Origin of the sequence: Salmonirosea aquatica (assembly GCF_009296315.1) — a bacterium.
Taxonomy (GTDB): Bacteria; Bacteroidota; Bacteroidia; order Cytophagales; family Spirosomataceae; genus Salmonirosea; species Salmonirosea aquatica.
The window spans coordinates 5,787,986-5,897,170 of record NZ_WHLY01000002.1 but is presented as its reverse complement, the minus strand read 5'-3'; the positions used below and the strand labels follow the sequence as shown (position 1 = coordinate 5,897,170).

At 52.8% G+C, this 109,185-nt stretch carries 138 protein-coding genes and 1 pseudogene (2 of these 139 only partly in view); 73 read left to right on the top strand and 66 right to left on the bottom strand.

The window, feature by feature from the left end; all coding sequences use genetic code 11:
* From GBK04_RS25580 to GBK04_RS25500, 17 genes are all read left to right on the top strand, one after another.
* Positions 1-146: the end of a hypothetical protein gene (locus tag GBK04_RS25580; RefSeq protein ID WP_152764691.1), read on the top strand. Its footprint begins 826 nt before the window's first position; the window shows 146 of its 972 coding nt (coding positions 827-972); its start codon lies beyond the left edge, outside the window; the stop codon is at positions 144-146.
* 30 nt (positions 147-176) lie between these two features.
* Positions 177-434, top strand: coding sequence for a hypothetical protein (locus tag GBK04_RS25575; protein ID WP_152764689.1), 258 nt, complete (start codon positions 177-179; stop codon positions 432-434).
* 4 nt (positions 435-438) lie between these two features.
* Complete coding sequence (locus GBK04_RS25570; protein WP_152764687.1) at positions 439-1,086, top strand: DNA topoisomerase subunit B; 648 nt, start codon at positions 439-441, stop codon at positions 1,084-1,086.
* Complete coding sequence (locus GBK04_RS25565) at positions 1,026-1,382, top strand: hypothetical protein (protein ID WP_152764685.1); 357 nt, start codon at positions 1,026-1,028, stop codon at positions 1,380-1,382. Before GBK04_RS25570 ends, GBK04_RS25565 begins: the two co-directional genes overlap by 61 nt.
* 46 nt (positions 1,383-1,428) lie before the next feature.
* Positions 1,429-3,315: a hypothetical protein gene (locus GBK04_RS25560; protein ID WP_152764683.1), complete on the top strand. Its 1,887-nt coding sequence runs from the start codon at positions 1,429-1,431 to the stop codon at positions 3,313-3,315.
* Positions 3,315-4,145 carry a hypothetical protein gene (locus GBK04_RS25555; RefSeq protein ID WP_152764681.1) on the top strand — a complete coding sequence of 277 codons (831 nt, stop codon included), beginning with the start codon at positions 3,315-3,317 and terminating at the stop codon, positions 4,143-4,145. Before GBK04_RS25560 ends, GBK04_RS25555 begins: the two co-directional genes overlap by 1 nt.
* The gene (locus GBK04_RS25550) at positions 4,142-4,426 is read left to right on the top strand and encodes a hypothetical protein (protein WP_152764679.1); all 285 of its coding nucleotides are present in this window, start codon (positions 4,142-4,144) and stop codon (positions 4,424-4,426) included. The genes GBK04_RS25555 and GBK04_RS25550 overlap by 4 nt, the downstream gene beginning before the upstream one ends.
* A gap of 63 nt (positions 4,427-4,489) precedes the next feature.
* Positions 4,490-5,134 carry a hypothetical protein gene (locus tag GBK04_RS25545; protein WP_152764677.1) on the top strand — a complete coding sequence of 215 codons (645 nt, stop codon included), beginning with the start codon at positions 4,490-4,492 and terminating at the stop codon, positions 5,132-5,134.
* 92 nt (positions 5,135-5,226) lie between these two features.
* On the top strand, positions 5,227-6,075 hold the full coding sequence (locus tag GBK04_RS25540) for a hypothetical protein (RefSeq protein ID WP_152764675.1): 849 nt from the start codon (positions 5,227-5,229) through the stop codon (positions 6,073-6,075).
* Positions 6,076-6,137: 62 nt separating this feature from the next.
* Positions 6,138-7,385 carry a hypothetical protein gene (locus GBK04_RS25535; RefSeq protein WP_152764673.1) on the top strand — a complete coding sequence of 416 codons (1,248 nt, stop codon included), beginning with the start codon at positions 6,138-6,140 and terminating at the stop codon, positions 7,383-7,385.
* Between the two features lie 68 nt (positions 7,386-7,453).
* Complete coding sequence (locus GBK04_RS25530) at positions 7,454-9,625, top strand: hypothetical protein (protein ID WP_152764671.1); 2,172 nt, start codon at positions 7,454-7,456, stop codon at positions 9,623-9,625.
* 165 nt (positions 9,626-9,790) lie between these two features.
* Positions 9,791-10,186, top strand: a complete 396-nt coding sequence (locus GBK04_RS25525) for a hypothetical protein (protein ID WP_152764669.1) — start codon at positions 9,791-9,793, stop codon at positions 10,184-10,186.
* Positions 10,187-10,202: 16 nt separating this feature from the next.
* Positions 10,203-10,757, top strand: a complete 555-nt coding sequence (locus GBK04_RS25520; protein WP_152764668.1) for a hypothetical protein — start codon at positions 10,203-10,205, stop codon at positions 10,755-10,757.
* Positions 10,754-11,437 carry a hypothetical protein gene (locus GBK04_RS25515; RefSeq protein ID WP_152764667.1) on the top strand — a complete coding sequence of 228 codons (684 nt, stop codon included), beginning with the start codon at positions 10,754-10,756 and terminating at the stop codon, positions 11,435-11,437. The genes GBK04_RS25520 and GBK04_RS25515 overlap by 4 nt, the downstream gene beginning before the upstream one ends.
* 2 nt (positions 11,438-11,439) lie before the next feature.
* The gene (locus GBK04_RS25510; protein ID WP_152764666.1) at positions 11,440-11,919 is read left to right on the top strand and encodes a D-Ala-D-Ala carboxypeptidase family metallohydrolase; all 480 of its coding nucleotides are present in this window, start codon (positions 11,440-11,442) and stop codon (positions 11,917-11,919) included.
* A gap of 189 nt (positions 11,920-12,108) precedes the next feature.
* Positions 12,109-13,284, top strand: coding sequence for a DUF4236 domain-containing protein (locus tag GBK04_RS25505; RefSeq protein ID WP_152764664.1), 1,176 nt, complete (start codon positions 12,109-12,111; stop codon positions 13,282-13,284).
* A gap of 125 nt (positions 13,285-13,409) precedes the next feature.
* Positions 13,410-14,018: a hypothetical protein gene (locus tag GBK04_RS25500; RefSeq protein ID WP_373331337.1), complete on the top strand. Its 609-nt coding sequence runs from the start codon at positions 13,410-13,412 to the stop codon at positions 14,016-14,018.
* Here the strand turns inward: GBK04_RS25500 and GBK04_RS25495 are convergent.
* From GBK04_RS25495 to GBK04_RS25320, 37 genes are all read right to left on the bottom strand, one after another.
* Positions 14,011-14,262 (bottom strand): hypothetical protein, encoded by a 252-nt coding sequence (locus GBK04_RS25495; RefSeq protein WP_152764660.1) that lies wholly within the window; start codon positions 14,260-14,262, stop codon positions 14,011-14,013. The genes GBK04_RS25500 and GBK04_RS25495 overlap by 8 nt on opposite strands.
* A gap of 827 nt (positions 14,263-15,089) precedes the next feature.
* Positions 15,090-15,695, bottom strand: coding sequence for a hypothetical protein (locus GBK04_RS25490; protein WP_152764658.1), 606 nt, complete (start codon positions 15,693-15,695; stop codon positions 15,090-15,092).
* 91 nt (positions 15,696-15,786) lie between these two features.
* The gene (locus GBK04_RS25485; protein WP_152764656.1) at positions 15,787-16,158 is read right to left on the bottom strand and encodes a hypothetical protein; all 372 of its coding nucleotides are present in this window, start codon (positions 16,156-16,158) and stop codon (positions 15,787-15,789) included.
* Positions 16,159-16,364: 206 nt separating this feature from the next.
* Positions 16,365-16,658 carry a hypothetical protein gene (locus tag GBK04_RS25480; RefSeq protein WP_152764654.1) on the bottom strand — a complete coding sequence of 98 codons (294 nt, stop codon included), beginning with the start codon at positions 16,656-16,658 and terminating at the stop codon, positions 16,365-16,367.
* Positions 16,655-17,116, bottom strand: a complete 462-nt coding sequence (locus GBK04_RS25475; RefSeq protein WP_152764652.1) for a dATP/dGTP pyrophosphohydrolase domain-containing protein — start codon at positions 17,114-17,116, stop codon at positions 16,655-16,657. Before GBK04_RS25475 ends, GBK04_RS25480 begins: the two co-directional genes overlap by 4 nt.
* 3 nt (positions 17,117-17,119) lie before the next feature.
* Entirely contained in the window at positions 17,120-17,302 is a 183-nt protein-coding gene (locus tag GBK04_RS25470) for a hypothetical protein (RefSeq protein WP_152764650.1), read from the bottom strand.
* A gap of 60 nt (positions 17,303-17,362) precedes the next feature.
* Positions 17,363-18,058: a GIY-YIG nuclease family protein gene (locus GBK04_RS25465; RefSeq protein WP_373331336.1), complete on the bottom strand. Its 696-nt coding sequence runs from the start codon at positions 18,056-18,058 to the stop codon at positions 17,363-17,365.
* Positions 18,059-18,277: 219 nt separating this feature from the next.
* The gene (locus tag GBK04_RS25460; protein WP_152764646.1) at positions 18,278-18,481 is read right to left on the bottom strand and encodes a hypothetical protein; all 204 of its coding nucleotides are present in this window, start codon (positions 18,479-18,481) and stop codon (positions 18,278-18,280) included.
* Positions 18,478-18,876 carry a hypothetical protein gene (locus tag GBK04_RS25455; protein ID WP_152764644.1) on the bottom strand — a complete coding sequence of 133 codons (399 nt, stop codon included), beginning with the start codon at positions 18,874-18,876 and terminating at the stop codon, positions 18,478-18,480. The genes GBK04_RS25460 and GBK04_RS25455 overlap by 4 nt, the downstream gene beginning before the upstream one ends.
* Before the next feature lie 5 nt (positions 18,877-18,881).
* On the bottom strand, positions 18,882-19,241 hold the full coding sequence (locus GBK04_RS25450) for a hypothetical protein (RefSeq protein ID WP_152764642.1): 360 nt from the start codon (positions 19,239-19,241) through the stop codon (positions 18,882-18,884).
* Positions 19,242-19,263: 22 nt separating this feature from the next.
* A complete protein-coding gene (locus GBK04_RS31100) occupies positions 19,264-19,605 on the bottom strand; it encodes a YegP family protein (protein WP_373331335.1) in 342 nt (113 codons plus the stop codon).
* A gap of 16 nt (positions 19,606-19,621) precedes the next feature.
* Positions 19,622-19,816, bottom strand: coding sequence for a hypothetical protein (locus GBK04_RS25440; RefSeq protein ID WP_152764640.1), 195 nt, complete (start codon positions 19,814-19,816; stop codon positions 19,622-19,624).
* 452 nt (positions 19,817-20,268) lie between these two features.
* Positions 20,269-20,652, bottom strand: coding sequence for a hypothetical protein (locus GBK04_RS25435; RefSeq protein WP_152764638.1), 384 nt, complete (start codon positions 20,650-20,652; stop codon positions 20,269-20,271).
* The gene (locus tag GBK04_RS25430) at positions 20,649-20,918 is read right to left on the bottom strand and encodes a hypothetical protein (RefSeq protein WP_152764636.1); all 270 of its coding nucleotides are present in this window, start codon (positions 20,916-20,918) and stop codon (positions 20,649-20,651) included. The genes GBK04_RS25435 and GBK04_RS25430 overlap by 4 nt, the downstream gene beginning before the upstream one ends.
* A 7-nt stretch (positions 20,919-20,925) precedes the next feature.
* On the bottom strand, positions 20,926-21,363 hold the full coding sequence (locus GBK04_RS25425; RefSeq protein WP_373331334.1) for an ASCH domain-containing protein: 438 nt from the start codon (positions 21,361-21,363) through the stop codon (positions 20,926-20,928).
* Entirely contained in the window at positions 21,360-21,647 is a 288-nt protein-coding gene (locus GBK04_RS31095) for a hypothetical protein (protein WP_373331333.1), read from the bottom strand. Before GBK04_RS31095 ends, GBK04_RS25425 begins: the two co-directional genes overlap by 4 nt.
* Positions 21,631-22,170 carry a hypothetical protein gene (locus GBK04_RS25420; protein WP_152764632.1) on the bottom strand — a complete coding sequence of 180 codons (540 nt, stop codon included), beginning with the start codon at positions 22,168-22,170 and terminating at the stop codon, positions 21,631-21,633. Before GBK04_RS25420 ends, GBK04_RS31095 begins: the two co-directional genes overlap by 17 nt.
* Positions 22,171-22,228: 58 nt before the next feature.
* Complete coding sequence (locus GBK04_RS25415) at positions 22,229-22,525, bottom strand: hypothetical protein (RefSeq protein ID WP_152764630.1); 297 nt, start codon at positions 22,523-22,525, stop codon at positions 22,229-22,231.
* Between the two features lie 14 nt (positions 22,526-22,539).
* Positions 22,540-22,773 (bottom strand): hypothetical protein, encoded by a 234-nt coding sequence (locus GBK04_RS25410; protein WP_152764628.1) that lies wholly within the window; start codon positions 22,771-22,773, stop codon positions 22,540-22,542.
* Positions 22,770-23,216 carry a hypothetical protein gene (locus GBK04_RS25405; protein WP_152764626.1) on the bottom strand — a complete coding sequence of 149 codons (447 nt, stop codon included), beginning with the start codon at positions 23,214-23,216 and terminating at the stop codon, positions 22,770-22,772. The genes GBK04_RS25410 and GBK04_RS25405 overlap by 4 nt, the downstream gene beginning before the upstream one ends.
* A 34-nt stretch (positions 23,217-23,250) precedes the next feature.
* Positions 23,251-23,733 carry a hypothetical protein gene (locus GBK04_RS25400; RefSeq protein ID WP_152764624.1) on the bottom strand — a complete coding sequence of 161 codons (483 nt, stop codon included), beginning with the start codon at positions 23,731-23,733 and terminating at the stop codon, positions 23,251-23,253.
* A gap of 18 nt (positions 23,734-23,751) precedes the next feature.
* Positions 23,752-24,885: a DNA-methyltransferase gene (locus GBK04_RS25395; RefSeq protein ID WP_152764622.1), complete on the bottom strand. Its 1,134-nt coding sequence runs from the start codon at positions 24,883-24,885 to the stop codon at positions 23,752-23,754.
* Between the two features lies 1 nt (position 24,886).
* Positions 24,887-25,171 carry a hypothetical protein gene (locus GBK04_RS25390; protein WP_152764620.1) on the bottom strand — a complete coding sequence of 95 codons (285 nt, stop codon included), beginning with the start codon at positions 25,169-25,171 and terminating at the stop codon, positions 24,887-24,889.
* Complete coding sequence (locus GBK04_RS25385) at positions 25,168-25,875, bottom strand: P-loop NTPase family protein (RefSeq protein ID WP_152764618.1); 708 nt, start codon at positions 25,873-25,875, stop codon at positions 25,168-25,170. The genes GBK04_RS25390 and GBK04_RS25385 overlap by 4 nt, the downstream gene beginning before the upstream one ends.
* Before the next feature lie 34 nt (positions 25,876-25,909).
* Positions 25,910-26,212, bottom strand: coding sequence for a hypothetical protein (locus GBK04_RS25380; protein WP_152764616.1), 303 nt, complete (start codon positions 26,210-26,212; stop codon positions 25,910-25,912).
* A 14-nt stretch (positions 26,213-26,226) separates the two neighbouring features.
* A complete protein-coding gene (locus tag GBK04_RS25375) occupies positions 26,227-26,778 on the bottom strand; it encodes a DUF6291 domain-containing protein (RefSeq protein WP_152764614.1) in 552 nt (183 codons plus the stop codon).
* A 61-nt stretch (positions 26,779-26,839) separates the two neighbouring features.
* A complete protein-coding gene (locus GBK04_RS25370) occupies positions 26,840-27,418 on the bottom strand; it encodes a PDDEXK family nuclease (RefSeq protein WP_152764612.1) in 579 nt (192 codons plus the stop codon).
* A gap of 149 nt (positions 27,419-27,567) precedes the next feature.
* Entirely contained in the window at positions 27,568-27,867 is a 300-nt protein-coding gene (locus GBK04_RS25365; RefSeq protein ID WP_152764610.1) for a hypothetical protein, read from the bottom strand.
* An 18-nt stretch (positions 27,868-27,885) separates the two neighbouring features.
* Positions 27,886-28,116 (bottom strand): hypothetical protein, encoded by a 231-nt coding sequence (locus GBK04_RS25360; protein WP_152764609.1) that lies wholly within the window; start codon positions 28,114-28,116, stop codon positions 27,886-27,888.
* Positions 28,117-28,138: 22 nt separating this feature from the next.
* Complete coding sequence (locus tag GBK04_RS25355) at positions 28,139-28,366, bottom strand: hypothetical protein (RefSeq protein WP_152764606.1); 228 nt, start codon at positions 28,364-28,366, stop codon at positions 28,139-28,141.
* Between the two features lie 8 nt (positions 28,367-28,374).
* The gene (locus GBK04_RS25350) at positions 28,375-28,566 is read right to left on the bottom strand and encodes a hypothetical protein (RefSeq protein ID WP_152764605.1); all 192 of its coding nucleotides are present in this window, start codon (positions 28,564-28,566) and stop codon (positions 28,375-28,377) included.
* Positions 28,567-28,611: 45 nt separating this feature from the next.
* On the bottom strand, positions 28,612-29,274 hold the full coding sequence (locus GBK04_RS25345; RefSeq protein ID WP_152764603.1) for a hypothetical protein: 663 nt from the start codon (positions 29,272-29,274) through the stop codon (positions 28,612-28,614).
* A gap of 43 nt (positions 29,275-29,317) precedes the next feature.
* Positions 29,318-30,319: a hypothetical protein gene (locus GBK04_RS25340; protein WP_152764601.1), complete on the bottom strand. Its 1,002-nt coding sequence runs from the start codon at positions 30,317-30,319 to the stop codon at positions 29,318-29,320.
* Positions 30,320-30,335: 16 nt separating this feature from the next.
* Positions 30,336-30,518 (bottom strand): hypothetical protein, encoded by a 183-nt coding sequence (locus tag GBK04_RS25335; protein ID WP_152764599.1) that lies wholly within the window; start codon positions 30,516-30,518, stop codon positions 30,336-30,338.
* Positions 30,490-30,672: a hypothetical protein gene (locus tag GBK04_RS25330; protein ID WP_152764596.1), complete on the bottom strand. Its 183-nt coding sequence runs from the start codon at positions 30,670-30,672 to the stop codon at positions 30,490-30,492. Before GBK04_RS25330 ends, GBK04_RS25335 begins: the two co-directional genes overlap by 29 nt.
* Positions 30,672-30,911 carry a hypothetical protein gene (locus GBK04_RS25325; protein ID WP_152764594.1) on the bottom strand — a complete coding sequence of 80 codons (240 nt, stop codon included), beginning with the start codon at positions 30,909-30,911 and terminating at the stop codon, positions 30,672-30,674. The genes GBK04_RS25330 and GBK04_RS25325 overlap by 1 nt, the downstream gene beginning before the upstream one ends.
* A 126-nt stretch (positions 30,912-31,037) precedes the next feature.
* Positions 31,038-31,610: a hypothetical protein gene (locus tag GBK04_RS25320; RefSeq protein WP_152764592.1), complete on the bottom strand. Its 573-nt coding sequence runs from the start codon at positions 31,608-31,610 to the stop codon at positions 31,038-31,040.
* Positions 31,611-31,751: 141 nt separating this feature from the next.
* On the opposite strand from GBK04_RS25320, the gene GBK04_RS25315 reads away from it, so the two are divergent.
* From GBK04_RS25315 to GBK04_RS25240, 18 genes and pseudogenes are all read left to right on the top strand, one after another.
* A complete protein-coding gene (locus GBK04_RS25315; protein ID WP_152764590.1) occupies positions 31,752-32,594 on the top strand; it encodes an XRE family transcriptional regulator in 843 nt (280 codons plus the stop codon).
* Positions 32,595-32,596: 2 nt separating this feature from the next.
* A complete protein-coding gene (locus GBK04_RS25310; RefSeq protein ID WP_373331332.1) occupies positions 32,597-33,868 on the top strand; it encodes a tyrosine-type recombinase/integrase in 1,272 nt (423 codons plus the stop codon).
* A gap of 278 nt (positions 33,869-34,146) precedes the next feature.
* A complete protein-coding gene (locus GBK04_RS25305) occupies positions 34,147-35,364 on the top strand; it encodes a phage integrase SAM-like domain-containing protein (protein ID WP_152764586.1) in 1,218 nt (405 codons plus the stop codon).
* A gap of 96 nt (positions 35,365-35,460) precedes the next feature.
* Positions 35,461-35,622 carry a hypothetical protein gene (locus GBK04_RS31090; RefSeq protein WP_373331331.1) on the top strand — a complete coding sequence of 54 codons (162 nt, stop codon included), beginning with the start codon at positions 35,461-35,463 and terminating at the stop codon, positions 35,620-35,622.
* An 855-nt stretch (positions 35,623-36,477) separates the two neighbouring features.
* A complete protein-coding gene (locus GBK04_RS25300) occupies positions 36,478-36,858 on the top strand; it encodes a hypothetical protein (protein WP_152764584.1) in 381 nt (126 codons plus the stop codon).
* Between the two features lies 1 nt (position 36,859).
* Complete coding sequence (locus tag GBK04_RS25295; RefSeq protein WP_152764582.1) at positions 36,860-38,140, top strand: hypothetical protein; 1,281 nt, start codon at positions 36,860-36,862, stop codon at positions 38,138-38,140.
* A gap of 12 nt (positions 38,141-38,152) precedes the next feature.
* The gene (locus GBK04_RS25290) at positions 38,153-39,121 is read left to right on the top strand and encodes a DUF6712 family protein (protein WP_152764580.1); all 969 of its coding nucleotides are present in this window, start codon (positions 38,153-38,155) and stop codon (positions 39,119-39,121) included.
* Positions 39,122-39,126: 5 nt separating this feature from the next.
* Entirely contained in the window at positions 39,127-41,331 is a 2,205-nt protein-coding gene (locus GBK04_RS25285) for a hypothetical protein (RefSeq protein WP_152764578.1), read from the top strand.
* Positions 41,328-41,726: a hypothetical protein gene (locus GBK04_RS25280; RefSeq protein ID WP_152764576.1), complete on the top strand. Its 399-nt coding sequence runs from the start codon at positions 41,328-41,330 to the stop codon at positions 41,724-41,726. Before GBK04_RS25285 ends, GBK04_RS25280 begins: the two co-directional genes overlap by 4 nt.
* Positions 41,727-41,740: 14 nt before the next feature.
* On the top strand, positions 41,741-42,463 hold the full coding sequence (locus GBK04_RS25275) for a hypothetical protein (RefSeq protein ID WP_152764574.1): 723 nt from the start codon (positions 41,741-41,743) through the stop codon (positions 42,461-42,463).
* Positions 42,463-42,942, top strand: a complete 480-nt coding sequence (locus GBK04_RS25270; RefSeq protein ID WP_152764572.1) for a DUF5675 family protein — start codon at positions 42,463-42,465, stop codon at positions 42,940-42,942. The genes GBK04_RS25275 and GBK04_RS25270 overlap by 1 nt, the downstream gene beginning before the upstream one ends.
* Before the next feature lie 55 nt (positions 42,943-42,997).
* A complete protein-coding gene (locus GBK04_RS31085; protein WP_373331330.1) occupies positions 42,998-43,174 on the top strand; it encodes a hypothetical protein in 177 nt (58 codons plus the stop codon).
* Positions 43,171-44,034: a hypothetical protein gene (locus GBK04_RS25265; RefSeq protein WP_152764570.1), complete on the top strand. Its 864-nt coding sequence runs from the start codon at positions 43,171-43,173 to the stop codon at positions 44,032-44,034. The genes GBK04_RS31085 and GBK04_RS25265 overlap by 4 nt, the downstream gene beginning before the upstream one ends.
* A complete protein-coding gene (locus tag GBK04_RS25260; RefSeq protein WP_152764569.1) occupies positions 44,024-44,500 on the top strand; it encodes a hypothetical protein in 477 nt (158 codons plus the stop codon). The genes GBK04_RS25265 and GBK04_RS25260 overlap by 11 nt, the downstream gene beginning before the upstream one ends.
* 2 nt (positions 44,501-44,502) lie before the next feature.
* Entirely contained in the window at positions 44,503-45,387 is an 885-nt protein-coding gene (locus tag GBK04_RS25255) for a hypothetical protein (protein ID WP_152764566.1), read from the top strand.
* Positions 45,388-46,009: 622 nt separating this feature from the next.
* Positions 46,010-46,102, top strand: a pseudogene (locus GBK04_RS31080) (hypothetical protein); the annotation flags it as partial.
* A gap of 105 nt (positions 46,103-46,207) precedes the next feature.
* Positions 46,208-46,528: a hypothetical protein gene (locus GBK04_RS25245; RefSeq protein ID WP_152764561.1), complete on the top strand. Its 321-nt coding sequence runs from the start codon at positions 46,208-46,210 to the stop codon at positions 46,526-46,528.
* A complete protein-coding gene (locus GBK04_RS25240) occupies positions 46,525-47,919 on the top strand; it encodes a hypothetical protein (protein WP_152764559.1) in 1,395 nt (464 codons plus the stop codon). Before GBK04_RS25245 ends, GBK04_RS25240 begins: the two co-directional genes overlap by 4 nt.
* Here GBK04_RS25240 and GBK04_RS31075 read toward each other — a convergent pair.
* On the bottom strand, positions 47,916-48,071 hold the full coding sequence (locus GBK04_RS31075; RefSeq protein ID WP_373331329.1) for a hypothetical protein: 156 nt from the start codon (positions 48,069-48,071) through the stop codon (positions 47,916-47,918). The genes GBK04_RS25240 and GBK04_RS31075 overlap by 4 nt on opposite strands.
* A gap of 192 nt (positions 48,072-48,263) precedes the next feature.
* Positions 48,264-48,551, bottom strand: a complete 288-nt coding sequence (locus tag GBK04_RS25235; RefSeq protein ID WP_152764557.1) for a hypothetical protein — start codon at positions 48,549-48,551, stop codon at positions 48,264-48,266.
* Between the two features lie 118 nt (positions 48,552-48,669).
* On the opposite strand from GBK04_RS25235, the gene GBK04_RS25230 reads away from it, so the two are divergent.
* The 23 genes from GBK04_RS25230 (at position 48,670) to GBK04_RS25125 (ending at position 66,872) form a co-directional block, all read left to right on the top strand.
* Positions 48,670-49,506, top strand: a complete 837-nt coding sequence (locus GBK04_RS25230; RefSeq protein ID WP_152764555.1) for a DNA adenine methylase — start codon at positions 48,670-48,672, stop codon at positions 49,504-49,506.
* 68 nt (positions 49,507-49,574) lie between these two features.
* Positions 49,575-50,249 carry a hypothetical protein gene (locus GBK04_RS25225; protein ID WP_152764553.1) on the top strand — a complete coding sequence of 225 codons (675 nt, stop codon included), beginning with the start codon at positions 49,575-49,577 and terminating at the stop codon, positions 50,247-50,249.
* A 23-nt stretch (positions 50,250-50,272) separates the two neighbouring features.
* A complete protein-coding gene (locus GBK04_RS25220; protein ID WP_152764551.1) occupies positions 50,273-54,115 on the top strand; it encodes a hypothetical protein in 3,843 nt (1,280 codons plus the stop codon).
* 90 nt (positions 54,116-54,205) lie between these two features.
* A complete protein-coding gene (locus tag GBK04_RS25215) occupies positions 54,206-54,694 on the top strand; it encodes a hypothetical protein (RefSeq protein WP_152764549.1) in 489 nt (162 codons plus the stop codon).
* 191 nt (positions 54,695-54,885) lie between these two features.
* A complete protein-coding gene (locus GBK04_RS31070; RefSeq protein ID WP_373331328.1) occupies positions 54,886-55,056 on the top strand; it encodes a hypothetical protein in 171 nt (56 codons plus the stop codon).
* Positions 55,050-55,433 carry a hypothetical protein gene (locus GBK04_RS25210; protein WP_152764547.1) on the top strand — a complete coding sequence of 128 codons (384 nt, stop codon included), beginning with the start codon at positions 55,050-55,052 and terminating at the stop codon, positions 55,431-55,433. Before GBK04_RS31070 ends, GBK04_RS25210 begins: the two co-directional genes overlap by 7 nt.
* 9 nt (positions 55,434-55,442) lie before the next feature.
* A complete protein-coding gene (locus GBK04_RS25205) occupies positions 55,443-56,519 on the top strand; it encodes a hypothetical protein (protein ID WP_152764545.1) in 1,077 nt (358 codons plus the stop codon).
* A 7-nt stretch (positions 56,520-56,526) separates the two neighbouring features.
* Positions 56,527-56,880 carry a hypothetical protein gene (locus GBK04_RS25200; protein ID WP_152764543.1) on the top strand — a complete coding sequence of 118 codons (354 nt, stop codon included), beginning with the start codon at positions 56,527-56,529 and terminating at the stop codon, positions 56,878-56,880.
* On the top strand, positions 56,877-57,317 hold the full coding sequence (locus GBK04_RS25195; RefSeq protein ID WP_152764541.1) for a DUF1353 domain-containing protein: 441 nt from the start codon (positions 56,877-56,879) through the stop codon (positions 57,315-57,317). Before GBK04_RS25200 ends, GBK04_RS25195 begins: the two co-directional genes overlap by 4 nt.
* A 4-nt stretch (positions 57,318-57,321) precedes the next feature.
* Positions 57,322-57,642 (top strand): hypothetical protein, encoded by a 321-nt coding sequence (locus GBK04_RS25190; RefSeq protein WP_152764539.1) that lies wholly within the window; start codon positions 57,322-57,324, stop codon positions 57,640-57,642.
* Positions 57,639-57,839, top strand: coding sequence for a hypothetical protein (locus tag GBK04_RS25185; RefSeq protein ID WP_152764537.1), 201 nt, complete (start codon positions 57,639-57,641; stop codon positions 57,837-57,839). Before GBK04_RS25190 ends, GBK04_RS25185 begins: the two co-directional genes overlap by 4 nt.
* Positions 57,803-59,557 carry a phage head spike fiber domain-containing protein gene (locus GBK04_RS25180; protein WP_152764535.1) on the top strand — a complete coding sequence of 585 codons (1,755 nt, stop codon included), beginning with the start codon at positions 57,803-57,805 and terminating at the stop codon, positions 59,555-59,557. Before GBK04_RS25185 ends, GBK04_RS25180 begins: the two co-directional genes overlap by 37 nt.
* A 12-nt stretch (positions 59,558-59,569) precedes the next feature.
* Entirely contained in the window at positions 59,570-59,986 is a 417-nt protein-coding gene (locus tag GBK04_RS25175) for a hypothetical protein (RefSeq protein ID WP_152764533.1), read from the top strand.
* A 109-nt stretch (positions 59,987-60,095) separates the two neighbouring features.
* A complete protein-coding gene (locus tag GBK04_RS25170; protein WP_152764531.1) occupies positions 60,096-60,425 on the top strand; it encodes a hypothetical protein in 330 nt (109 codons plus the stop codon).
* Between the two features lie 152 nt (positions 60,426-60,577).
* Positions 60,578-61,441, top strand: coding sequence for a S49 family peptidase (locus GBK04_RS25165; protein WP_152764528.1), 864 nt, complete (start codon positions 60,578-60,580; stop codon positions 61,439-61,441).
* Positions 61,442-61,480: 39 nt separating this feature from the next.
* Positions 61,481-61,891, top strand: a complete 411-nt coding sequence (locus GBK04_RS25160) for a hypothetical protein (protein WP_152764526.1) — start codon at positions 61,481-61,483, stop codon at positions 61,889-61,891.
* A gap of 48 nt (positions 61,892-61,939) precedes the next feature.
* Positions 61,940-62,908 carry a hypothetical protein gene (locus tag GBK04_RS25155; RefSeq protein WP_152764524.1) on the top strand — a complete coding sequence of 323 codons (969 nt, stop codon included), beginning with the start codon at positions 61,940-61,942 and terminating at the stop codon, positions 62,906-62,908.
* 77 nt (positions 62,909-62,985) lie between these two features.
* Positions 62,986-63,690: a hypothetical protein gene (locus GBK04_RS25150; RefSeq protein ID WP_152764522.1), complete on the top strand. Its 705-nt coding sequence runs from the start codon at positions 62,986-62,988 to the stop codon at positions 63,688-63,690.
* 57 nt (positions 63,691-63,747) lie between these two features.
* Positions 63,748-63,942: a hypothetical protein gene (locus GBK04_RS25145; protein WP_152764520.1), complete on the top strand. Its 195-nt coding sequence runs from the start codon at positions 63,748-63,750 to the stop codon at positions 63,940-63,942.
* Positions 63,943-64,021: 79 nt separating this feature from the next.
* Positions 64,022-64,330 (top strand): hypothetical protein, encoded by a 309-nt coding sequence (locus tag GBK04_RS25140; protein ID WP_152764518.1) that lies wholly within the window; start codon positions 64,022-64,024, stop codon positions 64,328-64,330.
* 38 nt (positions 64,331-64,368) lie between these two features.
* Positions 64,369-64,773: a hypothetical protein gene (locus GBK04_RS25135; RefSeq protein ID WP_152764516.1), complete on the top strand. Its 405-nt coding sequence runs from the start codon at positions 64,369-64,371 to the stop codon at positions 64,771-64,773.
* Positions 64,760-65,389: a hypothetical protein gene (locus GBK04_RS25130; RefSeq protein ID WP_152764514.1), complete on the top strand. Its 630-nt coding sequence runs from the start codon at positions 64,760-64,762 to the stop codon at positions 65,387-65,389. Before GBK04_RS25135 ends, GBK04_RS25130 begins: the two co-directional genes overlap by 14 nt.
* Entirely contained in the window at positions 65,376-66,872 is a 1,497-nt protein-coding gene (locus GBK04_RS25125; RefSeq protein WP_152764512.1) for a terminase large subunit domain-containing protein, read from the top strand. The genes GBK04_RS25130 and GBK04_RS25125 overlap by 14 nt, the downstream gene beginning before the upstream one ends.
* 289 nt (positions 66,873-67,161) lie before the next feature.
* Here the strand turns inward: GBK04_RS25125 and GBK04_RS25120 are convergent, their stop codons facing one another.
* The 13 genes from GBK04_RS25120 to GBK04_RS25060 all read right to left on the bottom strand — a co-directional run bounded on the left by GBK04_RS25120 (position 67,162) and on the right by GBK04_RS25060 (position 73,622).
* Positions 67,162-68,307 (bottom strand): hypothetical protein, encoded by a 1,146-nt coding sequence (locus GBK04_RS25120; protein ID WP_152764510.1) that lies wholly within the window; start codon positions 68,305-68,307, stop codon positions 67,162-67,164.
* 448 nt (positions 68,308-68,755) lie between these two features.
* Positions 68,756-69,046 (bottom strand): hypothetical protein, encoded by a 291-nt coding sequence (locus tag GBK04_RS25115; RefSeq protein ID WP_152764508.1) that lies wholly within the window; start codon positions 69,044-69,046, stop codon positions 68,756-68,758.
* Entirely contained in the window at positions 69,043-69,384 is a 342-nt protein-coding gene (locus GBK04_RS25110; protein ID WP_152764506.1) for a hypothetical protein, read from the bottom strand. The genes GBK04_RS25115 and GBK04_RS25110 overlap by 4 nt, the downstream gene beginning before the upstream one ends.
* On the bottom strand, positions 69,365-69,661 hold the full coding sequence (locus GBK04_RS25105) for a hypothetical protein (RefSeq protein ID WP_152764504.1): 297 nt from the start codon (positions 69,659-69,661) through the stop codon (positions 69,365-69,367). Before GBK04_RS25105 ends, GBK04_RS25110 begins: the two co-directional genes overlap by 20 nt.
* A 7-nt stretch (positions 69,662-69,668) precedes the next feature.
* Positions 69,669-69,917 carry a hypothetical protein gene (locus tag GBK04_RS25100; protein ID WP_152764502.1) on the bottom strand — a complete coding sequence of 83 codons (249 nt, stop codon included), beginning with the start codon at positions 69,915-69,917 and terminating at the stop codon, positions 69,669-69,671.
* 4 nt (positions 69,918-69,921) lie between these two features.
* Complete coding sequence (locus tag GBK04_RS25095) at positions 69,922-70,269, bottom strand: hypothetical protein (RefSeq protein WP_373331327.1); 348 nt, start codon at positions 70,267-70,269, stop codon at positions 69,922-69,924.
* A gap of 33 nt (positions 70,270-70,302) precedes the next feature.
* Entirely contained in the window at positions 70,303-71,049 is a 747-nt protein-coding gene (locus tag GBK04_RS25090) for a hypothetical protein (RefSeq protein WP_152764499.1), read from the bottom strand.
* Positions 71,025-71,756 carry a hypothetical protein gene (locus GBK04_RS25085; protein ID WP_152764497.1) on the bottom strand — a complete coding sequence of 244 codons (732 nt, stop codon included), beginning with the start codon at positions 71,754-71,756 and terminating at the stop codon, positions 71,025-71,027. Before GBK04_RS25085 ends, GBK04_RS25090 begins: the two co-directional genes overlap by 25 nt.
* 247 nt (positions 71,757-72,003) lie before the next feature.
* Positions 72,004-72,255, bottom strand: coding sequence for a hypothetical protein (locus GBK04_RS25080; RefSeq protein ID WP_152764495.1), 252 nt, complete (start codon positions 72,253-72,255; stop codon positions 72,004-72,006).
* A 5-nt stretch (positions 72,256-72,260) separates the two neighbouring features.
* Positions 72,261-72,524, bottom strand: coding sequence for a hypothetical protein (locus GBK04_RS25075; protein ID WP_152764493.1), 264 nt, complete (start codon positions 72,522-72,524; stop codon positions 72,261-72,263).
* The gene (locus GBK04_RS25070) at positions 72,517-72,825 is read right to left on the bottom strand and encodes a hypothetical protein (RefSeq protein WP_152764491.1); all 309 of its coding nucleotides are present in this window, start codon (positions 72,823-72,825) and stop codon (positions 72,517-72,519) included. Before GBK04_RS25070 ends, GBK04_RS25075 begins: the two co-directional genes overlap by 8 nt.
* Positions 72,826-73,007: 182 nt before the next feature.
* Positions 73,008-73,343 (bottom strand): helix-turn-helix domain-containing protein, encoded by a 336-nt coding sequence (locus GBK04_RS25065; protein WP_152764489.1) that lies wholly within the window; start codon positions 73,341-73,343, stop codon positions 73,008-73,010.
* A gap of 3 nt (positions 73,344-73,346) precedes the next feature.
* Positions 73,347-73,622 (bottom strand): hypothetical protein, encoded by a 276-nt coding sequence (locus tag GBK04_RS25060; RefSeq protein WP_152764487.1) that lies wholly within the window; start codon positions 73,620-73,622, stop codon positions 73,347-73,349.
* Between the two features lie 95 nt (positions 73,623-73,717).
* Here GBK04_RS25060 and GBK04_RS25055 point away from each other — a divergent pair, with 95 nt between their 5' ends.
* The 5 genes from GBK04_RS25055 (at position 73,718) to GBK04_RS25035 (ending at position 77,958) form a co-directional block, all read left to right on the top strand.
* Positions 73,718-74,062 (top strand): helix-turn-helix domain-containing protein, encoded by a 345-nt coding sequence (locus GBK04_RS25055; protein ID WP_152764485.1) that lies wholly within the window; start codon positions 73,718-73,720, stop codon positions 74,060-74,062.
* A 214-nt stretch (positions 74,063-74,276) separates the two neighbouring features.
* Complete coding sequence (locus tag GBK04_RS25050) at positions 74,277-75,167, top strand: DNA adenine methylase (RefSeq protein ID WP_152764483.1); 891 nt, start codon at positions 74,277-74,279, stop codon at positions 75,165-75,167.
* Positions 75,168-75,184: 17 nt separating this feature from the next.
* The gene (locus GBK04_RS25045; RefSeq protein ID WP_152764481.1) at positions 75,185-75,979 is read left to right on the top strand and encodes an FRG domain-containing protein; all 795 of its coding nucleotides are present in this window, start codon (positions 75,185-75,187) and stop codon (positions 75,977-75,979) included.
* A 12-nt stretch (positions 75,980-75,991) separates the two neighbouring features.
* On the top strand, positions 75,992-77,116 hold the full coding sequence (locus GBK04_RS25040; RefSeq protein ID WP_152764479.1) for a DUF262 domain-containing protein: 1,125 nt from the start codon (positions 75,992-75,994) through the stop codon (positions 77,114-77,116).
* 326 nt (positions 77,117-77,442) lie between these two features.
* Positions 77,443-77,958, top strand: coding sequence for a glycosyl-4,4'-diaponeurosporenoate acyltransferase CrtO family protein (locus GBK04_RS25035; RefSeq protein ID WP_152764477.1), 516 nt, complete (start codon positions 77,443-77,445; stop codon positions 77,956-77,958).
* A 23-nt stretch (positions 77,959-77,981) separates the two neighbouring features.
* Here the strand turns inward: GBK04_RS25035 and GBK04_RS25030 are convergent, their stop codons facing one another.
* From GBK04_RS25030 to GBK04_RS25020, 3 genes are read right to left on the bottom strand one after another with little or no spacing between them, the layout of a single operon-like run.
* Positions 77,982-80,132 (bottom strand): hypothetical protein, encoded by a 2,151-nt coding sequence (locus tag GBK04_RS25030; RefSeq protein ID WP_373331326.1) that lies wholly within the window; start codon positions 80,130-80,132, stop codon positions 77,982-77,984.
* Between the two features lie 22 nt (positions 80,133-80,154).
* A complete protein-coding gene (locus tag GBK04_RS25025) occupies positions 80,155-80,811 on the bottom strand; it encodes an opacity family porin (protein WP_152764475.1) in 657 nt (218 codons plus the stop codon).
* Between the two features lie 59 nt (positions 80,812-80,870).
* The gene (locus GBK04_RS25020) at positions 80,871-81,503 is read right to left on the bottom strand and encodes a DUF4136 domain-containing protein (RefSeq protein ID WP_152764473.1); all 633 of its coding nucleotides are present in this window, start codon (positions 81,501-81,503) and stop codon (positions 80,871-80,873) included.
* A 244-nt stretch (positions 81,504-81,747) separates the two neighbouring features.
* Between GBK04_RS25020 and GBK04_RS25015 the strand changes: the two genes are divergently transcribed.
* From GBK04_RS25015 to GBK04_RS25005, 3 genes are read left to right on the top strand one after another with little or no spacing between them, the layout of a single operon-like run.
* Positions 81,748-82,650: a histone deacetylase family protein gene (locus GBK04_RS25015; RefSeq protein ID WP_152764471.1), complete on the top strand. Its 903-nt coding sequence runs from the start codon at positions 81,748-81,750 to the stop codon at positions 82,648-82,650.
* Between the two features lie 60 nt (positions 82,651-82,710).
* Positions 82,711-83,085, top strand: coding sequence for a hypothetical protein (locus GBK04_RS25010; RefSeq protein ID WP_152764469.1), 375 nt, complete (start codon positions 82,711-82,713; stop codon positions 83,083-83,085).
* Between the two features lie 31 nt (positions 83,086-83,116).
* Positions 83,117-83,548: a PPC domain-containing DNA-binding protein gene (locus tag GBK04_RS25005; RefSeq protein ID WP_152764467.1), complete on the top strand. Its 432-nt coding sequence runs from the start codon at positions 83,117-83,119 to the stop codon at positions 83,546-83,548.
* A 62-nt stretch (positions 83,549-83,610) separates the two neighbouring features.
* Here the strand turns inward: GBK04_RS25005 and GBK04_RS25000 are convergent, their stop codons facing one another.
* Together GBK04_RS25000 and GBK04_RS24995 are read right to left on the bottom strand one after the other, a co-directional pair.
* Complete coding sequence (locus tag GBK04_RS25000; RefSeq protein WP_152764465.1) at positions 83,611-84,162, bottom strand: DUF6580 family putative transport protein; 552 nt, start codon at positions 84,160-84,162, stop codon at positions 83,611-83,613.
* A 76-nt stretch (positions 84,163-84,238) separates the two neighbouring features.
* The gene (locus GBK04_RS24995) at positions 84,239-87,304 is read right to left on the bottom strand and encodes a WD40/YVTN/BNR-like repeat-containing protein (protein WP_373331325.1); all 3,066 of its coding nucleotides are present in this window, start codon (positions 87,302-87,304) and stop codon (positions 84,239-84,241) included.
* A gap of 387 nt (positions 87,305-87,691) precedes the next feature.
* On the opposite strand from GBK04_RS24995, the gene GBK04_RS24990 reads away from it, so the two are divergent.
* Positions 87,692-88,252, top strand: coding sequence for a DinB family protein (locus GBK04_RS24990; protein ID WP_152764463.1), 561 nt, complete (start codon positions 87,692-87,694; stop codon positions 88,250-88,252).
* A 540-nt stretch (positions 88,253-88,792) separates the two neighbouring features.
* Here GBK04_RS24990 and GBK04_RS24985 read toward each other — a convergent pair.
* The 5 genes from GBK04_RS24985 to GBK04_RS24965 form a co-directional block, all read right to left on the bottom strand.
* On the bottom strand, positions 88,793-89,842 hold the full coding sequence (locus GBK04_RS24985) for a mechanosensitive ion channel family protein (RefSeq protein ID WP_152764461.1): 1,050 nt from the start codon (positions 89,840-89,842) through the stop codon (positions 88,793-88,795).
* Between the two features lie 3 nt (positions 89,843-89,845).
* Entirely contained in the window at positions 89,846-90,673 is an 828-nt protein-coding gene (locus GBK04_RS24980; RefSeq protein WP_152764459.1) for an N-acetylmuramoyl-L-alanine amidase-like domain-containing protein, read from the bottom strand.
* Positions 90,674-90,679: 6 nt separating this feature from the next.
* Positions 90,680-92,905, bottom strand: a complete 2,226-nt coding sequence (locus tag GBK04_RS24975) for a bifunctional alpha,alpha-trehalose-phosphate synthase (UDP-forming)/trehalose-phosphatase (RefSeq protein ID WP_152764457.1) — start codon at positions 92,903-92,905, stop codon at positions 90,680-90,682.
* Between the two features lie 252 nt (positions 92,906-93,157).
* The gene (locus GBK04_RS24970) at positions 93,158-94,723 is read right to left on the bottom strand and encodes an MFS transporter (RefSeq protein WP_152764455.1); all 1,566 of its coding nucleotides are present in this window, start codon (positions 94,721-94,723) and stop codon (positions 93,158-93,160) included.
* 4 nt (positions 94,724-94,727) lie between these two features.
* Entirely contained in the window at positions 94,728-96,494 is a 1,767-nt protein-coding gene (locus GBK04_RS24965; protein ID WP_152764453.1) for an alpha-amylase family protein, read from the bottom strand.
* A 164-nt stretch (positions 96,495-96,658) separates the two neighbouring features.
* On the opposite strand from GBK04_RS24965, the gene GBK04_RS24960 reads away from it, so the two are divergent.
* The 4 genes from GBK04_RS24960 (at position 96,659) to GBK04_RS24945 (ending at position 104,215) form a co-directional block, all read left to right on the top strand.
* On the top strand, positions 96,659-98,584 hold the full coding sequence (locus GBK04_RS24960) for a glycoside hydrolase family 13 protein (protein ID WP_152764445.1): 1,926 nt from the start codon (positions 96,659-96,661) through the stop codon (positions 98,582-98,584).
* Between the two features lie 184 nt (positions 98,585-98,768).
* Positions 98,769-99,425: a beta-phosphoglucomutase gene (pgmB, locus tag GBK04_RS24955; RefSeq protein ID WP_152764443.1), complete on the top strand. Its 657-nt coding sequence runs from the start codon at positions 98,769-98,771 to the stop codon at positions 99,423-99,425.
* A gap of 63 nt (positions 99,426-99,488) precedes the next feature.
* Positions 99,489-101,807, top strand: coding sequence for a family 65 glycosyl hydrolase domain-containing protein (locus GBK04_RS24950; protein ID WP_373331487.1), 2,319 nt, complete (start codon positions 99,489-99,491; stop codon positions 101,805-101,807).
* Between the two features lie 317 nt (positions 101,808-102,124).
* Complete coding sequence (locus tag GBK04_RS24945) at positions 102,125-104,215, top strand: tetratricopeptide repeat protein (RefSeq protein WP_373331324.1); 2,091 nt, start codon at positions 102,125-102,127, stop codon at positions 104,213-104,215.
* A gap of 15 nt (positions 104,216-104,230) precedes the next feature.
* Here the strand turns inward: GBK04_RS24945 and GBK04_RS24940 are convergent, their stop codons facing one another.
* Entirely contained in the window at positions 104,231-105,079 is an 849-nt protein-coding gene (locus GBK04_RS24940; protein ID WP_152764439.1) for a TspO-related membrane protein, read from the bottom strand.
* Positions 105,080-105,364: 285 nt separating this feature from the next.
* Between GBK04_RS24940 and GBK04_RS24935 the strand changes: the two genes are divergently transcribed.
* Positions 105,365-106,033: a porin family protein gene (locus tag GBK04_RS24935; RefSeq protein ID WP_373331323.1), complete on the top strand. Its 669-nt coding sequence runs from the start codon at positions 105,365-105,367 to the stop codon at positions 106,031-106,033.
* Positions 106,034-106,071: 38 nt separating this feature from the next.
* Positions 106,072-106,758, top strand: a complete 687-nt coding sequence (locus GBK04_RS24930) for a YiaD family glycine zipper/OmpA-like lipoprotein (protein WP_152764435.1) — start codon at positions 106,072-106,074, stop codon at positions 106,756-106,758.
* An 86-nt stretch (positions 106,759-106,844) separates the two neighbouring features.
* Here the strand turns inward: GBK04_RS24930 and GBK04_RS24925 are convergent, their stop codons facing one another.
* The 3 genes in view from GBK04_RS24925 to dnaK are tightly spaced (at most 55 nt apart) and all read right to left on the bottom strand, a layout consistent with a single transcriptional unit that may run on beyond the window.
* Entirely contained in the window at positions 106,845-107,666 is an 822-nt protein-coding gene (locus GBK04_RS24925) for an SDR family oxidoreductase (protein WP_152764433.1), read from the bottom strand.
* Positions 107,663-107,986 (bottom strand): hypothetical protein, encoded by a 324-nt coding sequence (locus tag GBK04_RS24920; protein ID WP_373331322.1) that lies wholly within the window; start codon positions 107,984-107,986, stop codon positions 107,663-107,665. Before GBK04_RS24920 ends, GBK04_RS24925 begins: the two co-directional genes overlap by 4 nt.
* Positions 107,987-108,041: 55 nt before the next feature.
* Positions 108,042-109,185, bottom strand: partial view of a molecular chaperone DnaK gene (gene dnaK, locus GBK04_RS24915; RefSeq protein WP_152764429.1) — the 3' portion only. 767 nt of this gene lie beyond the right edge of the window; 1,144 of the gene's 1,911 nt are visible here — the last part of the coding sequence; its start codon lies beyond the right edge, outside the window; it ends in the stop codon at positions 108,042-108,044.

Here is a 109,185-nt window from a genome sequence, read left to right as displayed (position 1 = left end):
AGTCGGGGGGATGGGTGAAGGCGCAGACCTACCGGCCGGGCTTCTGGTCGCGGGGGCTGATCCTGCCCGGCACCGGTAACTACACCGCCCGGGTGCGGATCAAGACCGATACGGCCGATCAGAAGGTTTTCGATGTATATGTGTGAAAATTAAATATAGTACTAATCCTGATACCCATGTCCAGAAAAACAACCGATGGCGGGCAGGCCGAAGAAAAGCGGGCCGAAGCGCAAGTAAAATTCACCGGAGTCTTCAACGGCGACAGCCTTTCATTCGAAGTGCCCGAAGGGCTGGAAGGTACCCTGAGCGTAAAGATCAACGAGCAGCCCTGGGGTAAGTCGCCATTGCAGTCGCCGCTGACGGTGGTACGGGGGCAGCCCCTGCCCGCCACGCACCGCATCAGCTTCAAAGTTCAATCAACCAAACAACAGTAGAATCATGTCAAATCTTAAAGACTTACTGGGGTGCAGCGGCGGCATGAGGATGCTGCGTAGCAACTCCAACCACAAGAATGTCCGCAGCCGCTACGTCGGCCTGGCACTCACCGACCCCGATGCGGTCAAGTTCGGCGACAGCTATTCGCTTGGCGGCTCGTCTGTAACGGTGGACGCCACCAACGTGGCCAAGGTGTTGCGTGATATGGCCTTCAAGGGTGCGGTCCACTTCTTCGGCAATCCGACGATTTCGGGCCGTAAGGGCAAGCCCACCGAGGTGATGACCTCCAAGGCGCGGGGCACGCAGGTGTCGCCCAAGCCAACCGGCGAGGTAAGCGAGAAGGCGGAGTTCGACTTCGAGCACTTCTTCATCAACACGCGCTTCTTCAACGACCTGCGCCAGAATACCCGGGGCCGCGATGTGTTTTTGTTCACCGACCAATCGGTGCAGATCATCCGCGCGCGGGCCAACCAGCCGATCTTCAAGGAAATCGGCAGCAGTGTCGAGGATGACATCCAGAAGACCATCGAGGGCAGCTTCGCCATCGAGTGGAACAGTATCACCGGAGAGTTGGAGCCCTACATGGGGTGGTGCTCGACGATCTGGACGTCAGCGGCCTGCGCTACACCTTCGGCGCGGCTTCGGGCCTGACGAACCTGACGCCGCAGGCGGGCTGTGCGGGCGACTGCCTGACGTACAGCCGCACAGCGGCCGGAGCGGTGGGGTTGACCCGGGTGATCAACGAGGAGGCCGGGGGCTGTGGCAATTACAGCCTGTTCTACAACTGCAACGAGGCGGTTCCCGGCACGGTGACGGCGGCGGTCAACGCGTCGACCGGGGCGGTGAGCATCACCGTACTGCCGGCCGGAACGCACAAGTTCACCGTGGCCTACGAGAACGAGGTGGGCATCTGGGGCAGCTACTGCTTTACGATCATCGCCGCTTAATCATTCGCTTACCGGGCGGGCAGGGGCCCGCCTACTTCATTTTCCTATGCTCAGTTTCAGCCGCCAGATCCAGCCCTACCTCACCCGCACGAGCCTGTCCACCAATACGGACGGGGTGCTCTGTCCCTTCATGGCCGAGGCGGTGGGGGTTAAGGAGGAGTTCGAGAAGGTCTTTGGCGAGCAGTACCCGGAGTACCTGACCAAGAACCGGCCCAATGAGAAGAAGGCCCATAAGAAGTACCGCGCGGAGATCTACCAGAACCCGTTCATTACGCTGCTCGACGATATCGAGGATGCGCTGGACTACATCCGGGAGGCCGACGACTACGCGGTGGTGTGGCCTGACAACGACGAGTCGAGGATGTTGCGCGAGCTGATGGAGCCGCGCGGCGGCAGTACCTGGGAGGAGCATTTCTTCGAGAGCGTCAAGGCCTCCTACATCGCCGATCCAAACGCCGTGCTGGCGGTCCTGCCCCAGGTGCAGCCCACCAGCGAGGTCGAGCGCTACCGGCCGGTGGCTGAGATTATTCCCTCTGCCAACGTGCTGCGCTTCGAGCGCGACCGCTTCGCCGTGCTGGAAAGTGAGCGGAAAAACCTGATCGAGACCGGCAGTACCGCCGTCCGCGACGGACGCATCCTGTACTTCCTCGACGCGGAGAGCTTCACCGTCGCCGAGCAGGTCGCCATCCAGGGTCGGCGGGTGTGGAAGGTGTGGGGGCTGAGCCAGCAACTCGATGCCAGCGGAGGGGTGCGGCAGCTGTTCATGCCGCTACGCCACCAGTGCCGCACGCTGCCCGCCCGCAAGATCGGGCGCAAACTGGCCAAGCGCGATGCCTACGGCAGCGAGCTATACCAGACGCTGCACAAGCGGGTCTATCCGCACATCCGCGACGCCCAGGCCCGCTACAACGACATCCAGATTGAGATCGTCCACCACATCCACGCCCAGGAATGGCGCATCAGCCTGAACAGGTGCAGTGGCAAGGATTGCAAGGACGGGCTGGTGCCACGTCGGGATGAAGACGGGCGGCTGATGCCGGGTGTCAGTGACAACTGCCCTGTTTGCAACGGCACGGGGCAGGACGTGAGCGGGAGCGGGCTTGATGTCTTCATTTATTCCGTGGCCAAGAAAATGGGCTTCACCGACAAGGAGGGCGTGAGCCTGCCGCCCGTACCCGGTGGCTTCATCCCCCGGCCGATCGAGGGCCTTCAGGAGCTCGTGAAGGAATACGAGCGGCTGGAAAAGAAGGTGTATTCGGGCATGAAGATGCTCTTTGCCCTCCAAACGCCTCAGGTGCAGTCGGGGGTGGCCAAGGCCAAGGACCGCGAGGAGATGTACAGGATGTTGGTCAAGCACTCCTCGTATCTGTGCGGGTTGCTGCAATGGGAGCTGGAGATGGGGGGGCGCTGGCTGCTGGCTGGTGATGCCGACAACGGCATTCCTTCCGTCGTCATGCCGATCCGCTTCGACCTGAGCAACGCCGAGGAGACGCGGGAAATGCTCAACGACGCCAAGAAGAACGGCTATGCGACCGAGACGATCGCGCTGCTGGAAAAGAAGGTGTTGGAGGATAATACCAGCAAGGACAGCGACTACTCGAAAAGTTACCAGCTCCGCACGGTGCTCGACCCGTTCCTCTACCTGTCGTACGAAGCCAAGATGTACTCCTTCGCCTTTCTGCCCCGGGTGGCTGAGATAGGCAGCGAGAGCTACAAGAAGCTGGTGAAGGACTTCATGTTCTCGATGTATTTCGACCGCAACCTCAACCGGGCCCTGCTTTCTAACGAGAACTTCCTCGACCTGCCGCTCAAACAGCAGGAGGCCATTCTTCGGCAGCTGACCGATGAGGTTTCGGTGGATATACCGACGATGCTACTGCCGGATATCGTGCTCAATGCTCCGGTGGATATCAAAAATAACAAGCAGCTGTGATGGAGGAATTCGAAGAAATAGCGCAGATGGACGAGGAGCTCGAAGGGTTCCTGGAGGGATGGGGCGACCGGCTGACGGGTCTGAACGGGCTGCTGCTGGATCGGCTCTACGGCTATGTGGACCTGATCGATACGGCGGCGCCGGTGTCGCTGAGTTTGATGCTGCTGATGCGGATCCGCACGGAGGTACCTGGTTTCCTGGCCTCCACCGACTACGGCACCCTGGTGGGCGATCTGCTGGAAAAAATGGATACCTCACTGGAAACGGTGGGGCGGTACCTGGCCAGGGTGTACCCCGACTCGGGAGCCGACATCCTGCGCATGAAGTCGGAGATCCGGATGGCCGCCCAGAGCGTGCGGGCCTACCTGCTGGGAGCGGGCATCGAGGCGACCTACATCAGCCCGATCGAGGCCGTGCTGCAACAGCACATCCTCACCCGTAGCACGAAGGCCGAGTTCCGTAGGTCGCTGCGGGAACTGCTGGTGCGGGAGGGTTTGAGTACCAAGGCCGTGAGCACCTATGCCTCCGATGCGCTCTACCAGTTCAGCCGCAGCTATACGCTCAATGTCAGCGAGTCGGTGGGGGCTCGGTACTTCTACTACATGGGCGGCCGGATCAAAACCACACGGGGCTTCTGTAACAGTCGCCTGGGCCGGGCCTACCCCAAGAAGGAGGTGGAAGGCTGGGCGGCGCTGAAATGGGCCGGACGGATTCCCGGTACGACGGCTCAGAGTATCTTCTGGTACGTGGGCGGCTATAACTGCCGCCACCGGTTATTGCCCGTCAGTAAGGCCATGTACTTATACATCAATAACCAGATGGCTACATGAGTAGGCTTTTCGCGCATTTCACAGACAGTGTAGAGTGGCTGCTTTCGCAGTGGTGGGGCTTTGGGGCCTATCTGGCCCTCTCCTGGATTACCTACCACGCGTGGGGCTGGGACGGGATAGACCGCTTCACCTACATGGCCAACGGGGTGCTGGTGATTATGCTGCTTAACAATGCTCGCCGGGACTCGAAAGCCACCCACAAGAAGCTCGATGCCGCTGACCCACAGCATCACGAGGGCCTGGAAGCCCGCACCGAAGAAGAAATAGACCGCTGTGACTAGCCTAAAGTATGAATGATTTTACCTGTATTTCAATCAATAATTTTTCAACAAACCAATACGACTATGTCAAAAGAATCAGAGGCTAAGGCTGCCGCCGAAAAGGCCGCCGCCGAAAAGAAAGAAGTTACCATTGAAGAGGCCAATGCGTTGAAGGCCAAAGCGGAGGCCAAAGCCGCCGAGGTGGCTGAGACCGACAAGGAGGCCTATGAGGAAATGAAGGGAAAGGACGTGCCGGCCGAGTACATCGATCCCGCCAAGGATGCCGCCGCCAAGGCCGAAGCCGAGAAAAAGGAGGCTGAAGGACAGGCACAGCGTGATGCCGCCGACAAGTATGCCGCCGACAAGGCCGCCCTGGAAAGGAAGATGGCCGCCGAGATTGCCGCCGAGCAGGCGCTGGTGAAAGAACAGGCTGAAAAGGACGCCAAAAAGGCCGCTGCCGACGCATCGGAGAAAAAGCTGTCCGCGCAGAAACGCTACGACGAGGCACCCTACAATACCACCGTAGTGTATGAATGCGACGGGCCGGATACGCGTACGGTCGACGGAGAGTCCGAAGTCGTGGTCGCCAAGCTCCGCCCGAGTTGCACCAAGGGCCACTGGGAGGAAATGCCCCGCTGGGAGAAAGGCGCCCGTAAGGGTCAGCCGATGTACCTCGACAACGCCCGGCTGATCGGCTTCATCGAAGGCGGTGAGCTGGTGGAGTTATAAGTATGAATTATTGACGAATAAATATTAACAACTGGCCGAGAGGGAGACTTCCCGGCAATCGTAAAAAACTAACCGGCCTTCGGGCAAATGAAATGAAAAAGATAGTGTCATCATTATTACTGGCCGCTAAGGCAATTGGATTAAAATTCACCGAAGAGGAAACGCAGAAACTCGAAGCTATCGAAAATGAGGACGAGCTGCTTCCGTACTTCGACAAGCTGTCGAACCAGATCCCGGTCTTCGCCACCGAGCAGAAAAAGGCCGGGCAGGCGGAAATCTACAACAGCATGGACGCCAAGCTCGACGAGAAGCTCGAAAAGCTGAAGGACGCCATCGGTGAGGAAAAGTACAACAAGATCAAATCCACCCAAGGGGTGGCCAAGCTGGGTATGCTGGCCGACGACTTCACCGAAGTGCTTGAGGCCACCAAAAAGGCCAAGACCACCGGAAGTACGGAGGATGGCAAGGCCGCCAACGCGATGATCATCGAGCTGACGGGTAAGCTGAAGGCCGCCGAGGAATCCGGTAAGACTGCCCTGGAAGCCAAGGAGAAGGAGGTCGCGGGCCGCTACGAGACGCGGCTGATGAACGAGGCGCTGTTCACGAAGGTGTCCGGCGTGAAGGATCTGGCGGGCGAGTACGCCAAGGAGGAGATTATCCGCGGGGTGATGATTCCGAAGGTGCATTCACTGGCCAAGTCCAAGAAACTCACCATCAGCCGTACCGAGGATGGCAGCTTCGAGTTGCTCAACGAACAGGGTACACCCCACGTCGACGGCGCCAAGCACTACGGCATCGACGACCTGCTGCTGGACGCCACGCGCGACTACGCCCGAAAGTCGGACGGCGGCGGACAACAGGGCACGTTCGATCCTGGAAAGGGGGCGGCGAAGGCCGGATCGTCGGTAGCCGACCAATGGCAGACCGAATCAATGGGCTGAGGGCCGCAGGTGCGGCCGTAGGTACCTAATTAAGTAAACAATTAATTCTGATAATAGAAACTATGGCAAACAATGTGAACCTGGGCACGGCCCGGGTACTGACGGCGGCAATCCGCCACACGATCAACAACGATTACAAGTTCAACACCCTGGGCGCGGTGGCGGCGGTGCAGGATCCGGCCTTCAACGAGATCCGAGCGGCGATCAACCCCAAGATGATCACCGACAGCACCTCCTTGGCCTGGCGCAACATCGGTTCCCGACAGGTGCCGATCCTGCACGTGGACGTGACCTACAACCCGCAGGGTGCGGGTGGTGCGGTGCTGACCGAGCGGCTGCGGGTGGACCCCGCGCCGGTGGAGGCCGGTGCCGCCACGACGCTGACGGTCAAGTACGACTACCACGTCGAGAAGCACTTCAAGCAGGACGTGCGTAAGGAGCTGCTGGAACCTCGGGCCCAGCAGTACATTGCCGACTACCTGGCGGGTAAGATGCGCCTCGACGCGACGCTGTCTGGCTATCTGGGCAACATCGGCGCGAAGATGTACCGTGATATGGAGCCATGGCTGTTCCGGCCCTACAACAAGTACGTTCTACAGCAGCTGATCGCCCGCGTGGGCAAGAACAAGGCCTATCCCGGCACGGTGCTACCCACAGCCGCCGCTCCGCTGGTGCTGGTCAACGGCTACGAGGCCAAGGGGCCAGGCGATGTGGCATTGATCGGCCCGCGCGAGGTGCTGATGAATACCCGTACGATGAACAAGTTCGGCGGCAAAGGCGTGCTGATCGGCGGTGGCGCATGGATGCGCTGGCACCGCAGCATGGCCTACATGGTGGCCAATAACGACGGGGTGGACTTTGCCAAGGTCTACGCCCAGCTACCCTGGGTGTTCTACTACGACGAGGACATCGACACCGAGTACGGGCAGGATCAGGCGATCTACATCGATCCGGGCGCGGTGGCCTTCGAGCAGGTTTCGGCCCACGACCGTTCCTATACCTACCTCAAGGACGAGGATTTTGAGAACTACGACACTAGTTTGGGTATGGCGTACCTCAGCATCAACCAGTTCTCGGGCGAAATGGAGCCAGGGCAGGTGAACGTACCTTCGGCCCTGCCCTTCGCCCTCGACCTTCGGGTGCAGCGCGGCATGGATGTCAACGACCTGCCGACCAAGATCTGGAAGCCCAGTATCAGCGCCGGTAACTTCATCCGTCCCCTTGGCTTTTTTACATCTGATGCAAGCAACGTCTTCAAGGACGTCAGCGGGGTGTTCGGCTTCAAGATGGTCACCTACACCGCGCCCTAAGCAGGCGGCGCAACCTAAAAACCAGACAGCCCGGCCGTATGTCCGGGCTGTCTTCAAATTTAAAACTCATGAAAAAATTTGTGAACTGTCTAGTGCTGGGGCTCGTGTGGTCGGGGGCGTGCCTGGGGCAAAGCGTGATTCCCCCCGGCCGGATCGCCTCCGAAGCCTATGTGAGGCAATACGTCGATTCGGTACTGGCCAAGCAGCCCCCCGTAGTCGTTTTGCCTCCCGTTATTCCTTCGCAGCCCGTTCTGGAACCCTGCAAGGCCGGTCCCGAAATCCGGAGCATTTCCAGTGTCACGGAGCAGTCGCTGGTCGTGGTCTTCCACGGCGAGAAAGTACTCGGGATGGATTTTCAGATCCTGCAATCAGGTACCCCGAAGCGCACAGGCAAGATCGAGCCGAAGTCCAATACCCTGACGCTCGGCTACGAAACGCTGCCTGCGGGTATCTACACCCTGCAACTGATCGCAAACACCTGCCGGGGTACCTCGGAGCCACGGGAATTCACGGTCCCGAAATCCGTGGGGGAAATCCCGACACCCGTACCGGACCGCACCTTGGGTGCACGCTACACGTACGTGGGCCGCACCGACACGACTTACCTGGACATCGTCTTGACACCGACTGACAACGGCTATCTGATCACCGATCGGGCTCCCTTTCCGCTCCGCTCCGGATTCGAGTACTGGTACGCCATCAACAACACGGTGATCAAGAGTGCGACGCCGCTGACTAATTACGCCTACCATTCCCGGACGGGAGTGTTGTCGATCACGAAACATCATTACGTCCGGGGGCTGGACTACACCGCCCGCTGGAACGTCACCGAGCCAGCCAACACCTGGTACCAGCCCAGCGCCTCCTACACCTGGGGTACCCGCTCGGATGTGGGCGGGCAGTCCATCATCCTGCTGAACAGCGACGATGACGCTGCCGGTGACTTGGCCTGGCTGGACATCACCCCGGGCTGGTACCAGGGCGAGCACACCATGAGCTGGCCCTACCGCGCGCCGGCCAATACGATTTCATCCGGAAAAATGCTGGGCTTCAACGCTAGCGTGGCAGGCGTTTCCAGCCAACTGCGCCTGAGCCGGGGCGAAACGCACGTGACCGATGCCAGTCTGCCGCTGCAACAGCAGCTGGGCCGCGTGGTGGGCTGCCGGGTGCTGGGCATCACCACCACGACCGGCAGCCGCGACTACTACCGCGCGGCCGCCGATCGCTGGCCCCTGCACGGGGCGGCCGCCTTCGAGACCAACGAGGGCGAGATCTGGCTGCCGCATGGCTCCGCCCAGGTGCGCCAGATCATGGAGCGCCTCACGGAAAGATACAAGCAGGCCGGGTACCCGTATTTCCTGAGTCCGGACTACGGCGGCTACGGTTTCATGACCAAGCCGATCTGGGAGGCTGATATACGGTGGAAGTACAGTGCCAGTGCTCCGGAGCTGATCATCCGGGATGAGTACTTCCGATCCTTCGGCACCACCATCAACACCGTGAATGTGAAAAACTACGGCAACGATCCGGTCGAGTTTCCGCGCTCCGTTTTCAACCGAATTTCCCACTACGAGATTATTAAGCGCGCCGGCTACCAAGCCATCGGCTTCACCTGGAATTTTCTCGAAATCTTCCAGCAGGGCTACGCGCCCGGCTTTGCCTGGCAAAACAACATAGCGGGCCATACCGTCCTAACCTCTTCGCTGGCCGTACTGCCTTATGAAGAAGCCGTTTCGGACGGTTTCATAAGTATGTGGTATGGCGACGGGCTATGGGTGTGGGATGGCCAGGCCACCCGCAACCGCGATGCGACCACCCTGAATTTAAGCTACAATCCGGCGAAAACATCCCTGAATGGATTGAGAATCCGGGCCGACCGGAATAGTTTCGAGGGCGAATTCCAACCCGAGCCGGATGCCGCCCTGGATGGCTTCTACGTCGGAGCCGTGACACTGCCCAGCCAGTGCCAGGCCACGGAGGGCGGTGAGCGCAGGTACCTGCCTTTTTCCATCGATGGAAAAAACTACAGTACCGAAGCTGACGGCTCCGACGTGCTGACGGCCAACCGCGAAAAGCGGGGCATCTGCCAGGTGCGCATAAAGGGTAACCAGGCTACAGTATTTTTCCTGGACCCTTACGCTGGGCTGGAATGGCGGAATTTCTCAGTAATGATCAACGGGAAAACCTTTACCGGCCGGGTATTCGGCAAGCGGCCCCATGTGGCCAACCTGATGCTATGAAGCCCATGCTCAACAAAATACTGCTGGTGTGCCTGGTGCTGACCAGCATCGCCTACGCAGTGACGATGTGCCAGAACATCAACCTGCGCGAGCGGGAACGGATACTGGAAGCCGATACCAGCCGCAAGGGCGAGGCCCTGCGCCAACTAACCGACCTGTACAGAAATGAAAAGAAACGCGATTCTGTGGCTCACCCTGGCCTGTACGGCGAGTATCCTTCCCTGGATGTGCTTCGGGCAAACCGGACCCGCTTCGGGCTCCCGGCAGGAACCCCTGCCAACCGCTAGCCCGTTGCCGGGTGCGGTGTACATGCTGGAAGGCGAGCGCTTTCCGTTTCCGGCCGGAGTGGCCGTCAGCGAGCGGCAGTGGGAATACGAGCGGCGGCAGCGGACGATCACGCGTACGGTGCAGCTGGCCGTGGATGCGCAGCTGCCGCCGGTGACGGCCCCCTGCGTGTGTCCGCCACCGGCCCGTCCACCCCGGTGGGCGTGGGTGAGGCCCGCCCTGCGCGGATTCGGGGCCGGGGTGTTGGCTGGGGCGCTTCTGATCAACATGCGCTGATAAAACCCACTTAAAAATGCAGAGGATAACGACAATGACGGACATGGCAGCCAAGCTAATTGCCGGATACGCGGTGGCAATCGGCACCTATTTCTCCAACAGCGGGATATACGGTGCGATTCTGGCGCAGGCTGACAGCCTCATGCAGGCGGTCTCCAATCAGTTCATGTTTGGTATTTTCCCCTCGGAGTACTTCTCCATCCTGCCTGCCGTGATTTCGTTCATCGGGAATATCTGCTATGGGGCCATTATGATTTTTGCCGAATGGGAGCGGCAGGACAGGGGGGAGGCGAGCACCCGGAGAATGGGAAGGAAGGGATACCTCATTCTTGCCTTTCAGCCTTTCGTTGCCTGCATACTCACCTTCGTCGTCGTCGGGATAATGAAGTCCGTGACAGGGGATAGCTGGCTTTCAATCGGCAGGCCCAGCGAGATGGTGTTGGGCCTGATTTGCGGTTTCTACTTCACCTACTTGACCCGAAAGGAGTTCCTGGATTCCACCTTTAAAAAGTATGTCCGGAAAGCCGTCCTGGGCGATGATGAGGGCCAAGCAAAAACGACCGAACCATGAATAAGATTCAGACCATTTTCGATAGAATGAACCCGGTCGAGATCGGGGTTCTGGTGATGGCCATATCGCTGACGTTTGTTCTGTACGGCACGTTCATCTTCATTCTATACAACGCAGATAACAAGAGAAGGAAACTGTTCTGGCTGATCCTGATTCTGTTTTTTCTGACTACGATGGCCAGGATCGTGCTATGCAGTACAGGGTTCATCAAGCCGGGGTTCAATCTGTTCTGGGATACGCTCTGGCAGGCTGGAATTGTCCTCTACCTGGTGCTGTACGTCCACAGGACCTACGTCAGGAGCCAGTACATGAAATCCGAAGGCCCTGACATTACGCAGGCTGTTTTTTTCGATACCGACGCGCTTTTGCAGGATTTGCGCCATGAGGGTGCGATTGAATACTCCGGAATGAAGATAGAGTTACTATCTAACGAATACTTGGGCGTCGTTGCCTCGATGCGCGTGCAGGTACTGGAGAACATGGAGTTCCCCTATCACTACCACAAGTACACCGAGACGATCAGGATCGAGGCGGGCATGGCCTCGGTCAACGGCCACGCCCTAACCCCGGATAGCGAACCGCCCATCATCCCGCCCTACACCGTGCACAACATGAGCGCCCTGGCCGGGACGGTGTTCGTCTCCCGCCTGTACGACAATGTACCATCAACGCCTTTGTAAACATGAAACTGACCGACCGTTTATCCGACCACTTTACCCTGGGCGAGTTGCTTGACTCGGACACCGCCATCAGAATGGGATTCGAGGAGCAGTTTGAGCCGCCCGCCCGCATCATCGAGAACCTGACCGCGCTCTGCTTGAATGTACTCGAACCCCTGCGCATCAGCCTGAACGTGCCACTGCGCATCACGAGCGGGTACCGGTGTCCGCGCCTGAATGGTGTGCTGCCGGGAGCTTCCAGCACAAGCCAGCACCTGCTGGGCCAGGCGGCTGACATCAAGTCACTGTACGTGACCAACCGGGAGATCATGGAGCGGATCATCGCCTTGAAGCTGCCCTTCGACCAGTGTATTGCCGAGCATCCCGACAGGCATGGGGAACCGAGCTGGATACACGTGAGCTTCGGCCCCCGCAACCGGAGGCAGGTCATGCGGGCCATTGGGAAAAAGGATGCGCCTCGGTACGTTTCAGGGCTGGAATAGAGATCTTAGTGTGTATAATTCGATTTAGTAAGTACAAAGGGGGAGCCGGTGGCTCCCTTTTTTGTTTTAGGTACCGCTTGAAAGGTTTTATTATCAATTAAATGTTCATAATAAGTATTTAGGGTATAGGATAAACTTTATGTGACCAAAGTTTTTTATAAGTAACACCAACTAAAACCCTCTATCATTATGGCTTGGCGATTTAGAAAGAGTGTAAAAATCATCCCCGGGGTGAGGCTTAATTTCAGTAGCAGAGGTGTAAGCACTTCGATCGGAGTAAGGGGAGCTGGGCTAAATTTTTCGAACCGCGGCGTGTACGCGTACGCCAGTATTCCGGGCACAGGGCTTTCATACAGGGAAAGGATTGGAGGAGGGCGAACGCCTGCTCGCAAAAATCAGCTCACCAACACAAACGAACACTATCTTCCGGACACGCTTGTACCTCGAGAATTCGGGTACCAGGAACTGCCTGATAATATAATCAGCCTTGATGTACAAGAAATCACCAGCCAGGACATGCAGGGAATCAAGGATCTGATACTGGGAACGCACGAGCAGCGGACAAGCATCCAAGACAGCATACCTGGGGTAAAGAGAGCTATTATATGGTCAAAGGTAAAAATCGCCCTGAGTTATGTATTTTTAGTCAGCCTAATTAAAAAAGCAATAGCTCAGGAGATGAAAGAGGATTTGGAGTCTCAAAAAGAGGTACTTGCTGCGCTCGAGGAACAGCTTGAAGAATCGGTAGTCAGACTGGAAATTGAGTTTGATGATTCCATTAAGACCAAATATGACCGCATGGTGGAGGGTTTTAGGAAACTCACAACTTCGGAGAAAATTTGGGATGTTACGGGTGAGTACTGGGAGGATAGGGTAAAAACACGTTCGGCAGCCTCTACCCTAGTAAAACGACAACAGGTGCGCATTGGAATGAAGCATCTGTCAGACATCCGATCCGACTACGAGCCGCTTTATTTCCAAAATGCCAATGGTGCCGACCTATATATTTACCCTAATTTCATGGTGGCCTACAAGGGTAAAGTGGAGTTTGCGGTGATCGGGTATGATGAGCTCAATTTTGTTTTCTCCTCAGTGCGGTTCGTAGAGACGGAGAGGGTGCCATCGGATAGCAGAATCATCGATACGACTTGGGCGAAGGTGAACAAAAATGGAAGCCGTGACAGGAGGTTCAAAGACAATTACCAGATTCCGATAGTGTGTTACGCAGAACTACAGCTCGCGACGAGCACCGGTCTTAGAGAGGCGTATCAGTTTAGTAACTACGAGAACGCCCAGGCTTTTTCCTCTGCATTGAGTGACTACCAGCAGACGATTAAGAAACTGAAAGCTATAAAGGAAAAGTAGGTACAGATTTTCAAGTAAATAATATTAGGTTAACTCAATTAATCATGTTTCATAGTTTTGAAATACAGCATGGAGTATTAGTATTTCGGGATTGTCCGGACGAGTGCCCCGAGTGCCACCATTCCGTGTTTCCACTAATTAAAGGAAACAATTATTCATATATTCCTCTTGAACCGGACAATGGCATGGAGATTTATCTTTTCATGGAATGCCCTAGGCCCAGTTGTAAGGTATGCTTTTCGACTAGATACTCATTTGTAATCAAAGCTGGAAATAATTACGTTTTTGACTATGACTGGATACAAACCTTTGCACTCAAGACTGTTGAGTTCTCTGACACCATTAACAAAATATCCGAATCATTCGTCGAGATTTACGGTCAAGCGAACCAAGCCGAGCAGTATAATCTTGATAAGGTGTGTGGGGTCGGGTATCGTAAAGCCCTAGAATTTTTAATAAAGGATTACTTGATTTCAATTAAGGCCGATAAAGCAGAGGAAATTAAAAAGAAATTTCTGGGGATTTGTATCAATGATTACATTGATAACACCAATATTAAACTCGTGGCTGAGCGGGCAGTTTGGCTGGGTAATGATGAAACCCATTATATAAGAAAGTGGGTGGATCATGATGTTGAAGACCTGAAAGGTCTCATTGAGCTTACTGTTCGCTGGATCGAAATGGAGGTAATGACAAAAGAAATTGAGAAGCGAATGGTAAAGGGTATCAAGTAAACACAGGATCATCCACAAACCGTAACTCGATGCGCCGGAGCTGGCATTGGTTGAGGTTGGCCAGGGCGGTGTTGAGCAGGTCAGGGATGGGATGGTAGCTGACGTACATCAGGCGGATGTCGTCCATCGTGGTACCCTCCTCGTAGAGCGTGGGGGTATTGGTGGCGTACAGGCCCCGGTCGAGCAGGGCAGTATCGACGAAGGTGTCTTGGTTGAAGATAAGGACCTTATATACGTTGTTCATTATTGAATGAAATCTATGGATTTCTTAGAGTCAATTCCAGCGCACCAAATTTTGAATAAAAAATTGGTTATATGCATCTACCTGTAAAGGTATGTTGCTGAATATCTGGTTGTATCGTAAAGATAAGTTGACGGAGTTTACCCTTCTGCTAAGAATGGTATCCATCTCATTCTGATTTATAATCCTTTTGGTAACTACCTGTAGATTCTCATACAGAAGCCAAGTTGCTTGCTGTAAAGTTGGATCATGATATACAACCTCTATTTTTCCAGCAAATTTTAACCATGGCAATTCCATCTCTTGATTTCCATTTAGCGAATAGCAGGCAATCCACCCCGAAACTCCGTATTTCGTAAAGAACCTAATGCTTACGTTTCTCGCCGCAGCATTACTGCAATTGACTAATCGCCAATTGTCGTCGCCTCTGACTGCGAAATCAAGAATGGGACTCATCTGAAATCTGTTGAAAGTGTCCGTCGATCGGAAAACCAGAAAAGAAATATACCCGATCAGGAGTACATTCACCAGATTTATGAAATAGCCGTTGAAGGTTGCAAAATTTGAGAACTCATTCAACTGAGCCACATGAACACCTGTTTTCAAGCTGAGGAGCAGGATGGTTCCGTAGCAAATGAATCCGCCCAGTATCAAAACTATACAGGCAACGAGTATTTTTTTATATGAGTCCTGATCCATTGTTCTGCCTCTGCATTATCTAGAATTTATCCTACTCCCAAGATATACTTTTTTATTATTATTCTGACAGCGGAATTACTTAGCCCCTACTACTGAGGTGTCGTTAACTTTTGAGGTAGGGGGTGGGATACTTACTTGTGGTAGCGTTCGACATCATGCTCGGAAACCCAGAACCTGGAGAACTTTTCATTCAAAGCACGAAGCTCCCTGCCATACCGGTCGGTGCTGAAATTGTGTCCGAAGTTGAGCTTGCGGATGCGGGCCCGTAGACGCTCGTCGCGATCGGGACCGAAGTAGAATGTGCAGGCCCAGGGCGTGGCGTTGGGAGAGCAGTAGAGCATGATCGGGTGGATATCAGGCGAGCGGGTAAAGATCCGGAACGTGATGTAGCCGTAGCGTCGGGTGCTGATCTGGATGGCGTAGTGCATGGCGTTTCCGCCGTAGACCCTAATGTTCTTGAAAGGGCGGTAGGGAGAGCCGTACTTCTTAGTAGGCCGCTGGAAGATGCTCCACTTGTCGGTAGTCAGAAAGAGCGGTTGGAGCGGGCGGTGGAATGTCCACACGCTCAGCCACAGACGGCCGGAGAACAGCAGGCTCAGCCGCTCTCGGAAGGAAAGCTTCCAGCAGGTGATGATTTCACCCTGGGGATTTTGGGCGATGTGGGCGGGCAGGGGCTTGTACTCCGGCTGATCTTTGGCGATGATCTGGTTTTGTTCGGGGAATTCGACCGGTTTCATTGATTTGATTTTAAGATTTGTTCAGTTTTGAACCTACCCAAAGGCCGTTTCCAGCCAGTGGGTAGGGTTGTTTTCCGTTTTTGGGAAACTTTTATTGACCGTAGTCCCACGTACCATCGTCGCCCTCATCGTCTTCATCCTCATCATCCCCCATATTGATTAGCTTGCCGGATTGCTCAAGCTGCCGCTCGAACATCTTCCTGGCATCCCAGGCATTTATCGGCTGTGCTCGTATCTGTTGGGCCATGTGGCGGGCGACCTCTTCGGTGACGGGATTGATGGCGTAGATAGCCTTGTCGGTGAGCAGCCTGGTAAAGGCCGGGCTGTCGGGTAGCTCGGGTACGTCGATACGGATGAAGCTGGATCCGCCCAGGACCTGTTCGCTGAGTTTTCCGGCGATCTTCTGGTGGCCCATGAGTTCTACCAAGGCCCAGAATTCGGTGGTGGTTGTTTGATCTTGCATGGTATTGGGGCTAGTTGATTGATTAAGATTTTCGGTAGTTTGATCGATAGCTGGTATTGGAAGCCTAGGGGCTCGGAGCTGTTTCCACTGGATCGGGGGGAATGGGCAATATCCGTATTCAGCAGCGAATGCGTCATTCAATCCTTGGGCTTCATCGGGAGGGGTTGGCTCCCACTTGGGTTCCCAGTTGCTATTCATAAATTGACTCACGGGTGCTTGGTAATTCTTGTAATTTCCACATCGATCAGGTTCTTTGCCTGGGTAAGAAATTCCAGGTGGCCGGTCGCCCGCTCGATCGGTAACGGTGGCTGGGCTACCCAGGCCGGGTTCACGTCTTCGGGGAACATGCGGCCGTCGATGGTGTACCAGTCCTGGGTATTAAACGATTCGATGCAGAGCGGAAAATCAGCCTGTGGGTTGATCTCCCTGACGACACCCTCCCAGCCGTGCAGCAGGTGGTACACCGTAGTACCGACCTTTATTCCGTGCAGGTTCCTCATATTAGATCCTGTTTGACATGTGAATAGGTATTGTCGGGATTCTTAACCCACTTCCGGGATTTGTTGATCAGGATTTTTTCCTGGAAGGCTTCGAGAATTTGCAGAGGCGTTATGCCTGCCCGCCCCGCACTATCCAGCAGGCACATGAGCGCATCAGCGTACTCCATCGGATCAGGCTTGCCATCGAGCAGGTTTTGCTCGATGGCATCGGCTTCTTCACGCAGCTTGTAGATACTGCTTAGGGCGGTGGCTTCCGGGAAGGTTTCTGCGGCCCATTTCATGCGGGCCTTTTCAAGGTGGATGATCGAGAGCGGTTCGATGATCCCTTCAAGGGTCCATCCATTGCCGACAAACCCATCAAAACTTTCATCGCTCTCAACAATAGCTTTCATTTCATCCTCAGCGAGCAGTTGAAGCTCACCGCCAGGATGCTCAATCAGGTATCGGGTAGGTTGCATGGGTTAAACAGGTATATCGTTTGGGGTGACGGGGTTGGGGAATTCACGCACTTTCAGTTTGTTGAGGCTGTCCGGCCATTCGTCCATATCCCCGCCGTGCCGGTCTTTGAGGCCGTACTGCTTGGCCAGGTGGGTACCCAGCTGCTTGACGAAGACCGGAATCTCATTCCAGACCAGCTCGTCCACCAGATACCGGATCCATTCAATATCACAGGGGCGGTAGCGGTAGTTTCCGGTGTCATTTCCCTATGGTTGGATTCTTGGTTTTACGTCGATCAGTTTCCATCCTTTTGTGCTTTTTCGATTACCATCTCTCATTCCATAAATATGAGCAACCATCAACCCATTGTCCCTTGCAAACTGAGATGGGTTGATGGTTTGGTGTATTTCACCATCAGGAGATTGAAGGATGTACACGTTTTTGCATAAACCATCTACTCGATTCTTTTCCTGTTCAGCGGTAATTTTTCGACCTTTAAGAGAATTTGAAATTTGAGCCCGCTGCTCCAATGGTATGGGTCTGCCTTTGTATAGTTCGCGTGCATAGTCATAGTAAGAACTTGGCCTTTTTTTAGCTATTGCAGACATCTTGCGCTTTGTTTCGTCAGACAAGGCTCGATTTTCTGCGCTGATAGCGACGTTGTACCCAATGGCGCGATTACAACAATCGGTACTATCTATCCAATGCTGTTCTCTTGACTGTAAGTCATATTTATTGGCAACAAACTCTACCACTTCAAAAACAAAGGATTCAGCGCCATACCTTTTAAATGCAGAAGCCAAGTGAGCATTTGGGTGAGTGCCTTTTATTAGTTTATGCCTATGAATCCTTAACCTAGATTTCAAATTCACCGAACTGCCTACGTAGATTTTGCCTGAAACAAGGCAGGTGATTTTATATATTCCAGAATCCCCTTCTTTAATTTTTGTTAAAGATTTCATAGCCCTACTTTTACGGTAATTGATAATGTAAATATACCGCATTTATACCGTAAAATCGACATGGCAAATAAGAAAAAAACATCGTTTACATTATCAGAAACAGCGCTGGAACTGCTAAAAGAGATTGCTGACAAAAAGGGTCTAAGTCAGGCTTCGACACTTGAAGTACTAATCAGAGAGGCATCCAAAAAGAAGGATTCGTAGCTAACCAATTTGTGGTTAAATTTTGAAATCCTGCGACACTTCTTTGGCGACATATCTGAGAGAGGGCTTATCCTCTTCACAAACTCGATTGTAAAGTCCACTTTTAAGGATTTCACAAGCCTGTTCTTCATTGTCAGCATTGCAGACAATTTGGTGCATAGGTTCAATCCCCATTGGAAGGAAACAACCGACAAGGTACCTGATATTGGTCTTTTTCATATCCAGCCCCCGTTTCCAAAAATGGGATCACAGAACTCACACCAGCCTTTTGTTTCCTTATGCTCCAACAGCTCGGCTCTGGCGCGCTCCATCCAACCTTTGGCAGCCTTAGTCGAACCGCTCCATTGCATATGCGCATAGGTCTGATAGCACCTATCACAGACGAAATAATACTCCGCCTGATCGGTGAAGAGAACACCCATACTGTCGCCAACCTGGACAAAATCGTTCGGGTCTTTGTCAGCATAGGTTTGTACGGCTATAAACCCACCCGGCTCCCCTCCAATAGGGCGTGCAGTGTCCAACCACCACTTTGTAGGTTTTCCGAATTTTGAATCAGGTTCCTCGCCTATGGCTTCGGCAGTAGTAAGAACAAAACGTTTATTGTTTTCCATAACTTTTAGTTGGGTTGATTGTGAAAGGGTGAATGCTTCCTGAATTTGGCAATGGCATCCTCTATCGCAGGATGTGTAACGTAAGTCGGGTAACGGTCATCTTTGCCAGCCTCATGTTTCCTTTTCCAAATGCTGAGTGAAACATACATGTGGTTTCGGGGACTAACCCTACCACGATAAGCTCGGTCGTGGCACATCAGGACGAACCTTGTCAAGTCATCATAATCAAAGGTGCTCAGGTCGGCGTGGTGGCGAATCTGGTATCCACATCCAAACGGTTCAATCTTTTCGCTGATATGATGTTCGCCACGGTAGAATTCGGCAAAAAATTCTTTGGCTTCCTCGTAGGTCATTTGCTCCTCCATTCCGCTTCGGTCTTTTTCATAACTATTCTTCGATCATATAGGGTGGTACTCCATTTCTACGGGCGTTGTCCAAACAGTCGGTACGGTTATGGTACGGCTCGGTGGCACCGCCGACGGTACGGCTGTTGGGGGCTATACGCTTCCAGCGGAATTGACCGCTCCGGGTTTTCACCAACTTGAACATGTCATCCTCACCGATCAGGGGCTGGCCGTCATAGATATGCTCGGCCGTATCATGAAGATGATTCAGTATGGCCTCGGGAGTTTCGCTGGGATAAAGCTCCATCAGCTTACTAAGGGCTGCCGTAAGGTAGCGTCCCTCGTGGGTGCCGGTGTTGATTTGGTTGACGGTGAGTTTTCTCATGGTATTGGGATTTGGTTTAGTGAATTTGCTCTTTGTTGCAGCCTTTGACCGTATGCAGCGACACGAAGGCCGCGCTCTGCCGTGCAAACTCCTGGATGGGTATAGGCATTCGGATTTGGGTGGTTTCTTCACAGACATGACAGCGGATGGTGAGAAATCCGTTTTTGGTGGGGCCCGTGTGTTGATTGCAGATTTTGGGTTTGGTGGCCATGGGATTACGGGGTTTCGACATTCAACAATGATTGATATTCCAATTCCATTGTGGCCAATTCGCACTGCAATTCATCAATCCTTGCCAAGGCCGGTGACCACCATGGATCTTCCTCGATGGGAAATAAGGAATTCCATTTTTCGCGCGCTTTTCGCATACGGTTCCGTATCTCCGTAACCTTGCCTTTTTTATTTGTAATCCTATCCCGCAAGCGCTTAGCTTTGATTTCATTGGCTGTTCTGGGATCGGCTTCGTAGCTTCCTATCAGTAGTTCGGTGAAGGCTCGGGGGCACCTACCCTGTACTTGGCCGCACGGTATTCGAAATACCATCTCCAACGCATGACCAGTTCACTGGACAGTTCATTTCTATAATATACTGTCTCCGCAATCGACTGCCTGGAGCCATGCCTGATTTTCACGTACCATACCAGCACTTTTCCACTGTGAGTTATCATCTTTCGATTTTGTATGTACAATAATGGGAAACAGGACCGGCCAACCAGTGACGAAAATCGGATTCACTACGCAGCGTCCATTGCAGGGCACCGATGCGGGCATGAAAGTGGCCGGGCATCGCCACCAGCACCGGACATAGTCCACCGGACAGGAAATAGCGGTCGGTGACGTAGATGACAGGGTTGAGCGCCTTATCGGCGGGCAGTAGCCTGATAGTGGCTCTGCGGTCGGTGGGGCTGGATCTGACGAATCCCGCACGTTCAAGGATTGCCTCACTGACGACAGGCGGCGGGGAGGGGGCGGTGATTTGTTCTTGTGGCCTATCCGAACTATCGATCAAGTGCAAACCACCTTTCCAAACTTCAATTTGTATAATCATAGGGTGCTTCCGAATTCGTAGTTGCGTTTGAGGGCTTCAAGTTCGGCGTGCTTCCTATGGGCGTATCGGAAAGAGACTATATCTCCCGTATGCTTGTCGAGGATGTGGTAGCAAGGCTCGTCGGCACTCTCGACTTCGCTTGCTTCGTAACGACCCTGAGCCGAAACGACTGCACCCAAAATGTGATTGAGCAGGTCCTCCATCTCGCTGTCGAGCAGGGTTAGATCGTGGCTTTCGCTGAGGAAGGCGAATAGTTTTTCGTACATGGGCGTGTCAATGACGGGAAGCCTGATGATTTTCCCAGTTCCAAAAACCCAGTTGCCCCTTGGCGGGAATGGGATGCTCGTAGATGCGGGGGTTTTTGCAGATCCAGAAAAAACGGTCAGGAGAATAGTCGCCCAGATCCCGCTCACCCGGTGAGACAAGGCGCAGGGCGTGAGGGTCGTTGGTGCTGCATGTTTCCAGAACCTCCACTTCGCCCAAAACATGGCCTAGGGTGGTGCAGACCCGGTATTTGTAGGCACCTGGACGAAAATCGCGGTTGACCTTGCCCAGTTCTTCCAGTAGTTCTCGGCCCTCCCTGGGCATCCGGGCGGAGGCATGGATGCCCAGCCTGCCGCGGTAGCGGGTATTGAAGGAACGCGTCTCAAAGCGCTTGATCCCCAACACGAGCAGGCCCGCCCAGGGCTGTAAGAGCGATAGTGTCTTCATGAGTTGGATACGGGTTGGTGATGGGGGTGGTTGATGTGGCGGATGATGTCGTCGAGCTCCATCCATTTCTCGTATTCGCCCTTGCCCTGGCATTCGGGGCAGGTGTCGGTGGGCTTGTCGGGCCCCTCGTAGGACAGACCCAGCTCCTGGCGCTTGCGGGCCTCGTCGAGCATCGTGCGGACTCCGGCGCTGCGCTGCCATCGCTTGAAGGTAAGCCAGGCGGGGCTGTTGTTGCGGCCTGAGCCGCCGCAGGACAGGCAGACGGTCTTAGTGAGGAACTTCATCGTCGGTGGATGGATTGGTGGAGAAGTCAATGGCTAGCTGGGGAGACTCCCCGCGCTTGGTACCGTCGATGTATTCGAGGATTTCGGCTTCCAGATCACAGATGGCGATGTAGAGGCCTTCCGAATACATATATTCTTCGAACTCATCGTCGAACTTGGTGAAGGGTGCCACCAGGTTGAGGACCTTGTTGCCCCGCAGCTCCTTGCGGCCCACCAGCGTGACGCCGCAGCTGTCCTTTCCCCAGGTCACGCCGGTGACGCGGTAGCGGTCGGCACCCATCAGCGCCTGGGCCTCGTCGGGCGTCAGGCCGTCGACCATTTCGGTCAGGATCATCAGGTGGGGGCGCAGGTGGGTCAGGGCGGTAGCCAGGGACTCCTCGTAAGGGTAGGGCATCTCGCGGCTGACGGTCTCGACGTACTCCCCGTGCCGCTCGGTGTACCAGACGGCCAGGCCCAGGGGCAGCAGCTTGAATTTGGTGAGTGTTTTCATTGTGTATAGTTCCGATTGGTATATAGTTATCAAAATTAATATAAATATTAAATAAAGAATCAAGTTTTGATACTTTATTTTGGGGTGTCCTCTACTTCCTGCACTTGACGTTATACCGGCTGCCCTGGCGGGAAAAGGTGACCGAGCTGGCTGGGATGGAAACGTCGTGGGTGTGCATACCCAGCGTCAGGCGGTAGGCCAGGTGGGTCGAATCGCGGAATTCGCGCAGTTGGTGGGGCGAGTCGAAGCTGAACCAGATTTTGCCATCAGAGGCCAAGCCGACGAAGTGAGACTTGAACTGATGCTTCAGACTATCGGCGAGCTGGCGGCGGACGGGACTGGCCACATCAGGGAATTCGATGAAAATAGGGTAGCGTGAATTTTTCATAAGTAATGGTTTATTTAAACAGCGGTGAGATGTTTTTGAAGGACTTTCAGGCGTTTCTGGTGGGGAGTGTCCACCCAGCAATAGGGTTGGCTGACGGCCACGACGGTGGCGGGTATGACAATATCGCTACCCATCTTGCTCGGCCTGTGGCGGAGCTCGACCCGCTGACCGATTGCCAGTGGACTTTTGACGTCATTTGGGGTGGACGGAGCGTTGGGCTTGGGTTTGTGATCTCCAAAAAGGTTCATCCAGCCAGAAGGTTCGATAGATCTCCAAACCGCGCGATTTCAGTATCGTCAAGTACTACCAGCTTAGGTCCGCCCTCAAAATCCTCAATAAGATTAGCGAGCACCTCATCGTACCTTTTTGAGCCTTTCTGAATTTCAAACTCGGTTCCAAAAAACTGGGCAATCCTTTTTTTGGCTGCCTCGGTGGCTTCTTCCTTGGTGATGTCACGGAAAATGTGCTTTCCGGGTAGAAGTATGCGCTCTTTTAGGAATTCGGGATCAATCATCATCATGTCACGGTGCCAATCCACGTGCTGGTATTCGTGACCTTCGTGAAAGACTATAAAAGGGGTGACTCCGTCACGGCTGTTCCAGATTATGATATCTTCCATTCGGAAATCCGACATGTTTTGGTATATCATCAGGCAGAAAGCCTCTTTATGGTTGAATTTTCTAATTGCCATAGGATTTTATTGGTTTTTGGGTGATTGGTAACGGTTATCGGAAATGCAGTACGATCATCAGCGCGTCGCGGACATCGTCGTTGATCGGGGAGTGGATGCCGGTGGCGTCGCGGACGTAGCGGCGGCCCATCGGCGTCCACTTGCCCTCGACCTTGATGTGCTTTTTCTCCAAGGGTGGGATCTCGATGACGGTGAAGCCCGCCTTTTGGAGCTGGCCGCTGATGAACTTGCCCATGGCGTGGTTTTCGCCGACATTCCTGGCGATCGAATGGGCAGCGGCTCCGTGCCCGCCCCGGAAGTTGGCTTTCTTGTGCTTCCAGCCCGCCTCGATGTAGATCGTTAGCTCGGGCTTGTCGAAGTGATTGGAGAGGAAGTCCTTGACCTCGTCGTTGGCGATGCTGGTGTGGCAGCGCCAGATCTTGCGGGCGCGGTCCCAGACGGCCAGGCCCAGCTTGTGCAGGTCGGGGTCGATGGCGGCGATCAGGTTGGTGCGGGGTGATTGGATGGGGAGCTGCATGATTAAGTTTTGATTGAATTATTGGAATAGGCCGAGGTTGGCGTGCAGGCGGTTTTCCGAAAGCGCCCGGTATTCGGGCTTGATCTCGAAGCCGATGTAGTTGCGGCCCATCTTGCGGGCTACGACGGCGGTGGTACCCGCTCCCATGAACGGGTCCAGGACAATGCCTCCCACGGGGCATCCCGCCTTGATGCAGTCGACGATGAGGTGTTCGGGGAAAGTGGCAAAATGCGCTTCTTTGTAAGGTCGGGTGGCCACAGTCCAGACGCTTCGCTTATTGGCTTTTTCAGTTTGGCAGGGGATATCGCCATGGGCTTGGTTGCCGCCGCGTGAGTCGATGGACGGCCTGGGGATGCGGGAGTTGACCTTCTTGCTGTGTTCGTTTTTCCTTATCTCGACACCATTGCCCTTTCTGACATCATCCAGTGAACCGTCGATGGCCCGGCCCCATGCGTATTTCTGATGCTTGATGTCCACCTTGCGGGCAGTTTTGATAGCTTCTGCATCGAAATAATAACTCGGGTTTTTCGAGAGGAGGAAAATGTACTCGTGGGCCTTCGTACAGCGGTCGCTCACGCTCTCCGGCATGGGATTCGGCTTATTCCAGATGATGTCCTGGCGCAGGTACCATCCGTCAGCTCGCAGGGCGAAGGCCAGCATCCAGGGGATGCCGATCATGTCCTTGCTCTTGATTTCGGTGTGCTTCTGGTCGGTGGGGCGGGTTTGGTTCTTGCCGCCAATCTGATGCTGGGCGCCGTTGAACGAGCGCCCGGCGTTGTAGCGCTCGTTCTGGTACTCGCTCGAATAGCTTTGGCCTGATTTCCCTTTGCCCGCCCAATAGGAATCGCCGATGTTGATCCAGCAGGTGCCCTCATCCTTCAGGACCCGGTGCACCTGCCGGAAGACGTGCACCATGTGGCCGATGAAGGCTTCTGGTGTATCCTCCAATCCCAGGCAGCATTCCACGGCCGGAACTGCAATCTCGAAGCCGAACAAGCGGTAGCGGATTTCGGGCCAAACCGTTTTCTTGATTCCATAATCGCGTAGCGCGTAGTAAGGCGGGGATGTCACGCAGGTATTGATGCAGCGATCGGGCAGGGTAGTCAGGCCCGTCAGGCAATCGGCGGGGTGTATTTTGTTGAGCTCTACCATATCAGAAACTAGGAGGATTGAACTGTTTGCCGCATTTCGAGCAGGTGACGGCTGATCCTGTGATCGGGTCGCCGATCTGGCTCTGGTGCTCATAGATAAGACTGTGGCGCATCTGCGAGGTGTAGCCCGCCCAGGCCCGGAAGGTGTGCCAGTGGATGACCTTCCCCGAGGCGGTGAAATGCACGGCGTCACCATTCCCGTCATGGGCGCAGGTATCTGGGATGCCGTCTACGAATGCAGTACTACCATCCGGCAGGGTGATCAAATCGGCGTGGGTGTCGTTCATTTCCTGCGGGATTGGGCGGTGGGAGGGAATTCGATGATGTTGAACATTTCGCGCAGGCGGTCGACGAGACGCCCGCCGTAGAACTCGGTGAGCTGATCCAGGGTGAGGTTGCTGGTTACGTGGGTGGTATGGTGGGGCACGGACCGGTAGCGCTCCATGAGGATGTCCTCCATGACGTTGCGCTCGTTGCCGTAGCTGACCGCCCTGCTCTCGTCGCCCAGATCGTCGAAGAAGCGTCCGGCGATGCTATGGCCCCAGTGGCTGGGCGCATCGACGGGCCGGTTGGAGCTGTACTTGCCCAGCGTAGACATGGCGTTGTCCTTGGCCAGGAACTCATCGACAATGTTCTGGCAGACGTGGACTGAGTAGGGGCCCTTGGGATTGAAGCTGCACAGCTCCATGAGCCAGGTCTTGCCGCAGCCGCGCGGACCGGTGAGCATGATGCCTTTCCGTAGCTTGAAGCCCGCCTGCTCGAAGCGGGGGTCGGAGGTGAAGTACAGACACAGCAGGTTGAAGGCCGAGCGGATGTCGGCGTCGACGGCGTAGGGCTGCTCGTCGCCCCGGTCGAGGAGCCGGGCGCTGCCCCGCGCTACGATGAAATCGGCGAACGATTCCGCATCAATGGCCGGGTACTCGTGATCGGCGGTGACCTTACGGGCGTAGGCGGCCTTGTAAAGGCTCAGGCCCTTGGCCGTTCGGGCCATGAGGATAGCCTGGTCGGTTTCTTCGTCCGTGAGATCAGGCAGTACGCGATGCTCTGAGTTCCACGTCGCAAGTACTTCCCTTTCCGAGGTACTCAGAATGGGCACGGCTCGTAGGGCGGAGAGTACGTCCTGTTCGTGGGAAAGGCTGTTGGTTGTTTGCATGGGGGGTGTTATTAAGTTTTGATGTCTCTTTTACCTGGTAATGGATTCGCATCCATGACTTGAAATGTTTCCTTATGTCGGGCAGGTCTTTGGGAATGTGCTCGTCGCCCTTTTTTTCGCGGATGAACAAACCCAGATCGCGAAGGCAGTCGTCGGTGGATATTTTATGGGTCATCGAAACGTCTTCAATCAGCAGGCTGTTGGTGGCCAGAGTCTCGTAGTATTCGTCCAGGATTTCAGGGGAACTTTTTGGCGCAACTTTTTGAGGGGGATGCAGGGGGATTGTCTGGGTAAGTTGCTCGCGATTGGCTTTGACAAAATTTGGAATTTCCTCGCGCGGGGGGAGGGGGGTGGATTTAATTTTTCTTCATTATCACTTCCATTACCATAATCACCATCATACCCATATTCGGCTTTTTTGGCATCCCCTGGGTTTTTTGGGTTCTCATTTAACCCAGTGGGTTCTTTGGGTTTTTTATCGGGCTTAACGGGCCGCCCACCCTTGCTCCCGTTTTCCCTATTGCGCTCTACAACAGCGTTGTACTTGCGCTCGTCAATATCAAACTGGGCCTTTACGAATAGGAAGGCAATATTTATAGGCGAATCGGCGGCGGGTTCAGCTCCTTCTATTTGGTATTCATAGACCGCCCGAATGAATTCCCCCAGCATCTCGTTGGACATTTGTTTCAATGCTGGGTAATGCAGTTTGTGCATTAAGAATGCGTCCCGTTCCTGTATCATATATAAGTTGGTTTTTGGGTTGGAATTCGGTTAATATTTAACCCACTGGGTTATTTGGGTTTTAAGTGAAAATAGTGTTTGTATCGAAGCGCTCTTTGTACATGCAAATCCTATAAAGTTCTTTATGGATCGCTTTCAAGTCCAGGTTTTCAGCATGTCCGTATCCGCGTTCACTTAATGAAGTGGGATAATAATTTCGGGCACATACCTCTTTAAAAGCAAGTCCATTTATTCCAAAGGAATAGGTGTATAAATGCAGTTCGTAATTCGACTGGGCGCTGTAGATGAAATTAGATTTTAGGTCAATGGAGTCGCCGATAAGCACCATTTGAATGGAGGGCGGATACTTTATTCCAATCCTTTTCAAATAGGAGATTAGACCCGAAACATATCTTGAGCATTGAGCCAAAGCGTCTGCATCAATCGCACCCTTTTTCAACTCATATACCGTTATGGAATAGCACATTTTTTGGTTATGCATATACGTAGTGATTCCCACCATGTCAGGTATGCCGTATGCCCCCAAATTAAATTGCCTGAATACCTTGTCGTGACGGTACGATGACAATCCTTTTTTACGAACCAAGTCTGCATCAGATCGGAAGATCATATCTTCTAAATCCTTCTCTTGAAAATCCATAGGGTATAAAAAAGACCCGAAGCGGGTAGGAGCCGCAACGGGTCAAAAGGTGTTGAACCTTTGGATGGGTGAGAAAGGCTCCTACCTCTCCCTCACGCATCGTGTACATAGCAAATGTAATAAAAAACTTATCTAAATTAACTGAACATTTAATTTAATTCTGATGAACCTTTTGTGTGATCCAGCACCAGACTCACTATCTCACGGCACATGCTGGCGTAGTGGCCGGGCTTGTGCAGTGAGGTGATCGTGCGCTGATCAGGCTGGCAGTCGAAACCTCCGGCCGACGCCATGGCCGTCTTGACATCGGGCAGCAGCGAGGCGGGTACCCTGCCGAAGTACTCGTCGCGGAAATAGACGCCGTAGTGTTCTACTTCGCAAGCGGCGGGTGGTGCGTCCTGGAAGGCCATGTTTTCGATGGCCGTGAATTCCATAATTCCTAGTTCCATAGTGTTGGGGGGGAAGGGTTAGTTATTGATACCCGGGCGCAGGAATTCCATATCGCGGCTGACCTTGCCGACGCAGACGCGTAGGACATCCAGACCGACCGTGGACATGGTGTGGACCTCGCAGCTTTCGGCGTGTTCGACGGGAAGGATCAGGATAAAATCCTCGCCTGCACTGAGGCGATCGATGGCCCGCTGGCGTATCTGCTCTTTTTTCTGGGATTCGTCGAGAATCAAATTGGGTTCGTTCATATGTAGTTTTGGTTGTTGTGAATCAGGATTTTACGCTGTCGAGCGCCTTTTGGAGTAGGGTGGCGAGGTTCTTCACGCCCAGGTCGCTGTAAATCTCAATGGAGGGCACGAACGCTCCGTCCACCTCGATCTCAACGAGGGCCACCATGATGAAAGGGTCGCCGGTTTCCAGGTGCCGCATGGCCATACCGCTGGCCATGGTCGGGGTGATGGGTAGTACGGTCGGTTTGTTTGTATTGGTCTTTCCCATAAGTGCGGTTATGATTTCAGGCGGCGTATGCATTCTTCCAGCAGGTCGATGGCGTTGTCGGTGGGCAGATTGCTGTACAGGACGATGCCCGGTTCGGGGTGCTCGATGAGCACGGCCATGGCGTAGGAGTCGTTGTTGTCCAGGTGAATGCGGACTTTCTCGGCGCTTTGGGCGGGCGGGGCATAATGGATTTCGGCCATAGGGATAGGGGAGGCGGGATAGCACCCGCCTCCGTTTCGGGTTGGTTAAGCGGCTCCGTCCGTTTTGGCTGGAAGTGCGTCCAGTGAGTAGTCGGCCAGGGGATCGATGGCCATGTAGTAACCCTGGGAGACCAGCTTGTGCTCGGCGGAGACCGTCAGTGTTTCGGCGCGGTAGACGCGGTGCAGCTTGATGTACTCGCGCATTTCGGCCACGCTTTCGGGGTTGGCTGGCTCGTAGGTGAAGCGGGCGATGAACCAAGTCTTGGAGGGGTCGGCCTTGCTGGTGATGCGCTCGGGCTTGACGGTGATCACCACGTCGCACAGGGATTTGCGCTCATACAGAATTGGTTCGAGCAGGCGGTACAGTTCGTTCACCGAGGTGTTGTTGAACATAATGGAGGCCACGCAGCTGTCGGTGTCGATGAAGAACAGCTCCGCCCACATCTCGCGCAGCGAACGTCCGAACAGGCAGTCCTCGAAGATGCGGTAGGCGATGGGCTGGAAGGAGAAGGAGGACATCAACCGGCCTGACTTGTCGGTGAGCACGGTATCGCCGTAGAGGTTGAACTGGCCGTTCTGGCCGTTGAAGCGGTACTCGCGCGGCCGGCCCTCAAAGTACAGGTACTTGGCCTGCATAGTTTCCTCACCGGTGGATTCATCCACAGCGGGTACCATGAACTGCGATTCTTTGTCTTTTTCTGATTGCATGATTGAAAACTGGATTGATTGTGAAAATTGATTGAGTTGGGAATTATTGAGTAATCGATTTGAAGTATTTCTTGCGGGCGGCGGGTTTGATGGCGACGGTCAACTGTTTTTCCCAGGCCAGCATCTGGGTGTCGATCTGGCTTTTGATCTCGATCAGGGGAGCGGATTGGAACTGTAGGAACTCACAGAGGTCATGGAATTCCGATATCAGCCCCTCTACCACCTGCACGTCCTGAGCCCATTGCCGCTCATGCAGGGGTACCTCAGGCAGGTCTTCCGCTTCTGCGGACTCGGCCGCGGGAAAAACGACGACCTGAATGGGTGGGGGCGGTGCCGTACGTTGCTGCTGCATTTCGAGTTTTTCCTTTTCCAGCGCCTCCCGCTCAGCCCGCAGTTGGGCCTGCTGGGCCTTCAACTCCTCAGCCTCCTGCTGGCGCTGGATCCGCTGCGCCTCGGCCTGACGCTCATTCTCTATACGTTGGGCATCCAGTATATCGAATTCAGCTTTCAGGCGCGTCAGTTCGCGATCGAAGTCGGCATCGTCGAAGCGTGCCACATCCTCATGGGATATGAAAAAGCCGCCCAGCTCATAGGTGACGCCGTTGAAGACTGGCTTATAGGACATGATCAGCTGCACGCGGTCGCGGATTTTCTGGTTTTTCCGCTCCAATTCCTCGCGTTCGATGCGGGCCCGCTCGCCCTCGTACCAATCCTCGCGGGCCTGCAATTCGGCTTCGATGGGTTCGAGCTGGATTTTGATGGCATTGGCCATGTTGTTGTTGCGTTCGATGGCCTGCTTGTGGTCCTCGTTGAGGTACTTGCGGGCCTTGTCGACCTGCACGCGGGCCTGCTTGACGGTAATGCGGGCGCGGCGCACGGCCTGGTAGCCGATCTTGTCGTCGGCATTGAGAATGGTCAGGCCCAGGTAATTTTCGCGCATCAGGGCGATGTTGCGCTCGATCTGATTGATGACCGTCAGCCCGTTTTCGGCTGATGCCTCGGGAATCACAATCCCAAGGCGCTCCGGTACTAGTGTTTCTGACATAGGAATAGGGTTAAGGTTAGTCACGGTATTCGGTATGGGCGTACTCGCCGGTGGTGTCGTAGAAGTCGGTACCCTGCTCACTGGCTCGTAGTTGCAGAATGTGATTCAGGTAGGCCTCCCCACGCAGGCACTGGCCAGCCGGACACGCGCAGTCACGGCATGGGGAGGACTCAGCGGGGGGATTTTCGGGATCGGGCATAGGTGCAGCAGAACAGGGTGAGAAGAAGCAGGATGGTCAGAGTCATCAGCCACTGGCTTACGGGCGGGACGGGGTGCGTCCAGACGCCCCACAGGATGCGGCCAAGCAGAAAGATAGGCCCCGCCATAAGCAGGGCCATGTGACGGGCGGGCATCAGGCGGCTACGGGAACACCGACACCCAGTATGCCCAGCACCTTCTCGACCGCCGAGTCGAACTCCTGCTCGGTGCAGGGGCGGCTGTGGGTGCCTTCGATGTAGCGGGCCTGGAAGCCCGTGCGCTCGATAGAGGGATTGAAGTCGTAGACTGAAACGATGGTGACGCTCGCACCCTCACGCTTGAAGTACTGGCCACCACCCAGGGAGACGAAATAGACTTTGTCCTGATTTTCCATTTTCTTTGCAGCTTATTAAGTTTTGATTTTTACACCCCGCTGGTATTTTGCTGGCGGGGTGTTTTGTCGTTTGACTTATCAAAATTAATAAAACATTTAATATAAAAAAATAAAACTGATATTTTTTTATTCAAAGGCCAGGGCTGACATCACGCGCTGCTGGATCACGTCGGTCTTGAAGTGCTTTTTTGCGAGGTAGTCCATCAGGCTCTCGATGCTGTAGGCCACGCGGCTGCCCTGCATCTTGTATTCGAGCTCTCCGGCCTGCTTGCGTCGGTGCAGGGTTATGGCGCTGCAATTGAGGATAATGGCCGCCTTTTCGCTGCTGACCCACTGGTGGGCGGCCAGTTGGGATTTCATCAGCAGGCCCAGCTGGTCGGACAGCTTCTCGACCCGCTGCTGCAACTCGTTGAACTGGGAGAGGGGTACGACCTGGAATCCATCATTAGCATTACCGTTAATTTTCCGGCTGTGTCTGATGCGGTCGGCCTCCAGTTTTTCCAGGGCCGAAATGATAAGTGCCTCCGTGGTGGGACGCACCTTCTTTCCCTCGCAATACCGCATGACGGTCTGATAGGCTTTCAGGCCCGCCTCCTCTGCAACACGCTCGAAACCAAACTCTTTCACCCTTTTTCGGGCTATATCCCTAGGTACTTCGGCTGCGCCTTCCGTCAGGATACGTCGGCTGTGATTTTCCATGCTCATTCGATTTGTTTTAGCCGTTTAGTAAGAATAATCCGCTTTCTGATAATTTTATTAATTTCTGCTTATAATTGCTTATCAATACTACAACAAAAGTAATATTAATTATCAAAACTTAATAAAAAAATTAATTCAGATATGACTGAAAGCAATGAGATTCGGTCGGCCAAGCTCAAGCGCTACCTGGACACCTATGCGGACGGAAAGCAGACCGTATTCTCGGAGATGGTGGGGATACTGCCCGCCAACCTGTCGATGATGCTGGCCGGCAAGCGGCCGATCAGCAACCGGATGTGGGAGCGCATCCACGACCGGCTGGGTGTGCAGGATGAAACCATACAGGTGGATTTGCAGACGGCGGCCGGCCGGGCGCTGAGCCGCACGGGCAGCGAGGGGGCGCAGCTGCGGCGCTACCTCGACCAGCACGGCATCAGCCAGAAGGAACTCTCCGACCGCATGCAGGTCAGCACGGTGGCCGTGCACAACATGCTTAAGGCCCGGCGCTTTCGGGCCGACACGCTGGCCAACGTGCTGGAGGCCCTCGGAGTGAGCGAGGACGTGCTGATGCAGAAGAAGCGCGGCGCGTCGGTATCGAATTTCGTGCCGCTGGTGAAGGCCGGGCAGCGGCGCAATCCCGACTTCGGCAGTATGTCGCGCGTGGACCTGGGCAACCGGACGGTGGGCGCGGGCAGTATCCTGATCGAGGTGGGCAACGACTACATGCAGCCCGCGCTATTGCCCGGCTGGCAGGTGATCGCCGCCGAGGTGGCCGCCGACCGCTGGAAGTACACCACGGGCCTGGTGGCGGTGTTGTTCGCCGACGAGATCGTCATCCGGCGCATCCGGCGCAACGAGCTGGTGACCAACTCATGGCTGACGCTGGAGTGCGACGATCCGGCCGGCCCGGTGGTCACTGTGGAGAAGCAGGACATCCAGCGGATCTGGACGATCGAGAGCATTTTCTACGGGCCCCCGAAATAGGTATGGCAGTAAGCGTAAGGACGGAGCTCAACAGCCGGGCCAACGCCGACGGCACGCATACGGTGCTCATTCGGTACACGGCCCAGCGCAAGCCGAAGCGGGAGGCTACGGCGGTGCATATATTGAAGAAAGACTACAACCCCCGCGCCTCGTTTGTGAAGGCCAACTGGGTGCGGGCCTCCTGCCCCCATGCGGCTGACTTCAACCGGATACTCCGCGACCGCATCAGGTTCATCATGGGTGTGATCGAGACGATGGAGAAAACCGGGGGGGTTGATGTCGCCAAGTTGCAGAACGAGTTGACCCGACTCGACGGCGGCGGCAAAGAGCAGGCACAGGGCCGGCCATGTTTCATCGCCTTCTTCCGGGATGAAATAGAAAGACTGAGCCAGAACCAGCGCCGCTACGCCCTGAATTACCTGGCGAATTACAACAAGCTTCGGGAATTCGCGGGCGAAAAGCTGTATTTCGACGAGCTGACGGTCAAGTTTGTCAAAGACTACTACGCCTGGGAGCTCAAGCGCAACGGCGTGGGCACTGTCAATAAATCGATTTCCCGGATGTGGGGCATCTACAACCAGGCCGTCCGGGAGGGCGTGGTCGAGAAGGCCAACCCCTTCGGCCTGCTTACCCGCAAGAAGGCGGCGAAAGTCAACCGGCGGCGGCTGACGTTTGCCGAAATAAAGCTGTTGGCCGACCTCCAGATTGATCCCACCCAAAAAGGCAGCATGATTCGCGATGTGTTCCTGACGCAGTTCTACGTTCACGGCATGCGGGTGGGCGATGCGATGCTGCTTCGGGTCGGTAACTTCCAGCGGGCGGGCGGGCGGATGGTGCTGAGCTATAAGACCGAGAAGACCGACGCGGCATTGGTGGGCATTGAGCTTTCACCGCAGGCGGAGATCATTGTCGCGCCCTATCTGGATGGCAAAAGGCCCGATCAGTTTGTTTTTCCCTTTCTGGACGATGACAAGGACTATTCGGACGCCTACTTTCTCAAAAGACAGATCGAGGCCAAGGTGGCCTACTACAATAAGATCATCAAACGGCTGGCCAGACGGGCGGGCATCGAAAAGCCGGAAGAGATAAGCAGCCACGTGGCGCGCCACAGCTTTGCCGATCTGGCAAGGAAGTCCGGTGCCAGTGTGTACGACATCTCCAAGGGGCTCCGCCACAGCAGCATCAGCATCACCGAGATGTACCTTTCATCGTTCGATGACCGGGCGGTCAATAGCCTCAATAACATTTACCAAAGCAAGGATGATGAGGCGTAGGCTGCTGAAACATTGCCGAAACAATTTTGATAAAGAAAAGCCCGGAAGCTTTTATCAAATTTAAGAAGCTCCTTGGCTTGGCATATTATAATTGATAATGAAAACAGGGGTTGGATTATCATAGAAGTGTTCCCCTATGGGTCACCAAATTGTCGACAGTTAGTACGGAAAAACACTAAAAACCACTCTTGGGAGCTTCCGAGAGTGGTTTTTCATTTTTTAAGTGTTATCTTGGCGTAACCAGTATCAAGGAATGTTCCTGAAATTGTTCCTGAGTTATGAGCCAGATAACGTTCGATGCCGAGCTGGATCCTTATGAAAAAAAGGATGGGACCCATACCATCCAGATCCGGATCACCCAACTGCGAAAAAAAAGAAGAATTTCTTCGGGTGTGTCAGTTTTAAAAGCCCATTGGAACCCCGAAAAAAAAGAAATCCGTAAGGCTGATCCACTTTACCGCCAGAAAAATGCGACGGTGAAGGCTAAAATTCTGGAGCTGGAACAGGAATATTTAAAGAGTAGCCTGCGCAGGCAACCGGTCACGGCCACAGGATTAGTGCGGAAATTGAAAAAAGAAGTCCTGGGGGATAGCTTTCTTCAGTACGCCGATCGGAGGATTGAGATTCATTCTAGCCCAGCTACCAGAAAGGCTCAGCGGTCGGTCATCGCCAAGCTCCGCGAGTATCGCCGTCAGGAGGATCTGCTGTTTTCGGAGATAGATTACGAATTCCTGGAAGCTTATCAACGGCACCTCAAACGCCTGGGCAACTCGACCAATACCATCCATGCCAATTTCAAGACGATCAAGGCGCTCTATAACCATGCGGTGAAATCGGGCAATTTCGAGCCGGAGCGCATTTCGCCCTTTGCACGCTTCTCAGTAAAAAAGGAAAAGTCCAAGCGAGCCAAGCTAACCGAGGCGCAGATTGAAGCATTGGCCAGGTTGGAGATCCGCCCGGATATCAATGAATTTCACGCCCGTAATATTTTCCTTTTCTCTTTTTATACCCAAGGTATGCGGACAGCTGATGTGTTGCAGCTGACCTGGGGACAGGTGGATAAGGACCGCCTGACTTATACGGCCCGCAAAACCGGCAAGGCACGTTCGATCAAACTGATTCCGAAAGCAGCGGAGATCCTGAATTATTACCGCCTCTCGTACCAAAAGCCCACCGATTACGTGTTTCGTTTTCTGAAAGGGAAAAACCGGAAACATTTCACGGAGGATCAATGGCTGGGGGTGATATCGGCAGCCAATGCCCTTATCAATAAACACCTGACAGCCCTGGCAGTGAAAATAGGAGTGCCCAGCATCAGTATGCACGTGGCCCGTCATAGCTTTGCCGATATAGCCCGCCGAAAAACGGGGAACGTGTACCTAGTGAGTGAAGCACTCGACCATTCTTCGGTATCCGTTACGGAAAATTACTTTGCTTCGGCCAAGCGCGAAGAGAATGATGGGTTTTCTGATACTGTGTATGGAGTAGATGACTAAATAACTCTAAAAAGAATTCGCGAAAGACTTGCACGTCAAAAACGTTAGTGCATACTTAGAGTCATCAAAACAACGATATAAAACACTGATAGACAAATGAAAACGACTAATCTAACCTTCGCCACAAACTACCGGGACCAGGCATTTGAAACGACTGGCACCAGCCTGATGATCGTACTATTGGAAGGGGGTGCTTACCTAGTCACCAGCCGTAAAGGAGCCCAGGTATACCTTAAAAAAGGCTACGAGGTTCAATAGTTGAGCCTGATTTTTAGCCCAAAGCTCTACCGACTTGCGAATCTCATATTAGCTTAGCTGAGGAGAATTCTTTTGTAATAATTTAGTAGCATTATAACAACTACTTATTGAACAATTCTAGCAAGTTTATATTAATTATACGAATTATTATGCATTTGTAAATTCTGCTATTGGACGATTACTCTCAAACACGTACCTTAGTATTGCAAAAAAACCACCGTGAATTCACGATGGTTTTGCCTATGCTATTGAAAAGGACGATGAGCGTGCAAACTTTCCGTCCGATCAATATAACCCGACACAAAATAGGCAATTGTGTCACATCCCTTATATGCCATGCATAAAGGTAAAAAAAAGAACGTGGCCAAAGATTGGCAACCGTTCATCAGAGTATTCACCGAGTTATCAGCTTGGATCAGGCTACTTCTTCAGCCTTTTCTAAGGAAATGGTCATCCTTTGAGGATCCGTTTCCGAGCTTATTCATTAGCTGATAACTAGTCCTCTCTTTTGGGAGGACTTTTTTCATATGTATATATTATACAATTGTATAACACTAACTGTTATACAAATATATAAACAATCATTATTAACAGCAACAACTACACATAAATAAATATGCTCACAGCGAACTTTTCTCTATTTTGTCCTATAAATATTTACTGTCAATGAAACCTCAAAAGCTATCTGGAATGTAATTCTGCAATAGTTTATACTTCTAGTATGGCCTTTTTCAAACTGTATTTTGGATTTTTGCTCTTTTAATGAAATGACGTTCACACCTTAAGTTGTTGAACACATTAATTTGCAGTTCTATAACATCAAACCCCGCAGCCAGGTGGCTGCGGGGGTTCTTTTTGCCTTTCCCATCCCGAAATCCCGTCCTTTTGTGCCGCCGTCGCTGTCCTGAATTTTGGGCTATGGCAAAGCAGATCGTGAAACGAAAAGTGGCGATGGCCAGCCTGCGGGCCGACGACGCCCAGGGCCAGCCCAGCATCCACTCCATCACCTACCGGCGTAAGGACGGCACCCTGGGGCACAAGCCCCGGGTGAGCAAGAGCTTCCGGCACCTGCCCGGCGCGGGCAAGTACCGCGGCCAGGTCAGCCTCAATCACGAATTCCTGTTCCGAAACCACGACGAGACCGATGCCCACCGGCAGCACTTCCGGCTGCTGATCGACCTGCTCGTAGCGGTGGACGGTGCCATCATCGACCACACCAACGGAGAGTACACGTAGCATGTTCAAACCCATCGAATCCAATTTCTTCGTCGTCGGCGATAAACGAGGCCGCAACCAGGTCGGCGTCCAGTTGTACGCCCGCGACACATCCTACTCGACCGACGAGGGCCTGTTCAACATTTTCGAGCACGTGCGCTGGGGCCTGGGCGACAACCAGCCTAACCTCATGCGTCGGCTGATCCAGAAGAACACCAGCGTACGGTCGCTGCTTGAGACCCACCGCGACATGATGTTCGGCTCGGGCGTGGGCTTTTTCAAAAAGATCATCGTCGACAACAAGGAGCAGCTAGTACCCTACACCGATTCCCGCCTGGAAGAGTGGAAGGAAGCCACCGAGCTGACCGACTATGTGATCAGCGCCATCAACCAGCGCGTCGACAACGCCAACGTGTTCACGCGCTGGCAGTACGACCCGCTCGGCGACTGGTTCCTGCTCAGCGTCAGCGACTCGTTCAAAACCCGCATCGGCCGGCGCGACCAGAAGCCCGGCTTCCTGGTGAACCCCTACTTCGGGCACCACAGCTACTACCAGATCGCGCAATCGGAACGCATCCCGGCCTTCAACCGGCTCGACCGCGACTACAATGTGGCCCGCACCGTGACCATGAGCCTGGGCAACGAGCTGATCCCGGGCCAGCCCAACTACGCCTTCCCCAGCTGGTGGTGCGCCGAAGAAGCCATCGAACTGGCCAACCTCATTACGGCCTTCCACAAAAACGGGATCCTGAACGGCTACAACATCAAGTACCTGATCAAGATGCCCCAGGACTACTTCGATAAGGAGGGCTCGCGCAACCTGGACTCGAAGGAGATCAAGGCCCGGTGGAGCAAGTGGGGCGACAACCTGAGCAGCTGGCTCAGCGGATCGGAGAACGTCAACAAGTCGATGCTGGTGAAGTACATGCGCGGAGCCGATCAGAAGGCCCTGGACTCTGTGATGGTCGAGCCCTTGAAAAACCTGATGTCGGACGACGCCTACGACAAGGTCTGGAACAATACCAACCAGGCCATCACCAACTCGGTGGGCATCCTGCCCACGCTGGGTGGCGTGAAAGCCGGCTCCGGCAACGACTCCGGATCGCAGATCCGGGTGATGGCCGACTACCAGCAGCACTTCCGGACGCCGATCCCGCGCTACATCATCCTGAAGCCCGTTAACCAGGCCCTGCGCATGATGGGCTACACCGACGTGATCGCCAGCTTTAAAGAAGTCCAACTCAAAACCCTCGATGCCAACCCGATGGGGAAAGAGGCCGTCGTCAACCACGGACAATCTTAATCCACACATTCAATGCTCCTAACACTCGAAAAATTAAAAGCTCAGCTGGGCGGCGTCCAGGCCAAGCTCAACTTCGACACCGTGCTGCCGTTCGTGCGGGTGGCCGAGCGGGATTTCCGCCGGACGGTCGGCCCTGAACTCTACGACTACCTGGCCGGACTCGAAAGCGCCGAAGGCGACGAAGCGGAACTGGCCGAGCTGGCCCACGGCTGCATTGCCTGGGCGGCCTACGACATGGCGCTGCCGCACCTGAAGCAGCGCGTCGGCGACCTGGGCATCACCAAGGTGTCGCCCGCCAACACGGTGGCCATCACCAAATGGGAGTACCTGGACATGCGCGACTCCAACATGGCCATGGTGGACCTGTGCTGGGAGTCGTTCTGGCAGCTGCTGGGCGAGCTCGACCCCGAGGTCTGGAAGAGCTCACCCGCCCGCAAACGCTACAACCAGTATTTCATCCGGACGGCCGACGAGCTCTATCGGTACATCGCCCTGGCCGGCCGTAACCGTCGCTTCTTCGACACGCTGACCGAATACATCCGCCGGGCCGAGCAGCTCTACATCGAGGACGTGCTCACCGAGACGGTCTTCGAAGACCTGAAAGACAAATGGCAGGATCCTGACGCTAACCTGACTCCGCTGGAAACGAAGCTGATCGAGAAGATCCGCCACGCCCTGGCCCCCCTGGCCATCTACGAAGCCTATCCCTACCTGCCGATCAAGGTCGATGAGTCGGGTCTGCGCGAGATCCGGAGAAAGGACGGCACCCAGGAGGAAGAGATCGCCGACAAGCCCTACCGCCAGGCGCAACGCCGGCAACTCTTCCAGGACGGCCAGCTCTTCCTGGCCAAGCTGCGTGGCTTCCTGGATAAAAACGCAACCGAGACCACCTTCGCCGGCTACTATGCCCTTAACCTGGTGGCTGATGACTACTCCGAAGACTTTGAAGATTTTACGAATAAAGCCCACATAATCCTGTAATCTGTATGAAAAGAATACTCCTGGGGCTATCGCTCCTGTTTGTCACACTGGGCGTAGTGACTGCCCAAACCTCGGTTTTCTTCCCGCCCGGCCGCCTAGCCAGTGAGGAGTACGTGAGGCACTACGTCGATTCGGTGCTCAAAGCCCGACCAGTCGTTTCGCTGCCCCCTGTGATTCCTTCGACGCCCGAAGGGCCGGTTCTGGAACCCTGCAAGGCCGGACCGGAGATTCGATCCATTGGCTCGGTCACCGATCAATCGCTGGTCGTCGTTTTCCACGGCGAGAAAGTGCTCGGGATGGATTATCAGATCAGCCAATCGGGTACGGCCCGGCGCACCGGCAAAATCGAGCCCAAGTCCAACACCCTAACGATCGGCTACGAAACCCTTTCGCCGGGTACCTACACCTTGCAACTGATCGGAAACACCTGCCAGGGTACCTCCGAGCCACGGGAATTCACGGTCCCGAAATCCGTAGGGGAAACATCACCGACCGTTCCTACGAATCCGGCACCCATACCCGACCGGACGCTGGGACCTCAGTACACCTACGTCGGCCGCACCGATACCACGTATCTGGACATTGTACTCGCGCCTACTGACAACGGGTACCTGATCACCGACCGGGCCAGCTTCCCGCTGCGCGCCGGCTACGAGTACTGGTACTCGATTAATAATACTGTAGTCAAGAGCGCCACCCCCCTGAAAGACTACGCTTACCATTCCCGATCGGGTGTGCTGAGCATTACCAAGCATCACTACATCACCGGGCTGGATTATACCGCCCGCTGGAACACCTCAGAGCCCGGCAACACCTGGTACAATCAGAATGCTTCTTACAGTTGGGGACAGCGCTCCGACGTGGGCGGGCAGTCGATCCTCCTGCTCAACTCCGACGACGACGTGCAGGGCGACCTGGCCTGGCTGGACATCACGCCCGGCTGGTACCAGGGCGAGCACACCATGAGCTGGCCTTACCGCGCGCCGGCCAACAGCGTGACGTCCGGGAAAATGCTGGGGTACAACGCCAGCGTCGCCGGCATCAGCAGTAAACTGCGCCAGAGCCGGGGCGAGACGCACATCACCGACGCCAGCCTGCCCCTCTCCCAGCAATTGGGCCGTGTGGTGGGCTGCCGGGTGCTGGGCATCACTACGACCACCGGCAGCCGCGACTATTACCGGGCGGCCGCCGACCGCTGGCCCCTGCACGGGGCGGCGGCCTTCGAGACCAACGAGGGCGAGATCTGGCTGCCGCACGGCAGTACCCAGGTACGCCAGATCATGGAGCGGCTCACCGAACGCTATAAGCAGGCGGGGTACCCCTATTTCCTTTCGCCCGATTACGGCGGCTATGGCTTCATGACGAAGCCCATTTGGGAGGCGGATCAGCGCTGGAAGTACAGCGCCAGCGGGCCGGAGCTGATCATCAGGGACGAATATTTCCGCAGCTACGGCGGTACCATCAATACCGTGAACGTGAAAAACTACGGTAGCGATCCGGTGGACTTTGGTCGTTCGATCTACAACCGACTGTCGCATTACGAAGTAATTAAGCGCGCGGGTTATAAAGCGATCGGCTTCACCTGGAATTTCCTCGAGATTTTCCAGCAGGGTTATGCACCCGGTTTTGCCTGGCAAAACAATATCTCCGGACATACGGTACTGACGTCCTCGCTGGCGGTATTGCCCTACGAGGAAGCCGTAACGGACGGTTTTGTGAGTATGTGGTACGGCGACGGGCTGTGGGTGTGGGATGGCCAGAGCACCCGCAACCGGGATGCAACGACGCTGAATCTGAGCTACAACCCGGCGAAAACCACCTTGAACGGTCTGCGTATTCGGGCCGACCGGACGACTTTCGAGGGAGAATTCCAACCCGAGCCGGATGCCGCGCTCGACGGGTACTATGTTGGCGCCATTTCTCTGACCAGCCAATGCCGGCAGACCGAGGGCGGTGAAAGAAGGTACCTTCCTTTCTCCATCGATGGGAAAAGCTACGGTGTTGAGCCCGATGGCTCGGACGTGCTGACGGCCAACCGCGAAAAGCGGGGCATCTGCCAGGTCCGCGTGAAAGGCAACCAGGCTACGGTATTTTTCCTGGACCCCTACGCTGGCCTGGAATGGCGGAATTTCTCGGTATCGATCGGTGGGAAAACCTTCTCCGGACGCGTGTTCGGCAAGCGGCCCCACGTGGCTAACGTCACCTTATGAAGCCACAGGAATCCTTCTTTACGAGGCCACTTGTTCTGTTCACCATCAGCTTCGCGCTTACGGCCATAACTGTCAGTTTTATACACATGGTCTGGAAAGGCTGCCAGCACGAATCACCCCAATCTAAGCTTGAAACCGCCGCCGAAAAAGTGATCAAGGCCCGGATCGAATCCCAAACCGCCCACGATGCCTTTCTCCTTAAAGATGCCCAAGTCCAACAAACCAAGCAGGCGTTCGACAGCCTGGCTCACCGGATTTATGGTAATGAACCTGGCCTGGCTCCCCAGCGCGACAGTCTGCGCGCAGTCATCGAGCGATCCGTTCAGGATAGCCTACGAGTCCGCGCTGCTCGACAGCATGCTGCTTTACCAAAAACTCAAACCCCTCCATCGTAACCTCGAGCGCGCCCATGAATACCTACGCCAAGAAAACCAGGCCCTTCGATCCGAGATCCATTTCCTGCGCCTTGAACAGCGCATGCAGGCGGATCAGTACGAGGCGAAACTTCTGGCAGCTGAGAGCCGCATCCGAAAGGCTCGCTGGAAAGGCCGACTGGAAGGCTTCCTCGCTGGAGTCCTTACCCCGATCCCTTAACGCATTCAAGATGAAAAACTACCTCGCCGACCTCGGTCAGGCATTCGACAACCACATGAAATTTTTACATGACAACCTGGCGGCCGCCCTGGTATCGCTCGGCGTGGGGCTGGGCATCTGGCTACTCGAGTTCGTGGAGCTCTACATATTCGCCGACTTCAAGTACCTGGTGTATTTGCTGATCATGATGGTGCTCAACGCCATTTCGGGCATCAGCCGGCAGAACTACCTGAGCCGCACCGACCCGGCGCTGTACCCCAAGCCCACGGCTAAGGTGTTCCGGGAGAAGACCTTCTCGAAGCTGGTGTACTACATCGTCACGCTTACCAGTATCCACGGCATCGCCCACTTCAACATCAAGAGTTCGGAAGTGACACTTTTCCATGGCTTGGAGTACGCGGCCCTGGTGACGATGATGGCTACTGAATTCTATTCCATCCAGGAGAACTACGCTGTCCAGGGCAAGAAGACGATCCTGAGCGTGGTCTGGGATAAGGTGAAGGATTATGTACCCTCCAAGAAACCGCCCGTACAATAATGGAAATCCTACAAAAACGCGTCAAGCGGGGGAAGAACAGTACCCTGTCGATCCTGTACATTAATGGAGTCCGGCGCGGTTACGTCGTGGAAGACAAGGACCGCGACTTGCATTCTACGATGACGCTCGAAGCCATTAAAGCGACAAAAGTCCACGGGCAGACGGCCATCCCGACCGGGCGCTACCGGGTGAGCCTGCGCGAATCGCCGACTTTCAAGCGTACCTACCCCTGGCTGTTGAATGTGCCCGGTTTCGAGTACATCTACATCCACAAGGGCAACTGGATCAGGGACACGCTGGGCTGTGTGCTGGTGGGCCTGAGCTGGGGCTACGAGGGCGGCGAGTACTGCGTCCGGCAGAGCAAGGATCTGTTTGATCCGATCTCCAAAGAAATCACGGCGGCCCTGGCTGCTAAGGAAGAAGTGTGGTACACCATCGAGCAGGCGTATGAGGATGCGGCTGGAAGGTTGCTGGTGTAAGCCTATGTCGGAAATGCTGACATTTGTAAAGCGATAAGTCTAAAATCTCGGAAATATGTTTTTAAAGAAAATAGGTTTTTGGATCGTCTGGATCCTGCTTTGCCCGATCGTCTTTGGCTACTATGTGGTTTCCGATATCCGCCATAAGCGCTGGAAATATCCGACCGCCTGGCTAAAAACGGGCCTGGTGAGGCAGAGCGTTTGGCAAGAGCTATTCCGTCATAAGAAATGAAAGAGTTTCTGATGAACGGCCGAAAGCACAGCTTCCCCGAAAACTGGACGGAAGTGCCGAAGGCACAGTTGCCCGAAGTGCTCAAGCTGGTTTTTGTGGAACCGGAAAGCGGCTCGACCTACCACGAGCTGCTCCGGGTGCTGCTGGGCTTCTCGGGCTACCAGTGGCGCAAGCAGATGCGCCATTTCTTCGGGGCCTCCCGCTCCGAAGAACACAAAGTGGCCAGTACCGAGGCGCTGGCCGAACTGCTCAGGCCGCTCCACTGGATGCGCACCGATGAGCTGACGGTACCGCCCTTCGCTTCCATCACCGTCGACGGCCAACCCTGGCTGCTCTTCGAGCCGGGCCTGGCCACCATGAGCTTCGGGGAGCTGACCGATGCCTACATCCACGCCCAGGCCTTTGTGAAGCAGCTGGTGGAAGGGGAGGAGCGGCTCGACTACCTGGTGGCCACCGTCTGCCGGCCGGCGCTTCCGGAGCGGGACCGGCAGGCCCCTGAATGGAACGGCGACCCCCGCGAATTCTACAACGAACACCAGGTGCGCGCCCGGGCCGTGCGGCTCCGCGGACGGTTTGCGGAGCAGAAGGTGCTGGCCCTGGTGTATTTTATGGGCAGCCTGAAGGATTTCTACGCCCACTTCGACATTTTCGAGAGCGGCGAAAGCGGCCCTCCCAGGAAGGAGGACTACCCCGGCCAGGCGCTGATCAAGAACCACCACCTGCTGGCCGAAAAGCAGATCTTCGGCAACATGGCCGCTACCCGCCAGGCCAATGCCCACGAGGTGTTCCAGTTCCTGGAAGAGCACCACAAGGATGTAAAGGCGGAGAACGAACGGATAAAAGCCCAGAATGATGCCTGAACAAAATCCCACCGATGGTCTTTTCTGGCCCTACCTGGAACCCATCCTGCGCGCCCAGCCCGGCGTGAATTACGTGCAGCTGTCCGACGCCAACGGCATGGACCGCCTCCTGGAAGACTCCCGCTCGGAGGAGGTCTACCCGGGCATCTTCGTGATGCGGCCGCGCTACCGGGGCCGCCTGGTGGAGAACGCCCTCCAGCTGGCCATGTTCGAGATGATCGCCTATTTTTTCTGCTATGCCGACTCGCAGCAGCGGGAGGACGTCGACGCGGCCTACCGCCAGGCGGAAGCGACCGCCAGCACCGTGCTGAAAAAGCTGCACACCGACCACCGGTGCTATGCCAACTACCTGGATTTCGACAGCATCCAGATGGATCCCGTGCTCTACACCACCGGTAGTGACGCCGCCTACGGCTACGAGCTTAAGCTGAAAATGGGCCTGCCCGCCAACGAAATTTATTCCTGACCATGATCGACGCACTAGCCACCGGCCTTACCTTCCTGCCCCTCAAATTCACGCGCAACGCCCTGCTGCACCGCATCGAGGCCGCCGACCCGGCCCTCACCAGCCGGGTGGGCCTGTCGTACCAGCTGACGCTGCTGGTGCCGGAATTCCCGTTTTCGGGCAACCTCGAGGCGCTACACACCTCCGAGGGCCGCGAGGCACCGGTGGAAGAGCAGGGCGGCATTCAGCGTTACGCCGGGGCGGAGTTCCGCTACAACGGCGGTCGCAACGGCAAGCTCGACGGCCTGCTCTCACACGCCAAGCCACGCCGGGCCCAGAACGTGCTGAGCCTGTCGCTGACCCAGACGACGGCCTTCTGCCTGCGCGAGAACGTGACGGGCGGACTGCCGGCGGTGAACCTGGAAAAGACCCTGCCCAAGGCCCAGGCCATTAAGGCCGGCCTGGCCAATGAGGACTTCGTGGCCTTCGGCGAGGCCTTCTGGAACGTCTGGCAGGCCGAGCACCGGCAGTTCCTGACCTGGCAGCCCGACCACAAGCGCGTGGGCCGTAGCCAGGAGGAGTACCTGTACTTCCTGCTGAATATTTCGCCCGCTCCGGAGCAGGTGCGCCTGCGGGTGCAGCACTACCCGGCCGACGGCTCCATTCCGGAGGCGGTGACGGTGCTGACGCTCGACAACCCGCTGCTCTATGCCGTGGTGGGCTGCCCGGTGGGCGCGGCCGTGCTGGGGATTCCGGCCACGGTGACCCGGTATGAGGTGTGGCTTTCCGACCAGAACGACCGCCGCCTGAGCGAGACCCGCACCTACCTGCCCGACGATGCCTACCAGCCCCAGGAGCGGAGTGTGCTGTTCGTCAACAGCCTGGGGGCTGGGACACCCTGCGGCTGACCGGGCAGGGCCAGCGGACGCTGTCGGTGTCGCAGAATGTGGCCGAAGTGGAGCGGCCTGCCGACGCCGGCGTCGACTTCTCGGAGCTGCGCGTGATCCACACCGAGGGCGAGTACCAGTTCCAGGCCAGTACCGGCTACTTTGGGACCGATGCCACGGCCTACCTGCGCTACCTGGACGAGCTGCTGCTGGCCGACGAGCTCTACCTGGTGACCGACAAGGGCCACCGGCCGCTGCAACTGCTGACCAGCACGCTGGTCGACGAGTACGACGACGCCGACCTGGTGGCCCGGACCTTCTCGTTCCGGATCCTGGACACGGTGGAGAACTTCTCGGTGCTGCCGGCCGCCGCGCCGGTGCCCCTGCGGGCCACGCGCTGGCGGGGCGTCAGCCTGGTGCCCATCCTGGATGCGTACGGCAAGCGGACCGGCAAGCTGGTGTTCCAGCGTCTGGAACAGGTCTATGCCGACGACGCCAGCCTGGTGAAGCCGTATACCGTCAAGGCCAACGCGCCGGGTGATCCGGACTACATACCGCCGATCGTCGACCACAGCATCCTGGTGGGCTCCACGCCGTATCCCAGTGCGGCTATCGTCCGCGCGGGCACGTTCCGGCGCACCACCTGCGGGGCGGGCTTCCTGGGGGGGCGGCCACGATCAGCATCGAAGCCGGCCGCTACGGGGCCGAGAAGCCCGGCGATGCCGACGCCCTGGCCGAAGCCGAGTACCGGAGCCTCAATACCCAGGCCTACGCCGATGCCAACGGCAGCTGCACGGTTAACAACACGCCTGTCCACCTGGCCATCGAGCACCTGATCCCGATGAATTCCAGCCTGGTCGCCACGTCCAGCGGCAAGTACGGGCCGGTAGTAGCCCTGCGGGTGAACAATACCGAGCTGGTGCCCAACTCCATCGGGCTTACGCCTTCGGTCGTACGCCAGTCGGAGGGTACCCTGCCGCCGGGTACCTACGACATCCTCGTGTCGGTGCAGTACAGCAACCAGCCGGTCCATGCCTGCAAGCTGGTGCTGGTGGGCAAGGGCCGGGAGTTCGCCGTGACCGATGCGGGCTTCTTTCTCTTTGACCAAATCGTCGTGAACAGTTCCGACGAGCCACTCATCATGCAAGTACAGAATCCATGATCCGTATAAACGGCCAGGAGGTATACACGCCGCCCGGGCACAAGATACACTACGCCCTGGTGAACCCCTACCTGGTGTACGACAGCGTACCGGGCAACCAGGCCCAGCTGCCCGCCCTGCCGGCCGTGCGCCATAACCGGGCCATCTTCTCCTACTACGAGGAGCCGCAGGCCGGTGCCTACCTGCCCGAGCTGGAATTCCAGCACTTCTACGGCGGAGAGCTGATCCGGGAAGGGTACCTGATCCTGACCGAGGCCAGCGAAATGGGAGGATATAAGGGTACCTATACCGACAGGCTCGGCCTGTTTTTCGGAGCGTACCAGAACCTCTCGATGCAGGAGATCGACTTCGGTACCATCGAAGCACCAACGCCGCTGCCGGTCGTCATCGTGGACGAGGGCATGATTTGTGTTTGCTTCCCGACGATCCTGAACGAGGCGTTTTACGGTACCAACGGCGCGTCGGTGTCCTACTCCGGCCGGGTGAACGACTACCAGGCCGGAGCCTACGTCACGGGGCCCAAGGTGCCTCATTTCGGCGTGGCCTGGATCCTCAAAAAGATGGCCGAACTGACGGATACCACCGTCGACGGCGACTTCTTCGAGCATCCGGAGTGGAGCCAGCTGGTGCTGGCCAACATGCGGGCCTGGGAGGCCGGGCCGATCGATATCAGCAATCACCTGCCGCCCTGGACGATCGGCCAGTTTCTGCTGGAACTCCGGAAGGTACCCAACCTGAAGCTGAGCTTTAACCCGGTGAAGAAACACCTGCGGATTGATTTCTGGGAAAACGATCTATTGGCCGAAACCACGCGCAACTGGACTGGCAGGGCGCTGCTGGGGGAAACCAAAACGCCTGAGCCCAATAACAGGATCCAGCTGGTGATGGCTGTCGACGGGAGCGATGCCCTGGCCAAGGACAAGCCAGTGCCGCTGGCCGACTATATTTCTCCGGAGGTACCTGGTGGAAAAAATGGGATTGCCAAGGTGGAGATGAAGTTTTCGACCCTGCTGACCGATACCGGCACCGGCCTGGCCATGTGCCGGCAGGAGGGGCAGACCAGTCAATTTGCCCAGGATGCCAAAACCTGGGACCCGCGCCTGTTGTTCTGGCACGGCCTGGTAGGGGGAGTACCCAAGGCGACGAACACGCTGGGGGATTATTCGCTGTTCCCGGCTGTCCTGGCCACGACGACTTGGAAGGAAACGATCGCGCTACGGAAACGGATGTTTTACCTGCAAAAGTCCTTGGTGCTGAGCGAGACCGACCTGGCCCGGCTGGACTTTGCCAAGAAGATCCACATCGAGGGGGTGGACTATCTGCTAGCCCAGCTGAACATCACGGTGCCGATCCGGGACAAGGCCACGGCGCTGCTGATCGGGGGCGTCTAGGAACGCTTCCAGGACTGATGCTCCCGCCATTCTTTGCGGGTGGTCTCTTCCGGAGCAGGGAAGAGCAAATCAGTGAACGCATGCCAGTACCAGCGCACGATGCGCCACCACCGGGGTGACTTTCTTACCTTGTTTGGGTTTGCTGGTACCATACAGCCATGCGCTTTAGGGTGGCCAAAATGACTTCTTCGGGAGCTTCTTCCCATACCCGGATCAACTCCAACGATAGCCGATCGGAATGTGGAACCGGCACTTTCACGGTCAGTGGGGAAACTTCATCGCTTTCGCCGCTAATGAGTATCCGGACCAGCAGGGCTGGCTTGCGGGTATGAACGATAAACTGGTCATTCGTTTTGGCCAGACGATTGCTGGAGACTAAGAAGCGCGGCGGTTTCATTGATTTTGAGCCGGACCGCGACTTCGTAGCTTACCTTTTCGGATTCCTGCTCGGGGTACTTGACCACGTGCAGCAGCAGGAATTCTCCCTCGTAGGTGATGTAGTAAGGCACCAGAAGATTCTCCCGAATGTAGATCGGAATTCTCCTGGCCTGCCACTTACGGCCACGGCCCATGATTCGGGAGTAGGCGGCTTTGCCGGCTTCCACCCCTTCCTGCCAATTTAAATTTTCCATCGAATGCAGATTTTGGACAGGTTGCGCTCCTGTGTTCGGGCGGAAAAGTAGTACAATTACTTGTCCTTTCCAACGGGGGCCGGGTGGCAGTTTTTTGTACCCATACTTAAAATTAGCCATGAAAAAGGAAACCAAAGCCCCCGCCATCCGGCGGAATGCCGCCCAGCGGGAAATGAAAACGCCCATCTCCTATTACGGGGGAAAACAACAAATGCTCCGGCACATCCTGCCCAAGATCCCCTCCCACAAAATCTACATTGAACCCTTCTTCGGGGGTGGGGCGGTATTCTGGGGCAAAGCCCCTAGCGAGGCCGAAGTGGTCAACGATATCAACCATCGGCTGATTACCTTCTACAAAGTGCTGAAATACGACTTTGACGATCTGCTGGTCAAAGTGGATGAGACTTTCCACAGCCGCGCCCAGCATAAGGAATCTGACGAGTTCTACGAATCCCAGTTGGAGGAGATCACCAACCCGGTGGCCTGCGCCTGGGCGGTGTGGCTACAGACCAACATGAGCTTCGGCACCATGATCGGCGGGGGCTTCGGCTATGACCGGGGCGGAAAGTGTGCTTTGAAACTCTTCAATAAGAAGGAAATGCTGACGCAGGCCTACAAGGATCGCCTCAAACGCGTGACCATCGAGTGCTACGATGTCCTCAAAGTGATCAAGGCCTACGACTGTGAAGATGCCTTCTTCTACCTGGATCCACCCTACGTCAGCTCCCAGCAGGGCCACTACGCCGGCTACACGCTCGACGACTTCCGGGCGCTGCTCGACGCCTGCGCCAAGATGAAGGGCAAGTTCCTGCTCAGCAGCTATCCGGAGCAGCTGCTGATGGACTACCGGGATGAGTTCGGCTGGAACCGGGAGGATCATACCAAGGCGCTCCTGGTCGACGGCCGGCGCAAAGAAAAGAAAACCAAGGTCGAGTGCCTGACCTGGAATTATTAACTGTGTTTGTCGGAAAATAAAAGGCCCTGCTCACTGAGCGGGGCTTTCTTTTTGTCCTTTCGTGGGGTTTGAAAGCCCGCCAAATTAGCTTCTGTAAACCATTCCGGCGGCATTACGTGGCGAACTTCGGCGATCATCCCATCCTGCAAAAACTTTACGAGGACCTGGCCAAACGCTCCGAACGGGCGTTCGAGGATGCCGTGCGCCGGGAGGGGCTGGTGGATACCGGCGAACTGCTGGAATCGATCAAGGCCGGCACGGTGGAAGTCGGGGGGAAGACGATCTCGACGTCGGTGCTTTTCAGCACCCTGCTCCGGCTCAAAGACGTGAAGACGATGCAGTACTTCACCATCCCGCCGCTGGCCCCGCTGCTGCAATGGGTCGAGCGGGTAGGCCTGAGCAAGTTCGCCTACGTGCCGGGCTATCCCCAGGGGGTACGGCCCGCCACCGAGACCGAGCAGATCTACCGTATCGCTTCGGGCATCCAGTACAACCTAAAAGCCCGGCCCAACGTGAGGCGGGGCTACCGGGGCATCTACAACGAGGAGCTCAAATACCGCATCCTGCCGCAATTCTACGAAGACCTGAAAGCCGCCACGAGCGTGTACTCCCTGCAAAGCCTGGAAGAAGCCCTGGGCTTCGATGTGTCGGTGCCCACACCCTCAGATGGCATGAATGCCGGCCGGATCCAGGCGGCCTGGAACGCCCGCGACACCAAGCTGGCCCGGAAGAATGCCCAATAATCCACACCATACACAAGTGATCGATGACGAATGATCAAATAAAGATCGAGATGCTGGGTGATGCCACCAAGCTTCAGAATGAAATCGACTCGACGAATACCAAAGCCAAGGAACTCCGGAAGACCATCAAAGAGATTGAACTGGATGGGGGCAAGGGTTCGGAGAAATGGCAGAAGTACAAAGCTGAGCTGAAAGGTACCGAGGAAGCGGCCAAGAAACTGGCGCTGGAACTGAAACAGATGAACGTGGCGGATATGACGATCCGCCAGTTGGAGCAGCATGCCAAGGCGCTGGCCAAAGAGTTGAAAAACGCCGATCGGAGCTCTCAGGATTTCGCCACCAACAGTAAACGCCTGGGCGAGGTGGAGCAGGAGCTGGCCAAAGCCAACAAGCAGGCCAAGGAATTGAAAGGGGCGGGGGATGACCTGGCCAAGCCGGGATTGTGGGGGAAGATATCATCGGGGGTAAAATCCGTGGGAACGGCCTTCCAGGCCATCATGGCGTTGCAGATCCTGCAATTCATTATCTCGATCGGTACCAAGATTTTTGAGACCACGGCCAAATTTGAGAAGTACGGCAAGGTACTCGAGACGGCTCTCGGTTCGCAGAAGGAAGCCAAACAGAGCATGGAGGCCATTAAGAAAATGGCCGCGGAAACCGCCTTTTCGGTGGACGAGCTGACGGATGGCTACGTGAAGATGGTAAACCGAGGGCTGCGGCCTTCGCAAAAGGAAATGGTGGCCCTGGCCGACCTGGCGGCTTCCCAGGGAAAGACCTTCGACCAGCTGGTGGAAGCGGTACTGGATGCGCAGCAGGGGGAATTCGAGCGCCTGAAGGAATTCGGGATCAAGGCCAAAAAGGAAGGGGATAACGTTTCGCTCAGCTTCAAAGGGCAGACCCAGACCGTCAAAAACAACGAGCAGGCCATCTACGACGCCATGATCGCGATGGGCGCGATGACCGGTGTAGCCGGCCAGAATGCCGAGATGATGCAAACGCTCGACGGCAAATCCTCCAACCTGGGGGATAGCTTCGATGCCCTGACGGTGGAGCTGGGTACCGGCCTGAAACCGGTATTCATCGCCATCATTGACCTGATCCAGATGGCACTACCTCTCATTGGTTTCCTGGGGAAAGCCATCGGGACGGTGGTGCTCGTGGCCAAGAGCCTGGTGATGGGGGTAGTGGACACCGTGATGAACGCTGGTAAATCTATCTTCTCCCTGGTGGAAGCGGGCAAGCTGGCATTGGAAGGCAACTTGTCAGGGGCTAAGACCGCGATGGACCAATCCTCAAAGTACGCGGAGAAGTCAGTGTTGGCCATTAAGAATAATGTGCAGCAGGGGGCCAAGGAAATTGCCAACATGTGGGTGAATCCGGACGCGGCCGTGAAGGCGGAATTTGCCGGTAAGAAGCAGGGGGACGCCTACCAGGGGCAACTTACCGACGCCCAGAAAAAGGAGGCCGCCAAACGGGAGAAGGAGGCTGAGAAGGAGGCCGCCAAAAAGAAGAAAATCGAGGAAAAAAACCTGGAAGATATCGGCAAAGCCAATGAGAAAGCCCTGGAACTGCTGGCGCAGCTGGAAGCCGAGCATGATCAGAAAACGGCCGATAATTCGCTGGAAGTGGAGACGGCTAAGATTGAGGAAAAACGCCGGAAGCGCTTAAAGGAAATCAACGATTCGCTGGCCGACGAAAAGAATAAGGAGGCGGCCCGGGTGGCGATCAACCGTAATGCCGATGCGGAGCTGGAGAAGGCTCAGGCTGATTTCCTGAAAAAGAAACGGGCGGCGGAAGCCGAAGCGGCTCAGAAGCGGCTGGAAGCCGAGAACTTCATCCGGGGGCAGGAGCGGCAGGCCGAGATGGCCCTGCTGGACTGGAAGGAGATCCAGGCCCGGGGCAATGCCACCAAACTCGTTGCGATCAAGAAGGAGCGGCTTGACTTGGAACTGCGCTTCCTCAAAGAGAAACTGGAAGCCGAGCGCCTGGCCGAAAGTCAGAAAGCCGCCACCGAGATCACGGATTTGGAGCAGCTCGCAGTGGCTCTGAACGCCATCGACGCCCGCTACCAGCAGGAGGCCGTAACCGCCGAAGCCAAGACCGCGGCGGAGAAACTGGCGATCGATAAGGACTTGCAGGAGAAGAAGAAGGCTAACCTGAAAGCCTACTCCGACATGTTTGCGTCGCTGCTGAAGGGTGATCTGGATGGGTTCATGAGTACGGCGTCGTCGATGCTGCAAGGCCACAAGACGAAGCTACAGGAGCAGATGTCGGCGGACATGCAGTACTACGAGATGGGGGCGCAGGCCGCTACCCAGGCCGTGGCCTTCCTGAACAACCTGGCCCAGCAGAAAGCCGAGAAACATATCGCCGAAGCCGCCCGGGAGCGCGACGCTAAGCTGGGCATCCTGCAAAACGAGCTGACCGTCACCGAGTCGCTGATCACCAGCAGCTCCAACTACGTGCAGGCGCTGAAGGATGCGGAGACGGCCCGCCTGACGGAGTTGCAGCGCATCCTGACCAGTGAGACCACTTCGGAGGAAGAGAAGCGCGATGCGCTCAAGAGGTACTATTCGGAGCAGTTCCAGCAGATGAAGGCGGCCGAAGAGCAGAAAATCAAGGATCTGCAACATGAGGCCAACCTGGCCAAGACCGAGGACGAGAAGCAGGCCATCGAGGCCAAGATCAAACTGGCGAAGGAAGAGTCGGAGACCAAGGTCAAGCTGGCTGAAGAAGAGCTCGAATCGAAGAAAAAGACCATCGACGAGCTGACCACCTTCACCACCGAAACTACTGAAGCGGTGCTGGCCGAAGCCACGGAGGCCTCCGAAACCCAGGTGAAGCTGGCCGAAGACGAAGCCCAGCAGAAGTACGACACCAAGGTCGACCTGGAGGAGGCGATCGCCGAAGAGAACCGGATCTACCGGGAGAAGGAAAGCGCCGAGAAGAAAAAGGCCTGGGAGGCCCAGAAGAAGGCCGACATCGCCACGGCCTTGATCACCGGGGCGCTGGCGATCCTGAAGGCCCTCGCCAATTTTTTTCCGCTGAATATTGTTCTGGCCGCGACGGCCGGCGTGGTGACGGCGATCCAGATCAACAAGATCAAGAACCAAACCCCACCCCAGTTCGACCACGGGGGCTTCGTAGCCCGGGGCGGCCGGCACGGCAGCCAGTACGGGCAGGGGGGTATCCAGCTCATCGACCGGGCGAGCGGCCGGGAGGTGGGCGAGATGGAGGGTGATGAAGCGATCGTGTCGCGCGAGCAGACCGAAGCCAACTGGCCGATCATCGAGCGGATGTTCCGCAACGCCCGCACGCCGGGCATGCGCGACAAGCCGGTGGCGGCTGCTCCGCCGATGGCCTTCCGGGACGGTGGGCGGTTCGAGAGCCCGTACTTCGAGAAATCGATGTACCTGTTCGGCATCAAGAAGAAGAAGAAGGAGGCCGAAGAGATGGCCCGGCAGGCCGAAGCCGACGCGGCCAAGGCAGCGGCGGAAGCCGAAGCCATGATGGACAGCTATGGTTTTGACGATGCCGGCGCTTACGGCGGCATCGACCAGGGGGGCGTCGGCATCAACGGCGACACGGCCGCAGCCCAGGCCGCCCACGAGAAGGCCCAGAAGCAGGGCGAGATGCAGCTCCAGCTGTTGCAGGATATCGTCGACGGCCTGGTTGTGACCGTCGAGAAGCTCGACCAGGTGTCGACCGCCGTGGTGGGTACGGGCAATGAGATGAGCGGCGGGCTGAGCCGGGTGGAGAGCGCGGTGCGGAGCGTGGAAGGGGCCGTGAACGCGGCCAACACCCAGGGCCGGTTCAGCGAGCTAATCGGGGCCATCAGCAGCCTGGGAGGCACCACGGGAGGATAGTGCCTGAAACTTTGCCACTTTGTGCCACCGGCACTCGGTCCGTTGAAGAATAAATAACTATTTTTATCACCTTAATGCGTAGACCCACGAATGACTAAGAAAATCACGCTCAGCTTACCCGTTTACCTCAAAAAATTCTTCCTCTATGAGTACCATGGCTACCAGGTCGAGCGCAACGGCAGCACCTTCGACGAGATCCACATTGAGAAGTCGAGTGAGCTGGGCAAGCTGATCCACCTGATCAGCCGGCCGATCCCCTTCACGCAGGCCGTGCAGAAGCCTTCCGGTCCGGGCGTGCTCTCGATCCGCTACTATTCCCGCGAGAAGATCCACGAAGTGCCGGTGGAGAAAATACCGCTGCTGGTGGCGCAGATGGAGGAGATCTTCCGGAGGACGATCATCTGTGAGGTGCGGGGCATCCACGACACGGTGGGGGGCGACTACGGGCCGTACGTGGCGCAGTCGCTCAAGCGCCGGAGCATCGAGCGGGACGTGGACCTGGACTACCAGACGGCCCGGAAGATCTACCGCGACCACATGGAAAAACTCATCCGGAAAAACGCCAAAATAAATGCGTAGAAAGTAACGCAAATGCGCAAAAGGTAACGGATTTGCGTAGGAAGTAACGAGCCGGTGCAAACCGTCCTCCGGTTCTGACGCCCTGAAACGGCCCTGGCAGATAGCCAGGGCCGTTTTTGCTTTCTTTTTCCGGCGGAAAAGCCCGGAAAACCGTCCTTTTCCGGGGCCTAAAAGGCCCGTAGTTTCGGGCCATGATCGGACAGCGGGAGACTCTTGGCGCGCAGCAGCAGTCCCGGCCCAACGCCGGGTACCTGACGCACGTGTACCTGATCGCTACCTCGGGGGTGGCTTTCGTGCTTTCACCCGGAGCCGACCTGGTGCTTCCCGCACCCGGAATCGGGCTGGTGCCCGGGCCATGGTGACCGAAGTGAAGTGCCGCCCGCTGACGGCGACACTGAACGAGGCCCGGGCGACCGGCAGTGACGGTGAGGCCTACCAGGTGGACTGCCAGCTGCCCATCCTGGCCGATGCGCCCGAACTGGTGGCCTGGGTGAACCGCCACGGCCGGCGGCGCTTCGTGCTGCTGGCCCGCGACACGCTGGGCAACTGCTACCTGAGCGGAACGCCGGCCAACGGGATGCGGCTGAGCTGGGGTAGGCAGATCACGGCCCGCCACAGCCAGAACCTGGTGGTGCGCGGGCTGAGCCAGCGGCCCCTGGCGCGGCTGGCGTCGGTGGATCCGGAGGTGCTCTTTCCCAACCGCGAGTTCGATTACACGTTCGACCTGAGTTTTTCTTAATCCACTACTATGCCCTGGAATTATGACGATGCCCAGATCAACGGGATCATCGACGGCAATCTAAAAGACTCCCCGCCCAACCCGGCGCAGGTGAACACGGCTTCGGTCGTGCGGACCTTGTTGAAAGCCATGTGGGCGGCCATGCGCGGGCAGGTGAGTACGGCCGTGACCTCCATCGATGCGGTGAACGCCTCGCTGGTGAGCCGCAGCCTGAACCTGAACGCCGTCGTCTACATACGGGCCGATGTGGGCGATGACACCCGCACCGGCGAGACCAGCGCAAGCTCCGGTTCTACCGGTGCCGTCAAGACCCTGGCCCGCGCCATCCAGCTGCACTCGGGCAAGACCCAGAAGCTCAGCATCCGCATCACCTCGGGCAACCTGGCCGTCGACAGCGACCTACAGATCATAGTCCCCGAACTCACGATCATGATTTATGCGGGGGCGAGCCTGAACTTCATCAAGAAGACGGCCGTCAAGGACGACGCCAACGTGACCGTCGGCGAGGGTACCTACTGCCTGAAATGCTTCACCGACAACCTGCTGGTGCGCGTCGACGGCAATTTGATCGTGCAGAACCACGCCGGCAGCAGCGGGACGGGCAACCCCTTCTACTACACCAATGCCCAGGGGGCCATCGCCATCTGTATGGACCAGGAGGCGGTTTTCGGCATCAGCTACCAGACCATCCAGCTGACCCACTACGGGGCGGTGACCGTGGGCAACAACGCAACGCTGTTCACCTACGGTACCAACGGTACCAACGGCTACGGCTCGGAGCTGGCCCGCTACAAGCGGGTGTACCTGGGGGGCGGCTCGCTGACCCTGGGCAGCAACGCCACCGAGTCGGCGCTGAAGACCGACAAGCTGCGCGAGACGCTGGTCTTCGAGGGCAGCGGCGTGTCCAAGTCGGTCAACATCCGCCGCAGCTACGCCTTCGCTTTCGAGATCGTCTACAACGACGGCTGCACGATTTCGGTGCAGCCCGCGGCCAACTGCTCGGCCAATGCCAACAACACGCTGACCTTCACCGGCACGGCCGGCAAGACGGTCACCGTACGCCTTACCTCTAACCTAATACTGTAGTATTATTATGATACACGAAATTACCGTTGCCCCGCATCCGGATTATCCGGACTGCACCCATACGGTGGCCGTGCGGGGCATCAACATCCTTCTGGATGGGGAAGAAGTGCAGCTGGTGACCGTCTCGACGATCTACGACGCCTACGGCGAAATCTGCCGGCGCACCGAACCGCGGGAGGTGATCCTGCGGGCCACCGACGAGAGCTTCGTCGACGCCACCGGCGCGCTGGTGGACGGGCCGGCCAATGGCACAACGGTCTTCCCGCAGTTCCAGGCGATCTTTGACCAGGCCTGGCCGCTGCTGCTGCCCTTCGTGGCGCAGGGCGTGGCCAACGGCGTAACCCAGGGCCGCTACCTATGACCCAGTGGCCCCAGATCAACATCCGCAAGACGCGGCCGGGGGAGGGCAATCCCAGGAAGACCGACCAGTTCATCACCACCGAGGACTTTGCCTACTTCCACCCGCTGGTGGGCCGCCGCGTGGTGCCGGCCGGTTTCGTGACCGACGGGCTGTCGGTGCCGCAGGTGTTCTGGCCGCTGGTGCCGCCGCACGGCATCGGGTTTCCGGCCGCCGTCGTGCACGACGACTGCTACATCAACCAGGTGGGCGTGATCGGCAACGGGAGCTTCTTCAATGAGGCCCGGCGTATGGCCGACTCGGCTTTTTACGAACACCTGATTTTGCTGGGCATGCCCCGCTGGGAGGCTAGGCTGGCCTATTTCATGGTGTCGCGCTTCGGGGAGAGGGCCTTCCGGCGCTACCGCAAGCCGGTGGATGTGTGGGAATCAAAAGACTGAGACGATGGTGTACACGACGAAAATAGACCTGCTGGGCATCGTGCGCGGCGACAGCTTCGAGCTGTGCGTCGAGATCGGCGAGGCATTCCCGCTGGCCGGCTGCACGCTGCGCGCCCAGGTGCGCACCTACGCCGGCGACTACCGCGTGGTGCTGGACCTGGACGTGGACACCGATCTACAGCACATCATCCTGAGTGCGCCGGCCGCCGCCATGCGCATTGCGCCGGGCCTGTACGCCTACGATGTGGTGGCCACCACGGCCGAGGGCCAGGAAGTGACGCTCTTCGGGGGCAAGTTTGAAATCGTTAACCGCGTGACGCGATGAGTATCCGAAAAATCGACATACAGGCCGTCGGGCCCGTCCAGGTACCCGCCACGCCCACCGGGCCGCGCGGGCCCAAAGGCTGGACGCCGGTCTTTGTCTCGCTCAGTGACGGCTTCCGCAAGCTGGTGCGCATCACCGGCTGGACCGGGGGCGTGGCCCCATGCCCCCCACGGGCTTTTTGGGTGCGGCCGGGCTGACCGACGTGATCGCCGACGCCATGGACTTCGCCCCGCGCGGGCTGACCCACATCGAGCAGGATGCCGATGGCAGCCTGGTGCTGCACTACAACGACGGCACACAGCAGGCCATCCCGGCCTACTTTGCCGACGTGCTGGAGAAGGTGGCCGACTTCTCGGCCAAGTACGAGGACTTCCTGCCCAAGTATGAGGAAGTCAATAATGACACGGTGTCGGTCACGATGAGCCGGGCCGATGTGGAGAACCGCCAGGCCGACATCATCGAGCGGCAGGAAGACATTGCCGAACGCCACGGGGACATCGCCGCCAAGCACCAGGAGGTCGACAACGACGCCGTGTCAGTGACCATGAGCCGGGCCGACGTGCAGGGCTGGTATGTCACCATCCAGGGCTGGTTCAACGCCATCTCGGGCTGGTTCCCCTCCATCCAGACCATGTACGACGCCATAGCGGGCTGGTTCCCCCAGATCGAAGTGTGGCAGCAGCAGGTTAGTGACAACGTGGCCCTGTCCGAGGCCAAGCGGGTGGAAGTCAACGGGCTAGTCAGCCAGGCGGCGGAGATCGTCTTCAACGGATCGACCGACTGGCCGACCGTACCGCCCCTGGCTTCGTGGCATTGCGACAGCGGCGAGTTGGATCCGCGTCTGGAATTGGCCTTTACGGGCAACCTGACCACCTGCGACCGACGCGGGATACTCCGTTCGGCTCCACAGGCGGCCAGGGCATTGCACTACGACGCCTTAACAGGAAAATGCCTGGGTCTGCCCGTATGGCCGAGTTCCGAGAATGTGTTGCTTCGATCCGGCAATCTTAGTGTATCACCCTGGGTAGTAACAGGGGCGGGGGCGGTCGCCCAACAGGCCGATGGCTACCTCATTACGCTCGATAACACACAGGCGGACATACTATTTTCCCAGACGAGCGCAATTCCCGCTGCTGGCGAAACCTGGACGGGCTCGATTGTGCTGAAAGCGGGCTCGATAGCCGATATTGGAAAGGAAGTGGTACTGCAACTTCGTCGGGTAGGTGGCACATACATACAGTCTTCCGTTAGTATCGTCCTGGCGGAAGAGTACCAGACAGTTTCGGTCAAGGTGACACTCGGATCGGACAACACAGGCGGGTTGCGATACTATATTGTTAAGGCAGGAAGTAATCCGGCTGCCGCCATAATAGCGAAAATGCCGGGGCTGGAAAAAAAAACATTGCGCACACCCCACATTCCGACAGCCGACGTGCCTGCTTCGCGTGGCAACGCCTCGGTCTACATGCTGGGCCGTGCCTTCGAGAGCGTCTACGACAAGCGAGAATGGACACAGGTGATCGAATGCGATATGCTGGAAGCGGGAGGGGTGGAAGACTTCTTATACAACACCACCGGCGCACCTAACAGCGTGTACTCGATAAGGCGGTCTGCCAATAGCACTATCGTGATCCTGGTCCGCAGCAACGCGCTGTCGGGCGATTACGTCCTGGGCAGCTTTCCAGGAACAGGGATATTGAAGGTTGCAGCTCGCTTTAAGAAGGGAGCCTTCGCAGCCAGCATGAACGGTGGGGCGGTGGTATCCACCAGCCACAATGACCTGGGCACCAATACGACAGCGGGCTGGTACGGCAGCTTTTCCGGCATTCCCGTACAGGGGAAATATCTACGGGAGATTACCACTTATGGCCCAGGCATCACAGACTCGCAACTCGTAGCCCTTTCACGAATATAAACCAACAAGATTATGGGTTTAACAACCGGAACCAAACCCGAGCAGGTGCCCAATTGGGGGCAGATCTGGCGCAGGCTGCTGGACTACGCCCGGCTTAGGATGCTGTTTCTGCCACAGTTTACGATAGACGAACTGCGGAACACGCGCTACCTACTGGCCAAGGCCGTGCTGGTCACCGACAGCGGCAAGGTGGGCATCTTCTACCGCGACGATGCCGATGCAACGAGTGCCGACGACGGGCAGAACAGCATTCTCACCGCCGACGATACGCCCGTGCGCTTCAAGCGGCGGCTGATCCTTCGCCGATACACGCCCGTAGCCGGAACCGACACGACCATGGAGCTGGGTGCCACCTGCTACGACGACAACTACTTCTACATCAAGACCGGCGCTTCCACGATCAAGAAAATAGCACTAACCGCCCTGTAATATGCAACCGATCCGAATCGACATCCCCGGCGAAAACCCGCTCCGCAAGGACGTTTTCGTCTGCACCGAGTTCTCCGTCAGCCTGGCCACACGGAAGATCGTGGCGGCCATGCACGTCGAGCAGTTCCACCGCACGGCCACGCCCATCCAGGAGGTGCTGGAAGACGGCACGCCCGGCCCCAACGGCTGGACCCAGTACGGCGAGTGGGAGCCCTACCGGAGGTACCATCCGTCGGGCCAGTACCCCGTACACGTGACCAGCGACACCTCCAAACTTGTGGACGCCACCTTCGCCCTAGTGGAGCCGGGCACCGAAGGGGCCGTGCCCGAGGTGCTGGCGATCTGGGGCATGCTGGGCGCACCCATCGAGCAGCTTTTGCAGCTGCTGATGGGACGGATGATCCAGCGCGGCAATTTGGATGATTTGAGCCAGCTGTGAAGACCCGCGAATAGATTTTCCAAGCCCCTTCATCTCCGTGATGAAGGGGCTTTTTTCGTCCTTTCGGGGGCCGGGAAAGTGCTTTTTCTTCGTTGCCTAGAAGTTTTCCAAATCCGGATGCCTTATATCCACACCCTTATTTTTAATGTAATGTGAACGCAGAGACATTTTCGGGCCTATGGTTCATCGACGAGCCCTTTGCCCACCGCATGGAAGGGATCATCCTGCCCCGCCTGGCGGCAGGCTTCGATCCGATCCCGCCGCATTTTCTCCGGGCTAACGAGCAGCTCCGTGCTGGTATTAGCTTCCGGGATAGCCAGGGGAATTTCAGCTATTCGAGATACCTGCTCGACAAGTATCTGACTGCCGGTGGTGGCGATGTGGCGGTGATCCCCATCAACGGCACGATGAGCCGTTACGGCTTTTGTGGGGGCGGTAATGAGGAAATTGCCTCGGTATTGGCCGAAGCCGCTACCGAGAAGCAGGTGAAAGGGGTGGTGCTGAAAATGGACACGCCGGGCGGCACGGTGGACAGCACCGATATGCTGGCCGACGCGGTGGCGAGCTTTCCCAAGCGCATCGAGGCGTGGACCAACTACTGCGCCAGCGCTGGGATGTTCGTGGCCAGCCAGGCGGATGACATCACGATGGAAAACGGCATTGTGAGCAGCGTGGGTAGCATCGGAGTGCTGATGGTGTACGTCGACCGCTCCGAACAATTAGAAAAGTCCGGACAAAAGGTGACGATTTTCCGGGCGGATGGCTCCCAGGATAAAGCCCGAATCAACGGCGTGGAGCCGCTTACCGATGAACTACGGGCAGAGATCACCGCCCAATTGAATGAGGCCAAGGCCAGTTTTGATGGCTACGTACGCCGGGGTCGTGCCGGTAAAATGATAAGTGACGAACCCCTGACCGGCAAAATGTACAATAAGCGGGACGCACTGCGGCTTGGCCTGGTGGACCGCCTGGGCAGCTTGGCGGATACGATCAACCGAGTCAGGTCATGGGCTTAACCCCAGCATTTTCAACTTTCAATTTTTAACTAAATATCCATGAGCAAACTAGTAGGATTCGCAGCCGTCATGGCCACGCTTTTCCCTAAGTCAAACCAACCTCTGAGCGAGAAGCTCTCGACGGAGGAGTACAATGCCCTGGCCGGCGAAGCAGCCGCCCTGCAAGCTGCTATCGAGCAGCTGGAAGCGGCCAACCTGAAAGTGACGGAAGCCGAGCAACAACTCGCAGCGGCCAACCTGAAAGTTGCGGCGACGGAGAAGCAGGTGAACGACCTGGAGGGCCAGGTGACCAGCCTGTCTGGCGAGCGCGACAAGTACAAGGCGCACTACGACAAGGCGGCCGCCGCCGGTAAAACCGAAGGCAATGCCGATGCCAACAGCCTGAACCCCGAACTGGCCAGCTACAACCAGCACGCCCTCGAGGTATTCCACGAGCTGCGCGGGAAGTAGAGCTAATAGCTTGATTTTAAATTTAAACCACTCTTTTTTTTTATTCCAATGGCAAAAACGATTGATTTTTCGAATTTCCACACCGATCTGATGCGTACCATCGACGGGGATGGCGCCATCATCCAGGACCGGGTGATGTTCGGAGCCGAGCGGCTGGGTAGTGACTTCACGCTGCTGCTGACCCGCGACCGCGCTCCCCTGGTACGCATGAGCGTGAAGGATGCCTGGCGGCCGGCCGGGGACAACTTCGACCCCAAGGCAGCCTTGGAGGTGAAGACGCGCTTCGCTTCGTTCAAGGAGGCGGACATCGACCTGGAGTTCAAGTACAGCGACATTAAGGAGGCCTACCAGACGTACCTGGGCTGGCTGAAGACGCCCGGGCTTTCGCTCAATGATGTCAATAAGAATCCGTTCGAGCTGTTCTTCCTGGGTTATATCCTGGCCAAGCACTTCGAGTTCCTGCGCCTGAACACGGCCTTCAAAGGGGTGTACAATGCGGCCGGTTCCGGAGCGGGTTCGCTGGCCGATGGCTTCATCGCCAAGTTTGCGACGGGCCGGGGTGTGGGTGGTGATATCGCGGCTTCGCACGTGTTCACAGCCGCCGCCATCACGGCTTCCAACGCGTATGCCCAGGTGAACGGCGTGGCCGACCTGGTGGCCGCTACCGACCAGAAGCTGCTGAACGAAAACCTGAACGTATACACCAGCCGTACGGTGTACGACAAGTATCGCCAGAACCGCCGGACGCTGTTCCCCAACCACGTGGGTCCGGCCGATCGTCCCACGACGCTCGACGACTACTCGAACATGACGTTTGTGAACGAGCCCGGGCTGGCCGGTAAGGACACGATCGTGATCACGCCCAAGCAGAACCTGCTCTTCGTGTGCAACGAGGATATCAACATGTTCTCGATCAACATCGTGAAGCAGATCAAGAGCTGGCAGTTGACCGTGCGGGTGTCGCTGGACTTCGACTACGCCACGCCGGACTGGATTTACCTGAACGATAAGGTTTAAGAGGAACCCACATCCTGGGCGGACGGCGACGTCCGCCCGTATTTCATCCATCCACAATTAAATTTTTTCAACTACCAATGAGAGGGATTTTCAAGATTTTGGCGGGAGTAGCACTCCTGATGCTGGTGGCCACCGTGACGGTGAACACCGGCAACCTGATGGCGGGCCTGCTGGCCGGGAGTGCGGCCACTGTGGCCACACAGTACCTGACGGGTTTTACGCTGTTCGAATTACAGGGCCATTTGGGGGCCACGACGGCACTGATCGGGATCAAGCGCAAAACGCAGATGCTGACCATCGGCGGGGCGAAGCGGCTCTACATCGTGCTGACGGAGGATCTGCTGAATGAGTTTCTGAACTATGACCTGGTCAAGTCGGCGGGTGAATTCACCGGGGCCATTCCGCTGGTGACGGGCAAGAAGTTCGTGGAGCTGGAGGCCTGGTACGATTCGACCAAATTCGACACCGAGATGAAGATCGGCGGCGGGTACACGCAGTCGCTGGAATTCAAGTTCCTGGGCTACAATGCGGAAACGGTGAAGCTCTCGGGCCTGCTGTACGAAACGCCGGTGAACTTCATCGTGCAGGGCAACGACGACAAGCTCTACTACATCGGCCAGAAGTACATCCCGATGATGTGTGAGATGAAAGGCACGATGCCCGAGAAGGGTACCGCCCGGAAGGAGACGACCTTCATGGCCAAGCAGGACGGTATGCAGGTACCCATCATGCCCCTGGGGCCGGCGGTGACGTTTGATGTGACGCCGCTGGTAACCCCTTAAACAAGTAATCATCCGGGAGCGGCCCATGCATGGGTCGTTTCCATTTTCACTACAACCATGTCAAAATTCAAATTAAACGACAAGGCCGGCAAGGAGGACTATGTCTTCGTCGGTGGTAATACGAAGTACTTGGCCACTTGCTCCCAGAAGGAGCTTGAAGTGCTTCATGCAAATGGCGATGCGCGGGTGGATGAAGACAATAAGTCGAAGACCGATGCTCCTGCCGAGATAGCCATGGCGAAGGGTAAGTAAGCCCGGAAGCGACCGCGCGGCGGACCGTCAGGTCATTTTTAGAAATTTATTCCCAGAACCATCATTTTTCAATACCGAAATGGAAATTCAAAAACTAAAGGCGTCGATGCAAATGGCGGAGATGCGTCATAAGGCTGTGGGTTCGGAAGAAACCGCGGCCGTGCTGGAAGCGGCTCAGAAAGCCTATGCGGATGCATTGGGCGACATTCCCCAGGAAGAAAGCGAAGAGTCGGCGGAAATTGAGCAGAGTACCGCCCAACCCGTAGTCCCCCAGGTGCAGGTACCCGTAGCTCCCAAATTGGCCCCCTTGCCGAAAGTAGTGGATGCGCAGAGTACTGACCAACCTGATGCCGCCGACCCAGAAAAAAAAACCGAGGCGCAGAGTTAAGCGTCGGGTCAACAGAACAGGTACTAGAGCAGCTTCTGGTGCGGGCCGATGGTCTGCACCGGGAAGCTGCTCTTTTCAGTAACAGCCTGCACGAATTCCGGGAAGACGACGTGGCCGGCGTCAAGCCGGTGATCGCGAAGATCCTGGCAACCCGGGAGGCGTGGAAGAAGGTGATGCTCAGCATCGAGTATGTGCAGAAAACCGGGCAGCTACCGCCCGAAAAGCCCACGGCCGCCGAGCAGGTACCCTCGCCTCCCGGATTGGCGGAAGTGAAGCTGGAACTGCAACGGCTGAATGTGAATATCTCGAAAACGCGAAAGAAACTGGAACTGAGCCCGGACCATAAAAAGGCGGAGCAGTGGGCTGCAGACCTTGAAAAGATGGAGGCGATGAAGGATGGATTGAGAACTCAAATAGTGGATTTGACCTATGCGACAACATAATAAGTACCTCGAGAAGGTCTACGAGGAGATGGACGTCTACCGCCAGCATTTACTGGGCGACCGGCAGCTTACCACCCAGCAGGAGGAGACCTTCGAGAAGATCGACGTGCTGCGGGGGTGGCTCCGCCAGGGCTTTTCGGACGTCGACGTGATCAAGCTGGCCAAGAGTGATCCGCGCCTGAGGGTGCAGGATCGACGGGCCAGGGAGCTGCTGGCGATGGCCTATGAGGTATTCGCGGAATTGCGATCGCTCCGGAACGCGGACGGGATCAAGATGATGTACGCCGAGCAGTTCCGGTCGGCCGCGCAGCTGGTGATGGAAAAGATCAAGGGTGTGGCCGATGGATCGGACTCGGAAGGCGATGATGCGTCTGAGAACATTTTTGAGATCATAAGGCCCAGAAGCACCGCAAAGGACATGGCCCTTTTGGTAAAAGAATTCCGGGGGCTTTTGAAAGAGGCGGCCACGATCGATGGCGCTTATGATCCGACCCGGGTGAAATCGGATGATAAGAAGAAGCCGCAGAAAATTGTGCTGAAGCGCAAGACGGTGATCAAGAATGACCAGGTGAAAAGTGATACTGTAGTCGAAGAAGCGGTGTATGAAATCCAGTAATGAGACTGAACTCGAGATCGAGATCAACGATAAGCAGGCTGATTTCCTGGAAGCGGTGATGTACGACCTCGATGCGGAAGGCACCAAGACCACAGCCATGGTCGGGGGGATCGGATCCGGAAAGTCGGTGGCCATGTCGCTGCTGATGCTGATGAGCAAGAACGAACTGCCCCGGGCCAAGGGACAGTTCGCCTGTATGACGGTGACGCAGTTCCAGCGGTCGATTTTCCCTGGTATAAAGTCGGTTTGGGCCGAGCATTTCGATGTCCGGGAGTACAATCCGAAAACGGGCCAGGGAGAATATGTTTTGTGGAAAAAGCCTCCGGAGGATTGGGACAAGCCCTGGCAGGAGCCCGAGAACTGGGACAACTGCGTGAGCTTCCCGAACGGCTGGGTGATGGAGGTGTGCGCCTACAAAATGACGGCCGACCTCCACCGCGGGCGGAATGATGATTTCGCGTTTATGGACGAAGGGCTTTTGTTCAAGCGCGATTGGCTTAAGATTCTGGAAGGGCGGATCCGGGCGAACGTGGGGAAATTCGATTCCCCATTCCACTGGCTGATTTCGGTATTTTCTTCTCCGCCGTATGGCTCGACCGGGGAATGGATGTTCGATATCGAGGAGCTGATGAAGGAGGAGCCGGACCGGTATTTCTTCATGCAGGTGACCACGAAGGATAATGCGGCTTTCCTGCCGGCGAATTATATCGATAACCTGGAAAAGAAGCTGAGCAAGATCGAGTTCGATGTGGAAGTGCTGGGCAAGCGGTTGTCCAAGATACCGAAGTCGTTCTATACTGCCCTGGATTGGGATCACCATAGTGATATCGATGAGCGTACCTTCTATGATCCGCATAAGGTACCTGTAGGATCCTTCGACTTCAACGCCCACTTCACCAGTTGCACGGTGTGGCAGGACCATGGTAAGGGCCAGCACTGCATCATGAACGTGTTTGTTAAGGAGCCCCGGGTGGAGATGACCATGGCACAGAGCCTGGCCCATGAACTGTTGGAGCAGCTGGACCAGCAGGCTCTGCGTAAGATCGTGATTACCGGGGACCGCAATGGGAACAACCTCTCGGCCGGTACCAAGAAGAATGCCATGGGTACCATGATGACTAACTTCCAGGAGGTGGTGAAAGTATTTGAGGATGCTCAGTGGGAAGTTATCCTGAACCCGCTGACCTATAATCCTCCCAAGGATGAGATCCAGAAGCTCATGCACAAGGTCCTGTCAGAGACCCAGGAGGATGGTCTCTACCTGCGCTTCCATCCAGTGCTGGCCAAGAGCACGCTGGTGTCGATGTCGCGCGCACCCATCACCGCGGGCTACGGCAAGGACAAGAGCAGTGAGACCAAGGACAAGCAGGAAGACCAAGAGCGGGCGACTCACCTCTCAGACACGGCCGACTACTACGTGGTGTGGCGCACCAACGGCGGGTTCAACTGGGTCGACGGCGGCTTCGAGATCGACTTCCTCTAGCCCTCGAGGCTCGAGAGGGGGGAGGGAGGGGTCATTCATATATTCGGATTTTTGGAAAAATGGAAATTGCCAAAATGTCAAAGGGCGGGCAAGATCCCGAGATTTTGGGGCTAAAGAAATAAAGTTTGCAAGACAACAGACAGATAGCCAGTTGCTTGGCTAAGTTTTCTGATGAAAAACAGTGCAACTTTATAAAATACTACTCATGCTGCTGTTTTCCAGAGACTTTAGCTATATAATCCCTACCGAAGTTGGCGGAGCAGGCCGTAAAGGCTGAATGTTCGGTATCTTATTGAGCAGGTGCCAGGTTACACCGGGCAAAAGGCAAAAGTCGAGGTCTAAGATTTTCTTTCCATTCCTTTAAAATCTCCTTTTGGTAAGATTGATCCATCAACTCTTTAATATATGCTTCCTTATCAATTATTTCGAATTTCGATTTAATGATCTTGTCAATAGCATCCCTTGACTTCTGGCCTATATCTTTTAAAGTGGACCATAATATTTCCTCATTGTAACTCAACCCCAAAAATGTAAGTGCTGTCGCCAAAGACATAATTAGTCTTTGATGTGGATTTGGGTAATAGGACTGAAAATTTGTTTGCGCTATTCTTCGCCTATATTCAGATAGATAAAATAACACTCCCACTGCAAAACCCCATGTTTCGATAGCGCTCTCTTCAATAGTGGTAAAGCTACTATGGAATGGTTTTGATTCGTCTGAATGCTGAAACAAATGCAGGATTGCTTGTAGACCAAGAACGGTTGCGCCAGCGTCAGCGTCCATTTCCAATGTCTTGTTCATCAAAGGGGTTATCCGCCCGGATGTGTCAGGTTCGTCTTCATCCATGTATGAACTTCCAGTTAATTCATTTTTCAGTTCTACATGGCCATTTGTATGATGGGTGAGCTCATGGTAAAGAAGGAATAAAATAGCAGTCATAACAAGTAACTGAGCATAATCTTTTCTTATTCCATTTTTGGGCAATGTAATTTCCTTAAGCTGTTCTGATTGATAAAATTCTAGTAAAACTTGTGAGTCAGTGGTTAAAAAAGGCAACCTTTCAGGATTTATATCTTCTTGGTCAATATTACCTATTTTAGAAAGTATACCTCTATTAGCTAGCATCCTCTCAAAAACATCATGAAGAATGAATACGACACCAATATTTAATCCAATAAATTCCATGCCTTTATAAGAAAATGCCCTTGCGTTAAAATTAGAATTATCAATAAATTCAAAATGTATATTAGGCATTTTGTTTATATGGGGCTTCGAATTTAAATTAGATTGATGAATGTCAATTATTCGTTGCATTGTGGCTTTAAGACCCTCTAAATATATACCCAATTCTGAATCCAATTGAATATGGAAACGCCCCCCCCATGGCAAGGAGGCTTCGTTAAAAAGTTCTTCTTCAAGTAAATAAAAACTCATAATATGTAAAGCGGATTATTAAATTAATTAGCTAAAAATCAGTATTTTAGTTGTTTTGAAGGTTTTGTTCGCCCTGAAATTTTGAGCTTACGTAAACATGCCTTATAAGCAGTTGGCACAATTTATTGAGGCACATTGATCAAATCATGTTTCAATAGGAGTTAAATCTGAGCACTGGTACTCAGGAAAGCTCTTTTTTGCTTTTTGACTGTAACTCTTAGATGAGATCTCCCTTCTTTCCAAATATAGACTATATTGGTAATTTAAATCAAAGGGTACGATAGTTTCATTTTTCTATTTCGTGCTTTGGTGATGTTTTATTAAAAAAGTAAAACAGAAGATTCTTCGGCGACCATCGCGCTGCGCCTGGTGCAACAGGATCCATTTAGCCGGGGTCAGAGGGTGCTCCGGAGCGTGCCCGGGGATTTTCGGCGAGAGCCGCCAAATATTATTCTGAATCTGACTTGGGAAAACGATTCATGAATTTCCGAAAATGCATCCGGTCACGGCGTTGATCTTCGGCGAGGTCCAGGAGTTTTTTCTGCATAGCTTCAAGGGTTATTTTTCCACCTGGATGATAGACAATCGAAACCACATTATACCAGCGGTAGCGCCAGCAGCCCTTAATCCGGTATTGCAATGATACATCGAACAGGCCCACTGAGGTACCCCACGGACTGAACTTGTAGCGGACGTGCCGGCTCTCCCGACCATCGGGGTATGTGTAAGGTAGAATCATACAATTGTGGGTTTTGATAAGTCCGGCTTTAATTCCCGGTTGGTAAGCTCATGGTCGAGGGCATTCAGCACCATCTGGCGTTCGCGATTGTAGGGGATCTCCTGCCAACGACGATGCAGGATCCTGGCCACTGAGACCGGCAGCGTGTATTGAAACACTTTGTTTCGGTTGCGCTGGCGATTACGCATCAGCTGCGTGGCGATCTTCTCCCTGAACTCCGCCAGCACGATCAGTTCCAGGCTGGCTTCGGGTAGGACGGCAATTCCGGCCGCTCCAATGCAGTACTGGAGAATCTGATTCACTTCCCCGTGTTCCAGTCTAACCTTGATCGGCTCCATGGGCTCTCGGGATATAATCGTGGTACACCAGCTGCTCGCCCAGGAATTCAATAGCGTACAGGATGGTGGGCGGATCGTTGGCTTCGAAGCGGTCACCGCAGGGATCGCAGATCATGGCCACGGCATTATTGACCGAGCTATCGAAGACATTGCCCAGCCTCGGAAACTCCCAGGCAGCGTCCATGTCGAGCTGAATCATATTGAAATGCCGGTCCTGCTTGGTAGGCTGACCACAGCAGCAGCAGACACCGATTTCTTTCACACGGTCTAAATCCATAATCGATTTACTTAATGGTGAATACTACTTCGCCGGTCGAGTTCTTGACCTCGACGATCAGGCCGGTACGCTGGATCACGGTGCCGGCGTTGCGGTACTTGTCCCGGGTACTTTTCCACTCTTCCAGTACCTGACCGAGGTAGCTCTCAATCATGCCCAGAAGGTAGTTTTTGCGGGACATTTCCTGGGCCACGGTAAGCAGGTGCTCTTCGAGGTGCGTCCGCTGCACTTTGGGGTTGGTCGTCAGGTAGTGCATGGGCTCAGAAGGTTGCGTTTTCCATCAGTTCCCAGCGGCCGCGCTCGTATTGGTACATCTTGTTGCTGGCTGATGTGCCCTTGTCACTGCGGGTGTCGAAGATCGCCGCCGTGGCCACGCAGCCTTGCCAGTCTTTGTACTCGTTGACCAGCCACATCAGGTAGTTCACGGCATCGCTCAGGCTGCGGTGCTGCTTGCGCTGGTTGCACTTCGACCAGAACAGCATCGACTTCGGGTTGTTGTGGAACTTCACCGACATGCACGCTCTCGATTCCCGGATCATCGCTTCCCGGTCGTCGTCCTTCATCGGGGGCCGCTGCTTCTGGCCGGGCTGTTGTCTGCCTCGTATCATGGATATATAGGGGTTAATTGAAAAATGTGAATGCTAAACCTCTGAGTAGTACCAGTCGCCGTGCTGCATCCAGCTCTCGACGTACACCACCGTTTCTTCGCTGATCTCCCCGGCCAGGCGGCGGCTTTTGCGGGAGCGGTAGTATTTGGGCGGCTTGAAGTCCACGGCCTGCTGGTCCAGGTACTGGGCGTAGAACTTGTCAGCCCACTTTTTCCCGAAGCCATCGAAGACCACCCGGTAGTACTGGAACAGAGCCATTTGGGTGTTCATTGCCGCCACTTCCTTGCGGGGTTTGGCTCCCAGGCGCAGCTTCTCGAAGTCGCGCCGGGCGCGTCGCAGCAGGGTTTCGGCCCGTTTCTGCTTCTCCTGGCGGGCTTCATCGTAGGCATGCCGGTTCAGCTGCCGTCGCTCTTCGTCTTTCTTCATCCAGGCTTCCAGGCCCCGGAAGCCCCGCAGGTTCTCCTTGTCGAAATACCCCTTGCCCTTCACCTGGATCGCGAACGGATCCGGCCGGTAGGCATCCGGATGCAGGTCGTACCATTTGGCCGCTTTGTCCAGCTTTTCCAGTTGCCGGGTCTGGAACTCAGCCCATTCGCGGGGCGTCCGCTGCTGCCCGAAACCGTCATATACCCCGGCCATGATCGCCACAATGGCCTTTTCCTGTTCCTGCTGGCTGAAATCACGCGCCGGGTAAATCACCTTCCAGGCATAGAGCCAGAACTCCATCAGCAGTTCCAGGTAGGCCTTCGGCACCTTCACCTGCGGCTTCGGCGGGGCCATCGCCGCGCCGCCCCCCCGGTGCTCATCTCTCCGTCCGGTGGCCCTGCTGCGGACGTGGGGGGGCTTCCTGCCGTTCGGGCTGGGTTGCCAGCCCGACCCCTCTCTCCGTGATCATTCTCTCCGTATCCACAAAAACTCCCATCCGCACTCCTATTTTCCTTTTCAAGGAATTCTCTGTGAATATTATTAAGCGGTAAATTTTTCCTGTCTTCATCAGAAAAGGCCGTTTTTTGGGTTTTTTGGGCATTTTTGGCACCATCTTTCCCGCTGTTGCCGAAGAGCAGATCCGTACTTATCCACAGCTCGAAATCCTTCTTGCGGCCATGAAATTTCCGCCTGATTACCCCCAGCGACCCTAGCGTCTCGATGTGGTTGTAGACCGTCTTGTCCGAGCAATCGCAGGCTTCGCTCAGGCGGATCCGGTTCGTGAGCAGGCTCGGCGGGTCCTGGGCCGTGTACATGCCGACGGGCATCTGACTGGCCGTGCGGTTGTAGCTGGCCACGTACTCGCGCAGGATCATGTAGAAGGTCGTCTTCACGCTCTCCGGAATCTGATTCACCTTCCGGGTGACGTCCTTATAGTAATAGGTGCCGTCCGAGGCCCGGCACTTGCGCTGGTGGGTTTCGGTCCCGCCCCGGGCGTTGTGCTCGCGGTACAGGTCCAGGAACCGCGAAAACGCCTCCGAATTATTGATGACAGGTAGCAAATTTGTTACGTGTTTAGTGGAAAAATCTAGCCTTGCGGCTATATCACCCCCTTTCCCCCGGCCAGGCATTACCCCGGCCGGGAGTCATGAGAGTTGCATGGTGCACTTGCCCATACCCTGTGGTGGCCCGGGGGATCGAACCCCAACCCCCTCCTGGTTCCTCAAGCCAGGAGGGACACCGTCCTGCGGCCACCGCGCGCACCCTGAGTAAGCAGGATGCCCCTTGCATTATCTTTATATCCTTTTTTCACTGTCCTGACTCATCCAGGAAAATCCTCCGGGCTTCCTCCAGACGGCGGTGCAGGCCGCGGTGGCAACAGCGCCACTCGCCGTACACCCGCCAGAAGGGCCACCCCCGGCTAGTTTCGATGGCCCCGTGCCAGTATTCGTACCAGCGCGCCGGACGCTCCAAGCGCCCACCTAATTCGCGCTCTAAGCGCCCGCACAACTCGTAAGCCCAGGTGCGGCTTTGGCCGATTGTTCTGCTTTCGTGCTTCATAGTAGTTAAGCTTGGATGGTTTCATGAGCAGTCAGATAGTCAGTGACGGCCGCCATGGCCGTGCCCAGGAAGGCGAATCCGGGCAGTAAAACATCACCCTCGGGCCGCCAGATGATCGCATCCCACCCGAGCCCTTCCGGGTTAATCGTGGCCAGGCGGGTGTCCTGCTTCATGGGCATACCATCGGCATTGTCATACTCGATCCTCTCCCACAGGTTGTGGCTGCGCTGATCCAGTTCCGATTCCTTCCAGATGTAGTTCCTAGTCATGGCTGCCTCCTTTCAGGGTGTGGCCACGCCCGCTTTTGCGTTTCAGCCGGTCTACTTCGGCCAGGTAGCTGGCAATCGAGGCCAGGCGCTCAGCGCGGGGTTTCTGGTACCAGGTTTTGGGCAGGGAATGCAGCCGTTCCATCTCCGATAGGAACTCTTCGGCGGGATTCAGCTCCTCGATGCTTAGGATACGGTAGCTGTCGGAGCTCTCGTTGAGCTCAGCCAGGAGCCACATGAAGTTGGCTGTAGGCGGCGGGGGTAGGGTGGCAGGTCGGAAGATCCGCGCAGATGCATTACTCATGAGAGTTGGGACTTGGGGGTTGAACATTACCCCGCTGCAAGCCGATCGCAATGCAACGTCCCCACCAGACCAACGCCAAAAATAAGGTCAGGTAAAGAGCGATGTAGATCATACTGAAACGAGGTTTTAGAGGTGAAAGCTCGTATGTGTGTATAGTATGGGAGCGTGTGTGTATAGCATGGCTAAGCTAGGTGGCGCTTGGGTTTGGAACGAGAAGCGGCCGTGGCCAACACCCGTAGGGGCGCTTTGACGAGCGAGCGGGCTTCGAAGTCGTCATCGAGGTAGTCCAGGCGATAGCGGATGCTATTTCCCTCTGCGAAGTAGCGGATCCAGCCCTCGGCCCGCCAATTGCGCAGGGTGGAAACGGATATCTTCAACCGCTCAGCAGCTTCAGACTCCGTCAGCCAGACCGTACGGTTCAGAAATTCGAGCTGCCTTTGGGTAAGGGTGCGGACATCTTCCAGAAGGTCGAGCTGTTCCTGGGGGAGTGAGAGCTGGATGGTGGTGGGAGTGCTCATAAGCTAGATGATTGGCGTGGGTTCAATACCGACAATTTCTTCTAGCGCAATCGTAACCCGGGCGATCCGGTCGATATTGGCCCGGCGACCGTTCGATATAGCATTGGCGGCGGCGTCCATGCATTTCGAACCTCCGTATGAATCGAAGTAGGGATCATGATCCGCCAGAGCTTTTTTCCAATCGCTCGGGGCTTTCTCCTTGGCCCGTTTGAGCCGCTCAATGAGCCGTTCCTTAATGGTAGGAACCGTTTGATCATTTCTATTTGATGATTCGCTCATGTTATGTAATTTGTGCCGTGTAACAAATGAACTGAACAAAAGTATTGATATAAATGATACAAGTCAATTTATTTCGATACTTTATTATAAAATAAATGGACAGCACGGGTAAGCGTATCAAACATTGTAGGGAGAAATCTGGCTACACGCAGGATGAGATGGCCACGATGATGGGGAAATCCAGTAAACAGACGATTTCCAGTTGGGAGAATGATAAAAATGAGCCGACGCTTAGTGATTTGAAGAAGTTGGCTAAGATCCTTAATACCACCGTAGCTTACCTGATTGGAGAAGAACCTGTATTGTCAGCTGCTTCAAATGAATACGTGACTATATCGAAGGATGAGCTGCTGAAATTACAGCGGCTGGCGCTGGATAAGGCCGTGGAAGAAAAGGAAGCAGCGCAGATGCAGGTAAAACGGCTCCAAAATGATCATTGACCTTTTTATAAGGCACAACTAAGAACATGTGCTTTAAAAGAACTATACCATTTATTAGAAGAATAGTGCTATAACAATTCTAAACCAATCCAATGAAACAAGTTTTACTTATTCTTTACCCTATGACCGCGTGTTGCCCATTCGCCCAAGTAGTAGGGGCAGGAATGAATGTTAAACTGCACAACTACATATAATTATTCAAAGATCATAGCAATTGAAAAATCTTCTGAGCCCGCTCCGGTATCCAGGTGGCAAAAGTGCATTGGGTAAATTCTTGGCGGATGTCATCTTAGCAAATGATCTTCAAGGAGGGACATACTATGAATTATACTGTGGGGGGGCAGGTGCGGCGCTTTATCTATTAGATAATCGCATAGTTAATCAAATTGTCATTAATGATGCTGACTACCGAATTTACGCTTTTTGGCATTCAATTTTGAATAAAACTGACCAGTTTATTCAGCAAATTGAGAATTGCGCCCTAACTATTCCTGAATGGAAACATTATAAGGATATTTATGATAATGCAACCCCTACTTCAAATATATTTGAAATAGGATTTGCCACTTTTTACCTGAATAGAACCAGTCGTTCAGGTATCCTACATAAGTCAGGACCGATTGGTGGATATCAACAGGTTGGCAATTACTTAATTGACGCTCGCTTTTATAAGAACACCCTTATAAATCGTATAGCTGCCATTGCCGAGCTAGAGAGCGCTATCCAAATTCACAATGAGACGGCAGAAAGTTTCATTCAAGACTTTTCTCAGTTGACTGATTACAATAGTGCATTTTTTTATCTAGACCCTCCTTACTTTAACAAAGGTAAAATGCTTTATTTAAATAATTATTCAACTGATGGACACTTATTATTAGCAAATTTAATTCAACTTCATCCGGATATAAATTGGCTTATATCGTACGACAACGCTGATGAAATAAGAGACATCTATCAGCCATTCAGAATGGCCTCCTTTAACCTTCGATATAGTTTACAAAGCAAACGTATTGGCTCCGAACTAATGATTTTTTCGGATACTCTTATCATTCCTCCAATTGCCAAAGATCAGTTAGTGCCTAATAATTTCGTCTTATTAAATTGATTATCAAACAAAAATAGATGGTACCAGAAATTACTGTAACTTCACTTGGTGAATTCATGGTTGAAGTCGAAAATACGTCAACTGTCAATAATATCATTTGGTATCGAGGAGCTTCCAACATAAATTATAAGCTTTTACCTACCCTCTATAGGCATCCTACTATTACCGATTCAATTGATCTCATAAATCAGGAAAATGAGATTTTGAAACGATTCAAACAACGTAGTTTACCCTACATAACTAGAACAACGACTGATGATTGGGACTTCTTCTTTTTAATGCAACACTTTGGTGTACCCACACGTCTCTTAGATTGGACAGAAAATCCATTTGTTGCGTTGTATTTTGCCTTATCTGGGGCAGCTACTGATACGCATGGCAATTTTACAAATGATGTGATCGTCTGGGAGATGGTTCCAGAACATTGGAATACCAAATCATTAGAAGATATTTCGATTACAACCGTTGTTGATCCTGATGATCCGTTAATGAGTGGTTATGTGAATACTAAATCCAATATTACTCGCATACGAAAGCAGTCAGTTGCAGTTTATGGAAATTACAATAGTGTACGAATAGTAGCCCAAAAAGGTGCTTTTGTCCTATTTGGGAAAGAGATGATTGCTATGGAAGATGTTTACGTTCGAGACATGTATCCTCCTGATTGTCTTAAGAAGATTATCATTCCTACAACACACATCGGCTCCATGATGTCATCTTTATCTCGGATTGGTATAACAGATTCAGTTATCTTCCCAGACTTGGAAGGTTTGGCAAAAGAAATCAAACGAGCGTTTAAATTTAAAGTTTAGTTAATCACGCTTATGCTACAAGTTAAGCAAATTGAAAATCTATATACAATTGAACGTTGGTACTTCTTACGGGATCGAATTGATTTTGATCCTACATATCAACGTAAAACGGATATATGGCGTCTGCAAATGAAGCAGCTTTTTATAAACACCATTTTAAATAATTATGACTTTCCTAAAATTTATTTAGCAGACTTTAGCGGAGGTAGCAATTCGTTAAATGAAAATAAAAAACAGTATGCTGTGATTGATGGTAAACAGAGACTTAGCACCATATTTGGATTTATGGAAAATCAGTTTGTTTTGGATGCTACACCTATTTATTACGAAGATCAAATTATTGATGCCAAAAATTTTGATTTTGATAAGCTATTAAATACCTATCCTTTTTTAGTTAAGCGGTTCGAGAATTATATACCTACTGTAATGGGGGTACAATCTGACCGTCCAGAAGATATTTTTGAAATGTTTATTCGCTTAAACATTAATTTATCTATTTCAGGTGCCGAGCGGCGTAATGCTTTGCCAGGGCCTGTGCCAATTGTTATTCGCAAAATTGCAATTCATCCTTTTTTACAAGAAAGTGCCCGTTTTGTTATTAATAATAAGAATTATAATGATAGAGGGCAAGATTTAAATGCAGCAGCTAAGATTCTATCAATCGAACTGAGTGGAGGGAAAGCTGTTTCTATTAAAAAGCAGGATTTAGATGCGGTGGTAAACCGTAATATAAAAACCGATGAGTCTTATTTTGATCTCTTTGTGGAACGTGCGAATGCAAACCTTAATAAACTTAATCTAGTCTTTGAAAAAAATGATCCTTTATTAAAGTCTCCAACTCAATTTTCTGCTTATTATTTATTTATTAAAGAATTCTTTGCTCCGGAAAACATAGAACTTTTACACTCTTTTCTAATAGCCTTTGAGAAAGAAAGGTCTTATGTAAAAAAAGTTTTACGAAGTAGGGGAGTTGGTCAGACTATGTTTAACGACGAAATTTTGAAAGAGGATTTTTTAAGTTATAATACGTTCATAAGATCTCCTGACGATAAAGTCAGTATTGAAGGTATGGTTACTTTGTTAACAAAATATTTTGAAATTTTTAAACAAAGGGGGACTCTGCAATTTGATGTTTAGATAATGCCTATTTCAGGAATTTGCATATATAGCCACTGTCAACCTTCAAAACAACTGATCAACTGTACCAACCTACTACCAATACCGATGTAAAGAGGAGGATATGTGGCTGGGATGTTCCTGAGACATACTTATAGAGCTGAGGTAATAGATTGAAAGTGAATGCGATAGGATGAATCTATGGGAATACCCTATGGGTCACAGCCGACAAATTTTAATCCTCTGTAAACTATTAGTTTACAGAGGATTTTTTATTTTCCGATTTAATTGAGAATTTGGCTTGAGAACCTAGGAGGTACCTTCTCAAGAGCAATCGGACCAGACCCTTGAAAAAGACAATCCTGAATCAGCTCATCAATGTATTATGGACGGCCATCGGCGTTGCTCCCCTAGTGATATACTGGGTGAAATCAGAGAAAAGTTTATATATCGTATTGGGTTGTCTCACCTTAAGTATGATTTTTGGTTTTTTGCCCGATGGTTTTTACGGTAAATTTCAATTGAGTCCCCGGCGGAAATTCTATGAAAAAATAGGGATAAAAACGATAGGAAATTTCACGCAAAACGGCGGTGTCGTCAATCGGATAACGTCGGCAGATGGACGAACTGGCTGGAAGAGGGATTTCTTCAGGGGTTACCACAAGACAATCGCACTATATGAGCGGTTCCATTGTATTGGGTTCGTCTTTTCTTCTCTGACCTGTTTACTCGCTCTGCTTGATCAGTTTTATCTACTGGCTGTTCTGGTGTTCCTTGCGAATGCAGTTTATAACCTACTTCCGATCCTGCTCCAACAATACAATAAGGTAAGGCTTCGCAATATAGGACAAACAGGTAGGTAATTATCTGAAATAGGGAAGGTACGTCAGAGGGTACCCCGGTACAGGGAAGGCCAGTTGCCGTATAATTGGATTTGAGTTTCAGTACCATTGGGTAAACGGATCGAAAGTTGTTTTGTAGCGTTCGGCTTTTGGAATGAATCCACCGCCAACACGACAATCGAACCATTTTTTACCACTGAAAATACAAAAGGATGCCGTAGTTTGGCCGAAACCACGGCCTGGTCAACGGTTGGTTTGTGCCAGGTACCGCCTACTTTATAAGCCAGGTCCTGTTTTTTTCCACCCACCAGTACGTCTTCAACCTGCTTGGCCATCCAGTTGCCCAGAGCATAAAACTCGGTGGGGTAGTCCCAGTAGCGGGGTGCTTCCGGTCCCGGACTGCGGCGCAAGTTCGTCACGCTTGCCTTGCCATCGGCCGGATACCACTGGTACCCTTCGGGTTTTTGGGCATTGAGCTGATAGTTGTTTACCCCAGCGCCCCATGCCTGGCTGTCGTGCCATAAATAATACCCATCCGACTCGATCAGTGAGAAAAGGGACATGGCCAACGCCTGGCTGGCAGGCATTGTCACCAGCTGATCAAACTGAATCTCACCAGCAGGAGCGGAGGTTTTTACATTCCAGGGTACTGAGGGATCATCAAATAAGGGCATGTACCGATTCCAGGCGAACCAAATGGTTTTGTTATTTTTTTGGGAAGGAAACAGGCGGTTGATGCGGGCGGTATGGATGGCCGAGAGCAGGAGGTAATTATTAGGCGTAATACCTTCCGGATCGCCGCTGAAAAAACTTTTGGGATAGACGTCGACGGGTGAAATCGAAAGATAGTCGGAAAGACGCTCCCCGCTGGACAAGGGTTCAAAATTATGATAGGTAGGGGTAGGATTCTGGTACTCTGCACTGAAAGAAGAAAGTCCGGTGCTGAGCTTATCGAAGAAACTGGGGTTGTGATAAGCGGCCCCGCCCCAGTAATCGAAAATCTGCATGGAAGGTACCCGTTCTTTAAGCCGTTTGGAAAACCAGACCAGACGTTCCCGGATGGCGGGCGAATAGTCGCGGTTCCAGAACTCGAAATCATAAGCGTACACCCCCGAAGGGTACACGCCATCAGCCAATTTTTCTACCTCAGCCCGCGAAAGCCCCGAAAACCAAGCCTCATTCTTATCTTTAAAATAACCGGGTGGTTCGGTCCAGTGGGTTTTCTGGGGCGGTACGGTTTCCTCCCAACGCGGGAGATGCGTAACCCCCCGCTCGAAATAGTTGCTGGGGGGTACCCCGGCATTCAGCCGGTACTGCATTACCAGTTTTCCTGGTATAGGTTCGAATTTGGGAAATTGGGTGTCGAACTGAACGTTAAAAGTACGAGAAAGTCCAAACCAGTCAGGAATAGGAACGGGAGTAAGGGTCGAAGCGGTATGTTTTTGGTTAGGTAACTTATCGATCCAGACATTTTGTTGACGTATGGTACGATTCCGCAGCTTGTTCCACCATTCCTGGTAGGGCGCATCGATCCAGCAGGCGATCACAGAATACAGGTAGCCCGGCTTTATTTCCAGACCGTTCTCGAGCCCGTCTACAATGATATTATCAATCAGATACACCCGGTTGCGCCCGTCCTGGTAGTTGGCGAAATCCTTCAAATAAAGTTTGCCATTTTCTTCCACAGGTCGCACGTCCAACATGAGGTCCTCACTACCCTGCCTAATCCAAAGCGCATGAGATAGAATCTCCCGGGCTTTTTGGGCATTAAAATCAAATTCAGCGGAGGCTACACATTCCGAACTGTTTTCACTGACGATCCGGATGGTAGCCGGTCCATCGGACAACCGGAGATCAGGTAGCGTAAGCCAGATGCCCGCCCGGTGAGGTACCTTCCTGAACTGGAATTTTTGCCCTTTTTGCGTGATCTCAACGGTATACGGGGCAAGTCCCCCCTGGGCGGCGTACAACTCGAATTGCATTTCGCGCCCGATCTGTTTGTAATGCCGGATGGTAAGATTGCAAGCCGGATTATTGGCTAGCATGCGGACCTCCGGGAAGGCTTCCGATTGGCCGATGTAAGCAACTGAGGTAGTGGGTCCAAACCTCTTCCAAGCCCAGGTACCCGTAGCCGCCAACAGCGCAAACGCGAATATGATAAGAGAATAAGGGTACCTGAGCAATTTATACGACATTAGGAGGGAACATGCGAAGCCCTTACCACCAACGGTAAAATAAGCCTACAGTGGCATTGAGTTGACTTACGCCTTTATCCACGTAATCGTAGTTCAGGGAGGTCTGATTGTACTTTACCCGTACATCCGCCCCGAAATTACCATCTTTTTTGAAAAGAAATTTTGCCCCGGCCGCTGCTCCGTAAGTAAGTTTTACCGATTGTTGCTGATTGGCCAAATTGCCGTAATAAAGCGTGTAATCCAGCAAATTGGCCCCGGCGGCTAATTGAACGTAGGGACGGATGGGAGCATTTGTACCCGCAAAGTAGTAACTCGCTACACCCTGAATGGGCATCATGTCCAGGGTTCTGGTCTGAACGGCCGATACTTCCTGCCCGCCCAGATTATATAAAGCCCGCGGCATTTTCTGGGAAAAGAAGGTCTTGCCGACCTCCACCCCAATCGAAACTGGTTTCTGGAAGATCCAATCAAGGGCCAGCGAATAATTCTTAATCGTGGATTTATCAATATAAGCGTCAGAAAATGGACCCATGGGAATCGCCGCCCCACCCCGTACGGTCAGATGGTAGTGGGAGTAGCGTTCAAAAGGAGTGGGAAGATTATAAAGTTGCGGTTGTTGCTGGGCTATAGCGCTCAGGCTTACGCCAAGAAGAACCAATGAATTTATCAGGAATTTCATGAAACTTTTTAGTCTGTAAATAAGTGAATTAGCATCGGAGGATTCAGTAGAGCCCCGGCTTAATTGATTTTGAGATACTGGGATTGGTTGAAAACGGACTGAATCACGCCATCGATGTACTCTGCATCAAAGAGGCCACTGCCCCGAATTTCAGCATTCCAGATCACATTCAATTTTTTGTTTTGATCATCCGGATTTTTGAAATCCAGCATTTCCATGTACCAGTAATTTTCCTGGGTTTGGTAGTAGCTATAAGTAGACGGATAACCGTACCCATAGCCCGAACCATATCCGTAGCCGTACCCGCCGCCCCAATAGCTACCGGCGTAGGGCGACAAAGGTTGGGATACCACATTAAGATAAGCATTGCGCACCTGGGCTACATTGATACCCACATCAGGATTATCCTTCGGGCTTACATACGTATAGCCCAGATTTTCCATGCTACGGGCCACACTGGTCAGGAACTGGATGTCAAGGTCGGTTAGGGAGGCCCCATTGCCCTGGTTGCCCACTACCAGCACCGAATCGAGGATACTGAAGGTTTTGAATTGTTTGAAATTGACGGATTCGTCGTGGTTGGTGATAAATACCTGCGAATCTTCCACCGAAAGATCTTTCAGCGGATCATTGTTACAGGCGGTCAAAAAGCCAATCAAGCTGGCTAACGCGAATATTTTACGGTATTTCATTGATTGTTTATTATTGGATATGTACTACGTTAACGATTTTTTACCTAAAAACATTTTACACAAGCCCGTAGCTGTACCCAGAGTAGGGTAGTTCTATTTCACCTGAAAGGAACAAAGTCGTGTTGTTACATTGTAACACTGAATGCCTGGTAAACAATTTCATGCGGTGTAACGTTGGGTTGCTTTAGGATTGATTCATTCTGGCCGGGAATGGTTGGAAGAAAAGATGAAATAAAAGTGCCTCATGTTAAAAATTGCCTATGGTACCTGGTACGCCCATCCATTGCCCGAAGGTCATCGGTTTCCTATGCTCAAGTACGAGTTGATTCCCGAACAGCTGGTACGGGAAGGTACCTGTACCGAAGATAATTTCTTTGAACCAGGCCCATTGGACGAACAATGGATCGTAGGCGTACACGACGAGACTTATTGGAAAAACCTCAAAACGCTAAACCTTTCCCCGCGTATGGTACGCAGCATCGGCTTTCCCCTGAGTGCCGAACTTGTATACCGGGAAACATTCATTGCCCAGGGTACAATCGAATGCTGCCATCATGCGCTTGCGCAAGGCATTGCGCTGAACGTGGCAGGAGGTACCCACCACGCCTACCCCGACAGGGGAGAGGGTTTCTGTCTACTGAACGACGTAGGTATTGCAGCTCATTATTTGCTAACCCAGCGGCTCGCCCGGCGGATTCTGATCATCGACCTGGATGTGCACCAGGGCAATGGTACCGCCGTGATGTTTCAGCGCGAACCCCGGGTTTTTACATTTTCGATGCATGGGCGTGACAATTATCCCCTTCGGAAAGAAACTTCCGATCTCGATATTCCATTGCCAACAGGTACCCCGGATGAGAAGTACCTGGCCCTAGTGGCCGAAACACTCCCTGCCCTGTTTAGAAGCCATCAACCCGATTTTGCTTTTTTTGTGGCGGGGGTAGATATTCTGGAAACCGATAAACTGGGACACCTGGCCGTTTCGCGCGAGGGTTGCCGGGAACGCGATAGGCTGGTACTGGAGCAATGCCGACAGGCACAGGTACCCCTGGTGGTAACCATGGGCGGGGGGTACTCCGTGAGGCTGGCCGATGTGGTCGAAGCCCATTGTAATACTTTCAGGCTGGCCCAGGCGATGTTTTTTTAGAAAAGGTGCGGGTTATGGGAAAAAAAGTTTAAATTTTGCCCTGAAAACCCTTTTTTACCCATGCAACTATCCCTGGTAGAACTGTTTCCGGAACTGAATAAAGGCTTGTTTCTGGATATTTTTGCCAAAATGACCCTTGACCCACGCACCCGTAAACCTACCCTGACGACCCTGAATGGGCAGCGGGTACCTGGTGATTTCAAGATCCGTTGCCAGCACAAGTACATCGGCCAGTTTCCCGAAGGTACCATTTACAAACTGGATGTCAGACTGGTGAACTATAAAAAGGGGAAACCCTATTTTTCAGCGGTCCAAAACCGACGCATCCAGCGAGCCCTTGAATTCTTTGATCATAATATGCGGATTCAGCGAGGGTTTTCTCCAGCTGTAAGCGTGTCTACCCGCATGCTTCAAAGAAGAGTGGAGTTGGGATAACCCTATCTTTCAAATTATTCATCCCGAACTTATGCTTCAATTGCCAGTTCCCACTTCGCATCTGATGATCCATTCCCTTCGACTTGGGCCTGGAAAAGATTTGAAAGCCGATCTGGAAAAATTTGCTAAAGAGTATGCGGTGGAGGCGGGCTTTGTGTTGACCTGCGTCGGAAGTCTTACCCATGCCGAAATCCGGCTGGCCAATCAAGAGCAGGGACAAACGTACCGTGGATTCTTCGAAATTGTTTCCCTCGTAGGTACCTTATCCATAAATGGTTCGCATATCCATATTTCAGTTTCGGATTCTAGCGGCTATACTACGGGAGGGCATTTGCTGGAAGGTTGTAAGGTTTATACCACCGCAGAACTTGTTTTGGGCGTATTGCCCGAGGTAGTTTACAAACGGGAGCCTGACTCACAAAGTGGCCATAACGAGCTTACGATTTATCCCAAAAAACCGTAAAAAAGCAAAGCGGCGATCCTTATTCGGATCGCCGCTTTGCTTTTTGAGAAAAGGTGGTATTCCTAGCCAGCCATCGAAAAGGCAGGTACCTTCCGTTTGACCAGTTCATAAGTGCCAAAAAGTACGGCTGAGAAAAAGAGGTCTCCCATAACCGTATTCAGAAAAAGGTTACCGAATACGTCCTGCTGGTAGAACTGCAGGGCCGCCACATAGCAGGCACCGAGTCCGGCAAGGGTCTGCGGATAAAAACCCGATGCCCCGTACCACACCGCGAAGTTGGTAATAAGAAAAAACAAAACGGAAGAAAGAAGGGCACTACCAAAGACCCTTCCTACGGTGATTTTCTGCAAAACGCCCATTCCAATCCCGACAGTCAGGATAAATGCCAGGTAAACCGCCCACATGGAATCATGAAAACCAATGATCAAATCACTGATTAGCATGGCTGACAACGGCACCAGAAATGCCAGGTACTTACGAGAAAAATGAGCGCCCCCAAATAGAGCAATGGCTCCAATCGGTGTGAAATTGAACGGGTGGGGCACCAGCCGGCTCAAAGCGGCGGCCAATATGATGGATGATAGCGTTGCAATTCGGAGGTTGTCAATTTTCATAGCGTACTGAACTGATTTGGTTTTCCTGGGGCAAATATACAATACTGTCTTCTTGCAGCAAAATAACCCCAGAGTGCTAATTGATGATGATGGCCTTGATTTCCGACTGGCGGGCGGCCTGGTTAAAGGCCGGAACATCCCGATTGATAATTTCGGATAATTGGTTTAGATGCACATCGATTCGCTTCGACAAGTCCTCGAATGCCGTGTACGACGATTTCGTAGGCCGAGTCTCCCCAGAAAGAACTACCGTTTTTACCCCCGCCAGCTTGTCGTTGAGCTGGATCGGAAAATTGAGGGCATCCTGACCGGCTTTTGATTTCGGTTGCATGAGTGCATTCTCAATCGTATCGAGACCCTCCAACATAGGCTTGGCCAGTTCTTTCAATCGTTTGCTTTCCGTAGAATCCTTGACCGAAGCAATGTGGGCATCTACCTGCTTGCGGATACTCCGCAGCTTGTTGATTCCTTTGTGGGTCTCGGAAAGTTTGTCGTTAATTTTCATAGCAAGGTCAAACTGCTCGCGGAATTCGGCATCAGACGTTTTGACACGCGGATCTTTTACTATTTGGAATTCCTGTTTGCCCACCAGCTTGTCGCCGTGATACAGGTGTACCTGATAGGTACCTGGCACCGCTTTGGGGCCCACCACGGAGCCCGACCACATGATATTGGTACCGTCTACGGCCGTGGCATCGGCATAGCGCATATCCCACACGAATACGTTTGTACCCGAAAGGGCGGGAAGCGTACCCGGCCGGGAAACCGTTTCGTCGGTATAAAACTCCTTAGCAATTTTCAGGGGCTTGCCTTTTTTATCGGTCCGGCTCGAATAGCTTATCACGGTATCGCCATCCATCGTCAGAAAGTGCATTTTAAGCTCGTCAGGCGGCGTTTTCTTAAAGTAGTAGCGAACTACTACGCCATTTGCCGCATTTTCTCCCGCCGTCGGAACTTCCTCTTTGCGTACCCCCCCGCTCATACGATAGGCATGGCCGGGCTTGAAAAGGTGTTCGTCGGCCTGAGCTACTTCGTCATTCAGTTGGTAAAGTGGGGTGATATCGTCCAAAATCCAGAACGACCGTCCATGGGTAGCTACCACCAGATCATTTTCCCGCTTTTGTATCACCAGGTCGTGAATCGGCGTAGTGGGTAGGTTCAATTGTAGCGGTTGCCAGGAATTCCCCCCGTTGAAGGAGGTCCAAACCCCCTGTTCGGTACCCGCATACAACAGGTCTTTCCGGGTAGGATCTTCCCGGATTACCCGCGTGAATTGGTCGCTGGGAATACCGTTGGTGATCGATTTCCAGGTTTTTCCATAATCGGTGGATTTCAGGAGGTAGGGTTTGAAATCGTTCAGCTTGTAGCGGGTAGCGGCCAGATAGACCGTAGCCGGATCGTGTGGCGAAACCTCGACAATGCTCATCAGCGCAAACTCGGGCAACAGAGAAGATTTTGGCGTGATGTTTTCCCAGTTCTTGCCATTATCTCTACTGATGTGTATAAGCCCATCGTCGGAGGCGGCATAAAAAACACCTTTTTCGAGCGGTGATTCAGCAAAGGCAAAGATCGTCGCGTAGGTTTCAACACCCGTATTGTCTTTACTGATGGGGCCGCCACTGGCTCCCATCGTGGTAGAATCGTGTCGGGTAAGATCGGGACTGATTTTCTCCCAACTGTGCCCGCGATCCATGGACTTATGAACATACTGGGAAGTTACGTATAGGGCGTTGGGATCGTGAGGGGAAAACATGATCGGGTAGGTCCATTGAAAGCGGTACTCGCGGGAATCCGACCCATGACCCATGTAGAATTCGGGGTACACATTGATCAGCTGTTCTTCTTCCGTTTTCTTGTTATAGATACTTAGGTACCCATCATAGCTACCTCCATAGGTGATGTCCGGATTGAGGGGATCTTCCACCACATAACCCGATTCGCCGCCCGCTACCGGCCACCAGTCTTTGTCGGTGATGGAATAACCGGAGGTACGGCTGGGAATGCGGACCGTACTGTTGTCCTGCTGGGCTCCGTATATGTTGTAAGGGAATTCGTTGTCGGTATGGACATGGTAAAATTGGGCCGTGGGAAAGTCCAGTTCGGTAAAGGTACCCCCCCCGTTAAAGGTGACTTCGCCGCCCCCGTCATCGCCGATAATAAAATTGTCGCTGTTGTCGGGATTGATCCAGATGTCGTGGGTGTCCCCATGGTGAACTTCTATTTCCTTGAAAGTCTTGCCGCCATCAAAAGACTTCCACGCATTTACGTTGAGTACGATGAGGCCATTCTCATTTTTTGGATCGGCGGCCAGATTCATATAGTACCAGGGTCGTTGTTTCAAAAAAGCCTCTTCATTGACCAGTTTCCAGGTAGCGCCGGCGTCATCCGAGGTGTAGAGACCTCCCTTTTGTTGATTTTCGATCATGGCATACAACCGATCGGAATTGACGGGCGATACCGAAATACCGATTTTTCCTAAGAGACCCTTGGGCATACCGGGGTTTTTAGAAATGTCTTTCCAGGTTTCGCCCCCATCCGTTGATTTGTAGAGTCCGCTGCCGGTACCTCCACTGCTCATCGAAAAATGATTGCGATAGGCCTGCCACATAGCCGCGTACAACACATTCGCGTTATTGGGATCGAGCTTGACATCGACGGCGCCTGTGCTGTCATTCTTGGCCAGTACCAGTTTCCAGGTTCCCCCCCCGTTCGTTGATTTATAAACGCCCCGCTCGAGATTGGGACCAAAAATGTTACCCATGGCGGCTACATACACCAGATCGGGGTTGTCGGGATGAATCTGAATGGCTCCAATGGCACTGGCCTTGACCAAACCGATGTGTTTCCAGGTTTTGCCGGCATCGGTTGATTTGTACAGGCCGTCACCGTATGAAATGTTGCCCCGAATATCGGTTTCGCCCGTGCCCGCAAAAACGATATTGGGATTGGAGGAGGACACGGCAATGGCCCCGACCGAACTGGCTTTAAAAGTGGAATCCGAACTTGAAAACCAGTTATTGCCTCCATCCAGACTTTTCCAGACACCGCCGCCCATAGCGCCAAAATAGTAGGTGTGGGGTTGGCCTTTGACCCCGCTCACGGCAATGGATCGCCCCCCCTGAAGGGACCGATATTGCGCCACCGCAAGCCTTTCAAAAGGCTATTTTCAAAGGTAGGGGAGGGCCGTTCGGAAGACGTACTGGTTTTTTTTTCTTTTTTCTGTGCATGTGAGGGACTTGAGCCCAGCACATAAAGGGCTCCTAAAATGAGGAAAAAGCTCATTTTTCCGGCGCGAAGGTACCGATGCTGCATAACGATTAGGTTGGTTAAGAAATGAAAGCGTGCTAAAAATAGAAATAGTTACCAAGACAACCAAGTATTATCATCCACCGCAACTAGCCCATCCATTCAAGTCTTTGCGTGTAAGGTAAGCCGTTAGCATATTTTGTTCAATTATTTTAATGACCGGTGAATTATTCTGGTATATTTTTTATTAATTCAAGATATTTGCAACTCTACGCATCACCACATGGAAACAAAAGAAGAACTACTGAGAATCATTGACCTCTTGAATGATACCTATGAAAGTGAGCAAGCCTGGCATGGCCCATCAGTGGTAGAGGTACTTAGAGGTGTTTCACCCAAACTGGCCGATAAAAGGATCAGCCCCTCAACCCATACAATTGCCGAACTCGTTTTCCATATGACCACCTGGCGGATTTTTGCAGTCCGAAAGCTACAGGGCGATGCCAGCTTTGATATTAAAACCAAAGAAAAAAACTGGAAAACATTTGCATTAGTTGATGAGTTTGAATGGGAAACCCTGCAAATGGAGCTAAGTTTGTCCCAGGAGGAATTGATAAGCGAACTAGAGAAGCGGGACAGTGATGCATTTCTGGATCAAATTGTGCCGGGGCGCGATTATTCGTATTATACCCTATTGCACGGCCTGATAAACCATGACTTGTATCATGCGGGTCAAATCGCGCTTATTAAAAAAGGGTTAAGTTCCAGCGCATTTCAAGACGATAATTTGGAAGATTTGGAAGATAGTGGTACTTTTGGAGAAAATTTTGAGCAATACAATTAATATTTACTACCCTTCCTTGTATTTCTGATCAGAAAAGATATTAAATTGCATTAAAGATAAAGTTCAACCTGCTAGGGTTGTGCTTTTAATGGTGTGGATATATGTCGGAAAGCCATTCGAAATTTCGGATGGCTTTTTTGTATGGGCATGCATTTAAAAGTACACTTCTCCGTATTCCTCTGCTAATCTTCCCTTATTATTTTAATCCTATTTTAATCCCCACTTAATCTGACTTTAACGCAGCAGTGTGTGTTTTGTAAAGGAAAACGTACAAATTCAGTGGGTTAGATTTAATTGCCTGATACTGATGCGAATGGAGTAGGACGTACACGGAGAAGTTAATGAATCGTGTGACTAAAAATCCAGATTGCCCTGTGACGATTGCAGGTGAGAGAGAAAATAATTTGTTAGAGCGTACTTAAACTGAGGAAAAGGCTTGGGGTGATCCAATGAAAGAACAAGCAGCGACTCCCAAAATGTCAGCAGGGAAAGAGGAACTGTTAGCTCTAATAAGATTTAGTTGAGTTGTGTTAATAGTGGTTAAAGTGGCCTTGCGTCTGCAAGGCCACTTTTTATATTTTCCAACGGGTATTTTGGTAAAGCTTCAGGTGCTTCTTTTCGAATATACTCGATTAACTTTTCCCGGACTTCGCAGCGTAGATCAAAGGCATCAGAGGCATTATGCGCCGACATGATAGTCCGCACCACCATATATTGATCACGGGTATCAGTCACCTGAAGGGCGGCAGTCTCACCATCCCAAAGGGAACTCTCGTCTAGGATGGTCTTAAAAGCGGAACGAAGCTTATCAACGGGGGCGTGAAAGTCGAGTGAAAAAAGGGCAGACCCAATAATGCTTGAATCATTCCGAGTCCAGTTTTGGTACGAGTTTTCCACGAAGTAGGTGATGGGTAGTATCATCCGTCGTAAATCCCAGAGCTTCACAACCACATACGTCAAATTAATTTCTTCAATACGCCCCCATTCATTTTCTACAATGACCACATCCTCGATTTTGATGGGTTGAGTGAAGGCAATCTGAATACCGGCTAGCAAATTGGCAATGGTTTTTTGGGCGGCAAAACCGACAATTACACTGACGATTCCGGCGGAGGTAAGTATCCCGAGGCCAAACTCCCGTCCCTGGCGGAAGCTTAATAGCAATAATGAAACGGATACGATCAGGACGGCAATGACGACGAGCCGCTTGATAAACTTCACTTTTGTGAAAAGTTTCCGTTCCTGAAGATTGTTTGTTTTGTTTAAATCGAGTTGATTCAGGATCAGTCGCTCAAAAATGGTTATGATGCGAATGGTCAGCCAGGTACTTATCGCGATCAACAGAACTTTACTCAGGCTGTACACCAGCACACTTTCCCTGGCTCGAATAAACCGGTTGTTTGCTACCAGAGTGAGAAAAAGGGCCGGGAAAAAGAAGTACAGCACATGGGTGATGCTGGAATAAATGGTTCTGAATACTTGCCTGTCATTCCGACTGGAAAGGTAGCGCAGTAACCGGATGATAACCCAGCCCGTTAGGACACCCGCAACCAGAGCAAGGGCAAGTATTTGCCAGTACTGGATTTTCATAGCTCAAAAACGATCGTTGAGGCGAAGTACGATAATGCCGCTATGGCGCTTTACCGAATTGAGGTAGTCAGCCAACGGCTCGGCACTTGTGATTACACGTTGGGCAGTTGTAGAGGCATGAACGAGGTAGGCCCGGTCTTTGATTCGTTTGACAATGCCCTGATGATTGCAGTCCAATCCCGGCACCGTAGATGTGATCCCAATGATGTCGCCGTCGGCCAGGCGATTCTCTATGCTCGGTACCGAGGACTTGGGAATGTAGGAGTAGTGCCCATCGTTGAGTCGTAATTCATTTTGCCTGATTTCTCCTAATACTTCATCGGAGGTGATGCCCTGGTAGAGACCGGCATGAGCCGACATGAAATTTATCTCCTTGGTGTACGGTATTCCTCCCAGAGTGTCCGTAATATCGTTCAGAAGACCGCGTTGCTGGTTGTCATTGCGCCAAGATAGAAAATAATGTTGCCGGGAGGGATAGCCAGCAATGGTTCCGTTTACATACCGGAGCTTAGTGAGTTCGGTCAAAAACTGGTCGTAGGAGAGATCTTTCTGACGGGCCAAGGCAAGGGAAACGGCCACATCTACGAGGGTAGTACAGTCCAACGCATCAAAACGGCACACCAATTGCTCATTTGCGTTCCCCTCCAACGTGTGGGCTACATAAGGGGTACCTATAAAGGTTTCGGCCATACGAAGCGTCAATTCAGGTAGGGTACCTGAATCGACTTTCTTCATTTTGGCTCCGAAAACCGCCTTGGGATCATCAACCCGGGAAATAAAACCCGTCAAAGTCAAGGCGGCAATACTTATCCACAGAAACAAACGGCTCATTTGAAATTACGAAAGCGTAAAGGTACTGAGCAACTCCATGACCGCATGCTGATTTTTAATGTGTTTTTTAGCGATCGAGAGGGCGTCACCTACCTTGATGGTGAAAGCTGTATCGGGCAACGTCTCAAACATATCCTCGTCGGTTGTGTCATCGCCCATGGCCAGAATAAAATCATAGTCGTCCAAGTCAACAAATGACTGGGCGGAGGTACCTTTATTGAATGCCGTTTTCTTAACTTCAATGACCATATTACCCTCGATGATTTGCAGATGCATCTCGGGTTGGATGAAGCTTTTAAGCTGCCATGCCAGCTCCTGCGCACGGCGGAGGGCATACTCCTGGTCATCGGCGGTGCGGTAGTGCCAGGCCAGAGAGGTTTCTTTTTCCTCCACAAAAGCCCCCGGACACCGCTTAACATACAGGTCGATGATCGAGCGGATATCATCCTTCCAGTCTTCCTGATAGGCGGGGTTAAGCACCCATTCGCTTTTACCGTGGGTCCGGATCAATGCGCCGTGTTCGGCTACCAGATGAACGGGTAGGTCGCCCAGTACACTTTCCAGAAATGTCCTGTCACGGCCGCTAATAATTACTACGGTGTCACGATGCGCCAGTTCAGCGATAATTGCCTTCACTTCCTCGGTCACGATGGCTTCTGAGGGATTTCGGACTATAGGAACCAGGGTACCATCGTAGTCGAAGAAAAAAATTCTCCTTTTGGCAGTTGTGTACTTTTCGTTGATTTCCTGGATATCATCTTCGGACAGATATTCGTGGCTTAGGCGGTCGTGTTCTTGTTCTATCATGAGCATTTGGGTAAAAAAATCGTTAGTCCATGCAAATACATCGTATTCACGCAAGCGGTGGCGCATGGCTTTCATTCGCTTGCGTTGTTCTTTGGCGGGCATTTCAAGTGCTTTCAATATGGCGTCAGCAATGTCCTGGCTATCGGTGGGATTAATGATCAGGGCTTCGCCAAGCTCGGCGGCAGCTCCGGCCATCTCACTCAGAATGAGTACCCCTAGTTCGTCTTTTCGGCTGGCTACGTACTCTTTACACACAAGATTCATCCCATCCCGCACCGGGGTGATCAGGGCGACATCACTCGCGGTATACATGCCGACCAATTCTTCAAAAGGCATCGAACGGTATTGATAAATAATGGGCTGCCAGTGAATCCTACCATACTTGGCACTGATCCTACCTACCGTTTGGTCGATCTCCGATTTCATGTTCTGGTACTGCTCGATCTGATCCCGGGAAGGTACCACCATCATTATAAAGGAAACCTTTTCGTGCCATTCGTCGTGTTGCTCCAAAAAACGTTCGTAACCTTTCAAACGGTTAAGAAGCCCTTTAGAATAGTCGAGCCGGTCTACCGAGAAAATGATTTTCTTCTTCAGCGGAGCCCGGGCTGCTTTCCTTTCCTTGACTACTTTTTCATCATCATAGGCATCGTTGAATTTGTTGTAATCGATACTGATAGGAAAAGCATCCACCTTGACCAATCGACTGTTTAGATTGACATAATGCATACGATTTCCCTGCCCGATCACCATGCGTACAGCTTTCAGGAAATACTCGACGTAGTCGTTGGTATGAAAACCCACAACATCCGCACCCAACATGCCATCAATGATTGCATCGCGCCAGGTGGTAGGCAGTAAGCGGAAAATCTCGAAGGAGGGAAAAGGAATATGAAAAAAGAAGCCGATTTTGTTGGCAGGAAAACTCTGACGGATCAGGTCAGGCAGCATCATGAGCTGATAATCATGAATCCAGATGACATCATCGGGTTGAATGATGTCTTTCATGGTCTCGTAAAAGAGCAGATTGGCTTCCTGATAGGCTTCAAAAAATTCAGTTTCAAATTTGGCCAGTGAGGGGAAATAATGAAATAAGGGCCAGATGAGGTCATTACAGAAGCCCTCGTAGTAGTTGTCGTTGAGTTCCTGAGAAATAAAGACCGGATGGGCGCGAAAATTTTCATTTTCCAGGGTAACCCCGGCCAATTCCTCTGGTGTATTGTCGGTATAGCCAATCCACTGAATCTTGTCTTCAAATTCGAAGCTGGCGTTTTCACGCCCCTGGGCCAGAGACAAAACCGCAGAAACCAGTCCCCCGGAATTTTGGAACAGGGAGGTACCCTGTTCGTTTTTTAGTATTTTGAAGGGCAGGCGATAGGCTACAATAATCAGTCGTCCTTTTTTTCGGGTAGGTAGTTTTTTCATAGGGAATTCGTTCCGAGTGTGAATGTTTGATCCCGATCAGGAGAAACCTAATCTTTCATAAACGTAACGAATGCGTTAAATTTTCGTGCCGGATGGTGGTATACGACACACTTCTAAGGTAACTAATTTACCTGAAAACTCCCTCCTTTTACCGAAATTGTCCAGAAAGTTACCCTAAAAATAAAAAAGGAGAGGTACCCTTCCCTTCCTAATCACTGGCCATACATGTGAGACCCGGCGCCGCAAAATGTGCTAAAACCCACCCTTCGGGGTATCGTCCCGATCATGGACCCGCAGGCATAACAGGCCCGCTAAAATCATAGAAGCTCCTCCTAATACCAATGCATGAACGGACTCACCACCGAAGAAAAATTTAACCATAAAACCCAGAAGGGCGGCCGCAACGATTTGGGGAATCACAATGAAAAAATTAAAAACCCCCATGTAATAACCCATTTTACCGGCCGGTAACGAGCCCGCCAGCATGGCGTAAGGTACCGACAGGATCGAAGCCCAGGCAATGCCGATACCTACCATCGAAAGCATCAAAAGGTTAGGATCAGTCATGAAATAAATAGAAAGTAGCGCAAGCCCACCCGCTGACAGGCAAATGAGATGGGTGACCCGGCGGCTTGTGTATCGGGCAACCACCGGGATGCCAAAGGCCACCACCGCCGCCACGCCGTTATAAATTCCCATACATAGTCCTACCCAGTCGGCACCGTCGTTGTATAATTTGGAGGTAGTATCCGTGGTACCATACAGGTGACTGGTCACGGCGGGAGTCATGTAAATCCACATGGCAAACAGGGCAAACCAAGAAAAGAACTGAACTACAGCCAATTGTTTCATGGTAGCCGGCATGCTTTCAAAATCGTTCATGATGGTCACGAATCCATTCAGATAAGAACCTGATTTCTGCAATAACCCGCTGATCATAATCAGGATACCGATCAGTACCATTCCTACTGAAAACACGTAAAGTTCTTTGTTCAAGTCTTGGGTTAATAACCACCAAGACAATAAAAGCCCTAATCCTGATACGATAACACCTCGCAGGATTTGCCCCTGACCCCTACGCTGGTAGGCTTCGGAAGGCGTGGCGATAGAAGAGGTGACTGACTCAACTTCTTCGTGATCTGCATAAGCCCGCAGTTCCTCAGGTGAATATTCATTAGATCGCAAAACCGTCCATACCACCGCCGCCAGAAACACCGCTCCACCCAGATAGAACGACCATTTGACCGAATTGGGGATAATGCCCTCCGCGGCCTGGTTGGGTACCCCGAACCAGTTGGTCATAATGTAGGGTAGCGAGGAAGCAATGATCGCCCCGGTTCCAATGAAAAAGCTCTGCATTGCAAAACCCGACGTACGCTGAGCCGAAGGTAGGTTGTCGCCCACAAAAGCCCGAAAAGGCTCCATGGAAATATTGATGGATGCATCCATGATCCAGAGCATTCCGGCCGCAAACCACAGGGTAGGTGAGTTGGGCATTACGAACAGGGCCAATGACGCCAGAATGGCTCCGACCAGAAAGTAGGGGCGCCGTCGCCCCAGCCGGGTCCAGGTACGGTCGCTGAAATAGCCGATAATGGGCTGGATGATCAGGCCCGTCAGCGGAGCCGCTACCCACAGAATGGGAATATCGTCCACATTGGCACCGAGGGTCTCGAATATGCGGCTGACGTTGGCATTCTGTAAGGCAAACCCAAACTGGATACCCAGGAATCCAAAACTCATGTTCCATATTTCCCAGAAACTCAGTTGGGGTTTGGGACGGGATACTACGGAGGATACAGGTACAGCTTGTGCCATGAGTCTAGGGCTGGTAAGTGATTTGAATAATTTTATGGGATACTGGGGGCAGAATGACCGGAAAGCCCTTATTTATGAGGTCATGGCCGGAAAGTTTTGCTTTGAATTCAGTAGTAGGAAAAACCTCTTCAAAATTAATTTCTTTCTGACTATCAATTCCCATCGAATCAATCAAGGCGTGCGAAGGAATTTTGATTCGGGTATGGATAGTTCGGGTTTTGTCAAAATTATACACGCAGATAAACCGTTGGTTAGGAGTGTACCGTAGGTAAGCATACGTTCGGGTTTTATCATAATCCGGGCTTTGACCATCGATATTGGCATACTGTAAATCATAAAACTGTCCGGCATAGATGGCTTCGTTCTGTACCACGAAATGATTGAGATCCTGGTAGTACTGGCGCAGCATCCGCTGGCTCGAATCCAGTTGTTCCCCATCGAATTTCCCTCCATTCATCCATTTTTGAAATTCTTCCACGCCCCAGTAGTCAAAAATGGTGGTTCGGCCGTCGTCACCCTGGAACCCCTCTGGTTTTGTAGGGTTCACTCCTACCTCTTGTCCAAAATAAATCATAATGGGTCCGGTGTGGAGGGTGGCGCTGAGTGTCATGCCGGGTAGCGCCGCGAAGGCATCCTTGGCAAAAAAAGCAGAAGCAATCCGTTGCTCATCGTGATTTTCCAGGAATCTCAGCATGTGTTCGGAAATATCACCCGATTCCCGCTGCCACACGCGGCTGATGTCCTCGGCCGTACCGTGGCCTTCAATCAGTGGACGCAGGGTATTATAAAGACCTACCTTGTCGTAGAGGTAGGTGAATTTTCCCGTTTTGATGTAATTATGATATTCATCAGGATTATAGATTTCCGCGATGAAAACAATATCGGGATTTACTTCCTCAATCTCTGGAATAACCCAACCCCAGAATTCCACCGGTACCATCTCGGCCATGTCACACCGGAACCCATCTACCCCTTTCTGAGTCCAGAAAAGCAGAATGTCCCGCATCTTGAGCCAGGTGGAGGGCAAAGGATCGAAACGCTTAGCGTGGCCGTTGAGGTAGTCGACCCCATAGTTGAGCTTAATGGTTTCATACCAGTCATTGATGGTAGGCCGGGCGTTGAAAACATCGTTTCCGGTCACTTTCGCAGGGTACTCCCGGTAGGGCTCGGGGGTAGGTACTGGCGAACGTATTCCTTCGGGCGAATGGAATTCCTGATTTGGGAGGTAGTAGAAATTGTTTTGCTGGTCAAAAACTACGGACGTTTTATCCCCCTCTCCAAAGTCCCTCACTCCGGCGGGCTTCTTGTCGGAGGCATATTGCCGCGCTACGTGGTTGGGAATGAAATCAATAATTACCTTCAGGTCGGCGTCGTGGGTGCGTTGTACCAGGGCTTCGAACTCCTCCATCCGTTTATCCACGTCCACCGCCAGGTCGGGATCAATGTCGTAATAATCCTTGATCGCGTAGGGGGAGCCCGCCCTTCCTTTCACAACCTGCGGGTTATCGCGTTTGATGCCAAACTCAGAATAGTCGGTCATGGTGGCGTGTTCGATCACGCCCGTATACCATACGTGCGAAACTCCGAATTCCTTCAATGCGGCCAGAGCCGTGGGAGTGATGTCGGTAAACTTGCCAACCCCGTTTTCATCCCGGGTACCGTAGAAGGTATTGGTTGTATTTTTATTGCCAAATAGTCGGGTGAATATCTGGTAAATAACCAGTTTGTCTTTATTCTCTGCCGAAGCTGCCATATTTCTTTTTTCGCTCATTGTAGTACAGGCTGCCAAAAAAGCAATAAAAAATGAAAGAAGCAGTATCTGAGTACTAAATGACATCGGGGCCGGGATAATTTAATCAAATGTAAAGAGGATATATTTACGATAAAATAGTCAGATTACGTTAATTTGGCTTTTTAACTCCCAACTCAATTTGTATGAATCGTAGCACTACGTACCGTTTGTTTGTCCTTCTTTTCCTTAGTTTCTTGTCCAGAACACCGACCTGGTCACAATCCGTAACGGTGGACCGGATTGAACCACTCAACTGGTGGGTAGGTATGAAAGATCCACGTTTGCAATTGATAATGCATGGGAAAAATATTTCGGGTTCGAGCGTGGATATTGCCTATCCCGGGGTTAAAATAGAGCGGGTGAGCAAAGTAGAAAACCCAAATTATCTTTTTGTGGATTTGACACTTTCGCCCGATTGTCGGGCGGGTACTTTATCCATCCAACTTTATCAGGATGTCGAAACCCGTAAAGGAAGGCGTAAGGACACGACGCAACGCATCGCGAAAAGCTACACGTACGAACTGAAGGCACGGACGGATTTTGTAAAAGCCCAGGGAGTGGATGCCTCTGATTTTATTTACTTGTTGATGCCCGACCGATTCTCAAATGGCGACCCTTCCAACGACAAGTTTGCCGATATGGCCGATACCCAAGCTGACCGGGCTAATCCATTTCTGCGGCATGGAGGTGATTTGCAAGGGATAATCAATCATCTCGATTATTTCAAGGAGTTGGGAGTAACGGCCCTGTGGCTTACCCCAGTTTTGGAAAATGACCAACCCCTTACCAACGAAGGGGGTACCCTGCGCTCGGCCTACCACGGATATGGGTTTACTGACCATTACCAGGTTGACAAACGGTTTGGAGGAAACGCCCTTTACAAAAAGTTTGTGGAAGCTGCTCACGCCAATGGCCTGAAAGTAATACAGGATGCAGTGTATAATCATGTAGGAATTAACCATTGGCTGATCAGGGATCTGCCCGCCAAGGATTGGTTGCATCAGTGGCCTACCTACACCAATACTTCATACAAAGACCAGCCCCTGGTAGATCCTTACGCTTCCCGGATTGACCGTGAAGTGACCTCCAATGGTTGGTTTGTGCCTTTTTTGCCCGATTTGAACCAGGATAATCCCTACGTGGCCAATTATTTGCTGCAACATGCGCTATGGACGGTGGAGTACTTCGGTATCGATGCCTGGCGGGTGGATACGTATATCTACAATAATCTGGAATTCATGAACCGGCTCAACGCCGCGCTGCTCGAGGAGTACCCCAAAATCCATATTTATGGCGAAAGCTGGGTAAACAGTGTGCCTAATCAAGCCTATTTTCAGCGCAATACAATCAATGTACCCTTCAAAAGCAATCTGCCGGGTGGCTGCGACTTTCAGCTTCAGTTTGCGATCAATGATGCGTTGAACCAAAAACCCGGTTGGAATGAAGGGGTACAGCGGATTTACCAGGTGCTAGGGCAGGACTATCTGTATGAAGATCCGAGCCGAAATGTTGTTTTCCTGGATAATCACGATATGGACCGCTATTTATCGGTCATTGGGGATAACCTCCAGAAATACCGGATGGGCCTGATCTGGCTGCTCACCACCCGGGGTATCCCACAAATGTACTATGGTACCGAAATTCTGATGAAGAACTTTAAAAATCCATCCGACGCGGAAGTGCGCCGTGACTTTCCTGGAGGCTTTCCGGGCGACCGGGAGAATAAATTTATCGCTTCGGGACGGAATCAAGCCGAAAATGAAGCGTTTGATTTTGTAAAGAAGCTGGCCAATTACCGGAAAGGTACCCCCGCCCTGAATAGTGGCATGCTCATGCAATATACGCCAGTGGATGGCGTGTACGTCTATTTTCGTTACAACGACCAAAAGACTATCATGGTCGTGATGAATGCCAATGAACAGGATTATTCCCTCAAGACCGGCCGTTTTGCCGAGCGGATCGGCAATGCCACCCAGGGACGTAATATACTTACCGATCAAATGCAGGATCTGACCCGTGAGGTACCTTTGGCCGCCCGTACGGCGTATGTCTTTGAGTTGCTTCCCTAATTCGGACAATTAAACTTTTCTAATAAAAAATAAGGCTCTTGATGGAAAAAGTGGCAATGTCGGGCATTTTTAGCCTGATTTTTGCACTGTAACCAAAGAAATTAAGGACCTTGTCATTCGTTTGTGTCGATGCGGGTGGCCGCATCGACACAAACGAATGACGATCAATCAATCCCACGAATGCATGTCACAACTGAAAGCCTGCCTGTTTGATCTGGATGGCGTTGTAGTCGATACTGCCCAGTTTCATTATGCGGCCTGGAAATCGTTAGCCAATCAATTGGGCTTCGATCTTACCCCAGAACAAAACGAGCAACTTAAAGGCGTCAGCCGAATGGAGTCTCTGGATATCATTCTTGAAATCGGAAATGTGAAGCTGGATGAAGGTACCAAACAACGTATGGCAGCCGAAAAAAACCAGCATTATCTGGAATTGTGCCAGCAGATGACCCCCGAAGATGTCCTGCCCGGAGTACGCGACTTTATGGATCAGTTGGTTGCTGCTTCCATAAAAATTGGATTGGGATCGGCCAGTAAAAATGCGCGCCTGATTTTAGCCCACATCAACATGCTGGATCGCTTTGCAACCATCGTCGATGGTACCCGCATTACGAAGGGCAAGCCTGATCCCGAAACTTTTCTGCTGGGCGCGCAGGATTTGGGCGTGGAGCCTACCGACTGTGTGGTGTTTGAAGACGCCGTGGCGGGTATCCAAGCGGCCAAAAATGGCGGTATGGTAGCCGTTGGGGTAGGTGATCCCGCGGTCCTGGCGGGCTCCAATCTTGTGATTACCGGTTTTGAAGATCTTTCCCTGGCTACCATTCAGTACCTGTTTGAATAATTAAGTACCCCACCCCGGTGGGTACCCTACCTCTATTATTATAAATACACACATGAAAAATACATAGTTCCTGACGAATGGAGCATCATTGAAGATAGCTTCCATCCTGAATATAATGAGATTACGGAAAGCCTGATGAGCCTAGGCAACGGTCGCATGGGTCAACGGGGTAATTTTGAAGAAACTTACACCGGAAAATCACTCCTTGGGAATTATGTGGCCGGCGTTTATTTCCCCGATAAAACCCGTGTGGGCTGGTGGAAAAATGGGTACCCTGCTTATTTCGCTAAAGTCATCAATGCCTGCAATTGGATTGGGATTCAGGTAGAGGTCGAAGGCCAATTGCTGGATTTGTATACCTGCCGGATCGAAGCATTTCGGCGGGTGCTGGACATGAAGCGCGGGGTACTGGAACGGGAATGTACCGTGGAAATGCCCACCGGAAACCGACTCACTATTCGCAGCCAGCGGTTTTGTAATATGGTTGATGACGAATCGGGTGCCATCAGATATACAATCCAGCCCCTCAATTTTAATGGACAAATTACCATTACACCGTATCTGGACGGGAACATCAGGAATCGTGATGCTAACTACGATGAAACATTCTGGAATGAAATTCAGAAAGAAACTTCGTTTGCTCAGGGAATCCTGGTCCTGGAAACCAAACCCAATCCGTATGGGGTGGAACAGTTTCAGGTGGCAACCGGTATGCGTTTCGATATAACGGTAAATGGCAAGAGGCTCGATTTCCATTCGCACCCAATTCGGAATGAGAAATATGTGGCGGGTAAGGTACCCCTTAAGCTGAATGAGAGGGATGAACTTACGGTATACAAGTATGCCACCAACCTGTCGTCCTCTAACCATTCGGCGGGAGAGCTGATCCCCCTGACTAAGGCCTACCTTGAGCGAATCACAAAGAAAGGCTACGATGTCTTGTATCATGAACATACACAGGCCTGGGCTGAAAAATGGGAACGCAACGATATCGAAATCAAGGGCGATCTGGAAGCTCAACAGGGTATACGTTTCAATATATTTCACCTGCAACAAACCTATACTGGTGAAGACGAAACCTTGAATATCGGCCCAAAGGGCTTTACCGGTGAAAAGTACGGTGGGGTAACCTATTGGGATACCGAGGCCTATTGCATCCCCTTTTACCTGTCGGCCTCCGGGCAGCAGGTGGCACGTAACCTGTTGATTTATCGGTACCGGCAGTTGGGGAAAGCCATTGAAAATGCCGAAAAACTCGGATTCAGCGGTGGCGCGGCCCTTTATCCCATGGTAACCATGAACGGGGAGGAATGCCATAACGAATGGGAAATCACCTTTGAGGAAATACACCGGAATGGAGCCATCGCCTACGCCATCTATGACTACATCCGCTACACGGGCGACGAAGCCTACCTGAGTGAGTACGGCCTGGAAGTGCTGATCGCCATTTCACGGTTCTGGCGGCAGCGGATCAACTGGTCGGAACATAAAAAGAAGTATGTGATGCTGGGGGTCACGGGCCCAAACGAGTACGAAAACAACGTCAATAACAACTGGTATACCAATTATATTGCCGCCTGGACACTCCGGTATACCTTGTATGCGATCGAATATGTTCAGAAAAATGGAGATGCCACTTCGATTTTTTCAAAAATCAACTTCGATTCTGAATCCGAACCTTCTGCCTGGCAAAAAATAATTGATGGCCTGCACTTTCCTTACGATGAGGTTCGTGACGTGTTCCTGCAACAGGACGGGTTTCTGGATAAGGAGCTCCTCACCGTGGATCAAATCTCGGAGCATCGACCCATCAACCAGAAGTGGTCTTGGGACCGGATTCTGCGGTCTTGTTTCATCAAGCAAGCGGATGTGTTGCAGGGGCTTTATTTTTTCGAGGATGATTTTGACCTGGGTACCCTGCAACGGAATTTTGATTTTTACGAACCTATGACCGTCCATGAGTCTTCTCTGTCGCCCTGCGTACATTCCATTTTGGCGTCCCGGTTGGGTATGAAAGCGAAGGCCTATGAGATGTACCTTCGGACCGCCCGTCTCGATCTGGACGATTATAATAACGACACCGAAGACGGCCTTCATATCACGTCCATGGCGGGTACCTGGATGAGCGTTGTGAAAGGTTTTGCGGGCCAACGCGTTCAGGATGGGGTACTTGTACTCGATCCTTATCTACCTGCTTCCTGGGAGTCCTATTCGTTTCGAATCGGTTTTCGAGGAGTTACGCTTACGATCTCGGTAGATAGGGATTCGATACGTCTTGTCAATCCGTCGGACCAGTCTGTCGCCTTGAAGATAAAGGGTACCCAAGAGGATTTTGTGGGTGAAAAAGTCTTAAATCTGATAGATCAGGAAATTGTACGATAGAGAATTTCCTGAATTACAGTACATTGTAGGGTACCATGTCAGTAAGATCGGAATTCTAAGGGTAAGATTTTGAACTTCTACCTAAACGGACTGATTCGAATACGAACATACACTAAGATGAGCAAAATACTACTGAAATGAAAAGGGGATGGGTAGTGGTGCTTATGTTGTTTGGCCATATGATGTCAAATTCCGTTCAAGGGCAGAATTTCAGGGAATGTCAGCGTCAATTTGAAACGCTCCTTCGTTTTTTTAACCAGTCTTTTGAAGAAAATAACCCCCAACTTATTCGTTCGGCCGAGTACCGAACCCATTTAATGGCGCTTCAAAAGGCTTATCAGACGTACGACAAAGCCTATTACAATTCCAATGATTCGCTTCAAAAGGCAACCAACGAGGCTTTGCTGAATGTCTTGGCGGGAAACTATGGTAAAGCTCTTCATTTGATGCAATCAATCGACACGGTTAGCACCCAAACTGGCTACTATCTGGGATTGATCCATTTGCTCAATCAAAACTACACAGAAGCTCAACCCTTTTTTGAAGCAGCCCAAGCAGGTAAATGGGCTAGCCTGAATGAAATGGTGGCGCTGGGCAAGGCTGGTAAAATCAACGAGGGAATACAACTTGGACAGAATGCATCCCACAAGGCTACCCAGGGAAAATGGAACTACAACGTAGGACTATTATATAAAAAGAATCAGCAGGACGATGCTTCCGTGGATGAATTGTCATCGGCCATCCGGCAGAATGACCTGATGGCCTATCGCATGCTTCGCGGAGATGTTCTGATGAAACAGAGTCAATCGAAACGTGCCGTGGCTGATTTTGAGAAGGTAGCCAAGCGTCACCCCAAAGCCCAAATCAGATATGCCAATGCCCTGGTCGATTTGAAACGGTATACCGAAGCACAACACTATTTTGAGCAGTATCTGGAAAGCGACCACCGTTTGTTTAGGAAAGATGCCCTCCTGGGATTGGGACACACCTATTACGGATTGAACCAAATGGAAACCGCACAAAAATATTACCGATTGGCGGCCCCCTTGTACAAAAAGAATCCCGTGGCGCTGTGTGGACAGGCTAATGTGCTGGTCACCAAGCACGAATATGAGAGAGCACAAACAATCTACAACCGCATTCTGACAAACGACAGTACCTACCTTTCGGCTCGGTTGGGTAGAGGGATAACCTACTATGGACAAGGTAAATACGAACTGGCGCTACAGGATTTTGCCCGGGCAAGTTCTTTATTCGATGGTACGGATCGCACTTTGGCCGATATTTTCGTTTGCCGCGCCTATGCCAACTATTACACCCACAACGCCACCAAATCTATGCCCGATTTTGAAACGGCGGTACGGCTCGATGGTGCACGTTATGAAGCTTTGGCGGGAATCAGTGGCATTTTGATTGATCAAAAGAATTTTCCCCAGGCAGGGCGTTATCTGAGTCGTGCATTGAATTTAGAAAAAAGTTACGATAAGATGTGGAGTAATTATGGTAACCTCTTATTGCACTTCGATATGTTCGGCAAGGGGTACGATGTATTTAAAAAGGCCATTGCTCTGAATCCCGCCAACCTCAAAGCTCAGAATGGCTGGGGAGTGGTATTACTGGAAAATGATAGACTCGACCAGGCCAAGGTATTGTTTGACAGCCTGGTACGTGCCAACCCCAACGTTCCGTATCTGATTAATAATCGGGGGATTGTAAATGCTTACCACGGCAACCGCTACGAACAAAAAAGAGATCCCGATGCGGCCAATGCACAGTATCAATTAGCCTACAATGATTTCAAAATGGCGATGGACGTAGCGCCAAGCCGAAAATTCTATAATGTTAATCAGGGAAATGTGTACCGGTTTTGGGAGCAATACGATGAAGCTAAGTTGAGCTATAAAGCATATCAGGATAAAAGCGCCCTGAACAATACGGCGGTTCTGTATGCAGGTCAGGATAATTTTAAGGATGCAAAGTATTATCTGGAAACGGCTCTACAGATAGATTCGTCACACCACGTTTTTCAGTTTAACATGAATCTGCTTATGAAAGGTAAGCAGAAAGAATTTGCCCGCTCATTGGCACGAGCGGTGGCTTCCGCTGATGGTACTGAAGGGATGTTTTCGGATATTGGCATTAAATACAGCCGCGACGGATTTGTGACCATCTATTTGTATGATTATGAGTATGATACACTTCATTTCCCTGGCCGACATTATTTACCCCTTCCTGTCGCGGAATATGAAGAAGAGTTTTTCATACCTGAGTATGACTTTAAACTGATGCCTTATTCCGATAAAAAGAAGACGGAGCCAAAAAAGAAAAGCCCTAATTACAAATCCCAAAAGGTCAGACTTAAAGGAAGTAATCGCCGCTCGGGTACCCGCTGCCCTGTATTTAGATGAAAAGATGGTGAACGTTTACTGATAAAGGTTAGAAGGCTCGGGGTAGGTCACTTGCTGAGATTTGAAATCCCTGGTCAGTGCTACTAGGCCATAGACAAAAAGCAGGAGCGCGGCCACACCCGCTACAAAAACGATAGAATAATAGATCGGCTCCTGGCCAAGTCGCTTGGAAATAATTCCCCCAAATGCCCACACAACCGCTAAGGCCAAGTAGCCATTGTGCAGGCGGGAAGCGGCAATAAAAGCAATTATACCTCCAATGGCGATCATTAAAACCGCCCAGGTATCATCTTCCAAACCACCATTCCAGCCTATTCCTGTCAGCCAAGTGGTCACATTGGCAATGGTCGCTACGCATATCCAACCCAAATATACCCCAAAGGGCGCCTTGGTTACGAACCTTTCCCCAGGGTTTAGGAAATCCGAGCCGTTATAAATTCCAAAATTTACCACCAAAAGGGAAAACAGAAGTACAAGCATGATTGCTACCGAGACGGGTACCAGTTCGTAATGCCAGGCCACGATCCAGCTGGCATTGAGCAATGAGGATGCGAAATACCAGACTCCAATCTTTTGTACCATAGTATTGACCCGACTGGCTTTTGCACTGAATAAAGTGCTAGCCTGATAAATCGTAAAAATCAGCAATAGAATATAGATCACTCCCCATATCGAAAATGTAGCACCAGAGGGTACGAACAGATTCGGATATTGATCTGACAATTCACCCGTTGTCTTGCCATTTAACGGTAAGTAATTGGCGAGGAAATTGAGAGTAAGCATAATGAAAAAGCCAATAATATTCAGCACCTGCCAGGTTTTGATAGAAGCGCTAAGGGCGGTCGGAATTAGTTTTGAGTCCATGATGATATAGCTTTATTTACTTGAAACGGTCAATAAGAAAGGTATACCATTTCCAGTTTACCTCTCTTATTTGTGTGCAGCAACTCAGGGCCGTGCTTAGTGAGGAGATTTTTCTACGAGGTTGAGAGATTTAAGGTGATTGCTGAAATCATCTCATTGAAATGCCAAATTGTTCATTTTGAATGGCTCTAGCCTATCAAATCCTTTTAACTGCACCTTTTGTAAAAGGTACTATTGGGTGGTATGACAATTTTGGTGCCGTTTATGTATCAAATTCAGTATTTTATGAAAACCAGGAAGATTATTTTGGCTGCGTTCGCCGTACTTATGACGTTTTCTTTGTCCTTTGGGCAAAGTCGTAACTTTAAATTCGGGGTAAAAGGTGGGGCTAATTTATCAAATTTACGAGGCGACGATGTGGTCGCGACTAACGATCCCTCAATTCGTATCGGGAATGCCGATGCTCGCCTGACGGGCTTTGTAGGTGGGGTATTTGTCCGGTTTGGAAGCAGCATTTTCATTCAACCTGAACTTCTCCTATCGCAAAAAGGAGGAGCGTTCAATGTTTTTCGTAGCGGGGTAGGAAATGAGCAGAATACGGTCAATGTCCGATTTACCAATCTGGATGTGCCGTTTATGCTGGGTATACGAATCGGCGATGTGTTGCGTATTAATGCCGGCCCCATTGCTTCGTTGCGTTTATCCGAAAACGGAGGATTACGTGATGCTTTGAACGATGTGGGGGCTACAAGTGTGAAAGATAATTTCAATCAGGCTGCTTTGGGATATCAGGCCGGCGTGGGTTTCGATATTGGGAATCTGAGCCTGGATCTCCGTTATGAAGGCAACGTGACTAATATTGTTGATGTAAATACCAACAACTCCAACTTCAATTCTCAACTCAAAAGAAAAGGTAGCTTATACCAGGCCACCATTGGATTTGCCATATTTTGATAGGGTTTTCCAAAAGTTTGTACGTAAAACCGAACATTATGAAAAAATCAACAGCCATCCTGGCTACTTTGGTGTTGTGCACACCAGTATTAGAAGGATGTAAGAATAGCAAACTGTCCAATCAGGAGAAGGGTGCCATCATTGGGTTTGGAACCGGGGCCGCTGCTGGAGCCGTAATTGGCAAGAAATCGGGTAATACGGCCGTTGGTACCATCATCGGAGCTGCTGTCGGGGGTACCGCAGGCACGCTCATTGGAATATATATGGATAAACAAGCCCGGGAGTTGGAGCAAAAAGTGGAAAATGCCAAAGTTGAGCGCATTGGAGAAGGGATCAAAGTCACCTTTGATTCAGGCTTGCTTTTTGGATTCGATTCATACCAAATTTCCGATGCTACCCGTAAAAATCTGGATAATATGGCTGAGGTGATGAAAGATTATGATGAAACCGACATCTTGATTGAAGGTCATACCGATAATGTAGGCGAAGCTGACTATAACCAGAAACTATCGGTCAATCGAGCTGAGTCGGTAGCAGATTATCTGCATCAGCATAATGTCAAACGTAATCGATTAGTTACCAAAGGATATGGAGAGAGCCAACCCGTAGCAAGTAATGCGGATGCCAGTGGACAGAAACTCAATCGACGGGTGGAAGTAGTAATTACTGCCAACGAAAAATTGAAAAAGAATGTGCAAAAAGAAGTAGAGAAGCAAAAAACCTGAATATTATTTCCAAAGCAATCACAAAAGACAAAGGGGCCAGAAATGGCCCCTTTGTCTTTTGTGATTGTATATGCAAAATCTGAATTTCATCCATTATCTGCGAATTCGGGATACAGCGTCATTCCTCCGTCAATATAGAGAGTTTCACCATTGACATAGTCTGAATCGTCCGAGGCCAGCCAGGCCACGGCCTTGGCTACATCCTCGGGGGTACCTATGCGGCGATAGGGAATTAAATGCATCAGTTCCTCCATTTTTGCTTCATCTGACCACACTGCCTTATTGATCGTAGTGCGGATCGCTCCTGGACTGACGGAGTTGATACGTATCTTATAGGGAGCCAGTTCCTGTGAAATCGAACGCATTAGCATCATGATACCACCTTTGGATGACGCATAGTTGACATGTCCTGCCCAGGGAATAATATCATGTACTGAACTCATCATGACAATTTTGCCAATTGATTGAGTAGCTGTTTCTTTGGGATTCGATTGGGCCTGTTTGACAAATTGCCGGGCTGCTTCACGGGTGCAGATAAACTGTCCCGTCAGATTCACATCGATTACTTTTTGCCATTGTTTCAGCGACATATCCAAAAAAGGTGCGTCTACCTGTAAACCGGCATTACTCACCAGTACATCGAGCCGGCCAAACTTGGAAATTGTTTGCTCGAAGAGAAATAAGACGTCTTCCTCTTTGCTTACATCCGCTTGCACCACAATTCCGTCACCTCCTTTGGCGATAATCTGCTGCAGCGTTTCATTGGCTTCATCTTCGCTGCTATGGTAGTTAACCACCACATGGGCTCCCAAACTCCCAAAATGTACCGCACAAGCTTGCCCAATTCCCGACGAGGAACCCGTAACGATAACTACCTGTCCCTTAAAATCCTGGGCTGAACTACTCATAAGTTTTCTTTATCGGCTGATTTCAACCGTTTCCAGACGGTTCGGTTGACGCTTTTTACCGCCCAATCTTTAGCTTGTAAAATAGCAAGACGAATGGCATCTTTTGGGCTCAACTGATCAGAGGTAATTAGCTGTTGGGCCAGCATGATTGCCCGCTCCCGCGTGGTTGGAGAAAGATAGGCTAATTCAGGAGAATTCAGGTATTGATTCATATAGCTTTTTCGATTGTTGATTTGAGGGAATTTCTTAAAAAACAGTACCAGCTTTGTATTCAGAAACAGGTTGGCGCGAGGACCGAAAAATAGGGTAGGATCGAACAATCAGGTAAAAAAAATCCCCACCCGCCTGGAGTGGGGATTTTTCACTGCGAGGAATTTATTTCACCTCTTCAAAATTCACATCGGTTACGTCCTCACTTCCTGATTCGCTTGTGGCGTTATTGGAAGGTGAACCATCAGTTGGTGGAACGCCAGCATCAGGCCCAGCGGAGTACATTTCCTGAGAGGCGGCCTGCCAGGCGGCATTGAGCTTTTCCATAGCGACGTCAATGCTAGCTACATCCTTGCTTTGGTGAGCCGTCCGAAGATCGTTCAGCGCGGATTCAATACCCGCTTTGTTGTCTGCCGAAAGCTTATCGCCGTATTCTTTCAATTGCTTCTCGGTGGAGAAGATCAAAGTATCAGCGGCGTTCACTTTATCGATTTTCTCACGCTCAGCTTTGTCCGACTCTTCGTTGGCTTTAGCTTCCTGCCGCATTTTTTCAATTTCTGCGTCTGTCAATCCGCTGGAAGCCTCAATCCGTATTTTCTGTTCTTTACCGGTACCTTTGTCACGGGCCGAAACATTCAGAATACCATTGGCATCCACATCGAACGTTACTTCAACCTGAGGTACCCCCCGTGGTGCGGGTGGAATGCCGTCGAGGTGGAACCGGCCCAGAGTTCGGTTTTGGTTGGCTAAAGGCCGCTCACCTTGCAAGACGTGAATTTCCACCGAAGGCTGATTGTCAGCAGCGGTCGAGAAGGTTTCGGTTTTCTTTGACGGAATGGTCGTATTGGACTCGATCAGTTTAGTGAACACACTTCCCAGAGTTTCGATACCCAACGAAAGGGGAATCACGTCCAGGAGCAGCACGTCTTTTACTTCACCCGTCAATACGCCCCCCTGAATAGCAGCGCCTACGGCAACGGCTTCATCAGGGTTTACGTTTTTGGAAGGTTTTTTACCGAAGAATTTCTCAACTTCCTCCTGCACTTTCGGAATCCGGGTAGATCCACCCACCAGAATCACTTCGTCGATGTCTTTATTGCTCAAGCCGGCATTTTTCATGGCTTTGCGGCAGGGCTCCATCATTCTTTGGAAGAGCGAATCGGCCAATTGCTCAAACTTCGAACGGGTCAAAGTCCGCACAAGGTGCTTGGGAATCCCATTGATCGGGAAGATATAGGGTAAGTTGATTTCAGTCTGAGTAGAGCTTGAAAGTTCAACTTTGGCTTTTTCGGCGGCTTCTTTCAATCGC

What these genes read in the sequence shown, in the direction of transcription:
- GBK04_RS25105 (WP_152764504.1), bottom strand. Translation starts at nt 69,661, where the DNA reads ATGGATTTAGACCGTGTGAAAGAAATCGGTGTCTGCTGCTGCTGTGGT.
- GBK04_RS25515 (WP_152764667.1), top strand. Translation starts at nt 10,754, where the DNA reads ATGAATAAGATTCAGACCATTTTCGATAGAATGAACCCGGTCGAGATC.
- GBK04_RS25215 (WP_152764549.1), top strand. Translation starts at nt 54,206, where the DNA reads ATGACTAAGAAAATCACGCTCAGCTTACCCGTTTACCTCAAAAAATTC.
- GBK04_RS25355 (WP_152764606.1), bottom strand. Translation starts at nt 28,366, where the DNA reads ATGGGAAAGACCAATACAAACAAACCGACCGTACTACCCATCACCCCG.
- GBK04_RS25575 (WP_152764689.1), top strand. Translation starts at nt 177, where the DNA reads ATGTCCAGAAAAACAACCGATGGCGGGCAGGCCGAAGAAAAGCGGGCC.
- GBK04_RS25205 (WP_152764545.1), top strand. Translation starts at nt 55,443, where the DNA reads ATGCCCTGGAATTATGACGATGCCCAGATCAACGGGATCATCGACGGC.
- GBK04_RS25435 (WP_152764638.1), bottom strand. Translation starts at nt 20,652, where the DNA reads ATGATTATACAAATTGAAGTTTGGAAAGGTGGTTTGCACTTGATCGAT.
- GBK04_RS25220 (WP_152764551.1), top strand. Translation starts at nt 50,273, where the DNA reads ATGACGAATGATCAAATAAAGATCGAGATGCTGGGTGATGCCACCAAG.
- GBK04_RS24930 (WP_152764435.1), top strand. Translation starts at nt 106,072, where the DNA reads ATGAAAAAATCAACAGCCATCCTGGCTACTTTGGTGTTGTGCACACCA.
- GBK04_RS31075 (WP_373331329.1), bottom strand. Translation starts at nt 48,071, where the DNA reads ATGGTACCAGCAAACCCAAACAAGGTAAGAAAGTCACCCCGGTGGTGG.
- GBK04_RS25325 (WP_152764594.1), bottom strand. Translation starts at nt 30,911, where the DNA reads ATGGAAAATCAGGACAAAGTCTATTTCGTCTCCCTGGGTGGTGGCCAG.
- GBK04_RS31085 (WP_373331330.1), top strand. Translation starts at nt 42,998, where the DNA reads ATGTTTTTAAAGAAAATAGGTTTTTGGATCGTCTGGATCCTGCTTTGC.
- GBK04_RS25280 (WP_152764576.1), top strand. Translation starts at nt 41,328, where the DNA reads ATGAAGCCACAGGAATCCTTCTTTACGAGGCCACTTGTTCTGTTCACC.
- GBK04_RS25140 (WP_152764518.1), top strand. Translation starts at nt 64,022, where the DNA reads ATGGAAATTCAAAAACTAAAGGCGTCGATGCAAATGGCGGAGATGCGT.
- GBK04_RS25175 (WP_152764533.1), top strand. Translation starts at nt 59,570, where the DNA reads ATGGGTTTAACAACCGGAACCAAACCCGAGCAGGTGCCCAATTGGGGG.
- GBK04_RS25465 (WP_373331336.1), bottom strand. Translation starts at nt 18,058, where the DNA reads ATGAAATCTTTAACAAAAATTAAAGAAGGGGATTCTGGAATATATAAA.
- GBK04_RS25570 (WP_152764687.1), top strand. Translation starts at nt 439, where the DNA reads ATGTCAAATCTTAAAGACTTACTGGGGTGCAGCGGCGGCATGAGGATG.
- GBK04_RS25115 (WP_152764508.1), bottom strand. Translation starts at nt 69,046, where the DNA reads ATGATTCTACCTTACACATACCCCGATGGTCGGGAGAGCCGGCACGTC.
- GBK04_RS25160 (WP_152764526.1), top strand. Translation starts at nt 61,481, where the DNA reads ATGAGCAAACTAGTAGGATTCGCAGCCGTCATGGCCACGCTTTTCCCT.
- GBK04_RS25125 (WP_152764512.1), top strand. Translation starts at nt 65,376, where the DNA reads ATGAAATCCAGTAATGAGACTGAACTCGAGATCGAGATCAACGATAAG.
- GBK04_RS25065 (WP_152764489.1), bottom strand. Translation starts at nt 73,343, where the DNA reads ATGAGCACTCCCACCACCATCCAGCTCTCACTCCCCCAGGAACAGCTC.
- GBK04_RS24980 (WP_152764459.1), bottom strand. Translation starts at nt 90,673, where the DNA reads ATGAGCCGTTTGTTTCTGTGGATAAGTATTGCCGCCTTGACTTTGACG.
- GBK04_RS25235 (WP_152764557.1), bottom strand. Translation starts at nt 48,551, where the DNA reads ATGGAAAATTTAAATTGGCAGGAAGGGGTGGAAGCCGGCAAAGCCGCC.
- GBK04_RS24940 (WP_152764439.1), bottom strand. Translation starts at nt 105,079, where the DNA reads ATGGACTCAAAACTAATTCCGACCGCCCTTAGCGCTTCTATCAAAACC.
- GBK04_RS25015 (WP_152764471.1), top strand. Translation starts at nt 81,748, where the DNA reads ATGTTAAAAATTGCCTATGGTACCTGGTACGCCCATCCATTGCCCGAA.
- GBK04_RS25185 (WP_152764537.1), top strand. Translation starts at nt 57,639, where the DNA reads ATGAGTATCCGAAAAATCGACATACAGGCCGTCGGGCCCGTCCAGGTA.
- GBK04_RS25000 (WP_152764465.1), bottom strand. Translation starts at nt 84,162, where the DNA reads ATGAAAATTGACAACCTCCGAATTGCAACGCTATCATCCATCATATTG.
- GBK04_RS25120 (WP_152764510.1), bottom strand. Translation starts at nt 68,307, where the DNA reads ATGAGTTTTTATTTACTTGAAGAAGAACTTTTTAACGAAGCCTCCTTG.
- GBK04_RS25505 (WP_152764664.1), top strand. Translation starts at nt 12,109, where the DNA reads ATGGCTTGGCGATTTAGAAAGAGTGTAAAAATCATCCCCGGGGTGAGG.
- GBK04_RS25495 (WP_152764660.1), bottom strand. Translation starts at nt 14,262, where the DNA reads ATGAACAACGTATATAAGGTCCTTATCTTCAACCAAGACACCTTCGTC.
- GBK04_RS25230 (WP_152764555.1), top strand. Translation starts at nt 48,670, where the DNA reads ATGAAAAAGGAAACCAAAGCCCCCGCCATCCGGCGGAATGCCGCCCAG.
- GBK04_RS25285 (WP_152764578.1), top strand. Translation starts at nt 39,127, where the DNA reads ATGAAAAGAATACTCCTGGGGCTATCGCTCCTGTTTGTCACACTGGGC.
- GBK04_RS25010 (WP_152764469.1), top strand. Translation starts at nt 82,711, where the DNA reads ATGCAACTATCCCTGGTAGAACTGTTTCCGGAACTGAATAAAGGCTTG.
- pgmB (WP_152764443.1), top strand. Translation starts at nt 98,769, where the DNA reads ATGTCACAACTGAAAGCCTGCCTGTTTGATCTGGATGGCGTTGTAGTC.
- GBK04_RS25290 (WP_152764580.1), top strand. Translation starts at nt 38,153, where the DNA reads ATGCTCCTAACACTCGAAAAATTAAAAGCTCAGCTGGGCGGCGTCCAG.
- GBK04_RS24970 (WP_152764455.1), bottom strand. Translation starts at nt 94,723, where the DNA reads ATGGCACAAGCTGTACCTGTATCCTCCGTAGTATCCCGTCCCAAACCC.
- GBK04_RS25450 (WP_152764642.1), bottom strand. Translation starts at nt 19,241, where the DNA reads ATGGAGGAGCAAATGACCTACGAGGAAGCCAAAGAATTTTTTGCCGAA.
- GBK04_RS25390 (WP_152764620.1), bottom strand. Translation starts at nt 25,171, where the DNA reads ATGAACGACACCCACGCCGATTTGATCACCCTGCCGGATGGTAGTACT.
- GBK04_RS25255 (WP_152764566.1), top strand. Translation starts at nt 44,503, where the DNA reads ATGATCGACGCACTAGCCACCGGCCTTACCTTCCTGCCCCTCAAATTC.
- GBK04_RS25055 (WP_152764485.1), top strand. Translation starts at nt 73,718, where the DNA reads ATGGACAGCACGGGTAAGCGTATCAAACATTGTAGGGAGAAATCTGGC.
- GBK04_RS25540 (WP_152764675.1), top strand. Translation starts at nt 5,227, where the DNA reads ATGAAAAAGATAGTGTCATCATTATTACTGGCCGCTAAGGCAATTGGA.
- GBK04_RS25170 (WP_152764531.1), top strand. Translation starts at nt 60,096, where the DNA reads ATGCACGTCGAGCAGTTCCACCGCACGGCCACGCCCATCCAGGAGGTG.
- GBK04_RS25090 (WP_152764499.1), bottom strand. Translation starts at nt 71,049, where the DNA reads ATGGCCCCGCCGAAGCCGCAGGTGAAGGTGCCGAAGGCCTACCTGGAA.
- GBK04_RS24990 (WP_152764463.1), top strand. Translation starts at nt 87,692, where the DNA reads ATGGAAACAAAAGAAGAACTACTGAGAATCATTGACCTCTTGAATGAT.
- GBK04_RS25110 (WP_152764506.1), bottom strand. Translation starts at nt 69,384, where the DNA reads ATGGAGCCGATCAAGGTTAGACTGGAACACGGGGAAGTGAATCAGATT.
- GBK04_RS25335 (WP_152764599.1), bottom strand. Translation starts at nt 30,518, where the DNA reads ATGCCCGATCCCGAAAATCCCCCCGCTGAGTCCTCCCCATGCCGTGAC.
- GBK04_RS25360 (WP_152764609.1), bottom strand. Translation starts at nt 28,116, where the DNA reads ATGAACGAACCCAATTTGATTCTCGACGAATCCCAGAAAAAAGAGCAG.
- GBK04_RS25535 (WP_152764673.1), top strand. Translation starts at nt 6,138, where the DNA reads ATGGCAAACAATGTGAACCTGGGCACGGCCCGGGTACTGACGGCGGCA.
- GBK04_RS31100 (WP_373331335.1), bottom strand. Translation starts at nt 19,605, where the DNA reads ATGAGAAAACTCACCGTCAACCAAATCAACACCGGCACCCACGAGGGA.
- GBK04_RS25100 (WP_152764502.1), bottom strand. Translation starts at nt 69,917, where the DNA reads ATGCACTACCTGACGACCAACCCCAAAGTGCAGCGGACGCACCTCGAA.
- GBK04_RS25375 (WP_152764614.1), bottom strand. Translation starts at nt 26,778, where the DNA reads ATGATACAGGAACGGGACGCATTCTTAATGCACAAACTGCATTACCCA.
- GBK04_RS25545 (WP_152764677.1), top strand. Translation starts at nt 4,490, where the DNA reads ATGTCAAAAGAATCAGAGGCTAAGGCTGCCGCCGAAAAGGCCGCCGCC.
- GBK04_RS25025 (WP_152764475.1), bottom strand. Translation starts at nt 80,811, where the DNA reads ATGAAATTCCTGATAAATTCATTGGTTCTTCTTGGCGTAAGCCTGAGC.
- GBK04_RS25240 (WP_152764559.1), top strand. Translation starts at nt 46,525, where the DNA reads ATGATCCGTATAAACGGCCAGGAGGTATACACGCCGCCCGGGCACAAG.
- GBK04_RS24935 (WP_373331323.1), top strand. Translation starts at nt 105,365, where the DNA reads ATGAAAACCAGGAAGATTATTTTGGCTGCGTTCGCCGTACTTATGACG.
- GBK04_RS25210 (WP_152764547.1), top strand. Translation starts at nt 55,050, where the DNA reads ATGGTGACCGAAGTGAAGTGCCGCCCGCTGACGGCGACACTGAACGAG.
- GBK04_RS25475 (WP_152764652.1), bottom strand. Translation starts at nt 17,116, where the DNA reads ATGCAACCTACCCGATACCTGATTGAGCATCCTGGCGGTGAGCTTCAA.
- GBK04_RS25310 (WP_373331332.1), top strand. Translation starts at nt 32,597, where the DNA reads ATGGCAGTAAGCGTAAGGACGGAGCTCAACAGCCGGGCCAACGCCGAC.
- GBK04_RS24925 (WP_152764433.1), bottom strand. Translation starts at nt 107,666, where the DNA reads ATGAGTAGTTCAGCCCAGGATTTTAAGGGACAGGTAGTTATCGTTACG.
- GBK04_RS25150 (WP_152764522.1), top strand. Translation starts at nt 62,986, where the DNA reads ATGAGAGGGATTTTCAAGATTTTGGCGGGAGTAGCACTCCTGATGCTG.
- GBK04_RS25425 (WP_373331334.1), bottom strand. Translation starts at nt 21,363, where the DNA reads ATGAAGACACTATCGCTCTTACAGCCCTGGGCGGGCCTGCTCGTGTTG.
- GBK04_RS25080 (WP_152764495.1), bottom strand. Translation starts at nt 72,255, where the DNA reads ATGAAGCACGAAAGCAGAACAATCGGCCAAAGCCGCACCTGGGCTTAC.
- GBK04_RS25265 (WP_152764570.1), top strand. Translation starts at nt 43,171, where the DNA reads ATGAAAGAGTTTCTGATGAACGGCCGAAAGCACAGCTTCCCCGAAAAC.
- GBK04_RS25095 (WP_373331327.1), bottom strand. Translation starts at nt 70,269, where the DNA reads ATGATACGAGGCAGACAACAGCCCGGCCAGAAGCAGCGGCCCCCGATG.
- GBK04_RS25485 (WP_152764656.1), bottom strand. Translation starts at nt 16,158, where the DNA reads ATGCAAGATCAAACAACCACCACCGAATTCTGGGCCTTGGTAGAACTC.
- GBK04_RS25350 (WP_152764605.1), bottom strand. Translation starts at nt 28,566, where the DNA reads ATGGCCGAAATCCATTATGCCCCGCCCGCCCAAAGCGCCGAGAAAGTC.
- GBK04_RS25340 (WP_152764601.1), bottom strand. Translation starts at nt 30,319, where the DNA reads ATGTCAGAAACACTAGTACCGGAGCGCCTTGGGATTGTGATTCCCGAG.
- GBK04_RS25400 (WP_152764624.1), bottom strand. Translation starts at nt 23,733, where the DNA reads ATGCAGCTCCCCATCCAATCACCCCGCACCAACCTGATCGCCGCCATC.
- GBK04_RS31090 (WP_373331331.1), top strand. Translation starts at nt 35,461, where the DNA reads ATGAAAACGACTAATCTAACCTTCGCCACAAACTACCGGGACCAGGCA.
- GBK04_RS25430 (WP_152764636.1), bottom strand. Translation starts at nt 20,918, where the DNA reads ATGTACGAAAAACTATTCGCCTTCCTCAGCGAAAGCCACGATCTAACC.
- GBK04_RS24945 (WP_373331324.1), top strand. Translation starts at nt 102,125, where the DNA reads ATGGCGCTTCAAAAGGCTTATCAGACGTACGACAAAGCCTATTACAAT.
- GBK04_RS25070 (WP_152764491.1), bottom strand. Translation starts at nt 72,825, where the DNA reads ATGAGTAATGCATCTGCGCGGATCTTCCGACCTGCCACCCTACCCCCG.
- GBK04_RS25510 (WP_152764666.1), top strand. Translation starts at nt 11,440, where the DNA reads ATGAAACTGACCGACCGTTTATCCGACCACTTTACCCTGGGCGAGTTG.
- GBK04_RS25380 (WP_152764616.1), bottom strand. Translation starts at nt 26,212, where the DNA reads ATGACCCATAAAATATCCACCGACGACTGCCTTCGCGATCTGGGTTTG.
- GBK04_RS25060 (WP_152764487.1), bottom strand. Translation starts at nt 73,622, where the DNA reads ATGAGCGAATCATCAAATAGAAATGATCAAACGGTTCCTACCATTAAG.
- GBK04_RS24985 (WP_152764461.1), bottom strand. Translation starts at nt 89,842, where the DNA reads ATGAAAATCCAGTACTGGCAAATACTTGCCCTTGCTCTGGTTGCGGGT.
- GBK04_RS25480 (WP_152764654.1), bottom strand. Translation starts at nt 16,658, where the DNA reads ATGAGGAACCTGCACGGAATAAAGGTCGGTACTACGGTGTACCACCTG.
- GBK04_RS24975 (WP_152764457.1), bottom strand. Translation starts at nt 92,905, where the DNA reads ATGAAAAAACTACCTACCCGAAAAAAAGGACGACTGATTATTGTAGCC.
- GBK04_RS25415 (WP_152764630.1), bottom strand. Translation starts at nt 22,525, where the DNA reads ATGAAAAATTCACGCTACCCTATTTTCATCGAATTCCCTGATGTGGCC.
- GBK04_RS25040 (WP_152764479.1), top strand. Translation starts at nt 75,992, where the DNA reads ATGCTACAAGTTAAGCAAATTGAAAATCTATATACAATTGAACGTTGG.
- GBK04_RS24960 (WP_152764445.1), top strand. Translation starts at nt 96,659, where the DNA reads ATGAATCGTAGCACTACGTACCGTTTGTTTGTCCTTCTTTTCCTTAGT.
- GBK04_RS25320 (WP_152764592.1), bottom strand. Translation starts at nt 31,610, where the DNA reads ATGGAAAATCACAGCCGACGTATCCTGACGGAAGGCGCAGCCGAAGTA.
- GBK04_RS25030 (WP_373331326.1), bottom strand. Translation starts at nt 80,132, where the DNA reads ATGTCGTATAAATTGCTCAGGTACCCTTATTCTCTTATCATATTCGCG.
- GBK04_RS25550 (WP_152764679.1), top strand. Translation starts at nt 4,142, where the DNA reads ATGAGTAGGCTTTTCGCGCATTTCACAGACAGTGTAGAGTGGCTGCTT.
- GBK04_RS25555 (WP_152764681.1), top strand. Translation starts at nt 3,315, where the DNA reads ATGGAGGAATTCGAAGAAATAGCGCAGATGGACGAGGAGCTCGAAGGG.
- GBK04_RS25075 (WP_152764493.1), bottom strand. Translation starts at nt 72,524, where the DNA reads ATGACTAGGAACTACATCTGGAAGGAATCGGAACTGGATCAGCGCAGC.
- GBK04_RS25560 (WP_152764683.1), top strand. Translation starts at nt 1,429, where the DNA reads ATGCTCAGTTTCAGCCGCCAGATCCAGCCCTACCTCACCCGCACGAGC.
- GBK04_RS25395 (WP_152764622.1), bottom strand. Translation starts at nt 24,885, where the DNA reads ATGGTAGAGCTCAACAAAATACACCCCGCCGATTGCCTGACGGGCCTG.
- GBK04_RS25130 (WP_152764514.1), top strand. Translation starts at nt 64,760, where the DNA reads ATGCGACAACATAATAAGTACCTCGAGAAGGTCTACGAGGAGATGGAC.
- GBK04_RS31095 (WP_373331333.1), bottom strand. Translation starts at nt 21,647, where the DNA reads ATGAAGTTCCTCACTAAGACCGTCTGCCTGTCCTGCGGCGGCTCAGGC.
- GBK04_RS25190 (WP_152764539.1), top strand. Translation starts at nt 57,322, where the DNA reads ATGGTGTACACGACGAAAATAGACCTGCTGGGCATCGTGCGCGGCGAC.
- GBK04_RS25315 (WP_152764590.1), top strand. Translation starts at nt 31,752, where the DNA reads ATGACTGAAAGCAATGAGATTCGGTCGGCCAAGCTCAAGCGCTACCTG.
- GBK04_RS25385 (WP_152764618.1), bottom strand. Translation starts at nt 25,875, where the DNA reads ATGGCCCGAACGGCCAAGGGCCTGAGCCTTTACAAGGCCGCCTACGCC.
- GBK04_RS25145 (WP_152764520.1), top strand. Translation starts at nt 63,748, where the DNA reads ATGTCAAAATTCAAATTAAACGACAAGGCCGGCAAGGAGGACTATGTC.
- GBK04_RS25330 (WP_152764596.1), bottom strand. Translation starts at nt 30,672, where the DNA reads ATGCCCGCCCGTCACATGGCCCTGCTTATGGCGGGGCCTATCTTTCTG.
- GBK04_RS25440 (WP_152764640.1), bottom strand. Translation starts at nt 19,816, where the DNA reads ATGGCCACCAAACCCAAAATCTGCAATCAACACACGGGCCCCACCAAA.
- GBK04_RS25195 (WP_152764541.1), top strand. Translation starts at nt 56,877, where the DNA reads ATGACCCAGTGGCCCCAGATCAACATCCGCAAGACGCGGCCGGGGGAG.
- GBK04_RS25405 (WP_152764626.1), bottom strand. Translation starts at nt 23,216, where the DNA reads ATGGCAATTAGAAAATTCAACCATAAAGAGGCTTTCTGCCTGATGATA.
- GBK04_RS25245 (WP_152764561.1), top strand. Translation starts at nt 46,208, where the DNA reads ATGAATTCCAGCCTGGTCGCCACGTCCAGCGGCAAGTACGGGCCGGTA.
- GBK04_RS25270 (WP_152764572.1), top strand. Translation starts at nt 42,463, where the DNA reads ATGGAAATCCTACAAAAACGCGTCAAGCGGGGGAAGAACAGTACCCTG.
- GBK04_RS25155 (WP_152764524.1), top strand. Translation starts at nt 61,940, where the DNA reads ATGGCAAAAACGATTGATTTTTCGAATTTCCACACCGATCTGATGCGT.
- GBK04_RS25020 (WP_152764473.1), bottom strand. Translation starts at nt 81,503, where the DNA reads ATGAAATACCGTAAAATATTCGCGTTAGCCAGCTTGATTGGCTTTTTG.
- GBK04_RS25180 (WP_152764535.1), top strand. Translation starts at nt 57,803, where the DNA reads ATGCCCCCCACGGGCTTTTTGGGTGCGGCCGGGCTGACCGACGTGATC.
- GBK04_RS25365 (WP_152764610.1), bottom strand. Translation starts at nt 27,867, where the DNA reads ATGGAACTAGGAATTATGGAATTCACGGCCATCGAAAACATGGCCTTC.
- GBK04_RS25455 (WP_152764644.1), bottom strand. Translation starts at nt 18,876, where the DNA reads ATGGAAAACAATAAACGTTTTGTTCTTACTACTGCCGAAGCCATAGGC.
- GBK04_RS24965 (WP_152764453.1), bottom strand. Translation starts at nt 96,494, where the DNA reads ATGAGCGAAAAAAGAAATATGGCAGCTTCGGCAGAGAATAAAGACAAA.
- GBK04_RS25520 (WP_152764668.1), top strand. Translation starts at nt 10,203, where the DNA reads ATGCAGAGGATAACGACAATGACGGACATGGCAGCCAAGCTAATTGCC.
- GBK04_RS25460 (WP_152764646.1), bottom strand. Translation starts at nt 18,481, where the DNA reads ATGAAAAAGACCAATATCAGGTACCTTGTCGGTTGTTTCCTTCCAATG.
- GBK04_RS25490 (WP_152764658.1), bottom strand. Translation starts at nt 15,695, where the DNA reads ATGAAACCGGTCGAATTCCCCGAACAAAACCAGATCATCGCCAAAGAT.
- GBK04_RS25275 (WP_152764574.1), top strand. Translation starts at nt 41,741, where the DNA reads ATGAATACCTACGCCAAGAAAACCAGGCCCTTCGATCCGAGATCCATT.
- GBK04_RS25005 (WP_152764467.1), top strand. Translation starts at nt 83,117, where the DNA reads ATGCTTCAATTGCCAGTTCCCACTTCGCATCTGATGATCCATTCCCTT.
- GBK04_RS25530 (WP_152764671.1), top strand. Translation starts at nt 7,454, where the DNA reads ATGAAAAAATTTGTGAACTGTCTAGTGCTGGGGCTCGTGTGGTCGGGG.
- GBK04_RS25370 (WP_152764612.1), bottom strand. Translation starts at nt 27,418, where the DNA reads ATGGATTTTCAAGAGAAGGATTTAGAAGATATGATCTTCCGATCTGAT.
- GBK04_RS25345 (WP_152764603.1), bottom strand. Translation starts at nt 29,274, where the DNA reads ATGCAATCAGAAAAAGACAAAGAATCGCAGTTCATGGTACCCGCTGTG.
- GBK04_RS25045 (WP_152764481.1), top strand. Translation starts at nt 75,185, where the DNA reads ATGGTACCAGAAATTACTGTAACTTCACTTGGTGAATTCATGGTTGAA.
- GBK04_RS25295 (WP_152764582.1), top strand. Translation starts at nt 36,860, where the DNA reads ATGTTCAAACCCATCGAATCCAATTTCTTCGTCGTCGGCGATAAACGA.
- GBK04_RS25260 (WP_152764569.1), top strand. Translation starts at nt 44,024, where the DNA reads ATGATGCCTGAACAAAATCCCACCGATGGTCTTTTCTGGCCCTACCTG.
- GBK04_RS25410 (WP_152764628.1), bottom strand. Translation starts at nt 22,773, where the DNA reads ATGAACCTTTTTGGAGATCACAAACCCAAGCCCAACGCTCCGTCCACC.
- GBK04_RS25525 (WP_152764669.1), top strand. Translation starts at nt 9,791, where the DNA reads ATGAAAAGAAACGCGATTCTGTGGCTCACCCTGGCCTGTACGGCGAGT.
- GBK04_RS25200 (WP_152764543.1), top strand. Translation starts at nt 56,527, where the DNA reads ATGATACACGAAATTACCGTTGCCCCGCATCCGGATTATCCGGACTGC.
- GBK04_RS25305 (WP_152764586.1), top strand. Translation starts at nt 34,147, where the DNA reads ATGAGCCAGATAACGTTCGATGCCGAGCTGGATCCTTATGAAAAAAAG.
- GBK04_RS31070 (WP_373331328.1), top strand. Translation starts at nt 54,886, where the DNA reads ATGATCGGACAGCGGGAGACTCTTGGCGCGCAGCAGCAGTCCCGGCCC.